We start from the raw sequence: 93,374 nt of genomic DNA, 5'->3' as shown, positions 1-93,374 counted from the left end.
TAGTGGGATGGTTTGGATCAAAGTAGTAAGCTACTTGTTTCATCCGCCTTCCCTCTCGACTGGGTGGCATTATACGCGCTTTCGATTCGGGGTCAAGCTTTGTTTTAGATATATTTTGATTTAGTTTGCTAAGGTATAAGCTTTTGTATAACTTTCAATGGGTTGGGGTGGAACTTCTTATTTTATATCTCTGATGCTCCTTATTAGCACCGCAATTTGCATCATTAGCTTTCGTTGTTGCTACCTGCTTATTGATGGAGGTTATGGTTATGAAGTCGTTGTTATGTCGCTTTTATTATGTCGTTTTTATATAGTTAGCTGATATTGATATATAGTCTATAAAGCATAACTTAGCACGCTATCCCTTACTATCTAGTGTTTATAGCTAGTTTTTGCTATAGTAAGCGCTTTTATAGCATGGCATGCTTGCTTTAGTCTTTAACCGTATTTAAAGGCTAGTTTGCGACGTTTACTGAGAAATGACCCCTTGTCATTGACCTTATAATAGCTATACCTATATAAGAAGCTAAATCAATAAGCGTATTAAGTGATGCCTAACCAATAAACAACAACGATAGCTCACAACATGTGAGTACAATTGATGCGGTCTGACGGTCATATGATTGATGGTTGCAATCATCACTGCTAAAGGACTTAAAAAGGTGAATAGATTATGGTAGCGATTACTTTACCCGATGGTAGCGTAAAAGAGTTTGAAGGCAACACCACGGTTATGGAAGTGGCGCAAAGTATTGGCGCCGGTCTTGCCAAAGCCACCGTTGCTGGACGAGTAGATGGTCATTTGGTAGACGCATCCGATCCTATCACCCATGACGCCAAAGTCGAGATTGTGACGCCAAGAGACGCTGATGGTGTCGATATTATTCGTCACTCGGCCGCGCATCTATTAGGTCATGCAGTCAAGCAGCTTTATCCTGATGTGAAGATGGTCATTGGCCCTGTGATCGAAGATGGCTTTTATTATGACATTTATAGTGAGACGCCTTTCACGCCTGAGCACATGGAGGCGATAGAAAAGCGCATGATGCAGTTGATAAAACAAGACTATGACGTCATAAAGAAGATAACCCCGCGCGATGAAGTGATCAAAATATTTGAAGAGCGTGGTGAGGACTATAAGCTTAAACTAATTAATGATATGCCAGGCGAAGAAGCTTTTGGTCTGTATCATCATCAAGAATACGTCGATATGTGCCGTGGTCCGCACGTGCCGAACACGCGTTTCTTAAAGGTATTTAAATTAACCAAAATGTCTGGCGCCTATTGGCGCGGTGATGCTAAGAATGAACAACTGCAGCGTATTTATGGCACGGCGTGGGCAGATAAAAAAGATTTAAAGGCTTATATTCAGCGTATTGAAGAAGCAGAAAAACGTGACCATCGTAAGATAGGTAAAGCACTTGATTTGTTCCATATGCAAGAGCAAGCGCCGGGCATGGTCTTTTGGCATGCCAATGGCTGGACGATTTACCAAGTACTTGAGCAGTACATGCGTAAAGTACAATACGATAATGGTTATGAAGAGATCAAAACGCCGCAAATCGTTGATCGTAGCTTGTGGGAGCGCTCTGGACACTGGGGTAATTACGCGACCAATATGTTTACCACTGCGAGTGAGAACCGTGATTATGCGGTGAAACCGATGAACTGCCCGTGCCACGTACAAGTATTCAATCAAGGGTTAAAGTCTTATCGTGACTTACCACTACGTATGGCGGAGTTTGGCTCCTGTCACCGTAATGAGCCGTCGGGGTCACTACATGGCTTGATGCGCGTACGCGGCTTTACCCAAGATGACGCGCATATTTTCTGTACGCAGGCGCAGATTCAACAGGAAGTTGCTGATTTTATCAAGCTCACTCTTGCCGTCTATGAAGACTTTGGTTTCGATAATATTATTATGAAGCTCTCGACTCGTCCTGAGAAACGTGTTGGTAATGATGAATCTTGGGACTTTGCTGAAAAAGCGCTGTCCGATGCGCTTGATAGTTCAGGTCTCGACTGGGAATATCTGCCGGGCGAAGGTGCTTTTTATGGTCCGAAAATTGAGTTCAGTCTAAAAGACTCACTTGGCCGAGTTTGGCAATGCGGTACCATTCAGGTCGATCCGAATATGCCTGAGCGCTTAGATGCCGAATTTGTCAATGAGCAAAACGAGCGCGAAACCCCTATTATGCTGCACCGTGCCATTCTTGGCTCGTTTGAGCGCTTTATCGGTATTTTGATCGAAAACTACGCGGGTTGGATGCCGGTATGGCTCGCCCCTCAGCAAGTAGCAGTGATGAACATCACCGATAAACAAGCCAATGCTTGCGAAAATGTGGTAAAAGCACTTAAAAACGCAGGTATTCGTGCTGTTAGTGACTTGCGTAACGAAAAGATTGGTTTTAAGATACGAGAGAAAACATTAGAACGTATTCCCTATATGCTAGTATTAGGGGACAAAGAAGTTGAATCGGGCAGTGTCAATGTCCGAACACGTGAAGGTGAGAATCTTGGCGTGATGAGTGTTGATGATTTTATAGCATTAGTACAGACCGCTGTCAGCAAAAAAGGCAGACAGACCCCAAAAACAGATGAGGAGTAATACCTATTAAACAGTCCAACCGTTTAAATATTAACGAAGATATTAACGTCAAAGAAGTCCGTCTCGTGAAAGAAGATGGCGAGCAGATGGGCGTTGTTGATATCGAAACTGCGCTAAATGCGGCGCGTGAAGATAATTTAGACTTAGTCGAATTGGTCCCAGATGCCAAGCCGCCCGTATGTAAGATTATGGATTATAAGCACTACCTCTATGATCAAAAACAAAAGGCAAAAGAGGCAAAGAAGAACCAAAAGCAGACTCAATTGAAAGAGATGAAACTGCGTCCGAGTACTGATGAAGCCGATTATCAGGTCAAACTGCGTAAAATCGTTAGCTTCTTAGAAGATCAGGATAAAGTTAAAGTCAGTATCCGCTTCCGTGGTCGTGAAATGGCACACCAAGAGCTTGGACGTGCACAGCTTGAGCGTATCATTGAAGACACTGCTGAGATCTCTAATGTCGAGCAGCATCCAAAAATGGAAGGTCGTCAGATGGGTATGCTACTAGGGCCTACTAGAAAAAAATAAGCCGATAGCGCCCCTCATTTTATAACGTTTTTGTATTTTTTGACCATCAATATGCGTACGTGTATTGGTGGTTTTTTGCTTTAAGGGCTTATCTTAGTAATAGTTTTTATTAAACTATAACCGAAATAATAAGCAAACCTGAGACCTTAAGTGTAAGATAAATAATCACTAAAACAAATTTAGAATAAAATTAAAATCGATATTCGCTTTAGACATTATAGGATATTTTATGCAACCACTTACCCCACCTGAAAACACCAATACGCCAAGTATCTCTTTGACGCCGCCTGAGCCCGTCAGAGAAGTGCAAAAAAGTGAAGCGGACCAAATGGTCACCCTTGACGAGAGTCAAATCCCAGAGCTTGACGCTAAAGTCGATGCTTTTGTCGATCATGTGCTCACTAACTCTACTAATAGTCCTGAGTTTCAGCAAAACGTACAATCTATTCATAATCTAGGCTCCAAAGAGATTCGTGAGTCCGCGCAAGTCTCCAATCGTATGCTTGACTTGCCGGCTAAGAGTCTCAATGATGGCTTATTTGATAACTCCCCTATTGCCAAATCACTCACTGAACTACGCGGAATTGTGGAGGATTTAGACCCGAGCAAAAAACAATTGACCAGCTCGCGTAAGCTATTTGGTATCATTCCATTCGGTAATAAAGTACAAGACTATTTTCGCCAATATGAGTCCGCGCAGTCGCATATTAACGCCGTCGTTACAAGCCTTTATAATGGTAAAGATGAGCTGCTCAAAGACAACGCCACGATTGAGCAAGAAAAAGTCAATATGTGGGAGCTGATGCAGTCGATACGTCAGTATATCTATGTCGGCAAAAAAATCGATGAGCAGCTAGAACAAAAAATTCATGCGATAGAAGCGACTGACCCTGAAAAGGCACGTATCATTAAAGAAGAGATGCTGTTCTATGTGCGTCAAAAAAATACTGATTTTTTGACCCAGTTAGCGGTCAACGTACAAGGGTATCTAGCGCTCGATACCATTCGTAAGAATAACTTGGAGCTAATCAAAGGCGTCGATCGTGCAACGACGACGACAGTGTCAGCACTACGTACCGCAGTCGTCGTAGCGCAAGCGATGACTAATCAAAAACTGGTACTCGATCAAATCACCGCGCTCAATAAAACCACTAGTAGTCTTATCGAGTCGACCTCAGAGATGCTCAAGCGTCAATCTGGTGAGATTCATGAGCAGGCAACTAGTAGCACTATTGAGCTTGATAAATTACAAAACGCCTTCAATAATGTCTATGATACGATGGATATGATTAGTAATTATAAGGTTGAGGCGCTTGAGAATATGAAGCAAACGGTCAATACTTTAACCAGTGAAGTCGATAAAGCGCAAAAATATCTCGACAAATCGAATCAAACGACAGTATTAGAAGTATCAAAAGAGCTGGATAGTAAAAAGATAACCGATGAATCTGGTATCGATATCTAAAAATGCATAATCTCAGTCACTGCTCAAATCTTTACTGTCGAAAACTCTTGATACGCTTATTAATTGAGCATATCCCTATAGCTATCACACTTAACACAAACAATTGACGTAAGATATTGTCTGCTGGTTCGTGTTAAGATAGCCCCTATTAATAATTTTAAAAATAGATACGGTAATTTATGAGTTGGAATGATCCAAACGCCTCAAGTGAGGCACAACGCTATGACAACCCTATTCCCAGTCGCGAGCTGATTCTCAGCACGATTAGTGATAATAGCGATATTACGCACAAAGCATTAGCTAAAATCTTCGGTATCGAAGATCCTGACCAGTTCGATGCCCTAGGTAATCGTCTCAAAGCGATGGCACGTGATGGACAAGTGAATCGCGAAGGTCGTCCTTATCGTTATCGTCCCGTGACTCAGCATGATATTGTCACCGGTACGGTCTCAGCACACGCTAAAGGATTTGGTTTTGTGGTGCTCGACGACATGCCAGATCTTTTCTTGCATGAAAAGCAGATGCGCTGGGTCTTTAATGGCGATACTGTCGAGGCGGTAGGTACTTCTACTGATAATCGCGGTCGTACCGAAGGGCGTATTGTTGATGTCGTAGAGCGTCAACAAAATCAATTCATCGGAACGCTTGCAAAAGATGAAGACGGCTACTGCGTAGAATTAGGTAGTCCGAACAATCATCAACCTATTACTTTAGCAGATGACCACGTTGATGCTTTGGATGTTAAGCAAGGCGATCCGGTCAAAGTCGATATCATTGATTGGCCAAACCAGCATGAATTTGCTACGGGCAAAATCACTGAAGTGCTCAATGATGACAACGATCGTGAGCTTATTATTGAAACCACTTTACTCAATTATGATATTCCTCATGAGTTTAGCGAAGCCACTCTTCAGCAAGCAAACGACTATAAAGAGCCGACTGAAAAAGATACTAAAGGTCGGACTGACTTACGTGATTTGCCCTTAGTGACTATTGATGGTGAAGATGCTCGCGACTTTGATGATGCAGTATTCGCTGAAAAGCGCCCTGGCGGCAACTATCGGGTGCTGGTCGCTATTGCTGATGTCAGCCATTATGTGACACCAAACTCACCATTAGACCTCGAGGCTTATGAGCGCGGAACCTCCGTGTACTTCCCGCATCGCGTGATTCCGATGCTACCTGAGGTACTCTCAAACGGTCTATGTTCATTGAACCCTAATGTTGACCGCTTATGCATGGTCGCAGATATCAAGGTCTCGCGTGCCGGTAACGTGACGGGTTATGAGTTTTATCCAGCGGTGATGAATTCGCAAGCACGTCTGACTTATAACCAAGTCAACGATTATTTCGCTAACCCTAAAGATGATAGTGTTCCTAAGACACTAACGGGTAATAAAGCGGTTAAAAAATCCGTCGATACTTTGCATCAGCTCTATGACTTACTGCTTAAAAAGCGTGAAGAGCGTCATGCCATGGAGTTTGAGACCGTTGAGACTTATATTAAGTTCAATGAGAAAGGCGGTATTAAAGCTATCGTACCGCGTACGCGCGGCGATGCACACAAATTGATCGAAGAGTGTATGCTACTGGCAAATACCTGCGCGGCAAACTTCGCCTTAAAGCATGAGCTACCGGTACTGTACCGTAATCATGATAAGCCGGATCAAGAAAAATCCATGCGTATCCACGAATACGCCAAAAATTTTGGCCTCTCCTTTCCAGAAGAGAGCCCAACGCAAGCTGATTATCAGCGCCTGATTGAAGCGACCAAAGATCGTCCTGACGCGGTTAGCATTCATAGCATGTTACTGCGCTCAATGATGCAGGCCAATTACGCGCCTGATAACATTGGTCACTTTGGACTGGCGTATGATGAATACAGCCACTTTACTTCGCCGATTCGTCGCTATCCTGATCTAATGCTACATCGCGCAATCAAAGCCAAAGTAACTAAGACTCAGCAGCCGGTCATGGACTTTTCTTTAGATGGAGCAGGCACGCAAACCTCAGATACCGAACGCCGTGCTGAAAAGGCTTCGCGTTATGTCGAGTCGTGGCTCAAGTGTCATTATATGAAAGATCATGTCGGTGAAGATTTCGATGGTGTGGTGACTAGTGTCACAAACTTTGGTCTGTTTGTGACTTTGTCTGATTTGTATATTGATGGTTTAGTGCATATCTCTAATGTTGGCGATGACTTCTTTGTCTACGACGAGCAGCAACAACAGCTTATCGGTAAGGACAAAGGTACGGTATTTGGTCTGGGCGACTCTGTGAAAATAAAAGTCGCTGGTGTCAACATGGACTTATTACAGATTGATTTTGACCTGATAGAAAAATTAAAATCGAGTCAGATGAACCAAACTAAGAAAGACGCTACTAAAAAGAGCTCTGCTAAAAAGACTAATGGCCGTAGCAACAGTAAGAGCAAAGGTAATAGCAAAAAAAGCTAATCTGCTTTTAGAATTGATAAACTTAGATACAAGTAAAAAGGCTAACTCGGAGTTAGCCTTTTTTTATGTCGTACCATGTCGCAAAATAAGTCTAGGGCGCGCTACTTTTATTAACGCTAATGGTATTATTGTGCGCGTTCTAAGTTTGACTCAAGCCGTTCTTTGTCTATCTGCTGCGCTTGTTCGATATCAGTTGTCACTTTATCGATGATGGCTTTTGGCTGTTGACCTAAAGGTTGGTTAGCAATATCTACTGGCTTATCAGTCTCGGCAGTACTCGTGTTCACAGTATTCTCGCCATAGCTTGCGGCTATTACAGGCTCATTTGTTGTGTTGGCAACGTCGGTCTCCGCTAAGCCTGGCTGATGATTGCTGCTATTAACAATATTAAAACCGATTAATGCGGCGATGCCTACTAATGCAAAGATAATCAAATGTTTGGCTTGCATAACTAATGTCTCGTGTATTTTAGGTCATAATAAAAAATATAAGAAACTCTGTCATAAAACTGTACTTACGCCCTACTCTTGCGGACTGTTACTATTTAATAGATCAGTTTCATCAGCATTTTCAGCGATTTCTTGCTCGACCTTTTCCATTAGTTTGGCATCGGGTCTTGCGTCGAGCACCTCATCCGCATTACGGCCTTGTAGGATATATTTAGCCCGCGCTTTTGCACGTTTTTTCTCTTCGTCGTCGAGGGATCTTGCTTCCTTGCTGTCGGCATCGATCTGTTTTGTAGGCTCTTCAGCAGTAGTTGGAGTTATCGTCAGATCAGTAGCGCCCTCTTGCTCTTTTGTGCTTTTGGTTTTTGGTATATATTCAAACGCCTGCTCTAGCTTGTCATTGAAGCGTAGACGATAGATAGGCTCAGGTAAACTAAAGCCTTCGTTTTCAAGCGCATGCTTCGTTTCGCGAATGGCAATACTGCGAGCTTTGGCGAAATCTGTCTCGGATTGATTGACCCAAACCTGAAATTCAAGAATGATATTAGAATCGCCAACATTATTGATAACCGCAATAGCTTTTGGTTCATCTAGTACAAACGTCAGCTTACTGATAGCATCTAAACCGACCTTTATTGCTGCTAGTGGATCATCATTGGCATCCACGCCCAGCTCAAAGGTAAAACGCCGCTCGGGGTTTTTGGTGTAATTGAGAATCACTCCCTTAAACACTTCCGCGTTTGGGATACGTAGCTGATTGCCATCCAGAGTCATCAAAATCGTCGCCCGTGAGGTCAAGCGCACGACGATACCTTCTAAGTCATTAATCACCACCTGATCGCGCGCGCGAAAAGGTTGGCGAACACTAAGCATCAAGGAGGCAATATAATTCTCGATGGTATCTTTGACCGCAAAACCTACCGCAATACCAATGACCCCTGCCCCACCAAGTAGCGTGCCTAGGATAGTCTCAGCGCCGATTAAACTCAGTGCCAATATCAGACCAAAAATAATAAATATCACTTTTATGGTCTGCGATAGTAACTCTGCTACGAAGGGATTAGGGGTGACTCGCTGCCACATATTTGTGCGGTTAGATAGCCAACTGCCGAACCAAGCGACGATGGCAAAAATAACAACACCCACTAAAAGTAGCGGTAAGGCTTTGACTAGATTTCTGAGCTGATTTTTAAGACCTTGATAGACCGTACTGACATTATCCTGCACATCAAGCGTACGCTCTATCTTATCTTCAACAGTGACGACATCAGTAATACGATTGGTCAGATTAATCGCTTGTTGGGCTTTTTTTTCGTTGGCCGTTTCACCTGTGAGCGTTACCACTCCTTGAGTAACGCTGATACTGACCGCTTGCAGACCATCAATCTCAGAAAAAATACCTTGAATGCGTTGACGAATGTCGTTGTCTTTTTTGGGAGTAGGCTTAGTCTCAATCTCAGCGTTATTGGTACTCTCGCCCATGATAACAGGCGGCTTACTCTGGGTATCCGTAGTGCTACCATCGCTAGATTCACTCGCTTCGGCCTCGCTACTACCCCCTAAGGCTGTCGCCACCTCAGCAAGCTCAGCTTCAGCTGCATAGGCTGAGACACCAAATGCCATAACGCATACTAATAGTAATAGTTGTAAGCCACCTTTGAGCTTATCTGCTAATAAATGCTTATCATCTATGATCATAACTATCCTTAAGAAATTTTAAGTTTTATTAGCTTTAAGCTCTAATGCATCCTTACTGGTCCAAATAACGCTGAGCTTCGCCAAAATCTAGCGAGCCTTCATAAATCGCGCGTCCGGTAATGATACCTTCTAAGCAATCGCCATAGGGCTTGAGTAGCTCGATATCTTTCATATCGGTGACGCCGCCAGAAGCAATAACAGGAATACCACCTTCACGAGCTAGATTGACCGTCTGCTCGACATTGACGCCTTGCATCATGCCATCACGGGCGATATCGGTATAGACAATCGAGGAGACACCGACGTCAGCGAAGCGCTTGGCAAGCTCAGTAGCCTTGGTATCAGTGACATTCGCCCAGCCATGAGTAGCAACCATGCCGTCTTTGGCATCGATGCCGACGATGATATGACCAGGAAACTCGCGGCAAGCCTCAGTGACAAAGCTTGGATCTTCGACTGCCTTAGTACCGATAATAATATAAGTCAGACCGGCGCTGATATATTGCTCAATCGTATTTAGGGTACGTACGCCGCCGCCTAACTGTATCGGCAGCTTTGGATAGGCTTTAGCGATATCTTCAACCACGCGCTTGTGCACAGGAACGCCATCGAAAGCACCATTTAAATCGACTAAGTGTAAGCGGCGAGCGCCTTCTTCTACCCAGCGTGTGGCCATAGCAACAGGATCGTCAGAAAAAACCGTATCGTCTTCCATACGGCCCTGTTTTAGGCGTACACATTTGCCATCTTTGAGATCAATAGCGGGAATAATTACTGGCGCAGCACACATAAAACACTCCTAATATAAAAATTAAACAAGGCTACAAAGTCTAGCTTATAAAGGTCGCTTTTATCTAACCAAAAGTATAAAGGCTTAAAGAAGGGCTCAACTACTCTTAGGGTAGTAAAACTGACTATGAAGTAAGTAACTGATAACTAGAAGTTTCCTAGTCTCAAAGCACTCACAATATTAAGTAAATTCAATTACTAACTGGCAATTTTAGGTCAATTTAGCGTATAATCCTAGGTATATTTGTATTTGTTTCTATTCAAAATCATCCTACGTATATCCCCTACCTATAATTTTGCAAACTTAGTCAACAAAGCGTTTACTAAGTCGATTATTTGATTGGTAAGTTATATTAGGCAGTTATTGAATAACATAATACGGGCATTACTCGTTTTAAGATTTTAATAAAAGGTATGAGAAGACTATTTTTTCAATCCCTGTTTTATACAGGCTGATTGAACCGAATACTCTTAGCATGCATCTTGGTAGCCAGTCGCCATTTTGGTAAGTCGAATAAGATATTGACGTGTTGTTAAGGAGTCTAAGGTCAGCGTTAATACTCTTGATAGTAGGGATAACCGAGCATAACTCACAAAGCATTTATCCGTTTTTGCCATAACGTTGGTGAAGGGACGCTTTGCTGAGTGACGCTTGTTTATACTACCGTTATACCATACAGGACGTCTGGTATCGTTTTAGACTATGGACTAAGTTTTCGCTTATGATTACCATCAAAAAAGGTTTGGATTTGCCCATCACCGGCGAACCCTCTCGCGAGATAACTGAGCACAGACCTGCACATGTGGCACTGATTGGCTACGATTATGTGGGCATGAAGCCTACTATGAACGTCAAAGAAGGTGACATTGTCGCTAAAGGTCAGCCCGTTTTTGAAGACAAAAAACGCGTTGGCGTCATTTATACTGCTCCTGCTGCTGGTAAAGTTATCGCCGTTAACCGCGGTGAACGCCGGGTGTTTGAAAGTCTGGTGATTGCCGTTGACCCTAATGGTGAGGAAGTAGAGTTTGACCGTTACGACTCTCAACAACTGGCCGATCTTGACTCCGAAATCGTTGAAAAGCAGCTATTTGCTTCTGGTGAATGGACTGCTTTTCGTACTCGCCCTTACAGCCGTGCGCCTGAGCTTGGCGCGCGTCCGCATGCCATTTTTGTCACTGCAATGGACACCAATCCTTTAGCTTTTGATCCTATGCTGCTGATCAACGAGGAGCTGCAAGCCTTTAACGATGGCTTAGCGGTACTGTCAACTTTGAGTCCTAAGACCTTTGTTTGTCATCATGCCGAGGCAAACTTACCCAAAGTTGCTAAAACCGCTAATGATAACGTCACTGAGTATCATAGCTTTGCAGGTAAGCATCCGGCAGGTTTGGCTGGCACGCACATTCACTTTTTGCATCCTATCATGCGCGGTGTTAGCGTCTGGACCATCGGTTATCAAGACGTCATAGCGCTTGGTAAGTTATTTACCACAGGTCGCTTATATACGCGCCGTATAGTGAGTTTGGCAGGTCCAGCAGTAACCAATCCACATCTTGTCGCAACCGAACGCGGCGCAGATCTGATGGCGTTGACTAAAGGGCAACTGACTGCAGGGGATAACCGTATTATCTCAGGTTCAGTGCTCTCTGGCCGCAAGTTATTTGCGAATGTTGCTTATCTTGGCCGCTTCCACGATCAAGTCAGCTCTTTGCCTGAAGGCTATGAGCGCCCTGCTTTTCACTTCTTTAGCCCAGGTGCAAACCGCTTCTCAAAGCTGCCGATTTATATCTCGCAGTTCTTTAAGAAGAAGTTTAACTTTACCACTTCTACGAATGGCTCACCGCGAGCGATGGTGCCGATCGGTATCTATGAAGAGGTCATGCCCCAAGACTATCTACCTACGCAATTACTGCGCGCTTTGATTATCGAAGACATTATCACTGCAGTTGATTTGGGTGTACTCGAACTGGACGAAGAGGATGTGGCACTATGCACCTTCGTCTCTCCTGGTAAATATGAATACAGCGATATCTTGCGTGATAATTTGACTCGCATTGAGCTGGAGGGCTAACCACGATGAAATTTTTACACAATATGTTCGATCGTATGGAGCCGTCCTTCACTAAGGGTGGTAAACACGAGAAATATTACGCCATCTTTGAGATGTTCGATACGTTTTTGCGTCAGCCTGGCACAACGACCTTTACCTCCTCGCACGTGCGTGATGGTATCGATCTAAAGCGTATTATGATTACTGTTTGGCTATGCACCTTCCCAGCGATGTTCTTTGGAATGTATAACGTTGGCCACCAAGCGCTCACTGCTATCGCACAGCTCGGACTTGAGCCTGATGGCTGGCGTACTATTATTACCAATATGGCAGGCTATGATCCCAATAGTATTTGGGCCAGCTTCGTGTACGGGGCTATGCAGTTCTTGCCCATCTATATCGTCACCTTCGCGGTTGGTATTGCTTGCGAGATACTGTTTGCGGTAATCCGTGGACACGAGGTCAACGAAGGCTTCTTTGTCACCTCAGTACTGTACGCGCTCATCATGCCGCCCGATATTCCTTTATGGCAAGTGGCCTTAGGTATTATCTTCGGTGTCGTCGTGGCGAAAGAAGTCTTCGGTGGTACTGGTAAGAACTTCTTAAACCCAGCGTTATCAGGCCGTGCTTTCTTATACTTTGCTTATCCCGCTTATATGTCAGGCGATTCGGTATGGACAGCAGTTGACGGTTTCTCTGGCGCAACGCCACTAGGCTTAGCTGCTCTTGGTGTCACGCCCGATCAGTTCGTTGATGTCTATGGCCGCGCCATTACTTGGAGCGATGCATTCTTTGGTAATATCCAAGGTAGTGTCGGTGAAGTCTCAACCTTAGCTATTTTGCTAGGTGCCGTGGTGCTACTGTGGGCGCGTATCGCCTCATGGCGTATTATGGCGGGCTGTGTGGTTGGTCTTATCGCCACCTCCTTAGTCTTTAATCTGATTGGCTCTGAAGACAACCTAATGATGAACATGCCTTTTTATTGGCATCTGGTCATTGGTGGCTTCGCTTTCGGTGCGGTGTTTATGGCAACCGATCCGGTCTCAGCAGCACATACCAACAAAGGCCGCTGGGCTTATGGTATTTTGATTGGCTTTATGACCATCTTGATTCGTGTCATCAACCCAGCCTTCCCAGAAGGCATCATGCTTGCCATCTTATTTGCTAACTTATTTGCGCCTCTGTTTGACTACTTTGTCACGCAAGCCAACATCAAGCGCCAAACAGCACGGAGGGTTCGTTATGTCCAAGCCCAAAAGTAATAATGCAAAAACCGTTAGCGTTGCGTTAACGCTATGCTTAGTCTGCTCAGTCTTAGTGTCAGCAGTAGCGGTCGGGCTCAAACCTGCTCAAATCGAAAATGCGCGCCTAGATCGTAATAAAAACATCTTAGTCGCGGCGGGCATGTATGACGCTGAGCAAGATACCGCTGATGATGTCGCTAATCGCTTTAAAGACTTCGATGTCGAAATCGTTGATCTGCAAGCTGGTAACTATCTAGATGACGATCAGCTCGTCGATGTCGGTATCCCTGACCGTAACGACTATGACGCTAGCCAAGCGACCAAAAATCAAGCATTAAGTAATGATTTAGGCGCTAATGATCCTGCCGGTATCGGCCGGGTACCTAAGTACGCCAAAGTCTACGTCAAAAATGACGACGCCGGTAATCCTGAAATGGTGGTACTGCCGATCCAAGGCTACGGTCTATGGGGCACAATTTATGGCTTCTTAACGCTTGAGAGCGATATGAATACCATCAAAGGTATCAGCTTTTATGAGCATAAAGAAACTCCGGGACTCGGCGCTCGTATTGAAGAGCCTGAGTGGCGCGCGAAATGGAGTGGTATTCACTCTTATGATGAAAACGGCGAAGTCGCGACTGGTGTCACCAAAGCAGGTAACCCAAAAGAAAACTGGGTAGATGGTATTAGTGGTGCGACATTAACGGGTCGCGGCGTTAGTAACATGATTCAGTTTTGGCTTGGCGAGCAAGGCTATAAGCCTTATCTAGACGCACTGCGTAAAGAGAGCGGTGCTACAATCGATAATGCTGAAGCACAAGCTAGCCAAGCAGACCTTGAGCAAGCCAAACAGACCACTGAACTGGCAGCAGCTCTACCACTAGCAAACGGCAAGGAGGCATAACATGGCTGATACCAAAAGCATCTTAACTACGCCTATTTTTGACAATAACCCTATCGGTTTGCAAATATTAGGTATCTGTTCGGCACTAGCTGTGACGACTAGCATGTCCAATGCGATGGTCATGTGTGTAGCGCTGACTTTAGTGACTGCATTTTCGAGCTTTTTCATCTCGATTATTCGCAAAAAAATTCCGTCTAGTATTCGTATCATCGTGCAGATGACTATTATCGCCTCCTTGGTTATTTTAGTCGATCAGGTACTAAAAGCAGTCGCTTATGACGTCAGTAAAGGCTTATCGGTATTCGTTGGTTTGATTATCACCAACTGTATCGTCATGGGCCGCGCCGAAGCGTTTGCCATGAGCAACCCGCCGATTCCTAGCTTTTTGGATGGTATCGGTAATGGTCTTGGCTACTCAGCAGTACTCCTGTTCGTCGCTACAATCCGTGAGCTATTAGGCTCAGGTACTTGGTTCGGTATCACTATATTACAGCCAGTGACTGACGGCGGTTGGTACTTACCTAACGGTCTATTATTACTACCCCCATCAGCCTTCTTTATTATCGGCTTATTTATCGCCATTGTGCGTCTTTGGAAGCCAGAACAAATCGAAGAAGCTGACTTTGTAATGAAGCCGCAGTCTAAAGGCATGGCACATGGAGGCGGTCACTAATGGGACATTATGTTAGCTTATTTATAACCTCAGTCTTTATTGAGAATATGGCGCTAGCCTACTTCTTAGGCATGTGTACTTTCTTAGCAGTATCAAAGAAGGTCTCAACCGCTATCGGCCTTGGGGTTGCCGTTATCGTCGTTATGGCGATTACCGTACCGCTTAATAATTTGCTCTTTCAGTTCATCCTAAAAAGTGGCGCTTTGGCTTGGGCGGGCTTTCCTGATATCAATTTAAGCTTCTTAGGTCTGCTCAGTTATATCGGCTTAATCGCAGCAACGGTTCAGATTCTAGAGATGTTCTTGGATAAGTTCGTGCCTGCGCTTTATAACGCTCTAGGGGTATTCTTACCGCTGATTACCGTTAACTGCGCTATCCTCGGCGGCGTACTATTCATGGTTGAGCGTGATTATAATTTTAGCGAATCTGTCGTGTACGGCGTTGGTGCTGGTTTTGGTTGGGCAGTCGCTATTGTTGCTTTGGCGGGTATCCGTGAAAAGCTCAAATATTCAGACATTCCAGGACCGCTACAAGGCTTGGGCATCACCTTTATTACCGTAGGTTTGATGTCACTTGGCTTTATGTCGTTCGGCGGTATGTCAATTTAGGCACTGAGTATTATTAGCTTAATGAATAATTAGCTTATTGAACTATTAGCTTATTGAACCATTTAACTCATTTATTTGGAAGGGGTTCGAGAGTCACTACAGTCAGCTCTTGACCCCTACCCCATAAATTAAGGATACCTACCATGGATTATGCTACGGCGATTGGTGGCGTTGCTATGTTCACTGTGATCATCATGAGCCTTGTCGCTATTATTTTAGCGGCGCGTTCACGACTGGTCAGCTCAGGGGACGTTACCATTCGCATTAATGAAAATCCTGATAATGATGTTGTCACCCCTGCCGGTGGCAAACTGCTACAAACGCTTGCCAGCGAAGGTATATTTTTATCATCAGCTTGCGGCGGTGGTGGTACTTGCGCTCAGTGTCGCTGCCGTGTGATTGAAGGCGGCGGCTCTATTCTGCCGACCGAAGAGGGGTACTTCACTCAAGGTGAGATTCGCAACCATATGCGCTTAGCCTGTCAGGTCGCCGTCAAGCAAGATATGGAAATCGAGATTGATCCCGAATTCTTTGATGTGCAAAAGTGGGAATGTGAAGTTGTCTCTAATGACAACGTTGCTACCTTTATTAAAGAGCTGGTACTTAAGATTCCAGAAGGCGAAGCGGTGAACTTCCGCGCCGGTGGCTATGTGCAGTTAGAAGCGCCGCCGCACGAAGTACACTATAAAGACTTCGATATCGCTGAAGAGTATAGAGAAGATTGGGAAAAGTTCGGCATCTTTGATTATGTCTCAAAAGTCGATGAGCCAGTAATTCGTGCTTATTCGATGGCCAATTACCCTGAAGAAAAAGGCATCATCAAATTTAACATCCGTATCGCCAGTCCGCCGCCGCGTGGTCCTGCCGGTATTCCACCCGGTCAGATGTCCTCTTGGACATTCAACCTAAAACCTGGCGACAAGGTCACCGTATCAGGCCCTTATGGTGAATTCTTTGCCAAAGATACTGAAGCTGAGATGATCTTCGTCGGTGGTGGTGCGGGTATGGCGCCGATGCGCTCGCACATCTTTGATCAGCTCAAGCGTCTCAATTCTGATCGCAAGATTAGCTTTTGGTACGGCGCGCGCTCGATCCGTGAGATGTTCTATGTTGAGGATTATGATCAGCTCGAAGAAGAGTTCGCTAACTTTGAGTGGCATGTGGCGCTGTCTGATCCATTACCAGAAGATAACTGGGATGGCTATACTGGCTTCATTCACAATGTATTGCTAGAAGAATACCTCAAAGACCATCCAAACCCTGAAGACTGCGAATACTATATGTGCGGGCCACCGATGATGAACGCTGCTGTCATCGATATGCTGCATAGCCTCGGCGTAGAAGATGAAAATATCATGCTTGATGACTTTGGTGGTTAAGTAAACAAAGTAAGCTTAGAAATATGAATAAAAAAGAGTCTCAATCGAGGCTCTTTTTTTTGGCTAAAACTTGAAGACACTCTCTTTTTCATTTTACAAATTCGAGTAGCAATCTAAGGGTTAATTTTTTATAGTATTGGTAACCACTATTGATGTTTTTTACATTGATAGATTTTTACTGAGTAAGGATGCTTATGAAAACGAAATTTAAAGACCTAACGATTTGGATAACTGGTGCTTCGAGCGGCTTAGGTGAAGCGTTGTCGATTGCCTTTGCCAAAAAAGGCGCGACTATTATATTAAGCGGCCGTAATGAGGACAAACTAGAACAAGTCAAAAAACAGTGCAAAAAGTCCAAAAACCATCATATCGTCTCTTTTGATATCAGCGATAGCGAGCAGACCAAAGCCGCTTATGAGACCGCTATAAATAAAGCCGGCAAAATTGACTGGCTCATTAATAATGCGGGCGTCTCTCAGCGCTCATTGATCATGGAAACCTCTGAGGACGTTGAGCGCCAAATTATGGAGCTCGATTACTTTGCGCAAACGCGTCTGACGCGTCTGGTACTGCCAGCCATGCTCGCGCAAGGCGGCGGTAAGATCGTGATGATATCTAGTATCGCAGGACTTATAGGTACGCAGTATCGCGGCGCTTATAGTGCAGCCAAAGCCGCTATTCATCTATGGGCCAATAGCCTGCGCGCTGAGCTCTACGATCAAGGTATTGAGGTGGCTACGATATTCCCAGGCTTTATCCAAACCAATGTCTCGATTAATGCTTTGACAGGAGATGGTAGCGCACAAGGTACGATGGATGATGCGACGAGCAAAGGACTCACTGCGTCCGAATTTGCTAAGCAAGTGGTCAAGGCACTCAGCAAAGGTGAAGAATATATCATCGTTGGCGGCCGCCAAGAGAGAATGGCCACTAGAGTCAATCGCTTATCGCCGCCTAAGCTCTATAAGCTGATCCGTAAGTCACAAGTCAGATAGCTTTATCTAGAACGCTTTTATAAGATTAGCCAGATTTCGGCTTATTGCTGTGATTAAAAAAAGTTAGAGGTGTACAATAGGCAAAACCTATTTATACCCCTAATTTTTATACTTATTAAAACCATCCCTATGATAAATTTATTGCCACAAAACACTTCTAAAACCATGAATAAAAGCTGTCTTGCTACTATGCGTCTTACTACTATCGGTACGGCTACCCTATTAAGTCTGAGTGCTTGCCAGCAACCTACCGCAGACTTTAATACCTTGAGCGGTGAGACTATGGGCACTAGCTACCATATCAGCTATCAGCTCCCAGACGGTACTGATGAAACAGCTATTCAAGCTTCCATCGACGAAAGGCTGCAGCACATTAATGACAGCATGTCGACCTATATAGACGACTCGACTATTTCTAAATTCAACCGCTTAGCCGCTAATACGCCTATCACTATCGATGCGGACTTTAGCCATGTGTTAGACGTTTCAAGACAAGTTTATGAGCAATCAGGTGGCGCTTTTGATCCGACGGTGATGCCATTGATCGAGACTTGGGGCTTTGGCAGTACTATGACGGTCGAGCGCTTACAAAGCCCGCCAAGTCAGGTTGAAATTGCTGAGGCCAAAGCCTTAGTCGACTTTGACAGTATAGTACAAGAGGGCGATAGTCTTTATAAAACTAAAGATGGCGTAGGTTTAGACTTCTCAGCTGTAGCAAAAGGCTACGGCGTCGATGCCATCGCTGAGGTGCTAAGACAAGACTATCAGATTCGCAATTATATGGTCGAGATTGGCGGAGAGGTGGCTTCCTCTGGAGTGAACTCACAAACCCAGCCTTGGCAAATCGCTATTGACGCGCCCATTGAAGGCAGTACGGTCACCGAGCGTCAAACTATTGCCGCTATTCGCCAACCCAAATCTTTGGGCAATAAGATGTATCTGGCAACTTCTGGTAACTATCGAAATTCGATAATTTTTGACGATAAACGCTATAGCCATACTATCGATCCGACTACTGGTGAGCCTATCATAGGCGGCGCCCCTTCTGTGACGGTGGCAGCTGACTCGGTGGGACTTGCCGATGCTTGGGCAACCGCGCTCACCGCTATGCCGTATGAGCAAGCACTGGCGAGTGCCGAACAGCATAATATAGCAGCGCTGTTCGTGATATTAGTCGATAATACTGATATTGACGCCGATCGTTTAGAGGACTGGCAGATCGTAGAAACCTCTGCTATGCAAGCGTTAAGAGCGGATAAACCCTCTTAATCGGCCTTATCTGCTATGGTAGTAAAGTATTGATAATAAAACACTTGTGCCAGCGAGCAAGACCAAAACCTGCTATAATATTAACTAATAAAATATAAATGTGAGGTCACGCTATGCTTAGCCAACTCCTGCCAATGCTTGCCATTACTTTTACCGTCTTTGTACTGTTCTTTTTACTCATGGGTATTGGTTATATGTTCAAAAAGCAGCCACTCAAAGGCTCGTGTGGCGGTGTTGCGAACTTGATGGGTGATGAGAGATGCTCGTTTTGTGGTGATGATCCCAATAAGTGTGATTCAGTCGTAGCAGAGCAGCAAGACACTGCTTTAAAAGCCGCTCAATTGGGTAAATCGGTTTAAGCTCTTTTAGTTTTAGTTATGTCTGGTTTTAAGCTATTTGTGAGATTGCAGTTTTGTCTTAGCTAGGCTTTGGTTACCATACGCTGGTAGTACTTCGTCCTCTCCACTCTTATACTAGTGTTAAGTATTTTTAAGATGCTTAACACTTTTTTATTGTGTACGGTTTGCCTATTCCGATTAGTCTAAGTTTTATATCGAACTTTACTGTTTACTGTATTGGTTTTTGACGCTTTATATTAACCACCGTCTTGGTGGAATTTTTTTTGGGTTATTCTAAAAGTGCTCTTTTGTCAGCCTTTAGGCCATAACCTTTCCTTTTTTCCAATTTTATAGTCGTGCCGCTATGTCTACTCCTGCTAACACTAATTCTCGCTCAGATACTCTAAAACCCAATCACCTACCCTCAGCCAAGTTTACTTTTTGGTTGGTACTGATTGCTATGATACTACTGGCGACCAATATGCGCGCGCCTATTGTGGCGCTTGGTTCTATCGCGCCGGTGGTGCAAGAAGCGCTGGGTATCTCTGAGACCGAGATCGGTTGGCTTGGCGCGGTGCCGATGCTGACTTTTGCGATTGGGGCTTTGATTGCGCCTGCTATCGGCAAACGTTTTGGCCTTGAAAATACGCTGATTGCTATGGTAGCACTGCTCACCTTTGGGATGGTGCTTCGTTCTGTGGTGCCCACTTGGCTCGGCTTTTTGAGCGGGACTTTACTGCTGACTCTAGCGATCGGTTTTGCCAATACCTTAGCAGCTCCAGTCATCAAACAGCGCACACCTAAGCATATTCCGCTGATTACCGGTCTGTTCAGCCTGACAATGACCGTCTCTGCTGGTATTGTCGCAGGTGTGGTTTTACCTTTATCTGAGAGTATCGGTTGGCAATGGTCGCTTGGTGGTTGGTCATTATTGGGCTTGTTTGCCTTAGTGGCTTGGGTGTTTTTGCGTCTACGTTTGGGCTCTTCTAACCATCAAGCTGCTATTTTACCCTCTTCGGGATCCTCAGAGGTCTCCATGTGGCGCGCGCCGTTCGCTTGGCAAATTGCGGTATTTATGGGGCTGCAATCGCTACTATTTTATACCGTGGCCAGTTTTTTGCCTTCTATTTGGGTCAGTAAAGGATTGAGTCCGGTCGCGGCTGGGCAGATGGGCTCGGTGTTTCAATTTATGGCACCTTTCGCTATTTTAAGCTTAACGTGGCTAGTCAATCGTGGACGTCCGATTCAAGCGCTAGCGATATCTGCATCGGTTCTCAATGTCATCGGCGTCTTAGGGGTCAGTTATTTGACGCCAGATTTGGCATGGCTGTGGTCAGGTCTCATGGGTGCCGGCTGTTCTGCTATTTTCACTTTGAGTATGATGCTTTTTTCCATGCGCACTTATACTACTAACCAATCGAGCGAGCTGTCGGGTATGGCGCAGTTTGTCGGTTATCTACTGGCGTTTTTTGGGCCTTTAGGTACCGGTTGGCTCCATGAAGCAACAGACAGTTGGGATTTGCCATTATTATTGATACTGATATTAATGGTTATCAACGTCGGGCTTGCATGGTTGGTCAGTCGTCCGGTTATGGTCGATGGCAAGAAGGCTTAAGATAGAATTAGCTTGCTTGCCGTAACTTTACCCTTATATTGATTACTCGTTGGTACTGCTAAACTGGTTTGATTGATTCAAGGATAATACTGTTATGAAAAGCAAAACGCTCAGCTTAGTTAACATATCTACTTATAGCTTGATTATCACTATGGTCAGCGCAGGCCTGCTGATAAGTGGCTGCCAAGACAAACCAGAAACTAACGAACCCCAAGCGACTAAAACAACAACGAATGCACCTGTACAAGCTGAAGGTACGAGCAGTATCAGTACTGCTGAGCAACAAGTGATATCACAACCCATCACTATCCTAGCGCTAGGTGATTCACTAACCGAAGGCTTAGGCGTCGAGCGTGATGGTAATTACCCCGCGCAGTTAGAAGCCAAATTAAAAGAAATGGGCTACGTTAACGTCGATGTGGTCAACTCAGGCTTAAGCGGCGAAACCAGCACCGGATTGGTGAATCGCTTGGACTGGGTGACCCAAACCGAGCCTGACATCACCATACTCACTATTGGTGCTAATGATGCGATACGCGGACTCGATGTAGCAACGATTGAAGATAACATTCGCACGGCAGTTAAACATCTACAAGATAATGGTAGCGAAGTGATCTTAGGCGGTATGCAAATTTATGATAACTTGGGCAACGCATACGTGCAGTCGTTTTCAGATATTTATCCGCGTATCGCTGAAGATATGAATGTGCCGATGATTCCGTTTTTCTTAGAGGGCGTGGGCGGTGTTAGCGAGTTAAATCAAGCGGATGCTATTCATCCTACAAAGGAAGGCTATACGATAATCGTTAATAATAACATCTTGCCTGTGCTTAAGCCTGAGCTTGAGAATATGGTAGTAAGCGCGCGTAATTAAATTAGTCAACTTCAAGAAACACAGCGCTTCTGGTATAAATTTTCCTTGCTTGCTGTGCCTACGCCGTTTCGATGCTGCGCAAAATTTACCCCAGAAGCACTTAAACGTAGTTATTTTCTTGCCAAACACTTATAGCGATACATATATTAATCGAGACTGTCCAATGACCGCTACACTTACCAACAATGCCCTACTCACCGCCGCAAACCTCAATAAAACCGTCCACGTCGGTGAGCAATCGCTAGCGATTATCAAAGACGTCAGTATCCATGTCGATGCCGGCGAGTTTGTGGTGATTATGGGCAAGTCCGGCTCAGGTAAATCTACCTTGCTAGGATTATTAGCAGCGTTAGATTATCCAGATAGCGGCTCGGTTAAATTAGGCGAGCAAACCTTAAGTAGTCTTGATGAAGATGCACTGGCGGCTATTCGTCAGCGTGATATGGGCTTTGTGTTTCAGTCCTTTCATCTATTGCCGACATTGACGGTGGCAGAAAATATTGCTTTTCCGCTCGATATTGCGCGGCGTCCCGATAATGCGCGGGTCGATGAACTCATCGATGCGGTCGGACTTGGGCATCGGCGTGATAGTTTACCCAATCAATTATCTGGCGGTGAACAGCAGCGTACCGCTGTCGCCCGCGCTTTGGTATCACGTCCCAAAATCGTCTTTGCTGATGAGCCAACGGGTAATTTAGACGAACAAAACGCTGACCAAGTCATGCAATTATTGTTAGATTTACGGCAACAGACCGGTTCAGCGCTGGTGGTCGTGACTCATGACCCAGCGCTTGCTGAGATGGCGGATAGAGTGATTATTATGCATGATGGGGTGATAGACGGAACTTACGCCAATGGATAAGCTCGCAAAAAACAATCAAACTCGTCATCGTGTCAGCGATGACACAAACGGCGCTAATAGCATAATAAGCCAGCTTTTCGCTTCCACACTAGGCACTAAAGCCCTCACTCGTAGCTGGTGGCGGCGCTGGGTGTATCCCGTTTTATTCTTAATCACTTTAACCCTATCGCTTGCCACTTACCTGACTTTGGATTCGATTCAGCAAGCAGTGAATACCTATATCACGGACAATCAGCGCGCGCTGGTTGGTGGTGATTTGGTGCTCGAGAGCAATCAAGAGTGGCCGGCGCAAGTATTAGAGCAAGTACGCAGTTTGCCTAAGAGCCAAGTCGTCTATGACCACCAGTTTAGCTCCATGGCGGTGACCGAAAAGCAAACTTTGCTAGTGCGCATCAAAGGCGTCACTCCTGCCTATCCTTTATATGGCGAGGCACAAACCGCCTCCGGTAAACCCTTATGGCAACAGCTAAGGCCAGACACTATCGTCATCGCGCCAGAGGTGTTACAAGGGTTAAATGCCGATGTTGGCGATACGGTTACCATTGGCGATGGGCAATTTACTATCAGCGATGTGCTGACCAAAGAGCCAGACCGCCCCTTGAGCGCTTTTGATTTTGGCGGGCATGTATTGATGCAAGAGGACGCGCTGGCGGCGACCAATCTACTCGGTCAGCGTAGCCGTGTACGTTATCGTATTGAGATAGCAGGCGACGAGGAAACCATAGCCGCGTTAAATGAGCAATTAGAGCAAACCTTAACCAGCTATCCTAACATCAGGCTCTCCGATATCGATAGCGAGGACACGCAAGTCTCGCGCATCTCTGATAATGTGCTCATGTTTTTAAAATTACTGGTCATCGCGGTATTGCTACTATCCGCCGTCGCTATGTATGGGGTTATTACCGCCTTTGTCACCAAACAGCAAGCCAACAACGCCATCCGTATGGCGATGGGCGAACCGGCCCGTCAAATCAAAGCCAGCTACTATCGGCTGTTATTGGACACCTCCATCATTGCCAGTGTTGCCGCTGTCGTGCTTAGCCTCGGATTATTAAAAATAGGCCAGCCTTATCTCACCGCTATTTTGCCTGAAGACCTTGGTTTAGCGATTAGTCCGCTTAGTATCATTAAAACGCTGATTATCGCTATTATATTGACCTTGGTCATTACCCAACGTGGTCTCAATCCGCTTGGCACCACTACCCCTGCCACCCTGCTCAACCAAGGCGCGAGCCAGCAATCAGGTAAACGACTGCCATGGTATAAAGGGTACAAACGCTTACCCCTACTCTGGTACGGGCTGATGTTTATCGGTCTGTATTTATTCTTCACTTATGAAGTCGGCTCTTGGCGCCTATCAGCGCAATTGCTTATCGGTTTGATTGGCTTTGTCGCTATATTTTGGGCGCTGGCGCGTAGTTGGCTATGGCTATTATCACGCCTAGCGAAAAATAAAAACGTCAGCTGGATGCAGCGCATTGCTATTCATAATCTGGCGCGTAAAGGCAATCAATCGGCGCTATTCTTCGTCACGCTAGCGCTATCAGTCGCGGTATTGACCTTGATTACCACTTTAAATCACAGTATCAATGCCCAGTTCGTCAACGCCTACCCTGAAGATGCGCCCAATATATTTTTGCTTGATGTGCAAAGCGAACAACACGAAGAGATTAATAACATCATTGGCGCACCGGTCAGCTATTACCCCGTTATTCGCGCGCGTATCGTCACCGCTGGCGGCGTGGCGGCAGAAGATATCGACGCCGATGACGACTTCGATGAGCCGACGCGGGTGTTTAACTTAAGCTACGCCGACACGATTATGGACACCGAATACATCGTCGATGCGGTCACCAATGACGAGCTGTATAGCCCTATCGATGGTCAAGACCTTGACAAATCGCCATTACAACAAGTACAGCCGTTATCTATTTTAGATGGTGCGGCTGAGATGTTAAATGTCGGTATGGGTGATGAAGTGGTGTTTAATATCCAAGGTATTGAGATAACTGGAGAGATTACCAGTATCCGCTCGCGCTTTGAACGTGGCCCCAGCCCCTTCTTTTACTTCTTATTTGAACCTGAGCTGTTGGCCGCCGCCCCGCAAATCCAATTTGCCACCGCGCACATCCCTGAGGACAGTATCGCTGAGGTACAAGGTCAGCTGGTACGCGAATTTCCTGCCGTCACTACGGTTGACGGAACGGCTATCGCTGAGCAAATCCAAGGACTGGTACAGCAGATGAGCCGCTTGGTCTATGTCTTCACCTTACTGGCTCTGCTTACAGGGATTATGGTGCTGATTAGCTCGCTACTGTCCACCTCGCAAGACCGCATGCAAGAGAGCGCCTCGTTTCGCCTGCTCGGCATGCAAAAGCGGGATTTATACCTGCTTAATATCTTGGAGATTGGTGTACTTGGGGTTAGCGCGGCGGTGTTTGCGATGACGATTGCCAGCGCTGGCTCGTGGTTTGCGATTACCCAGTGGTTTGATTTACGCTTTAGCGTCCCGTGGGCGAACTTAGCTATTGGTGGCGGATTGCTCCTTGCCTTACTGCTGGGTATTGCGATTATTTATGTGAGATTGGTGATTGGGCGTGGGATTATGGCAAGAGTTCGGGCGATGGTTTGAGGGTGAGCTAGGTTAAACATACGCTAATATTATCTTAACTCCACTACGACACTATTTGACGCTTAAAACTCTCAGTATATTGTGAATCTTCTAATTGAAAGGCATACTTGGGTTTGAACAATTGTGAACTTACAATAACATAGTATAGGCGTTATATCTTATCTCCTAAAACTTACAAAGGATTTCAACAATGACATCTATACCAACAATGCCCAAAGTTAGTATCTCTAAATTAACTTTTTCAGGTGGTAATAGTTTTGAACTCCAAGAAGATGAAATAATAATATTAGTAGGGCCTAATAATAGTGGTAAATCTAAAACCTTAAGAGAGATTGTTGAAAGGTCGGGTTCAGAGTCATCTAGTAATTGTATAGTAGTTACAGGTTTAGAGTTAAATAAGCAAGGTACAGTAGAACAGCTCAGAGGTTTTTTGAATAGTAATGCGCAGATTATAGGAGACTCATATAACTATGGAACATGGCGTATTGATAATATGCATTTGAGTTTTTGGGATAATAATTACTTATTTGGCGGTATACTTGATGCATATGTAAAAAACATTACAGCTAATGATCGTTTATCTATATGTGAACAACAGAATAGTGTTAGTCCTGAGCAACAGAAAACTAAACCACAACATATACTGTATGACAACTCACAGTTGATGGAAAAAATTAGTAATATTTTTGAAGTGGCATTTGGTAAAAGGCTATATTTCAACTTGCGTGGAGGTAGCAAGCTGCCTATCCATGTAGGAAATTTACCAGAAACAATGGATAGTCAAGAAAATACTAATAATGCTCTACAAATACTAAATAAATATGTTGATGCTGTTAAAGAACTGCCACTCCTTGATAAGCAGGGAGATGGTATGAAAAGCTATGCTGGTATTTTATTCGAAAGTATTGTTACTGACTATAGTATTACTCTTATAGATGAGCCTGAAGCTTTTCTACATCCTCCTCAAATGAAAAAATTAGGAGAGACACTTGCTAAAGAAGTTAACGGACAATTATTTGTAGCGACTCATAGTAGCGATATATTAAGGGGTTTTTTAGAAGGCACTCAAGGGAATGTAAGAATCCTTAGAATTAATAGAGTCAAAGATAAAAATATAGTTATGGAAGCCGATGAAAGTGCTATTAAAGAACTGTGGGAGAAACCGGTTCTAAGATATTCAAATGCTCTTGAAGGCATATTCCATGAACAAACTATTATTTGCGAAGACGATAGCGATTGTAGGCTTATTAATTCAGTAGCAGACTATCTTTCTCTAAGTTCGTCAGACCATTGGGAGGATACAGCTTACGTCCCCGCAGGTGGAAAACATGCCATTCCTAAAATCGCTAAAATTTTAAAAGAAATAGGAGTTCCAACTAAGGCTGTCTTTGATATTGACTTCTTATCAGAAGAAAGGCTAGTTAAAGAGACTGTATTAGCTTTTGGTGGCAACTGGGAAGACATTAAAGTTTTGTGGAATAGAGTAAATCAAGCTATATTAAGCAAAAATCCTGCTAAGCCTCATAAAATTATAAAAGAAGAAATTATAGATATTATTTCTAAATCTTTAGAAGAAGATCTACCTAGTACAGAAATTAGTAAAGCTTTAAAACAAATAAAACCTTGGCATGAAGTCAAAAGCTATGGTGAAAGAAGCATACCTGGAGGTGAAGTTTTAACTAATTATAAAAATATGATAGATAAACTCGAAGAAACCGGAATATATATAATCGGGGTTGGAGAAATTGAAAACTTTTGTAGAGAGCTAGGTGGTCATGGTCCAAAGTTCGTGACTAAATTATTGACCGAAAAAAATATGGAAGATGGAGACTTAGGAGATTTGAGAGATTTTGTTCAAAAAGTTCATTTAGGAAATCATTGTAAATTTAATAAAGATTAACTATTAGGTTTATAATCCACCTGATAAAGCTTAGTTTTCATTATATAATTCCTATTCATCATACTATTAAATAGTCGCCTTGTGGCGCGGTTTAGCCCTGATTGCAGCGGTAGCTTGGTAGGCTGTGGCGCTTACAGCACCTTGCTAACCAGAAAATCACAGATTTTCTCTTGCGTTGGGGCAAAGCAGTGCTTTGCTTTATCCCGCCTCAGGTCGCTCGGACGTTGGAACGCTACTGTGCCTAGGTGCTGTGCGCCACAGACTGCCAACTACAAACGTAAAGCAGGATTAGCTCCAAACTCCGTAAACCAAAACGCTCACTATTGATATAGAGGGCGTTTTTGGTTTATTCGTGGGTTAAATATACGAAAGATAAACGGCGATCAGCGCTTGACACCGCGCACATCAAAGCTGGCATTTGTTATACTAGCGCCACGCGAACCCGCACACTCACCTAATCATACAGTCAGATACTGACAAGCGCACGGTAATCCTATGAAATTCTCTAAGTTTGGTCAAAAGTTTATTCAGCCTACGGGCATCTCGCAATTGATGGATGATTTGGGCGATGCGCTAAAAAGCGATGAGCCAGTCAATATGCTGGGCGGCGGTAATCCGGCGCGGATTGACGCGGTGAATGAGCTGTTTTTAGAGACCTATCAAGCGCTGGGTAACGATGGTAGCTTTCATAATGAGATCAATAGTACGGCAACGAGTAGCATGGCGAATTACTCCAATCCGCAAGGCGATGCCGCTTTTATTGATGCTTTGGTAGGGTTTTTTAATCGTCATTATGACTGGAATTTGACGAGTGAGAATATCGCGCTGACCAATGGCTCGCAAAATGCGTTTTTCTATTTGTTTAACTTATTTGGTGGCGCGTTCGTTGATGATGCGCTTGATGAGTCCAGTCAAGATAAAGACAGTCAATCGGTAGATAAGTCGATTTTGTTACCGCTTGCGCCTGAGTATATCGGCTATAGTGATGTGCATGTTGAGGGTCAGCATTTTATGGCGGTGTTGCCGCATATCGATGAAGTCGCCCATGATGGCGAAGAAGGTTTTTTTAAATATCGAGTAGACTTTGAAGCATTAGAAAACTTGCCAGAGCTTAAAGAGGGACGTATTGGAGCGATTTGCTGTTCGCGTCCGACCAATCCAACGGGCAATGTGTTGACCGATGAAGAGATGGCGCATTTGGCGGAGATTGCTAAGCGTTATGAGGTACCGCTGATTATCGATAACGCTTATGGTATGCCCTTCCCTAATATTATTTATTCTGACGTCACCCTTAATTGGGATTACAATACCATTCTTTGTTTTAGCCTGTCTAAAATTGGCTTGCCGGGGGTACGTACCGGGATTATCGTTGCCGCGCCTGAGGTCATTGAAGCAGTCAGTGCAATGAATGCGGTGGTTAATCTCTCGCCAACGCGTTTTGGCGCTTCTATTGCCACGCCACTGGTTAACAACGATGCGATTAAAGACTTGTCTGATAATGATATTAGGCCCTTTTATCAGCAGCAAGCCAAAACCGCAGTTGCGCTACTTAAAAACGAGCTGGGCGATTATCCATTGTCTATTCATAAGCCTGAGGGCGCGATATTCTTGTGGTTGTGGTTTAAAGATTTACCGATTAGCACATCTGAGCTGTATGAGATCTTAAAAGAAAAAGGTACCCTTATCGTACCGAGTGAATACTTTTTCCCGGGTGTTGATGTTAGCGATTACAGACACGCGCATGAGTGCATTCGTATGAGTATTGCCGCCGATGAAGACACTTTAGAGAAAGGGATTGCGGTGATTGGTGAGGTGGTAAGGGGGCTTTATGATGGTGAGTAGGTTGGCTTGATAATATGACTTTGCGTGAGGCTTCTATGCGTTACGAATTTGAAAATTTGAAAATCAGTAAAGAGAAAAGGTACTCACTAGGTAAAGAAACCACTACCCATAAATATTACTTATCTTTTCCAGTTAGTCCGCCAAATCATAGGTATATTGAGTATGAAGAATACTATGAAATCTCTTCTGAACAGCTTAGCGAGTTTTTAAAAAATGAATATTTATTAATAGAATTTTTGGATAAATGTAGAAGAAGAAAAATGGATCATTTATTTCTTTTTTATCCTATAGCTCCTATTCGAGGTTATCCAACTTAGATTGATTTTATAAAAAAACGGACTGCTAAAAGTCCGTTTTTTTATACGCTAATCTTATGCAAATGGTTTAACTAAACTCTTTTAGCAAAGCTTTAGCACTCATTTTACCAAAGTCATTCGCCGCTAGAGGCCCGTCACCTGAGATCAGTTTTCTATCTTGATGGGTCTGTCCTGAGGCGAGCTTATTGCTAATCGTGACGCCTAAATCTTCTAACTTTTCTGCAAAGTACCAAGGCATAGGTCCCGGTAGATAACCAATTTTTGGCATTTGCTTATCCATAACCGTCGGGAAGGCGACCATCTTATAGCCTTTGAAAATAAAGTCTTTGTTAGCGTTATCGTCTTGCTTGAAGCTATCAGGACTTTCTAAATTAGCTGCCAATAAAGCCGCAGGCCCATGACAAATCGCTAAGGTGAATAGATCATTTTTATGACCCCAGCGCAGTAACTCACCAAGATCATAATCTTCGGGTAAGCCTAGCATCGCCCCATGACCACCGGGGATAAAGATTGCCACATATTCATCGCTATCTGCCATATCATTTTTGACGAAGTCAGCGATGCTTTTTGGATTATTCAACTTGGACTCATACTCGCTATAGATAGCTTTGACGTCTTCATCTTTGTCTGGCATCGCCCATTGCTCAACTTTTACGGAATCCCCTGTTGGGGTAAATACATCGACATCAAAGCCTGCTTGTTTAAAGTGTAATAACGGCACCATCATCTCAACGGGGTGATTACCTGTGTCAAACTTATTGCCATTCTCCATGGTCATATACTGCTGCTCGGTACAGACCATCATAATTTTCTTATTGCCCGTATAGCGATTATCATACTCAGTATTATCGTAGTTGGTTTTGTTCGGTGCGGCTATCTTTAGCGAGGACTTAGAAGGGATATAAGCGCCTGACTCAGTTTCTTGCGGCTCTAAACCCAATGTGTCTTTGGCTTTGTCTAGTAGGTCTTGGATATTCATAATGTTTCCTTTTTTATGATTTATATTGATTCGATAGCTAATAATATTAAATCTAAAATAACAAAAGGAAAATGTATTAAGTAGACGAGAGTTTTTATGTTTAGTAAGCTTTGTAAGGGGTCGGTTGTTAAGTTGCAAGAATTATCTATGTAACAACTAACCACTCTATAAATCAACTTTTATCCTAATATACTGCGTCTGTGCATTGACGCGACCGCCGATCTGCATGGCACTAGCGCTATGAGTCACCGCTAAATACAGATAGCCATCTCTCGCCCAAAATATATCAGCAGGATCAGTGATAGGCATCCAATTTTTAAAGCCTGCACTCATAACAGGGATGATCGCTCTGCCTTTAACTTTATAGAGTCCGAGATCGGTATGACCCTCATATGGGTTAGCATAAGCTGAGATGATATAGCGTTTATTTGGTGAGAGATAAGGATAAGCTGAAAACTCTTGAGTTAAGAACCCTTCAACTTGATCAAACATTTGATAGTTCTGACTCTCCCAACGCAGTACTTCAACCAGATGCTGATCTAAGGCATCTATTTGGCCGATATATCTATACGTTTCGCCATCATCGTCACTATCGATATCTACTAGTTTCAAAGAGTCCTTAACCAGTTGAATGGATATGACGCTATCTTGTTTTTTAATAGCGTTTTTATGTGATAAATAATCGACAGCGAGCGGACGTTTTTTCTCAAAAAAGGCTTTATCTATTAATTCAATTTTAAGATAGTCATTGAGTACTTTGCCAGCTAGAAAAAATTGATCTTTTTTGCCTACTGACAAATGCGTTATTCGATTTAACTCATTAGTATCAAGTAATTTGACAGCTACAGGTGTTGCGCGGGCTGATGGTTTTTTAATGGAGGGGTTTGTCGATTTAATGACATTCTGAACAGCCATTGCTGGCTGATAGCTACCGAGGCTAAGTAGTGAAGCGCTTGATATCAAAAGCACTCTAGTAGCAAAGCGATTGTGCTTTTTGCAGACAAACATGGTGATAGCTCCTCTTTTAGGTTTGAGAAACAACCCCATTACTTTACCTTATTTCTATGGTGATAAGTTAAGATCGTTTTTTTAATAATCTAACGGTTGGCGCAGGTGCGGTGGGATGAAAAATCGTTGTCCACTTATTTAACGCAAATAGCACGAAAGGTAGCAAACAAGTATTTATCAAATCATGAATACTGGCTTTGATATCTATACCTTTCAAAGCCCAAATACCTTTTGGCAAAATAATATGACGATTGTCAAAATACTCGCCTAGCAATGCCACGCTAATCACTACCAGTAACGCTAAAAAGGCTCTGATATTCTGACTTTTAATGATAGGACGTAATATAAACAAGCTAAGCAGATAGACGCCAACGCCAACGTAGATGTGCAAAGCATCTTTAGCGAGACCGGTTGTCTCAATGATGTTTAGTTTAAAGGTCGTAAAGTCCACTGAGGTTTCCGCGTATGATAGCTAGCAATAGCTGAGGCCAATAATAAACAATAATTAAAAGGTGAGCTACGCTGACTTCAACTCACCTTGCAAACTTATACACTGTTTTGTCTAGCTATACATCCCACTCGACAAAATTCTTGAGCAGTTGCAAACCTGCGGTATGGCTTTTTTCTGGATGAAACTGAGTGGCGAACAGATTGTCTTTGATAATACTGGCACAAAACGGCTGTCCGTAATCGCAAATGGCGGCGATTTGCGATTCATCAGCAGGATCACAATAATAGCTGTGCACAAAGTAAAAGTGCTGATTGTTCTCTATGCCCTTCCATAAGGGATGCGCTAAATCCATATCGGTAATGGTGTTCCAGCCCATATGCGGCACTTTAATGGTTGCGCCCTGCTCGTCCGTCCACGTAGGATCAAAGGCTTCTACCGTGCCGTCTAAAATCCCCAAACAATCGGTGCCACTATTCTCAGCGGAGCGCTCAAATAGCGCTTGCATACCCACACAAATCGCCATGACGGGCTTATTAAAGATAGCATCTCGCACCACATCATCAATGCCAGCCTCATGCATACCGATCATACAATCACGCATGGCACCGACACCAGGGAAGACGATTTTATCAGCGCTAGCGACGACTTTAGGGTCGCTTGTGATAGATACATCGCTGCCGACATTGGCAAGCGCCTTACTCACTGAATGCAAGTTACCCATGCCATAATCTAATAGTGCAATTTTGGTCATTAGAACGCCTCTTTGGTCGATGGCAGCGTATTCAGCGCCCGCTCATCATACTCGCACGCCATACGTAAGGCACGAGCAAAGGCTTTAAAGGTCGACTCGATTTGGTGATGACTGTTTTTGCCTTTGAGATTATCTAGATGCACAGTCATCCACGAGTGGTTAACGAAACCGTAGAAGAATTCGCTAAATAGATCGACATCGAATTTACCCACATGCGAGCGGGTAAAAGGGATATCCATATGTAGCCCCGGACGCCCTGATAAGTCAACTACCGCGCGGGTTAGAGACTCATCGAGTGGCGCATAAAAATGCCCATAACGACGGATGCCTTTTTTATCACCGAGCGCTTTATTAAACGCTTGCCCAAGCGTAATACCAGTATCCTCGACGCTGTGGTGATCGTCGATAAAGGTATCGCCCACACATTTGATATCCAAGTCAAACAAACCGTGACGCTTAATCTGATCGATCATATGATCTAAAAACGGCACGCCAGTATCGACGGTTCCTTGACCAGTGCCATCAAGGTTGACCGTACAAGTGATTTGCGTCTCAGCGGTGTTACGCTCAACAGTGGCGGTGCGCGCTGGGCGGCCGTGTAGATTGGAATTTTGCGCTTGATTATTATCGGCAGACATAGCTACTCTCTATAAATAAGGGATGGGGAGTAAATAGATACTGAGGAAATATAGATATAGGCTTATCATAGCAAAATGCTCTCATGACGGCTATGGTAGCAGGGTAAAGCGAGGCGCTATTTGCCCTAATCTGTTAAAATACTGCCTTAAGTTTTATTAATGACGCTTTTTTAATTGGTTTTATTTAAACTTAATACTGTTAGCACTCATAAGAAAATAGGACATATCATGCCTTTAGAAGCCATCGCGATTAATGATTTAAATGCACCTTTGATAAAAAAGCCTGCTCGCGACAATGAATTAGCAGAGCGTTTGCAAGCCATGTATGACGCTGATGATAACCAGCCTAGCGGTGGGGAGGTATTAAATATCATCGAGAATGGTTTTAAACGTGGGCAATATCTATATGTCGGCATGTTTAATGACAAACCTATCGCGGCGGTTGGCTGTTTCGATGATGGGCAGACAGATAGCCGGCGCTTGCAATACTTGACGGTGCACGAACAAAATAAAGGACGCGCAATCGATGCTAAGTTTATTAAGATGGTCTATGATGCGGAGGTCAAAAAAGGCGTGCGCCAGTTTGTACCCGTCGATAGCGATATCCATCAGATTATGAGCGAGTACGAATTAATCAGGGTCAAAGACTAACTTTTGAATTGAATTTGATTATTTAGCGCACAAAAGATAAAAATGTCTTGACAGCAAGGCGTATATTTAGTTTAATAGCGTCCTCAGCGAAGACGGCTCGATAGCTCAGTCGGTAGAGCAACGGATTGAAAATCCGTGTGTCGGCAGTTCGATCCTGCCTCGAGCCACCATTTCGTTGACCAAATCTAGCTTTTAAGTAAGCAACTAAAACCTCAGACGTTCGCGTTTGAGGTTTTTTTATGGCTGTTTATATGATGCTATCTTATATTAAAATATTTTGGCTATTTTGAGCGATCTAAAGCCTGCCTCGCAGCAACACTTCACAGCGCTCGTTAGAGTCTAGGTTATAAACGGTAGCGCGATAGTCGATACCGTGACGCCCGTCAAAAAACACCACATTATCCCCTACAGCCATATAACAAAACTTACGCGCATCATAGATGAATCCATCGATCACAAAGGCTAAATCGCGATCTACCTCGGTAACGGTATAAGCTTCGCCTTCAGGTATCAACCGCTCAAACCAAGCGCCATGAGCACTCGTGAAGCTCAGCGTGCTAAGTAATATCACTAAAAATGATGTCAAAAACAGCGGCGAAGCTTGATGGCTAATGGTTGGTTTTTGCATAACAGCTCATCCTGTTAGGTTAAATAATACGGTTTTTGAGTACTGTTAAATTAAATATCTTTGCTTTGGGGCTAATGTTAACGCTTTATTATCACGCTTGCATAACATTTCTGTGCTGTTTATTGGCTCGGCGTGGTTAGTATACTAGCTTTGACTAGTTGCTAAGAGGAAGGCTGATGAGAGAGTTTGATTACGATTTGGATTATGCAAATTTAGATTTACGAAAAAACCCCGAGCTCTACCGCGTGGGTCGCGGCGAGCAAGGCGTACTATTGGTTGAACCGTACAAATCAGAGATTTTACCGCACTGGCGCTTTGCTACCCCTGATATCGCTCATGAGAGTAGCGAGACTATTTTTCAGATGTTTTTAGACTACTTAGCGGACGATGATTTTGTTGGCGCTGATATGGCGCGTAAATTTATTCAAATGGGCTACACTCGTGCCAGACGCTACGCCAATCATAAAGGCGGTAAAAAATACAAAGGCCCCGTGCCCGATGACAAAAAAGGCCAAAGCGGCGCTCATGGTCGCGAAGAGCTCCCACGTCAAGAGGAAGACCCCGTTAAGGCAAAATCGGCGCGGATATTTAAAGCTAAATGGGACGAGTGCCGCGAGAATAAAGAGTATCTCAGAATGAAAAAGGAACACCGCGTGCGTTATAAAGACGTTGAGTAACTTAAGTATATCTAACTGAGTATTTTTAAACTTTTGTTATGCTAAAGTGGCACCACTAAAAGCCGTTTTTAGCTTCTTTGAATGAACAATACGCCCTAATAATGAGTAAAAATTTATGCAGAATAAGCAGCTTTTGATTTTTGATTTTGATGGCACTTTGATCGATAGCGTTCCTGATTTGGCGACAGCGATTAACATTATGCTTGAGCAGCTAGGCTTGCCCACCTACTCACTTGAAACTATAAAAGGTTGGGTCGGTAATGGCTCACGGCTACTAGTAGAGCGAGCATTGGTTGGCAAGACGGACATTGCGGAGGGTGAGCTTACTGCAGCAGAGGCCGATCATGCTGAGCAGCTGTTTTTAGAAGCTTATAGTAGTCTTAAGGTTAGCAAAACAGTTGCTTACCCGAATGTCGATCGTGGACTAAGAGCGCTACATGATGCAGGGTTTACCTTAGCATTAGTGACTAATAAGCCCATTCGTTTTGTACCCAAAATTTTGCAGTCATTTGGTTGGCAGGAATGGTTTGTAGAGGTATTAGGCGGTGATAGTTTGTCTACCAAAAAACCTGATCCGGCGCCACTATTTCATGTTTGTGACAAGTTAGGAGTTATGCTTGATAAAGCGGTTATGATAGGCGACTCAAAAAACGATATCTTAGCCGGACAAAATGCTGGCATAGATACCCTTGGTCTCTCTTATGGTTATAACTACGGTCAAGATATTCGCGACTTCCAGCCGACGCAAGCCTTTGATGACTTTGCGACTTTGACTCGCTACCTTTTAGACAAAAAAGAGCTTTGATATGACTGTACCTAGTGATATTACTATCGCCCAAAATGCAACCTTATATCCTATAAAAGATATCGCCAAAAAGCTAAACCTATCGATAGATAACATCGAGCCTTATGGTCATTATAAAGCGAAAATAAATGCAGGTGAGGTACTGAGCACCCCAGCTAAAGCTAAAAACAGCAAACTAATACTAGTCACAGCGATCAATCCGACGCCCGCAGGCGAGGGCAAAACTACTGTGACTATTGGCTTAGCCGACGCGCTTAATCGTTTACACAGACAAAAAGACGATGGCAAATTAACGACCGTAGCCTTACGCGAACCCTCGCTAGGGCCAGTATTTGGGATGAAAGGAGGTGCGGCTGGCGGCGGTTACGCGCAAGTGCTACCGATGGAAGATATCAATCTGCACTTTACTGGCGACTTTCATGCTATCGGCGCGGCCAATAACTTATTAGCGGCACTGATTGACAATCATATCTATCAAGGCAATGCGCTCAACATTGATCCTAAGCAGGTGTTCTGGCGCCGTGCCATAGATATGAACGACAGGCAACTACGTAATATTATCGGTGGCTTAGGCAAACGCACTGACGGCGTTGCCCGGGAAGATGGCTTTGATATTACTGTAGCCTCTGAGGTGATGGCTATTTTTTGTTTGGCGACGAATTTGAATGATTTAAAACAGCGTTTAGGCAATATTTTAATCGCTTTTGATACAGATAAGCAGCCTATCTATGCTCGAGACTTGGGCGCGCAAGGTGCCATGGCAGCGTTGTTAAAAGAAGCGATCAAGCCTAATTTAGTACAGACTATAGAAGGCACGCCAGCCCTTGTACATGGCGGCCCGTTTGCCAATATCGCTCATGGCTGCAACTCAGTTATCGCTACCCGCGTGGCGCAGCATCTAGCGGATTATACGCTTACCGAAGCTGGCTTTGGTGCCGATTTAGGCGCGCAGAAATTCTGCGATATAAAGTGTCGCCTATCAGGCCTAACGCCCGATGCGGCGATTATCGTCGCCACTATCCGCGCGCTAAAATACAACGGCGGCATCAAAAAAGATGCGCTCACCCAAGAGAATTTATCAGCACTTGAGCAAGGCTTGCCTAATTTATTTAAGCATATCGATAATATGCAAAATGTCTATGGTCTACCAGTCATTGTCGCCATCAATCACTTTGTCAGCGACACTGATGCTGAGGTGGAATTAGTCAAACGAGCTTGCCAAGCAAAAGGCGTCAAAGTTGCCTCAACTCAAGTCTGGGAAAAAGGCGGCGCTGGCGGTGAAGTGCTAGCGAAGGCTTTACTAGAAGTGCTCGAGACTCCAAAACAGCAACCCAGCCAGTTTCGGTTTTTGCACGATAGCGATAATAGTATTGTGGATAAAATTCGCACGGTGGCTCAGCGTATTTATGGCGCTACCGATATCGATATCAGCTCCCTTGCGCAGTCCAAGATACGCCAGTTAGAACAATTGAATTTAGATAAAATGCCGATTTGTATCGCTAAAACTCAGTACTCGCTTAGTGACGATGCCAAGCTACTTGGCAGGCCAACTGGGTTTAGGATTCAGGTGCGTGATATTAGTATCTCTAACGGCGCCGGCTTTATCGTAGTGATTTGTGGCCCTATTATGAAGATGCCTGGCTTGCCTAAACACCCTTCGGCTGAACGTATCGATGTTGATGATACAGGTAATATTACCGGATTGTTTTAAATACTAGAGGCTGTATAGCTATTGATAAATACTGATTAGCAAAATGTTAAATTTATTTGGACTCTGTAGGCTGGCGCTTTTAGCCCAGCCCCATAATTTTGCAGGATTTTAAGCTAGGCTAAAGCCGCAACCTACGTCAACTAGGTTTTTTTAATAATTTATTTGCTTCGATAACTGAGCGCTTCAGATACGTGGGCGCTAGTAATATCGTGACTGTCTGTCAGATCAGCTATAGTACGCGCCACTCGTAATACCCGATGATAACCACGCGCCGATAGGTTCAAGCGCTGCTGCGCCATTTGTAATAGCTGCTGTTCACTCTCGCCTAGCTCCACGTATTCATCGAGCTCACTAGGACTTAACTCATTGTTCGCTTTATTCTGTCTGGTGATTTGCCGTTTATTGGCAGCCGTGACCCGCTCCCTAACTGCTTCTGAGCTCTCCCCTCGACTCCTATTCTGCAAGTCAGCTATAGGGAGCGCCGGCACAGTGATATGCAGATCTATACGATCTAGCAGCGGCCCTGAGAGCTTATCTTGATAGCGCTTAATCTGCTCAGGACGACAGCGGCAGCGATTAGAGGCGTCACCATCGTAGCCGCACGGACATGGATTCATCGCCGCCACTAGCTGAAAATTGGCCGGAAAGGTCATCTGCGAATTAGCACGGCTGATAGTAATTTGCTTAGCTTCTAATGGCTGACGCAATACCTCGAGCACGCTGCGCTCAAACTCAGGCAACTCATCCAAAAAAAGTACACCTTTGTTGGCTAATGTTATCTCGCCAGGTTTTGGACGAGAACCGCCGCCAACGAGTGCTACTGCTGATATGGTGTGATGCACTTGCCTAAAGGGGCGTGTGCCATAATCATAATCGCTATCGGCGACTGAATAAGTACTAGCCACTTCTAGCGCATCTTCAGCGCTTAAGTCTGGCAGGATAGTCGGTAGACGCGACGCCATCAAAGTCTTGCCAGAGCCTGGCGGCCCAGTGAATAGTAGCGAATGCCCGCCAGCCGCCGCTATCTCAAGCGCTCGCCTAGCATGATGTTGGCCTTTGACATCGGCCAGATCGACTTTATAACCTGCTCGCTTTTGCGTAATGCTAGGAATGACGACCTCTAAACGCTCAGCGCTTGCGTTTGGATCTGCTAACGACTGTAAGTGTTTACATACCGCCTGTAGGCTTGTAGCGCCTAGCACCTCGACCCCTTCAACGCGGCTAGCTTCCATGCCATTCTCAATAGGCACGACTAATTGCGTGGACGGATTTGCGGCTATCTTGTCTGCTGACATTTGCGTTTGCGCGACTTTTGCAGTCTTTGCTGCTAAAGCTTCTGCTCTTATCGCTCGAGCCACTGCTAAACTGCCCGTTACTTGCCGTAATTCACCATTGAGCGCCAGCTCGCCGATAAACTCAAACCCTGATAACACTTCCGGCTCAAGCTGACCACTAGCTGCCAAGATACCGATAGCAATCGGCAGATCAAGACGCGCGCCATCTTTTGGCAAGTCAGCAGGTGCAAGATTGATCGTTAAGCGCCGATTAGGAAACTGAAAGCCGGAATTCAGAATAGCGGAGCGTACCCGATCCTTACTCTCACGTACCGCCGCTTCTGGTAAGCCAACGATAGTAAGCGCAGGCAAGCCTTGTGATAAATGTACTTCTATGATCACTTTTGGCGCATGTAGACCGACGACCGAACGGGTATAGACTTGCGCAAACGACATGAGCGTTTCCTAACAGAAGGGAGGTTTTATAATAGAGTATTATCAATTAGTGCGCAAATGTCGTCTTCTGTAAGCTGAGTCAGCTAATTATTAGCTACCCAAAAGCTTTGTTTATTTAAACGAATCTATCATTTAACTAGGAAAGCTCTTAAGTATTGTTATATCATAAGTGTGCAGTTGTACACTACTAGCAATAAAAGGAATTTATTGAAGGCTGAAGATGGTAGTTGTAGTAGTTATTTTATATGCCTTTAAGCCATTATTAACTAAGGACAGTAAAGCTTATGAAAATCATAACACGCGATCGGCGCGCGCCGAAATTAGCGCTATTAACAGTGGCCGTCTCGTTTGGATTGGTCAGTTGTTCGGATAGCGATAGTAGCTTCAACGATCAAGTCGTCACACCTCCTACCTCCTCTGCATATGCTGCTGATATTCAACGCACTGAGTTTGGAATTCCGCATATCACTGCTAACGACTATAGCGGTTTAGGCTATGGCGTCGGCTACGCTTTTGCCGAAGATAATATTTGTTCGCTTGCCCGCGAGATTGTGGTTTCTAGTGGTAAGAGTATGCTATATCTAGGTGACGAAGGTAGTGTGGCTAGCGATGTATTCTATACTTGGTATAACTCACCAGCCAAACGTGCTCAGTTTTTGAATGCACAAGAGCCTGAAGTGCTCGATGCGGTAGCTGGTTATGCCGCTGGGGTTAGTCGCTATCTGCGTGATACAGGCGTAGAAAACATCGATCCTGATTGTGCCGGCGCTGAGTGGGTACGAGAGATCAGTACTGATGATCTGCTAGCCCTTTACGGCAAAGCCAATTTGCGCGGCGGGCTCTCTAACTTTGTCAGTCCCATTGTAGCTGCCGCTCCGCCAGCAGAAAACGTCGTTATGGGTAGCAGTAGAATGCGCTCTATTGAATCAGACTCCGCTACAGAGATGAGCTTAAACTCAGTTTCGTCGACATCTGCTGCAGATTTAGCGGCAGGGTTCGATTTCGATATGTCGACCATTAACGCGATGGATGGCGGTAGTAATGCTTACGCATTTGGTAGTGAGGTCACCGGTAAAGACGAAGGGGTTATGTATGGCAACCCCCATGAGCCGTGGAATGGTGTACAGCGTTTTTATGAGTTTCATCTGACTATACCCGGTGAGATTGATGTCATGGGTTCAGCCCAGCAAGGTCAGCCGTTTATCAATATTGGCTTCAATAAAGATGTCGCTTGGAGTCATACCGTCTCTACTGCCAAGCGCTTCACCCTATATCAGCTTGATCTGGTCAATGGCGATCCTATGAAGTATAACTATACCAATGAGGATGGCGTCGTCGAGCAGCGCGATATCCGCATGGATGAAGTGACCATTCAATTACCCAACAACGAAACGTTGACTCAGCCTGTTTATTCCTCACACTTTGGTCCGATGTTAGCTGTTAATCTCGTCAACGGCGCACTGCCAGCGTGGGGCCAGAATAACAGCGCCTTTACCATTCGTGATGCCGCTGCAGAAAATGCGCGCTCATTGAATCAATGGCGTAGCATGAACAAAGCTACTGGCGTCGAGGATCTCGTCGACAGAATGCAAGATATGGTCGGTCTAGGCTTCGTCAACACTATCGCCACTGACCGCTATGGTAAAGCGCTCTACGCTGATATCTCCACCGTACCGCATGTAACCAAAGAGAAGCTTGAGAGCTGTACTGATGGCAATCTCTTCCTAAAAGCCATTGTTAACTTTGGCTTGCCAGCACTGCGAGGGGATACAGCAGCCTGTGAATGGGGCAATGATGATGACTCACCGCAAGCAGGTATCTTTGGACGCTCAAACTTGCCGTTCTTGATTCGTGATGATTATGTCGCCAATTCTAACGACAGCTATTGGTTAAGTAACCCTCAAGAACCTTTAACTGATTTCTCGCCCTTGCTCCGTCGTCAACTCACTCCCTTCTTAGGTGCTACCCCTGTCGATGGTGTGCCGTTACTTATGCGCTCACGTATGGGACTGGTACAGATACAGGATCGTCTGAATAATAATGATGGTCTTGGCGGTACTACCTTTAACTTAGACAACATGCAAGAAGTGGTCTACAGTAATCGCAGTTATGCCGCTGAACTGGTGCTAGATGACGTGTTGGCCGACTGCAGCGCCAATCCTATTATGCCATTGACTAATGGCGAGACCATTGACGCTACGCAAGCTTGTAATGTCCTAAGTAATTGGGACCGCCGTAACGACATCGATAGCGAAGGCGCGCACGTCTTTAGAGAGTTCTGGAGAAACGTTGGCTTTGAAGAAACCACTGAAAATGAAGATCTATTTAGTGTACGCTTCGATGTCAACGATCCGGTCAATACGCCGCGCGATATTATTATTAGCTCTAAAACTCGTACCGCGCTAGCAGATTCTATTCAGTATTTCCAAGATAAAGGCATTGCCCTTGATGCTACTCTAGGTAGCGTGCAGTATGTCTTTGACGCTGGTAATAATAACGAAAAAATCCCTATGCATGGCGGTCTAGGTACCGGTGAAGGCCTGTTCAACGTCGCAAGAGGACCTGGACCTAATGATGCCGGTAACTACATCATCAATAATGGCCCCACTTATATGCAGTCGGTCACTTTTGATAATAACGGCCCTGTCGTAGAAGCGCTACTAGCTTACTCGCAATCAGCGGATAGCACGCGCCCTTATCATCGTGATCAGACGCGTCGCTACTCAGCCAAAGACTGGATTAAAGTACCTTTTAGTCGCAGTGAAATCGCTGAAAAAGCAGTCGGTGGAGTGCTAAAAATCAGAGAAGACAAATAATTAACGTAAGTAGAACTTAAGCACTTTTTATAAAGCACTTTGTATAAGAGGCCTCAGATAATTCTGAGGCCTTTTTGATTAAGTCTACCTTTATCCATCTGCAAACCATTAACGGCAATCAAATAAATAGCAGACATATAAAACCACTGAATTACCCTAATAGAGCTAAGGATTTGCTACAATACAAACTATTGATTCAGCCATTTTTTTGATAAAACAGTCCTAAACAGCCTATCTGTTTTTAGCTGAATCTTCAGCTGACTATCATTGCCGCTAACGTGAAAGGAGCGCCGCATGACAGAGTATTCAACCCCTTCTAATCCAAATCACTCTCAACAGCCTTATAATCATGCAGGTGAGCAGCCTACTACTGCTCGTCCTGTCGTTGAAGTTGCAAACCCTTACGCTAGCCTACGCGGCGATAGTGGCAATAAACAGTTGCCTAGCTTTGATCAGGCACTTATTAATAAATACAATCGCTCAGGACCACGCTACACCTCTTACCCGACCGCTTTAGAGTTCTCAGAGATAGCTGATGGTTTAGAGACCAAAATCCTCCAGAGCCGTGAAACACGCGCGCCATTATCGTTATATTTTCATATCCCCTTTTGTCGTCATCTGTGCTACTACTGCGCTTGTAATAAAATCATTACTAAAAAGAACAGCGACTCAGGCGATTATCTAGAATACTTATTTAGCGAGATTAAACACAAACGCCGTTTATTGGCAGTTGAAGAAGGCAAAAAACCACTGGTTAAGCAGCTGCACTTAGGCGGGGGTACGCCAACATTCTTGCGTGATGAAGAGTTAGTACGGTTGTGGGAGTTTTTGCAAACTCAGTTTGAATTTTTGCCTGAAGATGAAGGCGATTATTCTATTGAGATTGATCCACGTGAACTGGGTGATAACACTTTACAGACACTACGCAATCTTGGCTTTAACCGAATTAGCTTAGGGGTACAGGATCTAGAAGAAGCGGTGCAAATTGCGGTAAATCGCGTGCACTCAGCAGAGCTTATTGCTAATATTTTGACTGAGGCAAGAGCGCTTGGCTTTCATTCGATCAATCTCGATCTAATTTATGGTCTGCCGCATCAAACGCCTGAGACTTTGCACAAAACGGTACAACGCATTATTGAGATGGCACCGGATCGGTTATCGGTATTTAATTACGCGCATCTGCCAGAACGCTTTAAAGCACAGCGGCAGATCAAAGATGAGGACTTGCCAAGTCCAAGCGACAAGCTAACGATGCTTGCTGATACGGTAAATACACTGACCGAGGCCGGCTATCAGTACATAGGTATTGACCATTTTGCTAAACCCGATGATGAGTTAGCGATAGCACAGCGTGCGGGCAAACTGCACCGTAATTTTCAGGGCTATACCATCATGGGTGATTGCGATTTGTTAGGCTTTGGGGTCTCCGCTATTAGCCAGATTGCCAATAGCAGCAACCGTTATATTATGCAAAACCATACTGACCTGCAGGTTTATCAAGAGACTATTAACGCAGCACGCAGCAACCCTAACGTTATGCCCGCGGCGAAAGTCATTAAAACCTCTATCAAAGATCGTCTGCGAGAGTATGTGATTATGAATCTACTCTGTCATGACTATATCGACTTCAAAGATGTGAATCAAAAGTTCGGTATCGATGCAATTACTTACTTCATTGATGAGATTGAGCAGCTTGGCGCTATGCAAGAAGATAAGCTTATCGATATGGACGCGGCGGGTATCCGTATTATGCCCAAAGGCCGTTTTTTAGGACGTAACGTAGCGATGGTATTCGATGAGTATCTAAACAAAAAGCACAAGAATCGCTTTTCTAAAGTGATTTAATAAGCTTTAAAAACAGATAGTAGAGAACGAAAAGACCTCAATTGAGGTCTTTTTAGAGCTAAAAATAAAATTTGAGCAAGTCGTTGTTTAAACCTTGAGCTTGTCGCCAACCATACCTTTGACCGTACTTAAGATATCAGCCGGCAATACCACCATTTTTGAATTATCAGATTCAGCCAATTGTCGAATCGACTTAATGTACTGCTCACCTAACAGGTACACAATAGGCATCTCTTCATCGCCCATCGCCGCAGTAATCAAGCGAATGGATTCCTCAGAACCTTTGGCTAGGACCACTTGCGCTTCTGCATCACGGCGTGAAGCTTCTAAGCGGCCGTCCGCCTCTAAGATAGCCGCTTGCTTTTGCCCATCGGCGCGAGTAACGGTAGCACGGCGTAGACGCTCAGCAGCGGCCTGTTCTTCCATCGACGCTTGCATGGTTTGTGAGGGATTAATATCTTGAATCTCAACCGTCTTAAGCGTAATTCCCCAATCAGCAATATCTTCTGAGATAGCATTTTTGAGTAGCGCTTTGATCTCATCACGACTAGACAAAGCGTTATCTAAATCCATCTCACCGATGATTGAGCGCAAGGAAGTCTGTACCAAATTACGAATACCGTATTCATAATCTTCAATACCATAAACGGCTTTGTCTGGGCGTACGATATTGATATAAGCCACAGCGTTGGCGATGATTACCACGTTATCGCGAGTGATAACCTCTTGTGAGGGAATATCTAAAACGATATCTTTGGTAGTGACTTTATAGGCTACTCTATCGATAAAAGGAATGATCAGCGTCAGACCAGGCTCAAGCGTCTGATTAAATTTACCTAAGCGCTGAACCACCCACTTGTAACCTTGAGGAACAATCCTTACCCCTTTAAAAACGGTAAAGATAATCAAGGCAATTAGTACCACCATGACGATACCGCCACCACCTAAGATACCTAAAATACTGTTCATAACGCTCTCCTTGAACCTTTGCCATAAATGACGCAGCAATAGGTCATATTTATTTCAGCTTCCTAATTTCTTTTATCTCTTCTATCTTGCTACTTCATGCTCTAATTTGAAAATATTATTGGCATATACGGACTACTTATCCGTAAATTTATTTTTTAGACGTACCCTATCTAGGTTAGGTTTATTTAGGTTTAAGCGGCTACTTTTGGTTTTTCCTTTAAGAGCTTGAGTCTCTACTTTAGGCGCAATATTAGGCTGTACTTCAGTTGTGGCCGCCGTGATGCGCTGAGTCGGAGCGACCATGAGCTCATTACCTATGATACCTGTCACTACTACCCTATCGCCAACCTCTACTACCTTGCCTTCGGTACGGCAAGGCCATTCATCCGCGCCAACTATTGGAACATTGAAACGTACCATGCCAGATTTATCAGCTTGCGGCTTGAGCACTATCATACCAGTCTCACCAACGATCACGCTGCCACCTAGTCCTGCTTTGGTACGGTTTACCGATAGGGGCTTAATATACTTGATCCAAGCGAACATAAATAGCACAGATAGTGCAAGCCATATGAGCACCTGTGCTACAACAGGAATAGGCAATAACCAAGACAACGCTGCAACAATCACAGCAGCAGCACCGAACCAAAGGCTAGCAAAGGTGGGAATAAAAATCTCAGCAATCATCAATAAGAAACCTAGTACCAACCAATGCCAAGGTTCCAGCATCCAAATAGTCTCAATCATTGCGGCGACTCCCTTTATTGTTCTAGCTTTTAATGTAGCACATCTCGGTTATTAATATTATCTTAAAAATCAATATCATACTGTTATTTATAACTTAAGAGCATTCACCATATAAAAGTTATGATTCTGCATAAGATTAAAAGGACTTTGACCTAAAATTATACAAAAAAAAACGACCACCGAAGTGATCGTTTTATCGTGCTAGCTGAGCTAAAAAGTAAATCTTAGCTTATAAATTCAGACTAGAATTTTAGATGAGCACCAACAGTGATAAGCTTGGCATCGACATCGCTATCCATCATAGAATATTCAGCTTCTACACCAAAGTCAGGATTAACTGAATAACCTAGACCAACACCACCGGCGATACCAGTATCACTGCTAGAGTTTGAGACCTTAACTGGACCAACGGTATAGTCACCTTCTACTTTAGTTTTTGCTACCCCAAGCTTACCTTTAGCATATAAGCCTGTATTTGGGAAAGAATAACGGTAAGTACCATAAGCACCGTAAGTCTTAGCATCTAAATCACCGTTTCTATAGTCAGCATCATCTGATCCTACGTATTCAGCTTCTAGACCGAAATTAGGGTCAAAGTTATAACCACCGTAGATACCATATGCAGTTGGATCATCAGCGTTATCAACGTCTAAGTCGAATTGACCAACTTTAACACCAACATATGGCTGACCGGCATAGCCACTACCATAAGTTACGGCAGCTTGTGCGCCTACACTTACTAAAGAACCAGCGGCTAGTGCTAATAGAGTTTTCTGTAAAGTTTTCATCTTTATCTCCTGAGTTTCATATTTTGACAAACAAGTTAGTACTTAAATTAGTTATTAAGGCTTTTTTCAGCCTTATCGCCCTGTTTGCTAACGATGAATATATAGTAACAAAACATGTCATACGCTGTGTCTACGTTTGAGGGCATACGGGTTAAGATTTGCAAGCAAATATCAGTAACTAAGTTACAAAGACTGAGATATGAAATCTTTTGTTACATAACTAGATTTTTTATAAAATTTATGTCCATCCGCACTCATAATGACTCAATTAGTGATAACGACTAACCAATAAAAAAACGCACCTCGACAGGTGCGTTTTTCTAATACTTATATAAAACTAGCTTTAAGGTATTGCCAGTAGTATCAATTATGACTTTTTGTCTTCGTCCACTTCGGTGAACTCTGCATCTACTACATCATCATCCTGCGCTGCATCTGCTGACTCTGTGCTTTGCTGGAACTGACCTGGATCCATACCTTCGCCGCCTGCGCTATTATCAGCATAGATCTTTTGGCTAACCGGTAAGAAAGCATTATCTAGCGCTTCAAGTTTAGCTTTGATGTCGTCATGATCGTCTTCTTTAGTAGCCGTTTCAAGCTCAGAGATAGCCGTCTCTACTGATGATTTTTCTTCTTCAGTGACTTTATCTTCTGCTTCTTTTAAGGCTTTTTGTACTGCATGGATACGGCCGTCTGCTTCGTTACGCACTTGCGCTAAGTTTGCAAACTTCTCATCTTCAGCAGCGTTAGCTTCTGCGTCTTGTACCATTTGCTCGACTTCTTCATCCGACAAACCAGAGTCTGCTTTGATCTGGATACTTTGTGCTTTACCCGTGCCTTTATCAGTGGCTGAGATGTTCATGATACCATCAGCGTTGATGTCGAAAGTCACTTCAATTTGCGGCAGACCGCGCGGCGCTGGTGGTATATCGGTCAAGTCAAAACGGCCCAAGAGTTTATTTTGGTTAGCTATTTTACGCTCACCTTGATACACCTGAATGGTAACTGCAGGCTGGTTGTCTTCTGCCGTTGAGAACACTTGTGATTTCTTAGTAGGAATCATGGTGTTTTTCTCGATAACTGGCGTCATCACACCGCCCATGGTTTCGATACCTAGCGTCAATGGCGTCACGTCAAGCAATAGTACGTCAGTTTTGTCGCCAGAGAGTACCGCGCCTTGGATCGCTGCACCGGCCGCTACTGCTTCATCAGGGTTCACGTCTTTACGTGGCTCTTGACCGAAGAAGTCTTCTACTTGCTTTTGTACTAGTGGCATACGAGTCTGACCACCGACTAAGATAACGTCATCGATATCACCAACTTTTAGGCCAGCATCTTCAAGAGCAATCTTACAAGGACCCATCGTACGTTTGACTAGATCTTCAGTTAGGCTCTCAAGTTTTGAGCGGCTAATAGTAATGACTAAATGTTTAGGACCACTGCTATCGGCAGTGATATAAGGCAAGTTCACTTCAGTGCTTTGAGCACTTGATAGCTCAATCTTCGCTTTTTCTGCCGCCTCTTTTAGACGCTGCATTGCAAGAGAGTCACCTTTTAGGTTGAAGTCTTGCTCTTTTTTGAACTCATCAACGAGGTAGTCGATAAGCGCTGAGTCAAAGTCTTCTCCGCCTAAGAAAGTATCGCCGTTAGTCGCTAATACTTCAAACTGCTGCTCGCCATCGACATCAGCGATCTCAATGATTGAGACGTCAAACGTACCACCACCTAAGTCATAGACTGCTACTGTGCTATCACCTTGTTTTTTGTCCATACCATAAGCGAGTGCTGCTGCAGTTGGTTCGTTGATGATACGCTTTACATCAAGACCGGCGATTTTACCCGCGTCTTTGGTTGCTTGACGCTGTGAATCATTAAAGTAAGCAGGAACGGTAATAACGGCTTCAGAAACGCTCTCACCAAGATAGTCTTCGGCTGTCTTTTTCATTTTTTTCAATATTTCAGCAGAGACCTGTGGTGGCGCAAGTTTTTTACCGTTGATCTCAACCCAAGCATCACCGTTATCGGCTTTAGCGATTTTGTACGGTACCATGCCGATATCTTTTTGCACGACTTTGTCATCGAAACGACGACCGATCAGACGCTTGATAGCGAACAGGGTCTTATTCGGGTTGGTGACTGCTTGACGCTTGGCAGATTGACCAACCAAAATTTCATCATCTTTATAAGCGACGATTGAAGGGGTAGTACGCGTACCTTCAGCGTTTTCGATAATTTTGACGCTATCGCCTTCCATTACCGCTACACATGAGTTGGTGGTTCCTAAGTCAATACCTATTACTTTACCCATAATTAATTGCTCCAAATGTTGTTAAATTTCTATTGGGTTGCTTGCAGTTTTTGTGCATCCAAACTATCAAAAAAGAGCTGCCAAAAACTCAAGCTAAAATCAAACTATCAGACCATATGTGGTCACTTGTTGCTTTATATCGGTTTGCGCTGGTATTTTTTCAAGTCAATAACAGCGCAATAATTCGCTTTTGTGTGAATTTTTGTGAATATCCTTACCTTTAATAAGGATTATTAGCTTGTTTTTTTTGCTAATCTCACTTATTAGCCAAGCTTACTGGTTTAACTTATTGACCGACGCGAACCATAGCAGGACGCAGCAGACGACCGTTTAGGCTATAGCCTTTTTGCAGTACCGTACCGACCGTATCAGGCTCAGCATCAGCATCGATACCGACCGCTTCGTGCAAGTCTGCGTTAAACGTCTCGCCTTGTGGTTCGACAACCTCTACGCCGTTTTTATTCAAGACATCTAGCAAAGCTTTGTGCGTCAAGCGCACCCCTTCGGTGACAGGGTCGTCTGAGGTGGTACTTTCGATAGCGCGCTCTAAGTTATCAACCACTTCTAATAGCTCTTTGGCAAACTTCTGCAGGGCGAATCTCTTACTTTTATCGGCTTCTTGTTCCATACGCTTTTGCGCGTTATAAGTTTCAGCATTAGCACGGGCAGTCGTCTCTTTTGCTTGTTTGACTTCGCCTTCAAGCTCTTTGATGCGCGCTTCATAAACATTGATATCGATTTCGTTATCGATAGTGGCTTCATCGGCTGAATCGTTTTGCGGGTCAAACTCATCCATCGTTTCTTGCAGGACGCTTTCACTGCGCTCAAGATTACTGTGAGCTGCTTTTGCGCTATTTTCATCAGCTTGTTGATTTGGATTTTGTTCGCTCATGATAACTCCTTATTATTTATGATAATTTTGTAATATACCTAGAATTTAGCACTTCATTAATACTTTTGCTGCAAACCATATTCAATAGCTGATTGATAAAGGTAGTGAGGGCATATTTCAAGCCTAAAGCCGAGGATTTTTTTAATTTTGAGATTTAATTTCTATAAACCAGACAATGGCAGCCAAAACAGCACTTAAAGCTGAATCATTCTTTATAGTTTACTTTTAGCTCGTAAATGATTACTAAACGATACTTAACTTCACTTTTGATTGTTTTATGATGACCTCACTTACTACTTACCAACTATTATTTATAAAAAATATTGAACTATAAACTGAATTATAAAAAAGTATCAAGGTCATAAAAAGCTATAAAAAGTCATAAAGACCGATACCTAATTTATGAGGAATGCCATGTCAAGCTCTTCTATAACCTCGCTTAATGCTTTGATAAATAAAGCGGCGGCGAGCTTAAACACTAAGTCGAAACTAGCTCCCTTAGAGGGCGTAAAATACTATCAAGCGCATGAAAATCAAGCTGAGACTGCGCAGCTTAGCGAAAGCGATAATAGATATAGATTACTCGGTGAAAAGCTTGCAAGCTTCCTGCCCGCGACAGACTATCAGCAGCATGCTCTACATTACGTACTAAAGGGGCTGGGATATTTACCTGATGCTATGTTAGAAGCATTAGTAAGCTATCTAGATGGTCCAACAGCCAAACAATACCCAAACGCTAATGCGCATTTGCGATTGATCATTGCGGTTAATGGCCGACTAAAAACCCCTTTACACCTCTCTAAAATGCAAGAGCTACGTGAGAGATTTGCAGCCGACGCGGTCGCTATGCAAGACCCTAAAGTCTGGCAGCAAGCGACGAGTAATAAGCTTGCCACCCTAAAGCTTATTAATAAAAGTAGTGATGCGGCTGTTAATTGGCAAGATAAAGCTATAGCCAACGCTGATGATGACGATATGATTATTCGCTGCTATCAAGCGGGTGTCCATTCAAAAATCAACCACAACCCTGATGAGACAGTGATGTTGTTCTTTCATGGTGGCGGCTTTTGTATTGGTGATGTCGATACTCATCACGAATTTTGTCATTGCGTCTGCGCGCAGACAGGTTGGTCGGTGGTCAGTGTGGACTATCGCTTAGCGCCTGAGCATGCAGCGCCAGCAGCCTTAGAAGATGCGATCAAAGCTTATGCTTGGTTAGCCAATAACAGTCATAGCCTTGGTGCTTCACCGTCGCGTATTGTCCTAGCTGGAGATAGCGCTGGTGGCGGTCTATCGACGTTGCTCGCGCAGCAGCTGACTCACCCAACCGAAGAGGCTTGGTCAGATCTAGGGATTGCCGGTCAGCATATGTATAAACTACTTAAAACACTACCTCGTCCGCTTGCGCAGATGCCGCTGTATCCGGTCACTGATATCGAAACTGACTATCCAAGCTGGGAGCTATATGGCGAAGGTTTGCTATTAGATCATGCTGATGTGGCCATTTTTGACGCCGCGTTTATGCAAAACAGCCCGCTGCCACGTGAGCATGTGCTTATCTCACCTATGATTGGTGATAATAGTAAAGTGTGTCCGACTTATATCGTTGTCTCTGAGCTTGACGTGCTACGTGATGAGGCGTTTGCTTATGCCGGTCAATTAAAGGCTGCTGAGATAGCAGTTGAGACTTATACGGTACTCGGTGCCCCTCATGGCTTTATGCATCTGATGAGCGTCCATAGCGGCTTAGAGCAAGAAACCCAGTATATTATCAATGACTTTGCGCGTTTCGTCGGTGAGATCATCAACGCTGAATCGTTATTGGTCGCTTAGTGAGAGCTTGAACTACTGGTTGGCCCGTCATCTCAATAAGCCAAATCTCAGAGCGCGAACCTAAACGAAAAGGAATACCCCAAAATCCATAGCCGGAGGAGACGACAAAGTGTCCTCTGCCTATGGCTTTATAGCCGTAACCCAAACGATTAATCGCTCTGACGATAAAATTAGCGGGGAATATTTGTCCGTCATGGGTATGGCCAGAAACTTGCAAGTCTATCGGTAATTCGCTGTGCTGCTCAATATCGCTAGGTCTGTGATCGAGTAATATGACTGACTTACTGGCGTCAACTTGCTGCAACAAATCGGTAGTTGCTACGCGCTCGCGTTTATGATTATCAAAACGACCTATCAGCCAAATTGTCTCGCCTGCATACTCTAGCTTAAATACCTCATCATTTAATAGTTGCACGCCAGCCTCTTGCAAAGCCTTGCTGATCGGCTGCTCATGGCCATATAAGTCATGATTGCCTAAAGTGGCATAGACACCGTAAGGTAAGCTGCTACAAAGTTCAGTCAATTTGGCGGCCATATTATGAGCGGTATAAGCTTTTATATTGTCATCCATAATATCGCCTGGCATCAGCAGTATATCCGCTTTATTCTCAACAATAAGCTGATGTAGCTTATCTATTGCTTTATTGCCAAACAGCTGACCTAAATGCAAGTCACTTGCCATAGCAATACGCAATGAGCTTGCTAAAGGTTTATTGATCGTAATAGATAACCGGCGCACGACCGGAACATAAGCGCAATACAAACTATAAATAAAAAGTCCGACAAAAATAACTAATGCCAGTATTCGCAGCGCCGCACTTACTGAAACGGTATTCAAGATAGCGACATCCGCAAACGAGTGAATAAATCCATAACTTCCGTATAAAAGACTCACTATTAATGCGGTCAGCAGCATAAAATGCATAACCAGCAGCCAGCCACTCATCCAGCGATAGCTATTGTCAAAGCGCTTGCTAAAAGTCACAGCTAACAGACTATTAGTAATAACAAATATTAAGACCCAAACAGCTGTAGTCATGCTTGATGTCAGCCAAGGCTGTAGCAACCACTGTAGAGATAGCGCCGCTCCAAGGCTAAAAAGCTCTAACAAAGCAATAATGATAATAAAAAAGACATAACGCATCTAGGATCCTAAAGCGGGTTTTAGTATTAAAATAAGTGGATGACTTGAGAAGGTTAAGCGGCATAGTAGATAACACAGCTACAACAACGAGAAGGGTTGTCACTTTTTATAAAATAGTATGCCTTTAGATTTAATTAACGCTTATTTGGCGGCATTTTACAGACGCCGCTTGCGCAGGCCTGCGTCACTGCCTTGCCATAAACCAGTCTAGTCAGCCAATTTGGAATCCGGTAGCGGTTACGTGCCACATAAGGATAAGCAAAATCGCCAAGCTGCCTGACAATCGGTAGATACAGCAGCATGGAGCCTTTCATACCACTGGTTCTATACAGTAATCGTACCGCGTCCATATGCGTATGCCAGCCACCATACCAGTCTTGTACACATAGATAAGTCATGGCATCGCTACGGCTAAACCCTGCTGCTTGCAAGGCCTCTAAGCCTTCATCTACTGGAATCAAAGTGATAGCTTTAGGGTTACGCGCGCGTAAGTTATAGGCTTCTGTACTACACAATATGCAGCTATCGTCATAATACATAGTGATAGCAGCATGGTTTTGACTTTGGTCCTTTTGATTTTTATCTTGATTAGTCTGACGCGATATTGTCATTTTATAACTCCTAGGGCGATTTATTGTTAGCAAATTAGTATTAACAAATAACCTATTTTGAGCTGATGCCGATATGACTCTTTTATAGAACGACTAATAAGGCAGGTATACTGCTAATTATCGCTATTTTTGGAAAACTCATATTATTTATATATTTTCTGTCAAAACTGAAATTCACACTCAAAATAATGGGTTATTATTTTGAATAATAAATCATCTTTATGATCATTTAAATTTTTCTTAGTTAATATAGTCGAATTACTTTAAAAGTGTCATAGCGCTGCTGGGATAAATTTTACGCAGCCTCTGTGGTAACAGCACGCAAGTAAAGTTAATACCAGTAGCGCGTTCAAATTTATAACAACTTTATTTTGAACTGACTATATTTAGTCTGGAATTAAAAGCCACTTATCGCTTCTATAATACGTTTTGTTTCACATGAAACATTAGTTGTAGAATCACTTACTCTGCTCTTCTAGTGCTTGTTGAATATCAGTATGCTTAAAGTCATAGCCTGCTTCTAACAAAGCTTGTGGTAGCACCTTTTGCCCATCGATAAGCAAAGTCGACATCTCACCGAACATCAATTTGAGTAAGAACTCTGGCAAAGTAAAGATAGTGGGACGATGTAGCCAAGCGCCCATAGCTTTAGTAAAAGTATGGTTGGTTACTGGGTTTGGCGCTGTCAAGTTATACACTAGCGCTGGCGTATCATTATGAGTCTTCAGCTCGTTATTAGGCGTGACTTGTTTACCGCTTGTCTCAGTCAGATGCTTTTCAATAATAAAAATCGCCGCCCCTACCCAATCCTCACGGCTAATCCAACTCATAATTTGCTCACCATCGCCTAACTGACCACCTACGCCCATCTTAAACGGTAATAATAACTTGGCGATCATTCCACCCTCAGGATGAATCACCACCCCAGTACGAACGATAGCGACTGGTACACCATAATCAGTTGCTTTGAGCGCTAGCTGTTCCCAATCGTCACATAATTTGTGCGAAAAATCTGTCTGATAAGCACTACTTTCGGTTAAAGGCTTATCGCCTTGAGTGCCATACCAACCGATAGCTGAACCACTTAGCATCAGCTTAGGTTTCACATGACTGCGAGCAATGAATTCGAGTAGCGACTCTGTGGGTTTTACTCGGCTCGCCATCAGTTGCTCTTTACGCTCATCACTCCAGCGCGAATCGGCAATCCCCGCCCCTGCTAAATTTATAATCACATCGAAGCTTTTATCAATAGTTGCAAGCTCCTCATAGGTCATCATATTTATGTCGTTAGGATGCGCTTGGTTGGTATCACGCGTAAGCCAAGTGATATGTAATTCTTTATCTGCCTGCTGATAGCGCTTAGACAACTCTTCACTAAACGTGCTTCCCAAAAATCCTGAACCACCGCTGATTAAAATATTCATCTGCTTATCCTTGTTGTGTGCTTATTGCTCATACCGTTCTGAGTCATCATTAACTCAAAAACTTCTTAATACTTGCCCCTAGTTTTAGCACCTTTTTTAGCATACTAGTAGGGAGCTTAAGCATCTCGGAAGACCAAGTGGTTAAAGTATTTACGAAGTCTTGAGTGTCACTTATCCGGGCTCTAACTTCGCTGTTTTCATATTCAAACTCCGGGCTATCCATCAGATCTTGTAAAAACTGTACGGTAGGTTCAAGCTCACGCTTTTGACGCTCAACGACGATGATACGCGCCAGCTCCCAGACATCAGTATTGGTAGTGAAGTGATCCCGGCGATCGCCTAAAATAGAAACTTTTTGGATCAGACCCCAGTTTTGTAACTCTTTAAGACTATTTGAGACATTAGAGCGCGCCACGCCTAGCGTCTCAGTAATCTCTTCAGCATTTAATGGCTTACCGATGATATATAGCAGCGCATGTATCTGCGACATCGTCCGATTGACGCCCCACTTAGGGCCCATTTCCCCCCAGTGTAAGACGAATTTTTCGGTGACGGGATTGAGTCTCATATTGCCTCACACTTATTTATATTGCTTTTTCTTGATGCTTATAATGATTTAAAACTAACAACTAATAACGTTCATCATTTAGAAAGTAAATAACTTATAAACCATACTGCGCTATTCTCTTATTTCTGTCAAGACTGAAATAAGCAGATAAAACGTTCTTTTTGTAGGACATAATTATCAACTAAGACTCATTGCATACTCATGAAGGGAAAACTTTAACGGATAATGCGCCCGCTAAGCGCATCACCGATTTGACTTGGTAATTGATAGCCCAAAGTCTCCCCGCGCAGATAGCCAACCTTCTGTGTTGGCTGACTATTATTATTTATACTGACGCTACCCTCTAAAAAATAACTTTTCGCTTCTGCCAATGTTAGCGCAGGCGACTGGCCTGAAGGGTTACAGCTTGTGGAGACAAGAAAGCCATAAGGGTTCTTTATTGATACCAGCTGCGCACATAGCTGTTGTACTAATGGATGCGCGATGACGCGTACAGCGACGCTATCATGTGCGCCCGTTATCCAAGTCGGTATGGGAGGGGTGAGTGACTTTGGCAGTGGCAGTAACCAAGTATGTGCTTGTTGTACAAGGAAATCAGTACTAGGCTGCCAACTGGCCAGCACTGTGTGTCGCTGCTCACAGCTCAGAGGTGCAAGTAGCGGCGCAATGCGCTCGATGCTATCGGTAACGACGATCATGCCTTTGTCTTGTGGCCGCTGCTTAATGGTCAGCAGCTGCTGCACAGCGCTTTCGTCAAAAGGATCGCAGCCAATCCCCCATACGCTTTCGGTTGGGTAGGATAATAGCTGTCCTTGGTTTAGCCAGTGAGCAGCTTGTACGACTGAATCGGTAATGAAGGGCGCAGAAAAAGACATAAGCTGAAAGCTCTAGAATGGAGTAAACGTATTAGGGTGTGTCGGACAATCAAAAAAAGGCATTGCTGATAGCTAAAAACAACTATAGCCAGTTCGAAATAAAATCAATACGCTAATCTTAACGTGCAGCTCTAAAGTAAGTTTACTATATCATAAACGTAAATAGCGGCCACCTTGTACATCGATAGCGCCGAGTAGCTCTAGCTCCATTAGCTGACCGATCAGCTGCGGTGCTGTCAGCTTCGAAGATATCAACAAGGCATCTAAATCTTGCCCATGCCAGTCGAGCAGCTCATAAATAAAAGACAGATGCTCAGGTATCTTTATTGGTGAGGATGTACGAGTTGGCATGCTATGGGCTAATAATGCTCTATCAGTTGTTGATCGTTGTGGTGAATTACGCGGTGTCGATGGCTTAAGTGGCTGATTTATCGATGGCAGGCTCGGAGAAAAGCTCAGTTGAACGTTTACGTCGCTCAGCACCTGATCGGGATGATAAATCAGCGTCGCGCCTTCACGAATTAGATGATGACAGCCCTCAGCGTTCTTATTGTCGATGTGGCTTGGCAGCGCAAAGACTTGCTTGCCTTGCTCAGAGGTGAGTCTGGCAGTAATGAGCGAACCACTTTTGATAGTGGCTTCTGTCACTATTGTCGCTAAACTTAGGCCAGCAACTAGCCGATTGCGACGTGGAAAAGTGTGCTTATGCGGCTGCGTGTGCGGTAATAGTTCGCTAACAATACAGCCGCCTTGCTCGATAATTTGGCTAAACAGCTTGTCATGATGATTTGGATAAAAGACCTCAATTCCTGTACCCATAACCCCTACCGTGCGGCCTTGATACTCGCTATCCACTTGAGCCAATGCTCCTAAGTGCGCGCATTTATCTACTCCCATAGCCAAACCGCTCGTAATGACATAGCCTGTTTGCGCTAAGTACTGAGCAATATCGAAAGTAGACTTTTGGGCGTGAGCGCTAGGCTTTCGGCTCCCTACCATAGCGATTTGTGCTTGCTGCAAGCGCGCGATATTACCCTGGCAAAACAATAAAGGCGGCGGATCATAAATCTGCAATAACTGGGCTGGAAACTCAGGCTCATCGGCAAAAAGCAGCTGATATCTTTCAGCTACGAGTGCTTGTTCAATCTTATCAATGCTAGCTAGTGTCTGCTGTTGCTGCTCATGACGCTGTAAATGAGCAGTATGTATCCCTAATGCTTGCCAAGTACTTATGCTAGCTGCCCAAGCTTTCTGTGCACTATCAAAGGCACTCATTAACTTATAATAAGCGGATAAGGAGCCATTCACTTCATACCACAGCGCCAATATTGCACGCTGATTAGGATCTAAATGAGGTGAGGATTGTGGCGTCATAGTCGTCTAGCTCATATAAGAGGTATGCTTATCCAAATAAGTAACTTAGTTTATCAATAAAACTTCTGGCTTATAAGCTAGCTAGATTGCCTGTTATAAATAAGGCGGCGGTAGTAATTGATCACCGACGCTGAGTGGCAGCTCTGAGCTCAGTACATAAGCATAGCTGATATCATCAAAGCTATTGAAGACCATCACCATGCCACTCTCTTCGCTAGGCAGGCGTACCGAATTGTCATTATCTATGGTATCTCGCACCAGTGGACCTTTTTGATAGACTGTCAATACATCGCCAGGCTTTGCGCCTTGAGTCGTGCCTAAGTTAATAGCGACGACACTACCGCGCGCCGCTGAGCTAATAGAATCCATCACTCTTACGATCATGCCACCGCGACTCACCTGAGCTGGCGCCGGATAAAACACTGGCGGAATAGAGTTACTTAGCTCAACGAACACTCTATCGCCTTCGCGCACTTCCTTACCATAAGATTCGGACAGCTGTAGACTGCTAACCCCATTTTCAGCGACACTAGTGACTATGCCGCTTGCGACTTGCATGGCCTCTAAACCGATGACCTTTTGAGTTTTAGGTTCGACATAGCGCTCGCCTTCACGGTAGATACCATAGCGCTGACCGACGATAAGCGGTACACCTTTGGCATAGACTTTGTCGCCGCTCGCTGTAATTAAGTTACGATTTTTGGAAGCTAAAATATAAGGGGTACTGTTGAAGTCCTCTGGCCGCACGATGGTATAGCGATCTAACCAGTGCTGAATAGAGCTTAAAGGAATCGCGGGAATGCTATTAGCGACTGAGGTAACAGTAACTTCACGCTCTACCGTTCCCATTAACTGTTTTTCGATACCAGCGCAGCCCTCGCCAGTGTCGATACCGACTAGAGTCTTACCTTGAATGATACATAAGATAAGGATGTCATCGGGGTAGATAAGATCAGGATTCTTAATTTGCTTATTGGTTGCCCAAATCTCTTTCCAACGCCATGGACTCTCCAAGTAGCGTCCGGAGATGTCCCATAATGTATCGCCTTTTTTGACAATATAACGGTTGGGAGCATCTGCCTTAATGGCAGGCGCAGGGTTGTTGGCAAAAGCCGTAGACATTAATAAGGCGCTACCAAACATAGTAGCAACGAGCGTCTTTGTTATCGTTTTTAGACTGGTATTCATGGCGATATCCACAAGGTATAATTAGATCACAGGCATAATTTTGGTTAATTGTAGACAAGCCTTCTTAAAGATATCTTAGAGGCTAATTGCCGATTTTTAGCGTTATTCAGTTTACAATGATATGCACCATAGCACAATACGCGACACAAACTTACAAATATATAACTTTTATAGCTAATGATTTTCTTACATAGTTTCACGTGAAACTAACGAATTAACTATTTGCATTGACTTGCTGACGAATTTGCTCTGCCACTAGCTCAGCTTGATTATCCAAAACCACAACATGCTGCTCTAAGTCCTCTAGACCTTCGGTATGAGCTGGACGCTCAATCTCTATTGGTCCAATAGCTTCAATAATCGTTTCCGCGAACTTAACAGGCAAGGCTGTTTCAGCGCAGACAATGATTTCACCGTCTCGCTGCAACTCTTTAGCGACTTTGATACCATCAGCGGTGTGCGGATCTACCAGCTCGTTATATTGCTCGTATAAAGTCTTGATTGTTTGCAAACGGTCAGCATGGGTAGACTTACCCGCCGCAAAGCCATAACGATTATTCACCGTCTCCATCACATCTGACAAATCAAAGCCCTGCCCTGATTTCACCCCTTCAAACAGCTCATGTACGCGCGCACTGTCTTTATCTAATAACAAATAAACAAAGCGCTCGAAGTTCGATGCTTTAGAGATATCCATTGAAGGGCTGGATGTTACATAAGTCTTGTCAGTGGCACGCGGCTGATAAGTGCCTTGATTGAAGAAATCATTGAGCACGTCATTTTCATTGGTTGCGACCATAAGACGTTCAATGGGCAAACCCATCTCTCTGGCAATGTGACCGGCGCAGATATTACCAAAATTACCAGATGGTACACTGAAGCTAACTTGCTCATCATTGTTTGAGGTTACTGCAAAGTAAGCTTTAAAGTAATAAACAATTTGCGCTAAGATGCGACCCCAATTAATAGAATTGACCGTTCCTAGGTTATATTTCGCCTTAAACTCGGCATCTTGCTGCAGCGCTTTAACAATATCTTGACAGTCATCAAACATACCTTTGATGGCGATATTATGGATATTATCATCCGTTAAACTATACATCTGCGCGCGCTGAAACTCACTCATTTTGCCATGCGGTGATAGCATAAATACTTCGATATTCTCTTTACCGCGTAGTGCATATTCAGCCGCACTACCGGTATCACCACTAGTTGCGCCGATAATAGTGATACGCGCGCCTTTTTGTTTTAGTACATACTCAAAAGCATTACCCAAAAACTGCATGGCAACATCTTTGAAGGCGAGCGTCGGCCCGTTTGAGAGACCTAAAATATACAAATCTTCCTCGAGCTTACGTACTGGCACGATCTCGCTACTACCGAACACCTCGCTAGTATAAGTGCGATCAATAATGTCTTTGAGATCGGCGTGTGGGATATCAGTGGCAAAACGCTGCATAATCGCTAGCGCTAGCTGCGGGTAGCTGAGCGTACGCCATTCTTCTAACACCTCATTATCAACTGTTGGATAGTGCTCAGGTAACATAAGACCGCCATCAGGAGCAAGCCCCATGAGTAGCACATCACTAAAATCCATCGGCTCAGTCTGACCACGGGTACTGATATATTTCATTGTTTTTCCTGTAAATAATTATTTTGTTCAAATATAAATTTCAACTAGGTATATGCGGTTGTAGGCTAGCGCTTTAGCCTAGCATGGTATTTTTACAAAATATAAAAGCTAGGCTAAAGCACCAACCTACCTTAATCATTAGGAGTAAGGTTTAAAATACACTTATTGAGCCGTCTTCTGCAATAAAGCATAATAAAAACCATCGCCACTACTGCTGTCTATCGGTAAACACTGACGACCTACCTCTTGGGCAATACCCCAATTACTGTCATCGGTAAACTCAATCGCAGTGGCGTCGTTATTTTTTCTTAAAAAAGCTTGCATCTGTTCAACGTTTTCTTGCTTAAGGATAGAGCAAGTCACATACAGCAGATAGCCACCAACTTTGAGTTGTGGCCAAAGATTATGCAAGATATCTGCTTGTAAGTTAGCGGTTTGCTCGATATCTTCTTCAGTACGCAAAATGCTGATATCAGGATGACGACGAATAACCCCGGTCGCGGTACAAGGTGCGTCCAAAAGAATAGCATCGAATACGGCTAATGCCTCAGAGTCTTGCTTAGTTGGCTTAACCAATTGCCAACGAGTGGCATCGGCACAGACGATATCTAATCCAATATTTTTGTCAGATTTTTCTAAATTTAAGCGCTGTAAATTATCATGAATACGCTCAATACGTGGCGCTTCATTATCGATGGCGACCAGCTTAATATTTGTAATGTCTGCTTTGTCTGGTTTCACATGAAACAATACCGACTGATCTTCATTATTTAATAGCTCTAACCAATGTGCCAGCTTACCGCCAGGGGCAGCGCAAGCATCTAATAATTTAATTTCAGAGATATCATTACCTTTGTCTGCACTAATATTAGCTTTATCAGTAGCTACTTTATGCACAAGCGCTTGCTGAATAATAGGCGCAGCGAGCTGAGCGTATATATCCTGAATACTTAGGCCGCCTTCTGCAAAACTAGGTAAGCCGCTTACTGCCATGCTCTGCTCAAGGCGCAGCGCTTGATGGTTAATAACCATAGTTGCTGTACCGTTATCATCAGTAGACTGTAATAGTGACAGACCTGTTTTAACTTCAACTAATTCAGCGCTGATATCGGCTTGCTGTAGAGTTTTTTGGTAGTCGCTTACTAATGCATCAACCGTATTTACCCGCAAAAACATCGGTGCAGGCAGACGTAAACCTTGCGTCAAATCATCATAATACTCGCTCCAGTCTTGTTTAAGCTGATAGGCGAGCCAGTTCGGTAGACTGTGCTTTTTATCGCATTTCTTACGGAACTTACTCGGGTTTTTGGCTACCTTACGCAAGATAGCATTGGTAAGGCCGCTGGCATGCGCAAACTCGATTTCTTTTACCGATTCGACCGTTTCATGGATAGCGGCATGATCGGCGACTTCTAAGTACAGCAGCTGCGTCAACCCCACCAGAATAGTGGTACGGACTTCAATCTCGTCGATAGGATTATTCGCTAAACTATCGAGTAGACGCTCGAGGGCAAACCATTGACGCAGAGTAGTCAGCAATAGCGCATGAGCAAAGCCTTTATCGCCTTCGTGCAAGCTGTTCAGTAAAGGGTCGAGTACGCTAGATAACGACTGACCATTTTGGATAGCAAGCAGACAGCGTATGACGCGTACACGCACACTACCTGTCATTTTTAGATTACTGGAGGGTTTGGGAGTTTTGCTATTAGGGTTAGACGCTGTTGACGGTTGTCTCATTAAGTTTTATTTCCTTGACGTATGATTAGTAGCGTCTTATTTGATAGAGTTTAGCTGGTGTTACTGCTGATCGGGATTGGAGGTGAATCGGTCCCCATCATCTAATTGATTACCATGACAGACTTGCTCAGCGCTAACAGGCTTACTACCGGCAAACTGTAGCTGAGTAATCGCTAAAGTTCCTGCCTGTACTTGATCACTCTCTTTACCACAAGCGACTAAGATAGCTTTGCGGCCAACACTAATGATAGTGCCTGAGGCTTCAGTCGTGGGCTGCGTCTCATTAACAGGCAAACTGGCTAAAACCTTTACCCGCTGGCCTTGTAGAAAGGTATAAGTACCCGGCCAAGGGTTCAACCCGCGTATTTGTCGCTCGATAGTAGCCGCCGATTGTGTCCAATCGATCTCGCCTTCCGACTTGACTAGTTTTTCGGCATAATTGGCCTCAGTATCGTTTTGTTCGATAGCTTTGGCTTGATAGCTCTCTAGATCTTGCATGACAGTGATAATAGCCTGAGCCCCTAACTCTGCAAGCTTATCATGCAAACTTGCGGCGCTATCATCATTAGTAATGTCAGTGCTAGTTTTATAGAGCATATTACCGGTATCAAGCCCGCGATCCATTTGCATGATAGTAATGCCAGTCTCTTTTTCACCCGCTAACAGTGCACGATGAATAGGAGCTGCTCCGCGAAAGCGCGGTAGTAGTGAAGCATGGATATTAAGACAGCCCAAAGTTGGGGTCTTCAACACGCCAATCGGCAAAATAAGTCCATAAGCCGCCACAACCATGACATCAGGTTGGTAGGTGCGCAGCGTTTGCCGGGCTGCCATACCCTCAGTACTAGATTTTTTGAAAGTAGCAGGCTGCTCAACGACGATGTCATTATCTATAGCGACTTGCTTGACTGCCGAGGCACTGAGCTTTTGACCGCGTCCAGCCTTGCGATCCGGCTGAGTATAAACGGCTACAATCTCTATATTGAGCGCTTCTTGCTGCGCGATTAACGCTTGTAGGCTAGTCGCCGCAAATTCAGGCGTACCAGCGAATACCACACGTCTTTTAGCAGTAGAGATTAATAAATCAGTGTTAGCATTATTTGTTAACATATCGTCAGCAGCAGTCATTTTTTTCCTTATAACGCTTATAACCTTTACCAGCATTAAGCCCTAACTAGCAGGTACTGGTAAACATGATATTATAGTTTGTCACATTATAAGTGAGTTTAAGGGCTTGTGCCATGACTGTTAGCAAGCGACTGAATACCTTAAGCGTCATGTTGATTATTAAGATAACGATATTTATAAAATTCTTGTTATTATAATAGTTGTTTCGCTGTAGCAAATAATAACCCTAAAGTTTTAGTATTAGGAATCTGCTTCAAAATTTGGAGCCCGCTCTAACTATCCTCTCTTAGTGATCATCGTATCCGCTTGCCTTTTTTTGCAAGCATAGGATTATAATCTCATGCAACGTTTTCAGTCTCTAAAACGCCTATTGCTCTTTTATACTTTGACACTAGTAATTCTATTGTCTTTGTATTATGCAGCGCTCTATATGGAGCTTAGGCATCATAGTGAGAAACGTAGTCTGGATATTTTAAATAATTTGCAGTATGACGTTACTGAATATGGGGCGGTAACCAATGACGATATCGAAAACATACTAAAAAAACCTTATATCCAAAACATCAGTTATCAGCTGATTTTTATGCTGCCTTCAGGTCAGACGTATATTTATAACCACACTCGTCCAAATGAGACTGCGCTTACCGCAGTTAGTTTTCCAACGACTACCTTAAATGCCAAAAGCTCGTATCAACTAGATCACCAAACTCTCAGAGCGGATATCAGTCTTGAAGGAGGGTATCAGCTCTATCTGGTTCTGCGTCATCAAATAGCGGATATAACTTGGACATCATATCGCTACTGGCTACCGTTGATGGCAGCTATTATACTTTTTATGATAGCGCTACTTTATACACTTCGCCGCCAAGCTAACTGGCAGCAGCTGCTACTTTATGCGGACACTTTAAGTGAGGATGCCAAAGAGGCGTATACCTCAATACCCTTTCCTTTAGAAAAGACCACCTCTGAATTTTTGCGATTAGGGCATGCTCTTAGTCGTATCAAGTATCAGCTGCATCATGACCATCGGCATATCAAAACCCTAAAACATCGCTTGGAGCGTTTGGTCGATGGCGCGCCTCTACCTATGCTGACGATCACACGGCAAGGTCAAATCAGTTTTTTTAACCCTCGTTTCGAGCAAGTTTTTGCTACGGCCTTTCAAAGTGAGGTGACTTATAGCTTAAGCGATTTTTTGACAGGTAGTGATAAAACTACTCAGCAGCTATTATTAGATCTAAGCGCTCAGCGCGTAACACGCACGTTACTGGTTTGTGGCCTAGAGAATAATCAGCCTTATCAGTTGCATATCTCACCTTGGTTTGGCGCGCATGGTCAAGTTCGCGGGTTTACGGCTTTATTGAATAACGTTAATTCTTTCGTCAAACAATGCGAAGATTTGCGCCTAAAAAACCACACTCTTGAGAGCCAAGCCAAATCAATCACGGAGCTAAGATCGGTCATTGGTCATGAGCTACGCACACCGCTAAATGCCATTATCAGTACGCTAGATATGGTAGATAAAGACAACTTGACCACAGCGCAACACGAGACTCTAGCGATTCTCACTCAGTCTAGTCATTCTATGCTGGCTATATTGAACGATATGCTCGATATGGCCAAGATAGAGGCCGGAAGAGTGGATATCATTAATGAGTCCACTGATATATTCAAGCTTGGACAGCATGTTAGCGATCTGATGATAGGCAGTACTCGTCGTCGAGATATCGATCTATTGTACTATTTTTCGCCCTGTTGTCCTCGCTACATCACTACCGATGGTCAGCGCCTATGTCAGATACTGACAAACCTTATGGACAATGCCGTTAAGTTTACTGAAAACGGCTATGTGGCTCTCATTGTAGAAGAGGTGACGCCGCGAGATATTTCTGCGCTTGATCAAGACTCGTTCAATAAGATTAGCACCACTAAAGCTGTTATCGGCGCGCCAGACTCCACTCCCAAGGCGTCTGCGTCTAGCTCCCTTAACCATACTCCTGCTAGCACTCAAGATAGCCCTGAGGGTGGTTGGGTTCGTTTTAGGGTTAAAGATACTGGCATCGGCATGACGACGGCTGAGCAGCAGCAGTTATTCTCGTATTTTAATCAAGCCAACCCCCAAATCACTCAAAAGTTTGGCGGTACCGGGTTGGGTTTGGCTATCTCAAAAAGCTTTGCGCAGCTGCTTGGTGGTTTTATTCGTGTCGAGAGTGCAGCGGCTCACGGTAGCTCTTTTGATCTCTATCTCCCCTGCTACGCGCCTATTTATCAGCCAGTCTATCATTTTCATCATAGTCTGTTACGCATCCACCTAATCGCGGTTGTCGATCAAGCGCTACGCGAGAGTTACTTGCAGCGTATAGGGGATTATTTGTCTATGACTGTCAGCGTTTATAGCGAATTAAACTCGGCAACGATAGCGCAGCTAGAGCACCAGCTTGCATCCAGTGAGCCAAGTTTGACACCTATACTGTTGTTAGATTATGAGTTCTATGAAGATTATAATGCTACGCTACTCTCTTCTGCTAAGACAGTAGAAGGAAAGAGTAAAACCAGTGAAAATCGCGCAAACAATCAACCTGCTGATTCGTTGTCTGATCCTAGTAGCGCTCTAAAAACGATGATTAATAAAAGCACTTCGTCAAAGATACTGCTAAGTAGGAAGCCCGAGCGTGGTATTCCTGCAGCTTTTCTTGAAAAGTTTGATGGCTTCTTAAACAAACCTATTAATATTACGTTAATGCTCTCTGAGCTGATACGTTTGGCTCAGTCGCAATCAGCAGCAACGACACAGAGATCAGAGCTCGCACTTGCAAGCTTAAAAACAGATAAAACAAATCTAGCCACCGAAAAGCTAGTGAATAAAGACAATCGAGATAACTCAAAAACAGTTAAGCAAACACTCGCTAAAATAAATACTACAGCCCCGCTGATACTGGTTGTAGAAGACAACCCCATCAATCAAAAAATCACTTGTAAGCTTTTGGCTAAGCTAAATTATCGCAGTATCGTTGCAGAAAACGGGAAGCAAGCGCTCGCTGTATTAAAAAAGCAGCGTCAAGAGATTGCGCTTATTTTGATGGATTGCCGTATGCCGGTGATGGATGGCTTAGAGGCCACTCAAACTATCAGAAGCGCAGGCGATGATATTACTATTATCGCCCTAACCGCTAATGATAGTACTGAGGATCGGATTAGTTGCCAACAAGTAGGTATGAATGAGTTTTTGACCAAACCGGTGCAAAAAGATAAATTACAAAACGTACTACAACGATTTATTTCATAAAACCATTATCTGCTAAAAAAGCCTCAGTGATATCCTTTTGTGGATTAGACTCCGTATCCGCTGAGCTCTTATCTTTACTTATTAGACGCTCTAGATAGCGCGACACGATATCTACCTCAATGTTTACTTTATCCCCTAGCAACCAATGTTTGGCAATATTAGTCACTTGTGCAGTATGCGGAATGATGTTTAAGCTGACAATATTGTCTCGGACTAAATTAGTCGTCAGACTGATACCATCCACTGTAATAGAGCCTTTGGTTGCCGTATAATGCGCCAGCTCCTTTGGAATCTCAATCTCAATATAAATAGAGCGCGCGTCCTTTTTTAGCTTACTAATGATGCCAACGCCATCCACGTGTCCTGCGACAATATGACCACCGAACCGCGTCGTCGGTAGCATAGCCTTTTCTAGATTGACGATATGACCGGGTTTTAGTGATTCTAATGCCGTACGAGCGATAGTTTCACGTGAAACATCTACGGCGTAATAATTACTACCTATCACGACTACTGTCAAACAAATACCGTTTGAAGCTATAGAATCTCCTAATTTTACGTCACTAAAGTCCAATTCATCAGACTCAATAGTCAAGCGAATGTCACCACCTGTAGGCTGTATAGATTTGACATGACCAACACTTTCAATAATCCCTGTAAACATATAACCCTCTTTTTCTATAAATTTATGACACTAATTAAAATTGATTTAGCTATTGTTAATTGAGCAAACAGTATTATTTTCAATAGTGTGGATAAAAAGGACAAGCTGTGGATAACTCAATGCTATTAGGGTTTTTTCACGTGAAACTGATAACTTTTAAAAAGTTATCCACAATAAAGTATTTATTTTTTAAAAAACACCTCTTTACTTTATATTTAACATAAGGTATTGATTTAAATAATATTATTTACAATAAAACCCCTAAAAACAGGGAGGTCGGGTTTCATGTGAAACCAATCAATCGAGAGTTATCCACAACTTTAATCAGTTTCATGTGAAACACTGCGCTCTATAGTATTTATCCCTATTTTATAAAGGTTTCAAAGTAATCTTTAAATCACTACCGACTAATTCATACTCAGTATATTGAAACCGTAGCTGCTGCGCTAAAGATAATGGATTAACCTCAACCATAGCTTGTGCTTGCGAGCCTAAAATACAAGGAGCCTGATAAACAATCAGCTCATCGACAAGCTGCTGACTCAAAAAACTCCCTGCCACACTAGCCCCCGCCTCTACTAGCACCTCATAGCATTGCTGCTCGCTGACTAAACGCCTGAGTAGACTAAGTAAGTCATCTTCACGCCAATATAGCGTTTGTTGCTGCTGACATAACTGATAAGCGGACTGAGCATCGTATGATAAGCGCTGACGCCTATCGAGCACGACGACCAATGGCTGATGCACTTGCTCAATATCCACCCCTAAATGCGATGAGCGCACATTTAGCTTTGGATTATCCGCAATGAGGGTTTCACTACCCGTGATAATAGCGCCACTTCGCGCTCGTAGCTCTTGCACATCGGCGCGGGCAGCAGCGCCAGTTATCCATTTAGATTCGCCACTTGCCATCGCAGTACGGCCATCTAAGCTAGTCGCTATTTTTAGCCGTACATAAGGCAATTGCGTCCGCATCGCTTTTAAGAAACCTTTGTTTAAACTGGCGGCTTGCTCTTCTAATACGCCTATGGTTACCTCTATGCCAGCTTGCTCTAACAGTGCGACCCCGCGGCCCGCCACTTGTGGATTGGGGTCGAGGCCGGCAACGACTACACGCTGGACTCCAGCATCTATCAAAGCAAGCGCGCAAGGCGGAGTTCGACCCGTATGACTACAAGGCTCCAAGGTAACGTAAGCCGTTGCCTCTTTTGCGCGTGTGCCTGCTTGTTTAAGAGCAAAAACTTCAGCGTGCGGCTGACCAGCTTTTGGATGAAAGCCCTGCCCGACAATCTCCCCTGACTGCACTATGACGCAGCCTACCGCTGGATTAGGTCTAGTGGTATACAAGCCCTGTTTAGCCTGCTCGATAGCCAACATCATAAAGTAATTATCTTGGGCGTGTTGCGCGTGATTTGATACGGACATAATAAAAGCTTAGTAAGGTTGGATAAGAGTGTTGATAAGTTTGTAGATATATTTGTTGATAAATAATAGTGCTATCGGCTTTATTAAAACGTTTCACGTGGATAAGGTATATAAATATAGCCATAAAACTACTGGTAAAACTAGTCACAAAATACCGGCTAACTAATTGTTTTTATCAGAAGGGCGTATATTAGCCAGCTCTTGCTGAAAGGCATCAATATCTTGAAAGTCACGATAGACACTGGCAAAACGCACATAAGCGACGTCATCCAGAACTTTTAGTTCACTCATGATAATCTCACCTAAGACTTTGCTACTGATTTCACGCTCGCCCATCTGTCTGACCCGCTTTTCAATACGGCTAATCATCGCTTCTTGTTCATCAATAGTAATAGGACGCTTTTGTAGCGGTAATAGAATGGAGCGTCGTAGTTTTTCGTTGTCGTAAGGCTCGATTTTGCCACTGGATTTGATAATGCGCGGCATCACCACCTCTACCATCTCAAAGGTGGTAAAACGTTCTTGACAGCTACTACAGAGCCTACGACGACGTACTTGCGCCCCTTCTGCTGCTAAGCGCGAGTCGATAACCTTAGTCTCTGAAGCATTACAGTAGGGACAATGCATAATTTTTCCTTTCTTATCCTAGCGACTATACTTGCTTGAAAGCTATTTTATTAAACTACTATTTTAAAGCGCTACTGGTGTAGTTTTTTCACATTGGCTTATCTCTCAATGCTGACTTATTTACCAATACAGAAACTACCGAATATCTTACCCAAGAGATCGTCCGCGCTAAACTCACCGGTGATTTCACCTAAGCTACTTTGCGCTTGTCGTAGGCTCTCAGCCACTAACTCTCCCGCCTTAAATACCACTAGCTGCTCATGAGCTTCTGATAAATAACCAGCAGTACGTCTCAAAGCATCTAAATGCCGAGTACGTGCGATGAGGCTATTCTCAGGGGGATGAAAGCCCACTTTAGCACATAAAGCTTCTACTAAGTCTTCGATGCCAGCACCTGTTTCACATGAAACATCGACTTGTTGATAGCCTTTTTCTGTCATTTCAATCTGTGTCATAGAATGGAAGTTGTCTTTGCGGCTATCGTCATTTAACAAGTCGCTCTTATTAGCGATAATCAATAAACGCTTGGCTTCTGGTAGCTCGCCGAACAGTTGCTCCGCTAGCTGTAGCGGTGTACTCTCACCTTCAATATCACGAGTAACGTCATAGACTAACAGCAAGATATCGGCTTGGGCGATAGCAGTACGAGCCCGCTCAATACCGATACGTTCGACCGTATCTTCGGTGTCACGCAGACCAGCGGTATCAGTCAGATGCAGGGTTAAACCCTTGAGTACCACCGTCTCACTTAGCGTATCACGCGTGGTGCCTGCGACTTCTGTGACGATAGCGCGCTCTTGTCCAGCAAGGCGATTGAGCAAGCTTGATTTGCCTGCATTGGGCCTACCCGCTAATACTACATGGATGCCATCACGCAGCATTTGGCCTTGCTTGGCGGTTGCTAATACTTGCTGTATTTGAGCTTGCGTTTGTTCTAGATTATCTTGAATAATGCCATCCGATAAGAAGTCAACGTCCTCTTCATCGGGAAAATCTATCGCCGCCTCAACATGCAGGCGCAAGTGAATAAGCTGCTCTAGCAGCTGATTAATCTTTTCTGAAAACTCACCACTTAATGAGCGAATAGCACTACTGGCGGCCGCTGCGCTAGTCGCATCGATGGCGTCAGCGATGGCTTCGGCTTGCACTAGATCTAGCTTATCATTATCAAAAGCGCGGTAAGAGAACTCTCCTGCCGTTGCTTGCTTAGCGCCTAGCTCAAACACTCGCGCTAATAGCAAGTTCTGTAATATCACCCCGCCATGGCCTTGTAGCTCAATAACGTCCTCACCAGTAAAAGAATATGGCGCTTTGAAATAGAGCACTAAGCCTTCATCGATAATGGTACCGTCAGCCTGATAAAAACGGCAAAAACTGGCTAAGCGCGGTGTAAAAGCCGTCTTACCGGTTAATTGACAAGCGATATCATAAGCTTTTGCTCCAGAGAGACGAATAATACCGACACCGCCGCGCCCCAATGGCGTGGCAATAGCCGCAATCGTAGTCAACCCTGATTGAGCTTTTACTGGCATTTGCATAGCATTCACAAGCACTCTCAACAACCAAAACCTCTATTATAGACGGCTAGGCTGATACTGACAAAGTAAAGTTGAAATAGGGTGCTTCAGCACTTTCATCTTGACTAAAAAATAAGTTTGGCAAGTATAACTATAAAAAAACCACCGCCTAAGCGATGGTTTTAAATGACTAAACTAATCAAAACTTAATTAGCTTAACACCTTAACGGTACGACGTTTCTGCTCTTCTTCGACCTTCTTATTGACGATGTATTGCTGCGTCATACTAAATAAGTTGTTCACTGTCCAGTATAGTACTAGACCGGCTGGGAAGAACAACATAAAAGCGGTAAAGATAATGGGCAAAAACTTCATAACCTTAGCTTGCATAGGATCGGCAGGCTGCGGATTTAACTGCTGCTGGATGAACATAGAGACGCCCATCAGTAGCGGTAGAATGAACCAAGGATCCATTGCGGATAGGTCTTGAATCCATAAAATCCAAGGCGCGTGACGAAGCTCAACACTCTCAACTAATACCCAATATAAAGCTAAGAAAATAGGCATCTGCATCAAAATCGGCAAACAACCCGCCATCGGATTGACCTTCTCTTCTTTATAGATAGCCATCATCTCTTGCGACATCTTCATGCGATCATCGCCATGCTCTTCTTTTAGTGCTGCTAATCGCGGAGCTAAAGAGCGCATCTTCGCCATTGAATAGTAGCTCTTGTTAGAGAACCACATCAGAGCAATCTTCACTAAGATAGTCAGGACAATAATAGACCAACCCCAGTTACCTAATACCTTATGGATACCATCAAGAATAGCAAAAAGTATCTTCGATATTGGCCATAATAAACCGTAATCAACGGTTTGATTCAGACCGACAGCTACCTCTTTGAGCTCAGACTGTACTTTAGGACCAGCGTACAAAGTAGCATCTAAAGTCAGCTGCTTATTTGCGGCAATATTAACAGGCTGACTGTTAAAGCCAATAAAATAATCGTTGCCTGTCTCACGACTGAAGAATTGGCCAGTGAAGTTCTCTGGTGTCCAAGCAGATACAAAGTAATGCTGTACGATACCAACCCAGCCTTCATCGCTAGTGACACTGAGCTCATCATTACTAAACTTTCCGAACTTGAGCTTATTGTACGGATCATCAGGTGTTCCCCAAGCGCCGCCTAGATAAGTCGCCATACTCAGCGCGCCTTTATCAGACATCCCAGGGTCTTTACTATCATCACGCTTGAGCTGGGCAAACATCTGTCCTTGCCACGGCTGCGCTGACCTATTTTGTATCTGATAACTGACATCGATAGGGTATTTACCATGGGTGAAGGTATAAGTCTTAGTTACCGTGACGCCATCTTGTTGATAGGTTAGCGGTACTGATAAGGTTTGTTGCCCCTCTTCCATCATATAGCTATCAGTTGCAGAGCGATAACTGGCACGGCCATCTGCAGTGTCGATACCGTTCTGACCGATCAAGCCTGACTGAGCGACATAGACACGATTACTATTGTTCTCAAGCAATACAAAAGGTTCATCGCTATCGAGCGTTGCGTCGTATTGCTTTAGCGCAGCATAAACAATGTCGCCACCTTCAGGGTTGATTTTGACGTCATAACGATCGGTAGTGACAGAGATAAGATTGGTATCTTTAACCGGAGCGGTGGACGCAAGGCCCTCATTGACCGGTATCGTCTGTGCCGGAATGTCACCCGCTGCACCAGTGGTAGAGGGAATATCACCTCCTACTGTAGTTGCCGCATTCGGCGTAGTTTCTACAGCTGGCGCATCAGCATAATCATCTCGCCATGCCAAAATCAGCAGATAAGCGGTAATTAGCATCGCAATGATGATCATTACCCGTAATATCTTTTGCATAAACCTGTCCTAGATTAAATATTAGGGAACTAAAATTAGAGCATGCATCACGATTGCTTAATAAATCGTTTTGCTGCTAATAGCAGTATTAGCAATCATTAACATAAAATGTGCATTATTTTACTAAAAAACAAGCCTAAATGATACCAAGAGTGTGGATAGGCTGTGGATAACTTAGCTTGAGTAGGAATTAATTGTGGATAACTGCCTTTGATTATCCACATCAACTTTATCTTAACGCATAAGATAGTTTAGCCGTGCGACATAGCTACTTGTGTCACGATAGACGCTGCTAATCAAATGACTACTGGTAGCGTCATTTAACTCCTCTTTCACGAACGATTCTGCTAGAGATGGATAAAAGGGTTTGTAATGATAGCTAGCTAGTGGAACAGGAACAAAATCAACGCCATGTCCACCCCAAGGCTGACAGCGACCAAGACGCTTTATCAACAGCCAACCCCCACTCCAAACACCATGCCAAGCTAACGCCTGCTTGCCATAATTTGAACAAGTGGGGTAATAGCGGCAGCGTGCCGGTAATATTGGGCTTATTATTTTTTGATATAGATTAATAATATTAAATAAAAACAAATACATAGTTTTATTAATTATTTTTTTATATAGATTCATTTTTATTTTTTTCTATTTTTTTTAAAATACTGTTTATTTCTTTTTTTATCTCTTTGCTTTCCATTTCTTTTATAGATTTTTTAACTATAAAAACAATATCTTTATTTTCTAGATTAGCTGCTTGATTACGAAAACTTTCTCGGATTAAACGTTTGACTAGATTACGGCTCACTGCAGTGGGTACCTTGCGCTTGGTGATCGCCATCCCAACCCGTGGCTGCTGTAAAGTATTGCTACGTACAAAAGCCATGAGATGACTTTGATGCAATTTACGCTCAGGAGCATCAAATACCTCACGAAAAGCCGCTGGAGTGAGTAGACGCTGCTCTTTGGTAAAATGATAGCTGTTGGTAGCTAAAAGTGTATTGGACATAGTAGAGCCTGTAATAAGAGCTAGTAGTCACATAAAAGGAGCTACAAAAAGAAGTTAAGAATCATAAAGTACAAAATATAGAGACAAAAAAAGCGCCTATATGGGCGCTTTTAATAGATGGCTATCTCTCAGTTATAATCAATAGCTGAGGTTAGTTGCCAATTACACAGTAAGACGATGACGTCCTTTAGCGCGGCGACGTGCCAATACTTGACGGCCTTTTTTCGTTGCCATACGTGCACGGAAACCGTGAGTACGTTTACGCTTGATCACGCTGGGTTGGAATGTACGTTTCATAACTCACCTATCAAAATAATGGACTAAAATCAAAATAATGCAGGATTATACCATTCTCGCATATTTAGGTCAACGAACTAATGAACTGTTTTACTAGCAGGGTCAATTATAGCCAATCGCTAATGACAAAGAATGCTAAATTTACTTTTTTAGTTTAATTAGAACAGGTTGTAAATTAACCCCTTAACAAGCAACTCATTTGTTTTTTAGTTGCTTTTGTTGTTATCACTTCTTGTTAAGTTTTAGAAAAGTTATCCACAGATTTTATCGTTCTCTATAATAATTAACTATTAATATATATAAGTATTGTTGTTATTGGGACCCCAAATTTCTGCGGATAAGTCGATATAATACTTAATTATCAAGTCACTAGACTATGGGTAACCCTGTGGACAACTTGGGGATGGAATGTGGGTAACTTAGCTTATAAAGTTATCCCCAAAACTATCCACAGACTTATCCCCAAAAAACAGGATGTTATCCACAGGCTATTTATGATAGATTAGCGGTCTTGCTTTACTAAGATTTATAGCAAAATATCACTTTAAATTCTTACTATGCAGGCTGTAGATATCGGTCCTTATTGGGCAGTAGTCGCTAAATTTTTGGGCTATAAAGACTGCTATTATTATAAATACAAGCGCTATGATACTTACCTAGTACTAGCTAATGAGGTTAGTTTTTTATGATAGACACGGCGACACTTTGGGATAAATGCTTGGATGACCTGCGTTATCATGTTAAAGATAATGTCTTTACGATGTGGTTAAGACCTTTATCCGCTCATGAAGAAGCACAAACACTAGTCATCAGAGCGCCCAACGATTATTTTGTTTCTTATATCAAAAAGAACCATTTAGAAGACATTCGTCAATTGGTAGCTAAGCACAGTCAAGGCAATATTCTGGACGTGGTGGTCCGTGTCGACAATGCTAATCATAGCAATCAAAATGAGGATCAAAGCTACATACAAGGTGCTGCGGATAGCAATAACGGCGAGCATACTAAAACAGTAGATTCTTTGTTTACTAATGAGCATAATCTCTCCTCCCCTACCCCAGCGTCACCAAAAAACAATACCAGTAACTTTAGTTCTGACCCTAAAGTAGATGCTGGAAATAACCAGCGATATGCAGCGTCAAATGACTCTGCTGATGCAAAGTCTCTTAGCTATTTAAACCCTGATTTCACTTTCGAAACCTTTGTCACTGGCAAGTCAAACAACCTCGCCTATAAGGCTTGTTATGAGCTGAGTAAGCGCCAATCAAAAAATAGACATAATCCCTTATTTATATATGGGCCTTCAGGTTTAGGAAAAACGCATTTAATGCACTCTGTTGCTCAGCGCTATGTAAAAAATAATAGAAGTTTTTATTATTTCACTTCTGAGAAATTTATTAATCAATTAGTTTATTCTTTAAGAAATAATAAAATAGAAGATTTTAAAAAGAAGATTAAAAAAGTTGATTTATTAATTGTTGATGATATTCATGTGTTGGCTGGAAAGACGAAAAGCAGTAATGAGTTTTTGACATTATTTGCTGATTTTACGAGTGGCGATAAACAGCTCATTCTGGCCTCAGATCGACATCCCTCACAAATGACTGAATTTGATGAACGCTTTCGCTCAAGGTTCTCTTGGGGTCTGACAGTCGCTGTGGAGCCACCTGAGATTGATACTCGCGTACAGATCTTACAAAGAAAGGCGGCTTCTTTTGGTATGACATTACCGAAAGAATGCGCCTTATTTATCGCACAAAATGTGGTCTCTAACGTGAGAAGGTTGGAAGGTGCGCTTAATCAGGTATTTGCCAACTCCAACTTGACTGGTGCCCCAGTGACGCTTGAGATGGTACAGTATGCACTCAAAGATATCGTCGCTATGCGGGTACAAGCGGTCAATATGGATAATATTCGCAAAGTTGTGGCCGAGTACTACGATATCAGTGTGAAGGATCTGATGGGCCGCAAACGCACTCGTAGTATCGCCAGGCCGCGGCAAATAGCGATGGCGTTATCTCGTGAGCTAACAGGCGATAGTTACCCAGATATAGGTCAGTCTTTTGGTGGTCGCGATCACACAACGGTCATGCATGGCTGTGAAAAAGTGGCGCAATTACGTGCTGAAGATCCTACGGTAGATAAAGACTACAAAGCGCTAGCAATGATGCTGCAAGCTGGATAAGACCAACAAGCCGAATAAGACCAAATAGTAGCGCGGTATTTTAGTAGCTAAATATAGTTTATAATAAGTACTATTTAATCGCTCAAACTTAAGGCTATTCTAAGGATAGATGTCTTAATGACGTCACTTTAAGCCTAAACTCCTAAAAAACAGATTTCCTAAAAAATAAGAGTACCTAGCATGCAATTATCGATTAATCGTGAGTCGTTATTAAAAGCTATTAACTTAATCGCTAAGGCCGCCGATAAGCGTCATAATATGGTGATTTTGGGTAATATAAAACTACAACTCTCTGACTCTGAGCTGGTACTCACCGCTTCGGACTTAGAGGTTGAGCTGACATCTACGCTTAAGTTGCCTGCTGGCGCTTGTATCGAAGCGGGCACAACGACTTTGCCAGCGATGAAGCTAAAAGATATTTGCAAATCGTTACCGGCTCAAGCGCAGATCAATCTGACTACGCAAGAGAACGAGCGCTGCTTACTGACAAGTGGTAAAAGCCGCTTTACTTTAGGGACTCTACCAAGCGAAGACTATCCAAGCTTGGGTAACCCTGAAAATATCACCGCCTTGACGATTAGCCGTAGCCGTCTGATAGATCTTATTCATAAAACCCAGTTTGCGATGGCAATCCAAGATGTACGCTATTATTTGACCGGTATGCTTTTTGATGTGTCACAGCAGCAGCTAACCACAGTAGCGACTGACGGTCACCGATTAGCGCTAGCGCGTAGTGTGATCGATATTGATAGCGACTTAAGTATGCAAGCGATACTGCCACGCAAGGCGGTGATTGAGCTAGAGCGTTTGGCCACTGAGCTTGGTAAGATGCTAGGGGATAGAGATAACACCGTCACTTTGAGTTTCGGTCGTGAGTTTTTGCAAGTTAGTTTACCGTTTGGTGAGGTTGATAGCGCCGGGCAAGTGAGCACGGACTTGATGGTAACTTTTACTGCGCGTCTAATTGATGGTAAGTTTCCCGACTATCGCCGAGTTATGCCTAGTAATACCGATAAGTTAGCCTTGTTTAGTCAAGAAAAAATGACTGATGTACTGCGCCGGGTGGCAATTTTGAGTAATGAGAAATCACGCGGAGTAGTATTTAATTTCGCTAGCGACGGTATGGTTGAGATAAGGGCTAATAATGCCGAGCAAGATGAAGCGGTGGAGATGATACAGGCGAAGTATCAAGGTGAGCCTATGGAGCTGTCTTTTAACGCCGCTTATTTACAAGATGTCTTGGGCGTAGTTCAAGGCGATGTACAAATGCATATGAGTCAGTCTAACGCCTCGGTGCTAGTCAACCAGCTGGGTGACGAGTTTCATCAATATGTCATTATGCCGATGCGTATCTAAGCTCGATAAGGCTTTCGTAATCATTATGATTGAACGTTTACAAGCGACAGACTTACGCAATCTTCAGCAAGTCAAACTGCAAGCAGCAGCATGTAATGTCATCATTGGAGAAAATGGTAGTGGCAAAACCTCACTGTTAGAGGCGATATTCTTATTATCACGTGGTAAAAGCTTTCGTCACAGTCAGCCTAAGCGCTATGTTCAGCACCATAGACCATCAGCCACGGTACATGCCACTTTGAGCGATGATACTAGCCTGGCGATCCAAAAGCAGACTGATGCTACTACCATTTTACGTCTCAATCAGAGTACCGTTTATAACCAAAGTATTCTCACCGAACAGCTACCAACGTTATTGATAGATCCCTCATCAATGGATATGCTAGAGCAGGGGAGTGCTAGTCGTCGTCAGCTACTCGATTGGTTAGTGTTTCACATGAAACAAGGTTTTCATCCGCAGTGGGTAGCCTATCAGCGCCTCCTAAAACAGCGCAACAGTCTGCTTAAACAAAGCAAGAGCCTAACACAAGTGCAATTAGCAGAGCTGAAGTCTTGGAATAAAGGACTGGCTAATCATGCTGCGCTTATTCATCATTATCGTGAGCAGGTATTTCTAGCTTGGCAGCCTTACTTTGAAAAAAGTATAGCGCAGCTGTTACCGTCCTACGCTCAGCAAATCAGTCTAAGCTACCATGCCGGCTACGATGTTACGACACCACTAGATGTACAGTTAGAAGAGCGTCTAGCCCAAGATCTGCAGCTTGGCTATACTCGTATCGGTAGCCACCGTGCTGATATTCATGTGCATTGGCGCTCCCAGAGTGACATGGGTGTAAGAGATGAACAGTCAAAAGCTGCAGCGGAGTACCAGACAGATACAACTAAGCCGTCCGCGTCAAAAGAGCAAAAGCTACCTACGTTAAAGGAGCAAGCCGCGAACGTCTTATCTCGCGGCGAAAAGAAGCTACTTATCACCGCATTACGTCTATCGCAATTACCACTATTGCTCAACGATGTCCCTACTGAAGAATCGGTCAGCCAAAACTTGCAAACCGATAGCTATACTACAACGACACCAGTCGTACTATTAGATGATATCACCGCTGAGTTAGACGATAGAGCAATAGATATTCTGCTTTCTACTTTAGCCAAGCTGCCTTGTCAGGTGTTTATGACCAGCTTGACGGCGGATGTGTTACCTATAGTCAATCGGTATTGGTTATCTCCTAATAAGTTTCACATGAAACAAGGATATCTAAGCCATTTTAATTAAGTTACTTTTATTAAGTCAATTAAACTCGTATGAGCTAATCGTTTTTTAGGTGATACAGAGCGAAATTCTTGTTATTAATAACATAATTTGGCGTATTTTGTTCTATGATTTGTAGCTTTAAATTGTTTTTACTCCAATCGAGCAATTATCTTCAATTTCACTCATGATTTAGCCATAAATAGCCAGTAAACAGTGACTTACAGCCAAAAAAATGTTAAAATAAGGCTTTATATTTGCCCTATTTTCAGCGACTATTCTGTAACTTTTATTTCATACTTTTTATTATTAATCAGGCACTAAATTATTGATAATATTGCTGCGGGAGTAACGTTCCACAGTAAAAATTGAAATCTAAGATGTTTTAGTAGATATGCTAGTTTTGTATCGAGTTATATAAAGCTAGCTCACGATTATTAGCTGATCACGGCTTGATTAAGGAATGCACATGAGTGACTCATTACCTATCGATAACGAGCAGTTGGACACAGCCAGTTTAGACAGTACGCTTGAGAGCAATATACTCGATACTATAACGCCTGAAGGCTTGCCTTCTGATTATAGCTCTAAGGACATTCGTGTTTTGCGCGGACTTGAGGCGGTGCGCGTGCGTCCAGGGATGTATATCGGCGATACCGATGATGGTACTGGGCTGCATCATATGGTGTTTGAGGTTGTCGATAACTCTATCGATGAGGCACTCGCCGGTCATTGTGACCAGATCGATATCGTCATTCATGAAGATGAGTCGGTCAGTGTCAGCGATAATGGCCGCGGCGTTCCTGTCGATATTCACCCTGAGGAAGGCGTATCAGCGGCGCAGGTCATTATGACGGTGCTACATGCGGGCGGTAAGTTCGATGATAATAGCTATAAAGTCTCAGGCGGTCTACATGGGGTAGGGGTGTCCGTAGTCAACGCACTATCCAAAAAGCTGGAGATGAATATCTGGCGTGAAGGCTATCATTATCAGCAAACCTATACTGACGGTGTACCTGATAGTGAAATCCAGCAAATGGAAGCCACGGATAAGACAGGGACCCAAATCCGCTTTTATCCAAGTAGTGATGTGTTTACGGGTACTATCTTTGAATATGATATCTTAGCTAAGCGTCTGCGTGAGCTTTCTTTTCTAAATTCGGGTGTGCGCATTGTCCTAACTGATGAACGCATCGATAAGCGTCATGAGTTTGAGCACAAAGGCGGTTTGTCTGAGTTTGTCAGCTACATCAATGCTGGCAAAGACGGCATCAATGACGTCTTTCATTTCACCAGCGAGCAAGACGACGGTATCGCGGTCGAAGTGGCATTGCAATGGACCGATACTTATAACGAAAAGGTATTGTGCTTCACCAATAATATTCCGCAGCGCGATGGCGGTACCCATTTATCAGGTTTCCGCTCAGCCTTGACCCGTGTGCTCAACAGCTACATGGATCGCGAAAACTTATTCAAAAAAGAGAAAGTTACCGCTACAGGTGATGACGCGCGTGAAGGTCTAACGGCTATTGTCTCTGTTAAAGTTCCTGATCCAAAGTTTTCTAGTCAGACTAAAGATAAGCTAGTTTCAAGCGAAGTAAAATCTGCAGTTGAATCGGCGATGCACGACAAATTCAATGATTTCTTATTAGAGAACCCAAGTGCAGGTAAAGCTATCGCCGGTAAGATTATCGATGCTGCGCGTGCCCGTGATGCGGCGCGTAAAGCGCGTGAGATGACCCGTCGTAAGACGACACTCGATATCGCTGGTCTGCCCGGTAAACTTGCTGATTGCCAAGAAAAAGATCCGGCATTGTCAGAACTGTACATAGTGGAAGGTGACTCTGCTGGCGGTAGTGCTAAGCAAGGTCGTAGCCGTAAGACGCAAGCGATTTTGCCGCTTAAAGGTAAAATCCTCAACGTTGAGCGCGCACGTTTTGATAAAATGCTTTCCTCTGCGGAAGTAGGTAACTTAATTACCGCGCTTGGCTGTGGTATCGGCCCTGATGAGTACAATCCGGACAAAGTTCGCTATCACAAAATCATCATCATGACTGATGCGGACGTTGATGGTTCGCATATTCGGACGTTGTTATTAACCTTCTTCTTCCGTCAAACGCCTGAGCTCATTGAGCGCGGTTATATTTATATCGCGCAGCCGCCACTTTATAAAGTCAAAAAAGGTCGTCAAGAGCTATACCTTAAAGATGATGAAGCGCTAAAAGCTTATCTATTGTCCTCGACGATTGATAATACTAAGTTGCACGTCAGTGAAGATGCGCCAGCAATCACTGGACAAGCATTAGAAACGCTGCTCAATGATTATAACCAAACGCAGCTGATAAAAGCCCGCTTGCAAATTCGTTTCCCAGCGACGTTGTTAGATGCGCTAACGCATACACCGAAGCTGAGTACCGATATGACTTATGATAAGTCAGCGATGGAGGAGTGGCAGGCGCAGCTACAAACCCAGCTGAACCAATTTGGTGATGGGTTGAGCCCAGAGATTGAATTGGTCGATATTCATGCGCCAGTTTCAGCCGCTACGGATGCGGTCACTGCTGATCTATTAGGCATGAATGCGCAGTCAGAGCCGCAGCTAGAGATGGAAGGTGAGACTCAATCCGCTCCTAACAGTGAGATGATATCGAACAAAGCCCAGTGGCTACCGCGAGTCACTATTTATGTGCATCAGCTCGCTCATCATTATCTGCTTGATGCTAGCTTTATCAACTCAGGTGAGTATAGCAAGCTGCTGCGTTTATCAGCGGAGTGGAATACCTTATTAGAAGATAGCGCCTTTATTCGCCGGGAAGCGGGTAGTGGCACAACTAAGGATATTCCGATACGCGACTTTGATTATCTATGGCAGCAGATGATGCTAGATGCGCGCCGCGGTTTGGCTATTCAGCGTTATAAAGGTCTGGGCGAGATGAATGCCGATCAGCTTTGGGATACCACGATGGACCCAGAGAATCGCCGGATGCTACGCGTGACTATCGAGGATGCTATCGCTGCTGATCATATGTTTACTTGCCTAATGGGTGATCATGTCGAGCCACGTCGTGTCTTCATTGAAGAGAATGCGTTGACGGTTTCTAACTTAGATATCTAACTTTGTTTAATATTTATTTATAATAAAAGTCATCTTGCTCGCAAGATGACTTTTTCGTTTCATGTGAAACCTATATGAGATGTACCTATTAATGAACGAAGAGTGAAATGATTGAAATTATCTTACTAGCTACAGCTTTAGCAATGGATGCATTTGCTGTAGCCATTGGTTTAGGCGCAAAAAATCAACAGCAAAGTCGCTATTATCTATTACGCTTAGCTATTTACGCCGCGTTGTATTTTGGTATTGCACAGGGCGTCATGCCCCTTATCGGTTACTGGTTAGGGGCGGCACTGTTAGGATGGCTCGCTGCTACTGCGCCTTGGATTGGTGGAACTATTCTTATCCTACTCGGCGGAAAAATGCTTTACGACGTATTCGTAGGCGGCGAGGAGGGTACCGTAGAGAGGGCGCTCCATATAGAAGTCGATGCTAATGATGCAGTTACTGTCATAAATAATGGAAAAAACACTATTAGTCAACGCACTATGTTTACTTTAGCAATTGCGACTAGTATTGATGCGATGGCGGCAGGATTTACGCTTAACTTGTTGCTTTTAAACGCTGGGTTGGCTTGTTTAATTATTGGCATAGTAACTGCTGTCTTTAGTTTTTTTGGGATATATTTAGGTCAAAAATCAGGAGTTTGGCTAGAGGATAAAGCGGAAGCATTAGGCGGGGTGGTGCTTATTGCTATTGGTTTAAAAATGATGTTTTTTAGCTAATCAATCCATTTTGATGGTAGGATAAAAAATCCCATTCTACTATTAGAATGGGATTTTTTGTTTCACGTGAAACAATTTTTAGGGAAGATACCAACATGGTTTCATGTGGAACTATAATTGGGCCATAAACTAAAAACTGTTTCATGCTGACATTATTCAGCTTCATCTATATTAAAACGCCAAGCCAATACTCGCGTACTCTTCTGACCTTGACTCATCTCGATAATGCGCATCTGTGCCACATCTATTTGCTTTAATAATTGCTGCAAAGGTTTCACGTTTTCAGACTTGGACACTAAGCTTGTGAACCAGCCGACATGCTCAGCAAAATCTTTACTCTCTTTAATCATCTTAGTCAAAAAAGCAATCTCGCCGCCCTCACTCCATAATTCTTTATGTTGACCGCCAAAGTTTAGGTTTTGTGCTGCATTGCCAGATTTGGTTGAGTGACGACTGATTTGCACGCTTTCATTCTTGCCGCGATGTCTTTGCAAATTATGCTGCTTACGGCTATTAGCCTCCATCGCCTCCTCTAATGAGGCATGAAACGGTGGGTTACAGACCACGACATCAAAATAATCTTGGCGACCGATTATATTTTTAAAGATATACTTCGGTTCAGGTTGTAGCTTGACCTTAATCGCACTTTTTAGCTTGGGATTAGCTTGGCTAATAACCGTAGCGGTGTTGACTGATACCGGATCAATGTCGCTAGCAGTAAAACGCCAACCGTAGCTTTGGCTACCGATAATAGGGTAGATGGCACTGGCACCGGTGCCGATATCGAGTGCATGAATATCTTTGCTCGTAGGCGGGCTATTGTCGCTACTCACATGGGTCGTTTGCGCGAGCAAGTCGGCGATGTAGTGAATATAATCGGCGCGCCCAGGGATAGGCGGGCACAAATAGCTCTCAGGGATGTCCCAAAACTTGACGCCATAATAATGCGCGAGTAGCGCCTGGTTAAGCACGCGTACTGCCTCAGCGTCAGAGAAATTAATTGTCGGCTCGCCCTTAGGGTTAGTAATCGTATACTTGGCAAGCTCAGGTAAGGCACGCGTCAATACTGCAAAGTCATAGCGACCTTGATGCGGATTGCGCGGATGTAATTGCCCCAGCTTTTTCGCGGTTGCTGGGGATCTGTTTCTATGTTTTGGACTGCTGTTTCTAGAAGAGAAATTGGTCATAATAGTAGGCTATAAGGTGTGAATATAACCGACTAGTTTAGCAGATTTCATCAATAGCAAAGCGCTTATCGGCTGCGGAAAATAAGGTTTAAGCCTAATACAATCATCGCGCTACCTAATATACGATCTATCCAGTGCTCGAAACGCTGAAAACGGCGCAAAATTGTTGGAATAGAGAGTAGCATCACCACAGTGCTAAACCATGCCATCTGTAACACCATCATCCACACGCCATAAATGGCCAGTTGCCAAAGCGGGATACCGGGTGATAATACGAGAGTAAATATCGCCACGAAATACACAGGCGCTTTTGGATTAAAGACGTTGCAGAAAAAACCACGGCGTAGGGTGGCAAAGGTAGATTCGGCTGCAGTTGTGTTCTGCGCTAGTGATACAGTAGATTGCTCTGCTGAATGAGTATCTACTGTCACTGTTGGATGTTTTGGCTTAGCGCTAATCCCCTGCCAACCGAGATAAATCAGATATGCCCCACCCAACCATTTAATAGCAGTGAGTAATGGCTGCGAATGTGCAATCACAGTCGCCAGTCCTAATACTGAGTAGATAATATGAATCGATAGGCCTAAGGTAATTCCTAAACTACAAATTATCCCGGTACGCCGACCTTTGGTTAACGTTTCACGTGAAACTAAAACAAAATCAGGGCCAGGCGAGGCGGCCGCTAGCAAATGTACGCTAGTGATAAGCAGAAAACCGTGCCAAAATTCCATAACGCGCTCTAATAAGGGTTACAAGTTGCATAATAGTGGCAGCTATCATAAATCAGGTCAACTTATATTGATAATGGCTTTGCTGCTTGTGTTATAGAGTGGGGGTGGCTATATTGAAAGCACGTTGATTAAAGCGATACCAACAAAAAAGGATAAAACTATGATTACGCAAAGTAACGATACGGACAACCGCATTACCTATGAGATCAACGGCACTATCTGTCTGATTGGGCTCAATCGCGCCGACAAGCGCAATGCCTTTGACAGCCATATGATTAAGCAGTTCTCTAGAGCACTTACTAAATATGACAACGACGATAATCTACGCTGTGCGTTAATCTTCGCACACGGCGAGCACTTTACCGCAGGCCTTGATCTCATGGAGCTACAAGATAAATGGGACAAAGGCGCGTTTGAATTTGATGAGACGCAAATTGACCCGTGGGGCATCGGTGGTAAATTACGCAGCAAACCCGTCGTCGTCGCCATCCAAGGCACTTGCTTTACCGCTGGCATTGAGCTGATGCTAAATAGTGATGTGGTTATTGCTAGTAGCAACTGCAACTTTGCACAAATGGAAGTCCAGCGCGGTATCATGCCATTTGGCGGCGCGACGGTCAGATTTGTCGCGGCGGCTGGCTGGCAAAAAGCCATGCCGTATTTGCTGACTGGCAAGAACTTCGATGCGCAAACCGCAGATAGACTCAATTTGGTCAGCGAAGTGGTGCCGAATGGTGAAGAGTATGAGCGCGCACTAACGATAGCGCAAGAGATCTGCACCGCCGCACCACTCGGCGTACAAGGGCTACTGTCCTCAGCACAAGATGCCAGTCGTAATGGTGCAAAAGTCGCACTGGCGAATATTCATGGCTATTTGCCGCATCTGTTTCATTCAGAAGATGCTAAAGAGGGCGCGATGGCGATGGTAGAGCGCCGCGCGGCTAAGTTTAAAGGGCGCTAGAGCTTCGACTTATATTTATTCTAAAATTGCTTTATGACATCAAGGGCAATGATTACCATGTTAGACATTATCAATATCACTGCCCCTATTTTTATTGTCATCGTCTCGACAATCGGCTCGTTCTTTAGCTTGAGCGCGGTACTGATCTACTGGAAAATGCGCGTTGGGTTTTAAAATATAGAGTTTGATGGTAATCACTTAATGCAGGAAAGCTGAATTCAATAAGTGACTGCTAAATAGAAATAAGCACTTATTAAACGCCTTTAATCAACGTAAAGCCCCGCAATTGCAGGGCTTTTTTTATCGGGTTAAATGATATTAACTTTGTCTACCAAGCAAAAGTCACGCCGCCACGTGCGCCAACTTTACCTGTATCAAGCCCGACGCCGGCACCAGCTGAGATGGTCATACTATCACTGACGCGCCCAGCAAAAGAGGTGCTTAGCGCTGAGCCATTATTATAATAACCGGTACCAAAGGTCATAGCATAGCGTTTACCTGAGGGGATGACTGGGGTCTCAAGCGCTAAGGCCATAGCGATGCCGTCTTCGGCTTCATCCAAGCGGTCTTCATGACGATTGTACTCGCTACGCAGATCACTAATCTGTCTGGAGTTATTAGCAGATGCTACTCCTAGATTAGCCACTTGCGTATTGGTATTGGCAAGCTGGGAGTTGGTATTAGCCAGCTGATTGGCGGTAGCCAGTGAATCTACAGTGACGCTTGCGCCCAAAGTACCGTTGGCGTCGGTAGTAACAATGTTAGTTGACCCTGACTGTGAAGCGGTACTGGCTTGAATTTGACCTGCGCCACCAAGAGCAATCTGGTTATCGTTTGCGGCAGATGCTTGATTACCGATAGCGATACTGTTTAAACCACCTGCTGCTGCCGCCTCACCGACTGCGGTAGAGCGTACGCCAGTTGCCGACGCCAAGTGACCAAAGGCTTGTGCGCGTTCAGCGCTAGCAGTCGACTGCCAACCGACTGCGGTTGCGCCTGCTTGCGTCGCTTGCGCTTGCGCGCCAATAGCGGTTGAGGACGTACCAGAAGCCGTCGTTTGACGAACCCCGCTTCTATCTCCACCGATTGCTACGCCATCGAGACCTGAGGCGACTGAGTTGTTACCGATAGCGACCGCATTGTCTGAGCTAGCAGCGGCGGCCTCACCAACAGCAGTAGAGCGTAGACCGCTCGCATTGGCGAGATGACCAAAGGCCTGCGCGCGCTCAGCAGTGGCTTTTGATTGCCAACCGATAGAGGTTGAACCTAGACCTGCTGCATTGGCCTGACCACCGACTGCTGTCGCTGAATTATTACCAGCGTTCGCGGTATTGCCGATAGCGACGGTGTCGTTATCGCCGCCAGCGGTAGCCGCTTCGCCTACTGCTAGCGACCTTACCCCATTTGCTTGAGCCAAATGACCAAAAGCTTGCGCTCTCTCAGCGTTTGCTCCTGACTGCCAACCGATGGCGGTTGCGCCAGCACCCGTAGCAACTGATTCGCCGCCTACAGCAGTCGTAGAGTTACCTTGAGCACTAGCACCAGCACCAATAGCCACAGCATCATTACCATTGGCATTTGATCCAACACCGTCTTCGTCCAAGTTTCCGTCATTATTTATGTCGTTGTTGCCACCAATAGCGATGGCACCATTGCCTGTAGCCGTTGCATCTTCACCAACGGCGACTGATTGCACACCAATTGCGGAAGTCTGATGCCCAAGCGCTGTTGAACGATTGCCTTGAGTAACCGCTTGCCAACCAATAGCAGTAGCGCCAGGACCACTAGCAGATGACTCACCGCCGACTGCAGTGGTTGAGTTGCCAGTTGCACGAGCAGTATCACCAATTGCCAAAGCGTCTGTACCATTGGCAATTGACTCATTACCGATAGCAGTAGACAGGTCAGTTTGTGCATCGGCATTTTCACCGATAGCAAGTGAGCGGACACCTTGAGCTGATGCTAAATGACCAAATGCCTGCGCACGCTCAGCTGTAGCTTCTGACTGCCAGCCGATAGAGGTTGCCCCTGCAGCGGTGGCCTGCGCTTGTCCGCCGATAGCAGTAGAAGATGTACCTGAAGCCGTCGTCGCACGCTCGCCTGAGCGATCACCGCCGATTGCCACGCCGTCGTCGCCTGAAGCGATGGCAGTGTTACCTATAGCCACCGCATTGGTACCAGACGCCACCGCATCTTCAGCGCCAGCAAAACTTTGAGCACCTGATGCGGTCGTTTGATGTCCGACTGCGGTAGCCATAGCGCCAGAGGCTTCTGCCTGCCAGCCCAAGGCGGTTGCACCAGGGGTGTTTGCCAAGCTCTCACCACCAATGGCGGTCGTTGAGTTGCCCAAGGCTTGTGCGCCGGCACGCGAACCATCTTCAGACACACCGCCGCCAAGCGCGACGGCATCAACACCGTCAGCTTGGGAGTTGGCACCAATTGAGATAGCGTTTTCAAACGAGGCAAAGGCAGTGTTACCGATTGCTATAGCGTTTTCATCTGACGCGAATGAGTTTTGACCGACAGCAGTGGAATTATCTGCGAAAGCGCTAGTGTTAGGGCCACAAGCTAGAGCGTCTGTGCCAAAGCTGGTCGCGCCTCCTGTATCTCCACTAGCTAATTGACATTCAGCTGCCATAACAGTGTTAGTACTTAAAGAAGCGGCGGCAATAGCTAGAGTGAGTGCACTGATTTTGAGTGCTGAGCATGGAAGAAAATCCGTTTTCATAATGCTAAATCCTTTTAGAGAAGCCTTATGGCTTTGTGGGTAGTTTGGTCAATGCTAATAGATCACAATCCTTGCAATATCAACATCCTCTGTCCTAAATAAAGCATAGAGTTTGCATCTCGAAGATAACACTAATTTTTGATTATGATTTAACTAATAATAAGATTAGGTTATAAAAGGTCATTTAAGCCGACGAATAAACAATGATGGTCAAAAGATGTCTCTAAACCGTCTATAAAACGAATTTGCTACTACTACTTTTGAGTAAGATACGCAGTAAAAGCTATTGATTTATCTATAAATATTAGGGCGTGTTGAACATTCACAAATACGCACTGACAGAGACTATTTTTTAGTCGATTCAAAGATAAAAATAGTAAGTTTAGTTATTCTAAGCGTCTATTTTTATCAAAGGAGCGGCAAAAAAGAGTCCTGTCCTTTCAGGCTGATGCTAAAATTGCCCCATACTGTGTTGCAAGTCTAGCTAAGGTCTAGACATTATCTTCGACTTGCGCCGTGTCTGGAACCATTTTAGCGATCAGCAGTGCCATGGTTGAATGTTCAACACGCCCTATTGATAGACCTTTATTTATATTCTTAAGGCGTGTACTTTGATCAATAGAAAATATAATCGTGCAAGCCAAAAAAACCCCGCCATAGCGAGGTCTCATTATTTTGTCTAAACTATCTTATAGCTCTGCCAATATTGGCAACGAACGTCTTAGCGCGCTGATTTATAGTAGTCAACCAGCATCGTGCCTAATGTGCCGTTGTCATCGATAGTCACTATTCTGACCGTACCCGACTGTGATGCGGTACTCGATTGTACTTGTCCGGCGCTACCTAAGACGACTTGGTTACTGCCTGCTGCCATCGCGCCGTTGCCGATAGCGATGCTGTTCATGCCGCCTGCCATAGATTTGTTACCGAGAGCTACCGAGTTTGCCCCTTGGGCCGCCGCCGCCTCACCGACAGCGGTTGAACGAACGCCACTAGCATTGGCGATATGACCAAAAGCTTGCGCGCGCTCGGCAGTGGCTTTGGACTGCCAACCGATAGACGTTGAGCCGAGACCTGCGGCATTGGCTTCACCACCGACAGCCGTTGCTGAGTTTAGACCTGCATTAGACTTGTTACCGACAGCGACGGTATCGTTGGTGCCTCCTGCCATAGCCGCTTCGCCGACAGCGGTAGAGCGTACGCCGCTTGCATTAGCGAGATGACCAAAGGCTTGCGCGCGTTCAGCAGTGGCTTTTGATTGCCAACCGATAGAGGTTGAGCCCAGACCTGCGGCGTTGGCTTGACCGCCGACAGCTGTCGCTGAATTAAGACCAGCGTTCGCCATATTACCGATAGCGACGGTGTCGTTCGTGCCAGTAGACATGGCGCTATTGCCCAAAATGAGGGCCGTACTGCTAGTAGCATTGGCAGTCATCGGTTGAGATTTGCCAGCGGTGGTCATATTGGAGCAAGCAGCGACGCTTGCAATTGCTAAAGTCAGCACGCTCATCTTTAGTGCAGAGCGTCGTGAAAAGTCCATTTTCATAATATTAAGTCCTTTTAAATAAGCCATCTTGGCTCAGGTAGTGGTTTTGGCAAGTGCCAAAATCTTATAAATAGTACACTATCAGCGTACTCTGGCATCGATAAACTGATGAGATGTGGAGTCCGCCACAGTAATGTAACACTAATTCTTGCGCATCATGCAAGTAATGATAGTGTTAAACTCTCAAAGGTTGTTTAAGCTGACGAATGAGCGGTTATCGCTCAAAAACACACTCGCTATTCACTGATATAAAGGAGAATGCCAATGCCATATAATTTTGATGAGATCATAGATAGACGCGGGACGGGATCACTCAAGTGGCACTATAGCGACGATACCATTGCGCTATGGGTGGCTGATATGGACTTTAAAGCAGCCTCGCCTATCTTGGATAGTGTGCAGCGTGTGGTGGATCACGGCATCTTGGGTTACACCAAACCTACCGAGGGGTTGTTTGATGCCATTATCAACTGGCACGGCAGTCGCTATGATTTGCAATTGAATAAGCAAAATATTCTATTCTCACCGGGCGTGGTGCCAAGTCTTGCGCTGATGATGCAGATATTCACCGAGACAGGGGGTGCGGTACTGGTCAATGATCCCATTTATACGCCGTTTATGACTAAAGTGAAGCAAAATAATCGCCGGCTTGTGACATCGGCGTTAAAGGAAGTAGAGGGAAAATATCAGCTGGATTTGGACGATATCGAAGCTAAAATTATCGAGCATCAAGTAAAGCTGTATCTGCTATGCAACCCGCATAATCCGGGCGGGCGCGTGTGGACAAGAGAGGAGCTTAAAGCACTGCTTGCGCTATGTAAAAAACACAATGTCGCGATTGTCAGTGATGAGATTCATCAAGATTTAACCTTGAGCGGTCATAAATTTACGCCTTTATTGAAATTAGCAGAAGCAGAAAGCTACGCGCATAACGTCGTCAGCCTGACCTCTATGACCAAAACCTTTAATGTAGCGGGTATCAAAGGCTCGATGATCTTTGCTAAAGATGAGGCGTTAATCAGAAAAATCAGCCAGCAGCAGCATTTAAATGATGAATACGAGCTAAATTTATTTGCCTATACGGTGATGCAAAGCGCTTATGAAGAGGGCGGCGAGTGGCTTGAACAGGTGCTGGCTTATATTGAAAAAAATATTGAGATTACGATAGATTTCTTAAAAGGGCATTTACCTGATATCAAGGTGATGCGTCCAGAAGCATCGTATTTGATTTGGCTCGATTGCTCGGCATACGGTGAGGACAATCAGGCGCTTTATGACAAACTGCGCGCGACAAAAGTTGAGCTAAATTCTGGTATTAAATACGGTCACGAGGGTCATCTAAAAATGCGTATTAATGTGGCGTGTCCGAAAACGCTATTGCGTGAGGGGTTAAATCGGGTTTATGCGGCTTTTAGGTGTTGAACAGAGCAAGACGGTTTTTGATAGATGTTAATAGCATATGTTATGGATATTAGTTACGGCTAATATCCATAACATATATTTCAATACTATTCCTATACTTATCTTCAATACGATCATCCAGAAACGATTTTAATTCTTTCGCACTATTTGGCTTTTCGCTGATTCCAGTTTTATTAAAAGCAGTAGTGTTTAAACTTCTATTCGCAACAACGTTCTGACCAAACCAAAATATGAGATAAATACCTTGTCCTTGAGATTGGTGCTCCTTTAAATACAAGTCGCCAAGCTGAACGTTCATTGCAGTCCATAGCTTTTCGTGCCATTGACCTTTTACTTCGATAGGAAGTTGAAAACTAGTATTCCTACAAACTATATCTGCCCTTTTATCGTCAGGCATGTCTCTTTCCGTTTCTAAGCTAAAACCGTAGACTTGTAATTTAGGCTTCAACAAATCAACTAATCTATCTCGACAGTCATTTTCACCATGCGGAACGTTTTTCGCATTTGTCGATATAGACTGATAAAAAACTTTATGTGGATCCGTTTCGCTTCCGTAAATTTCTGCTTGTATTTCATCTAACAATGTAATAACAAATGCCTTTAAATCTAAACAGTCTTTGGGTAGCTCATTCTCATAAATATTTAGTAAGATTTCTAAAGAGGGAGGTACATAATTTTGCTCGCGTATTTTATTTTGTTGCTGAAATAAGAGGTTAGTGATATGAGTCTGATAGCTGTTATGAATTGAAGACTGAAAGCCTTTGAGAGTCTGATAAGCTTTATCAGAAGGTATGTTACTCAAATCTACAAGTAATCCATAAATGAAATCGCTAGCTTGCCATGGGTTACGGTTACCTGAACTTGTTCCTAAAGGTCTAGATATGTTTGAAAAAGTAAAATGATAACGATAAATAATCCACTCTTTCATGAAGTCTGTACATGCGACTTTTTTACTATTTCCACTTTGCTGATATAGCTCACTTAGTTCCCAGTATAGTTCACGCATATACCTAAAACACTTTGCTTTGGTTATGAAGTTTTTTTCGTCAACATAACTGTATAAAGCAAGCCAAAGACTAGCATCTTCCAAATCATCAATTTCATTCAAATATTCTATATTACTAACCTTGCGACGAATTAAAGGCTCTAGTTTATCAAGTCTTTTATGGTTGATGATAGCTTCAATCAAACGCCTTTGGTTTTGCTTATTCAAAGTGTAGTTTTCAAGAATATTGACAATTTTGTCTATGTCAGTATTTGTTACTTCTGTTTTTATCAACCAGTGAATACCTTTGATATATTCCCATTTATACTCAAACTGAGGTAATAATAGATTATCTATTAATTTGTTTTTTAGATTTCTATCAATGATTTGTTTCTTAACTAACTCAAATACTCCAATCTGAGAGTCATAATTAGAGCTTAGATAACTATTGATAGCTATAATAATGGCACATACTAGAATGATGTTGTCATCTAAGTCGTCTAAGAGCTTATTATCTAAATAACGGCAGTAGATACCTGCATATAGTACAGTTTCTTTTGCTCTGTGTTTGTTGAGCACAAAGTCTAATGGCTTTGGAATGCTATTAAACAAACTATTCTCGAAACCTTTTCTTGCAGAATATGTTAAGTCTTCTTTAAGTAGATGTTCTAAAGTAGTGTAAGGGTGAAGATCTTTTTGCAAGTCAGGATAACGTTTCAACAAGATATTAGCAGGATAAAAACAAGTATGAAAATCACCTGCTTCAAGATCCTTTCTGTTTTCTCTCAATTGAGTTCTATTTCTCTGTTGATTTAGCTTTTTTTCTAAGCGTCTATTTCTGCTTTCTCTTTCATACTCTAGTTCTCTTTGACTTTTTTGCCTAGGTTGATCGTATTCTTCAATAAATCTACACAAGTCTGGCTTATGTAAAATAAAACCTTCTATGTACTTTAGAATTTTATTATCAAATCCAGTGCGACTTCGATTGAGTAATATAGTCTAATCCAAATAAAACCGATACAATCCTATTAACAATTGCATTTAATGAAATAAACGATGACTTATTCA

At 43.9% G+C, this 93,374-nt stretch carries 73 protein-coding genes, 1 tRNA gene and 1 pseudogene; 36 read left to right on the top strand and 39 right to left on the bottom strand.

The features are described from left to right. Positions 1-673: 673 nt before the first annotated feature. The 4 genes from thrS (at position 674) to rnr (ending at position 7,056) form a co-directional block, all read left to right on the top strand. Positions 674-2,608: a threonine--tRNA ligase gene (thrS, locus tag ACTXGJ_RS10405; RefSeq protein WP_439241942.1), complete on the top strand. Its 1,935-nt coding sequence runs from the start codon at positions 674-676 to the stop codon at positions 2,606-2,608. Between the two features lie 5 nt (positions 2,609-2,613). Further along, the gene (gene infC / locus ACTXGJ_RS10400; protein ID WP_439242392.1) at positions 2,614-3,135 is read left to right on the top strand and encodes a translation initiation factor IF-3; all 522 of its coding nucleotides are present in this window, start codon (positions 2,614-2,616) and stop codon (positions 3,133-3,135) included. Between the two features lie 229 nt (positions 3,136-3,364). After that, positions 3,365-4,600, top strand: coding sequence for a toxic anion resistance protein (locus tag ACTXGJ_RS10395; RefSeq protein ID WP_443565929.1), 1,236 nt, complete (start codon positions 3,365-3,367; stop codon positions 4,598-4,600). A 179-nt stretch (positions 4,601-4,779) separates the two neighbouring features. Then, positions 4,780-7,056, top strand: a complete 2,277-nt coding sequence (rnr, locus tag ACTXGJ_RS10390) for a ribonuclease R (protein ID WP_439241946.1) — start codon at positions 4,780-4,782, stop codon at positions 7,054-7,056. 125 nt (positions 7,057-7,181) lie between these two features. Here rnr and ACTXGJ_RS10385 read toward each other — a convergent pair whose 3' ends face one another. The 3 genes from ACTXGJ_RS10385 to hisA form a co-directional block, all read right to left on the bottom strand. Further along, positions 7,182-7,505, bottom strand: a complete 324-nt coding sequence (locus ACTXGJ_RS10385) for a hypothetical protein (RefSeq protein ID WP_439241948.1) — start codon at positions 7,503-7,505, stop codon at positions 7,182-7,184. 72 nt (positions 7,506-7,577) lie between these two features. Next, complete coding sequence (locus tag ACTXGJ_RS10380) at positions 7,578-9,200, bottom strand: mechanosensitive ion channel domain-containing protein (protein ID WP_443565927.1); 1,623 nt, start codon at positions 9,198-9,200, stop codon at positions 7,578-7,580. Between the two features lie 52 nt (positions 9,201-9,252). After that, positions 9,253-9,990: a 1-(5-phosphoribosyl)-5-[(5-phosphoribosylamino)methylideneamino]imidazole-4-carboxamide isomerase gene (hisA, locus tag ACTXGJ_RS10375; protein WP_443565925.1), complete on the bottom strand. Its 738-nt coding sequence runs from the start codon at positions 9,988-9,990 to the stop codon at positions 9,253-9,255. A 721-nt stretch (positions 9,991-10,711) separates the two neighbouring features. Between hisA and ACTXGJ_RS10370 the strand changes: the two genes are divergently transcribed. From ACTXGJ_RS10370 to ACTXGJ_RS10295, 16 genes are all read left to right on the top strand, one after another. Beyond that, the gene (locus tag ACTXGJ_RS10370) at positions 10,712-12,061 is read left to right on the top strand and encodes a Na(+)-translocating NADH-quinone reductase subunit A (protein WP_439241953.1); all 1,350 of its coding nucleotides are present in this window, start codon (positions 10,712-10,714) and stop codon (positions 12,059-12,061) included. A gap of 5 nt (positions 12,062-12,066) precedes the next feature. Continuing rightward, a complete protein-coding gene (locus ACTXGJ_RS10365) occupies positions 12,067-13,302 on the top strand; it encodes an NADH:ubiquinone reductase (Na(+)-transporting) subunit B (protein ID WP_439241955.1) in 1,236 nt (411 codons plus the stop codon). After that, positions 13,283-14,188, top strand: coding sequence for a Na(+)-translocating NADH-quinone reductase subunit C (locus tag ACTXGJ_RS10360; protein WP_443565923.1), 906 nt, complete (start codon positions 13,283-13,285; stop codon positions 14,186-14,188). Before ACTXGJ_RS10365 ends, ACTXGJ_RS10360 begins: the two co-directional genes overlap by 20 nt. Before the next feature lies 1 nt (position 14,189). Continuing rightward, entirely contained in the window at positions 14,190-14,861 is a 672-nt protein-coding gene (locus tag ACTXGJ_RS10355) for an NADH:ubiquinone reductase (Na(+)-transporting) subunit D (RefSeq protein ID WP_439241959.1), read from the top strand. Next, positions 14,861-15,469, top strand: coding sequence for an NADH:ubiquinone reductase (Na(+)-transporting) subunit E (gene nqrE / locus ACTXGJ_RS10350; RefSeq protein ID WP_025645220.1), 609 nt, complete (start codon positions 14,861-14,863; stop codon positions 15,467-15,469). The genes ACTXGJ_RS10355 and nqrE overlap by 1 nt, the downstream gene beginning before the upstream one ends. A 143-nt stretch (positions 15,470-15,612) precedes the next feature. Continuing rightward, the gene (gene nqrF / locus ACTXGJ_RS10345; protein ID WP_443565921.1) at positions 15,613-16,848 is read left to right on the top strand and encodes an NADH:ubiquinone reductase (Na(+)-transporting) subunit F; all 1,236 of its coding nucleotides are present in this window, start codon (positions 15,613-15,615) and stop codon (positions 16,846-16,848) included. Positions 16,849-17,042: 194 nt separating this feature from the next. Further along, entirely contained in the window at positions 17,043-17,843 is an 801-nt protein-coding gene (locus ACTXGJ_RS10340) for an SDR family NAD(P)-dependent oxidoreductase (protein WP_443565919.1), read from the top strand. A 189-nt stretch (positions 17,844-18,032) separates the two neighbouring features. Next, positions 18,033-19,112, top strand: coding sequence for an FAD:protein FMN transferase (locus ACTXGJ_RS10335; RefSeq protein WP_443565917.1), 1,080 nt, complete (start codon positions 18,033-18,035; stop codon positions 19,110-19,112). Between the two features lie 113 nt (positions 19,113-19,225). Further along, positions 19,226-19,471, top strand: a complete 246-nt coding sequence (gene nqrM, locus ACTXGJ_RS10330) for a (Na+)-NQR maturation NqrM (RefSeq protein WP_443565915.1) — start codon at positions 19,226-19,228, stop codon at positions 19,469-19,471. Positions 19,472-19,814: 343 nt separating this feature from the next. Beyond that, on the top strand, positions 19,815-21,065 hold the full coding sequence (locus ACTXGJ_RS10325; protein ID WP_443565913.1) for an MFS transporter: 1,251 nt from the start codon (positions 19,815-19,817) through the stop codon (positions 21,063-21,065). Positions 21,066-21,159: 94 nt separating this feature from the next. Beyond that, positions 21,160-21,939, top strand: a complete 780-nt coding sequence (locus ACTXGJ_RS10320) for an arylesterase (RefSeq protein ID WP_443565911.1) — start codon at positions 21,160-21,162, stop codon at positions 21,937-21,939. A gap of 163 nt (positions 21,940-22,102) precedes the next feature. Continuing rightward, the gene (locus tag ACTXGJ_RS10315) at positions 22,103-22,801 is read left to right on the top strand and encodes an ABC transporter ATP-binding protein (protein ID WP_443565909.1); all 699 of its coding nucleotides are present in this window, start codon (positions 22,103-22,105) and stop codon (positions 22,799-22,801) included. After that, positions 22,794-25,433 (top strand): ABC transporter permease, encoded by a 2,640-nt coding sequence (locus ACTXGJ_RS10310; protein ID WP_443565907.1) that lies wholly within the window; start codon positions 22,794-22,796, stop codon positions 25,431-25,433. The genes ACTXGJ_RS10315 and ACTXGJ_RS10310 overlap by 8 nt, the downstream gene beginning before the upstream one ends. 190 nt (positions 25,434-25,623) lie before the next feature. Then, positions 25,624-27,333: an ATP-dependent nuclease gene (locus tag ACTXGJ_RS10305; protein WP_443565905.1), complete on the top strand. Its 1,710-nt coding sequence runs from the start codon at positions 25,624-25,626 to the stop codon at positions 27,331-27,333. Between the two features lie 495 nt (positions 27,334-27,828). Next, a complete protein-coding gene (locus ACTXGJ_RS10300) occupies positions 27,829-29,175 on the top strand; it encodes a valine--pyruvate transaminase (protein WP_443565903.1) in 1,347 nt (448 codons plus the stop codon). Between the two features lie 14 nt (positions 29,176-29,189). Further along, entirely contained in the window at positions 29,190-29,492 is a 303-nt protein-coding gene (locus tag ACTXGJ_RS10295; protein ID WP_443565902.1) for a hypothetical protein, read from the top strand. A 67-nt stretch (positions 29,493-29,559) separates the two neighbouring features. Here ACTXGJ_RS10295 and ACTXGJ_RS10290 read toward each other — a convergent pair whose 3' ends face one another. The 5 genes from ACTXGJ_RS10290 to hisB all read right to left on the bottom strand — a co-directional run bounded on the left by ACTXGJ_RS10290 (position 29,560) and on the right by hisB (position 33,319). Beyond that, positions 29,560-30,471 (bottom strand): DJ-1/PfpI family protein, encoded by a 912-nt coding sequence (locus tag ACTXGJ_RS10290; protein ID WP_443565900.1) that lies wholly within the window; start codon positions 30,469-30,471, stop codon positions 29,560-29,562. 165 nt (positions 30,472-30,636) lie between these two features. Continuing rightward, on the bottom strand, positions 30,637-31,479 hold the full coding sequence (locus tag ACTXGJ_RS10285; protein WP_443565898.1) for a hypothetical protein: 843 nt from the start codon (positions 31,477-31,479) through the stop codon (positions 30,637-30,639). A 67-nt stretch (positions 31,480-31,546) separates the two neighbouring features. Next, positions 31,547-31,930, bottom strand: coding sequence for a hypothetical protein (locus tag ACTXGJ_RS10280; RefSeq protein WP_443565896.1), 384 nt, complete (start codon positions 31,928-31,930; stop codon positions 31,547-31,549). Positions 31,931-32,045: 115 nt separating this feature from the next. Beyond that, positions 32,046-32,681 (bottom strand): imidazole glycerol phosphate synthase subunit HisH, encoded by a 636-nt coding sequence (gene hisH / locus ACTXGJ_RS10275; protein WP_443565895.1) that lies wholly within the window; start codon positions 32,679-32,681, stop codon positions 32,046-32,048. After that, positions 32,681-33,319, bottom strand: a complete 639-nt coding sequence (hisB, locus tag ACTXGJ_RS10270) for an imidazoleglycerol-phosphate dehydratase HisB (RefSeq protein WP_439241989.1) — start codon at positions 33,317-33,319, stop codon at positions 32,681-32,683. The genes hisH and hisB overlap by 1 nt, the downstream gene beginning before the upstream one ends. A 228-nt stretch (positions 33,320-33,547) precedes the next feature. Here hisB and ACTXGJ_RS10265 point away from each other — a divergent pair, with 228 nt between their 5' ends. Both ACTXGJ_RS10265 and ACTXGJ_RS10260 read left to right on the top strand, forming a co-directional pair. Then, positions 33,548-33,970 (top strand): hypothetical protein, encoded by a 423-nt coding sequence (locus ACTXGJ_RS10265; RefSeq protein ID WP_443565893.1) that lies wholly within the window; start codon positions 33,548-33,550, stop codon positions 33,968-33,970. Between the two features lie 94 nt (positions 33,971-34,064). Further along, a tRNA-Phe gene (locus ACTXGJ_RS10260) sits at positions 34,065-34,140 on the top strand. A 125-nt stretch (positions 34,141-34,265) separates the two neighbouring features. Here ACTXGJ_RS10260 and ACTXGJ_RS10255 read toward each other — a convergent pair. Further along, positions 34,266-34,598, bottom strand: coding sequence for a hypothetical protein (locus ACTXGJ_RS10255; protein ID WP_439241993.1), 333 nt, complete (start codon positions 34,596-34,598; stop codon positions 34,266-34,268). A 176-nt stretch (positions 34,599-34,774) separates the two neighbouring features. Here ACTXGJ_RS10255 and ACTXGJ_RS10250 point away from each other — a divergent pair, with 176 nt between their 5' ends. The 3 genes from ACTXGJ_RS10250 to ACTXGJ_RS10240 all read left to right on the top strand — a co-directional run bounded on the left by ACTXGJ_RS10250 (position 34,775) and on the right by ACTXGJ_RS10240 (position 37,791). Continuing rightward, positions 34,775-35,275 (top strand): DUF4385 domain-containing protein, encoded by a 501-nt coding sequence (locus tag ACTXGJ_RS10250; protein ID WP_443565891.1) that lies wholly within the window; start codon positions 34,775-34,777, stop codon positions 35,273-35,275. A 115-nt stretch (positions 35,276-35,390) separates the two neighbouring features. Beyond that, positions 35,391-36,080, top strand: coding sequence for a phosphoglycolate phosphatase (locus ACTXGJ_RS10245; RefSeq protein ID WP_443565889.1), 690 nt, complete (start codon positions 35,391-35,393; stop codon positions 36,078-36,080). Between the two features lies 1 nt (position 36,081). Continuing rightward, the gene (locus ACTXGJ_RS10240; RefSeq protein WP_443565887.1) at positions 36,082-37,791 is read left to right on the top strand and encodes a formate--tetrahydrofolate ligase; all 1,710 of its coding nucleotides are present in this window, start codon (positions 36,082-36,084) and stop codon (positions 37,789-37,791) included. 158 nt (positions 37,792-37,949) lie between these two features. Here the strand turns inward: ACTXGJ_RS10240 and ACTXGJ_RS10235 are convergent, their stop codons facing one another. Then, on the bottom strand, positions 37,950-39,521 hold the full coding sequence (locus ACTXGJ_RS10235) for a YifB family Mg chelatase-like AAA ATPase (RefSeq protein ID WP_443565885.1): 1,572 nt from the start codon (positions 39,519-39,521) through the stop codon (positions 37,950-37,952). Between the two features lie 284 nt (positions 39,522-39,805). On the opposite strand from ACTXGJ_RS10235, the gene ACTXGJ_RS10230 reads away from it, so the two are divergent. Further along, positions 39,806-42,337, top strand: a complete 2,532-nt coding sequence (locus tag ACTXGJ_RS10230) for a penicillin acylase family protein (protein ID WP_443565884.1) — start codon at positions 39,806-39,808, stop codon at positions 42,335-42,337. 294 nt (positions 42,338-42,631) lie between these two features. Beyond that, entirely contained in the window at positions 42,632-44,182 is a 1,551-nt protein-coding gene (hemN, locus tag ACTXGJ_RS10225; RefSeq protein WP_439242005.1) for an oxygen-independent coproporphyrinogen III oxidase, read from the top strand. An 87-nt stretch (positions 44,183-44,269) separates the two neighbouring features. Here the strand turns inward: hemN and ACTXGJ_RS10220 are convergent, their stop codons facing one another. The 5 genes and pseudogenes from ACTXGJ_RS10220 to grpE all read right to left on the bottom strand — a co-directional run bounded on the left by ACTXGJ_RS10220 (position 44,270) and on the right by grpE (position 49,886). Continuing rightward, on the bottom strand, positions 44,270-45,151 hold the full coding sequence (locus ACTXGJ_RS10220; RefSeq protein WP_439242007.1) for an SPFH domain-containing protein: 882 nt from the start codon (positions 45,149-45,151) through the stop codon (positions 44,270-44,272). A 291-nt stretch (positions 45,152-45,442) separates the two neighbouring features. Continuing rightward, a pseudogene (locus ACTXGJ_RS10215) lies at positions 45,443-45,898 on the bottom strand (NfeD family protein); the annotation flags it as partial. Between the two features lie 242 nt (positions 45,899-46,140). After that, positions 46,141-46,686 (bottom strand): porin family protein, encoded by a 546-nt coding sequence (locus ACTXGJ_RS10210; RefSeq protein ID WP_439242009.1) that lies wholly within the window; start codon positions 46,684-46,686, stop codon positions 46,141-46,143. Positions 46,687-47,053: 367 nt separating this feature from the next. After that, positions 47,054-48,994 carry a molecular chaperone DnaK gene (gene dnaK, locus ACTXGJ_RS10205; RefSeq protein ID WP_443565881.1) on the bottom strand — a complete coding sequence of 647 codons (1,941 nt, stop codon included), beginning with the start codon at positions 48,992-48,994 and terminating at the stop codon, positions 47,054-47,056. 286 nt (positions 48,995-49,280) lie between these two features. After that, entirely contained in the window at positions 49,281-49,886 is a 606-nt protein-coding gene (gene grpE / locus ACTXGJ_RS10200; RefSeq protein ID WP_439242013.1) for a nucleotide exchange factor GrpE, read from the bottom strand. Between the two features lie 414 nt (positions 49,887-50,300). Here grpE and ACTXGJ_RS10195 point away from each other — a divergent pair, with 414 nt between their 5' ends. Beyond that, the gene (locus ACTXGJ_RS10195; protein ID WP_443565879.1) at positions 50,301-51,719 is read left to right on the top strand and encodes an alpha/beta hydrolase; all 1,419 of its coding nucleotides are present in this window, start codon (positions 50,301-50,303) and stop codon (positions 51,717-51,719) included. Here the strand turns inward: ACTXGJ_RS10195 and ACTXGJ_RS10190 are convergent. From ACTXGJ_RS10190 to fmt, 10 genes are all read right to left on the bottom strand, one after another. Further along, positions 51,691-52,863 carry a metallophosphoesterase gene (locus ACTXGJ_RS10190; RefSeq protein ID WP_439242017.1) on the bottom strand — a complete coding sequence of 391 codons (1,173 nt, stop codon included), beginning with the start codon at positions 52,861-52,863 and terminating at the stop codon, positions 51,691-51,693. The two genes, ACTXGJ_RS10195 and ACTXGJ_RS10190, sit on opposite strands and share 29 nt — an antisense overlap. 134 nt (positions 52,864-52,997) lie before the next feature. Next, positions 52,998-53,474 (bottom strand): thiol-disulfide oxidoreductase DCC family protein, encoded by a 477-nt coding sequence (locus ACTXGJ_RS10185; protein ID WP_439242019.1) that lies wholly within the window; start codon positions 53,472-53,474, stop codon positions 52,998-53,000. Between the two features lie 458 nt (positions 53,475-53,932). Beyond that, on the bottom strand, positions 53,933-54,898 hold the full coding sequence (locus ACTXGJ_RS10180; protein ID WP_439242021.1) for a TIGR01777 family oxidoreductase: 966 nt from the start codon (positions 54,896-54,898) through the stop codon (positions 53,933-53,935). 49 nt (positions 54,899-54,947) lie between these two features. Then, positions 54,948-55,466, bottom strand: coding sequence for a GbsR/MarR family transcriptional regulator (locus ACTXGJ_RS10175; protein WP_439242023.1), 519 nt, complete (start codon positions 55,464-55,466; stop codon positions 54,948-54,950). A gap of 215 nt (positions 55,467-55,681) precedes the next feature. Continuing rightward, positions 55,682-56,341: an L-threonylcarbamoyladenylate synthase gene (locus ACTXGJ_RS10170; RefSeq protein WP_443565877.1), complete on the bottom strand. Its 660-nt coding sequence runs from the start codon at positions 56,339-56,341 to the stop codon at positions 55,682-55,684. A gap of 150 nt (positions 56,342-56,491) precedes the next feature. Then, positions 56,492-57,715, bottom strand: a complete 1,224-nt coding sequence (dprA, locus tag ACTXGJ_RS10165) for a DNA-processing protein DprA (RefSeq protein ID WP_443565875.1) — start codon at positions 57,713-57,715, stop codon at positions 56,492-56,494. Between the two features lie 93 nt (positions 57,716-57,808). Then, entirely contained in the window at positions 57,809-58,903 is a 1,095-nt protein-coding gene (locus ACTXGJ_RS10160) for a LysM peptidoglycan-binding domain-containing protein (RefSeq protein ID WP_443565873.1), read from the bottom strand. 214 nt (positions 58,904-59,117) lie between these two features. Next, on the bottom strand, positions 59,118-60,536 hold the full coding sequence (gene thrC, locus ACTXGJ_RS10155) for a threonine synthase (RefSeq protein WP_443565872.1): 1,419 nt from the start codon (positions 60,534-60,536) through the stop codon (positions 59,118-59,120). 162 nt (positions 60,537-60,698) lie between these two features. Beyond that, positions 60,699-62,273: a transcription antitermination factor NusB gene (locus tag ACTXGJ_RS10150; RefSeq protein WP_439242033.1), complete on the bottom strand. Its 1,575-nt coding sequence runs from the start codon at positions 62,271-62,273 to the stop codon at positions 60,699-60,701. 60 nt (positions 62,274-62,333) lie between these two features. After that, positions 62,334-63,401 carry a methionyl-tRNA formyltransferase gene (gene fmt / locus ACTXGJ_RS10145; RefSeq protein WP_443565870.1) on the bottom strand — a complete coding sequence of 356 codons (1,068 nt, stop codon included), beginning with the start codon at positions 63,399-63,401 and terminating at the stop codon, positions 62,334-62,336. Between the two features lie 340 nt (positions 63,402-63,741). Here fmt and ACTXGJ_RS10140 point away from each other — a divergent pair, with 340 nt between their 5' ends. Next, positions 63,742-66,687: a response regulator gene (locus ACTXGJ_RS10140; protein ID WP_443565868.1), complete on the top strand. Its 2,946-nt coding sequence runs from the start codon at positions 63,742-63,744 to the stop codon at positions 66,685-66,687. Here ACTXGJ_RS10140 and ACTXGJ_RS10135 read toward each other — a convergent pair. The 8 genes from ACTXGJ_RS10135 to rpmH form a co-directional block, all read right to left on the bottom strand. Next, complete coding sequence (locus ACTXGJ_RS10135) at positions 66,677-67,351, bottom strand: riboflavin synthase (RefSeq protein WP_439242039.1); 675 nt, start codon at positions 67,349-67,351, stop codon at positions 66,677-66,679. The two genes, ACTXGJ_RS10140 and ACTXGJ_RS10135, sit on opposite strands and share 11 nt — an antisense overlap. A 369-nt stretch (positions 67,352-67,720) precedes the next feature. Next, positions 67,721-68,776: a bifunctional diaminohydroxyphosphoribosylaminopyrimidine deaminase/5-amino-6-(5-phosphoribosylamino)uracil reductase RibD gene (gene ribD, locus ACTXGJ_RS10130; protein ID WP_443565866.1), complete on the bottom strand. Its 1,056-nt coding sequence runs from the start codon at positions 68,774-68,776 to the stop codon at positions 67,721-67,723. A gap of 162 nt (positions 68,777-68,938) precedes the next feature. Next, positions 68,939-69,403 carry a transcriptional regulator NrdR gene (gene nrdR, locus ACTXGJ_RS10125; RefSeq protein WP_439242043.1) on the bottom strand — a complete coding sequence of 155 codons (465 nt, stop codon included), beginning with the start codon at positions 69,401-69,403 and terminating at the stop codon, positions 68,939-68,941. A 116-nt stretch (positions 69,404-69,519) separates the two neighbouring features. Beyond that, positions 69,520-70,941, bottom strand: coding sequence for a tRNA uridine-5-carboxymethylaminomethyl(34) synthesis GTPase MnmE (gene mnmE, locus ACTXGJ_RS10120; RefSeq protein WP_443565930.1), 1,422 nt, complete (start codon positions 70,939-70,941; stop codon positions 69,520-69,522). A 189-nt stretch (positions 70,942-71,130) separates the two neighbouring features. Then, positions 71,131-72,813, bottom strand: coding sequence for a membrane protein insertase YidC (yidC, locus tag ACTXGJ_RS10115; protein ID WP_439242045.1), 1,683 nt, complete (start codon positions 72,811-72,813; stop codon positions 71,131-71,133). Between the two features lie 234 nt (positions 72,814-73,047). Then, positions 73,048-73,446, bottom strand: a complete 399-nt coding sequence (yidD, locus tag ACTXGJ_RS10110) for a membrane protein insertion efficiency factor YidD (RefSeq protein WP_443565863.1) — start codon at positions 73,444-73,446, stop codon at positions 73,048-73,050. Then, positions 73,433-73,819, bottom strand: a complete 387-nt coding sequence (rnpA, locus tag ACTXGJ_RS10105; protein ID WP_443565862.1) for a ribonuclease P protein component — start codon at positions 73,817-73,819, stop codon at positions 73,433-73,435. The genes yidD and rnpA overlap by 14 nt, the downstream gene beginning before the upstream one ends. A gap of 162 nt (positions 73,820-73,981) precedes the next feature. Further along, complete coding sequence (gene rpmH, locus ACTXGJ_RS10100; protein WP_007394757.1) at positions 73,982-74,116, bottom strand: 50S ribosomal protein L34; 135 nt, start codon at positions 74,114-74,116, stop codon at positions 73,982-73,984. Between the two features lie 685 nt (positions 74,117-74,801). Here rpmH and dnaA point away from each other — a divergent pair. From dnaA to ACTXGJ_RS10075, 5 genes are all read left to right on the top strand, one after another. Beyond that, positions 74,802-76,301, top strand: a complete 1,500-nt coding sequence (gene dnaA / locus ACTXGJ_RS10095) for a chromosomal replication initiator protein DnaA (RefSeq protein ID WP_443565860.1) — start codon at positions 74,802-74,804, stop codon at positions 76,299-76,301. A 180-nt stretch (positions 76,302-76,481) separates the two neighbouring features. After that, positions 76,482-77,657, top strand: coding sequence for a DNA polymerase III subunit beta (dnaN, locus tag ACTXGJ_RS10090; RefSeq protein ID WP_443565858.1), 1,176 nt, complete (start codon positions 76,482-76,484; stop codon positions 77,655-77,657). Next, positions 77,632-78,930 (top strand): DNA replication/repair protein RecF, encoded by a 1,299-nt coding sequence (gene recF / locus ACTXGJ_RS10085; RefSeq protein WP_443565857.1) that lies wholly within the window; start codon positions 77,632-77,634, stop codon positions 78,928-78,930. The genes dnaN and recF overlap by 26 nt, the downstream gene beginning before the upstream one ends. 445 nt (positions 78,931-79,375) lie before the next feature. Then, positions 79,376-82,021 (top strand): DNA topoisomerase (ATP-hydrolyzing) subunit B, encoded by a 2,646-nt coding sequence (gene gyrB / locus ACTXGJ_RS10080; RefSeq protein WP_439242058.1) that lies wholly within the window; start codon positions 79,376-79,378, stop codon positions 82,019-82,021. Positions 82,022-82,128: 107 nt separating this feature from the next. Further along, entirely contained in the window at positions 82,129-82,746 is a 618-nt protein-coding gene (locus tag ACTXGJ_RS10075) for a manganese efflux pump MntP (RefSeq protein ID WP_439242060.1), read from the top strand. Between the two features lie 152 nt (positions 82,747-82,898). Here the strand turns inward: ACTXGJ_RS10075 and rlmF are convergent, their stop codons facing one another. After that, on the bottom strand, positions 82,899-83,933 hold the full coding sequence (gene rlmF / locus ACTXGJ_RS10070; protein WP_443565855.1) for a 23S rRNA (adenine(1618)-N(6))-methyltransferase RlmF: 1,035 nt from the start codon (positions 83,931-83,933) through the stop codon (positions 82,899-82,901). A 65-nt stretch (positions 83,934-83,998) separates the two neighbouring features. Continuing rightward, positions 83,999-84,664 carry a LysE family translocator gene (locus ACTXGJ_RS10065; protein ID WP_439242064.1) on the bottom strand — a complete coding sequence of 222 codons (666 nt, stop codon included), beginning with the start codon at positions 84,662-84,664 and terminating at the stop codon, positions 83,999-84,001. Between the two features lie 160 nt (positions 84,665-84,824). Here ACTXGJ_RS10065 and ACTXGJ_RS10060 point away from each other — a divergent pair, with 160 nt between their 5' ends. Beyond that, positions 84,825-85,625, top strand: coding sequence for a crotonase/enoyl-CoA hydratase family protein (locus ACTXGJ_RS10060; protein WP_443565852.1), 801 nt, complete (start codon positions 84,825-84,827; stop codon positions 85,623-85,625). A 328-nt stretch (positions 85,626-85,953) separates the two neighbouring features. On the opposite strand, the gene ACTXGJ_RS10055 is transcribed toward ACTXGJ_RS10060, so the two are convergent. From ACTXGJ_RS10055 to ACTXGJ_RS10045, 3 genes are all read right to left on the bottom strand, one after another. Further along, complete coding sequence (locus tag ACTXGJ_RS10055; RefSeq protein WP_443565851.1) at positions 85,954-88,353, bottom strand: hypothetical protein; 2,400 nt, start codon at positions 88,351-88,353, stop codon at positions 85,954-85,956. 491 nt (positions 88,354-88,844) lie between these two features. Continuing rightward, positions 88,845-89,024: a hypothetical protein gene (locus ACTXGJ_RS10050; protein WP_443565849.1), complete on the bottom strand. Its 180-nt coding sequence runs from the start codon at positions 89,022-89,024 to the stop codon at positions 88,845-88,847. Between the two features lie 50 nt (positions 89,025-89,074). Next, entirely contained in the window at positions 89,075-89,899 is an 825-nt protein-coding gene (locus ACTXGJ_RS10045) for a hypothetical protein (RefSeq protein WP_443565847.1), read from the bottom strand. Positions 89,900-90,163: 264 nt separating this feature from the next. On the opposite strand from ACTXGJ_RS10045, the gene ACTXGJ_RS10040 reads away from it, so the two are divergent. Continuing rightward, positions 90,164-91,321: a MalY/PatB family protein gene (locus ACTXGJ_RS10040; protein ID WP_443565845.1), complete on the top strand. Its 1,158-nt coding sequence runs from the start codon at positions 90,164-90,166 to the stop codon at positions 91,319-91,321. Positions 91,322-91,370: 49 nt separating this feature from the next. On the opposite strand, the gene ACTXGJ_RS10035 is transcribed toward ACTXGJ_RS10040, so the two are convergent. After that, positions 91,371-93,221 (bottom strand): hypothetical protein, encoded by a 1,851-nt coding sequence (locus ACTXGJ_RS10035; protein ID WP_443565843.1) that lies wholly within the window; start codon positions 93,219-93,221, stop codon positions 91,371-91,373. Positions 93,222-93,374 lie beyond the last annotated feature (153 nt).

Origin of the sequence: Psychrobacter sp. 1Y11 (genome assembly GCF_052259045.1) — a bacterium.
In the GTDB taxonomy this organism is placed as follows: Bacteria; Pseudomonadota; Gammaproteobacteria; order Pseudomonadales; family Moraxellaceae; genus Psychrobacter.
The sequence above is the reverse complement of the archived record's forward strand: the minus strand, read 5'-3'. Positions and strand labels throughout refer to the sequence as shown.

Excerpts from the sequence above, each read along its gene's own strand:
- thrS (WP_439241942.1), top strand. The coding sequence starts at position 674 with ATGGTAGCGATTACTTTACCCGATGGTAGCGTAAAAGAGTTTGAAGGC.
- ACTXGJ_RS10395 (WP_443565929.1), top strand. The coding sequence starts at position 3,365 with ATGCAACCACTTACCCCACCTGAAAACACCAATACGCCAAGTATCTCT.
- rnr (WP_439241946.1), top strand. The coding sequence starts at position 4,780 with ATGAGTTGGAATGATCCAAACGCCTCAAGTGAGGCACAACGCTATGAC.
- ACTXGJ_RS10385 (WP_439241948.1), bottom strand. The coding sequence starts at position 7,505 with ATGCAAGCCAAACATTTGATTATCTTTGCATTAGTAGGCATCGCCGCA.
- ACTXGJ_RS10380 (WP_443565927.1), bottom strand. The coding sequence starts at position 9,200 with ATGATCATAGATGATAAGCATTTATTAGCAGATAAGCTCAAAGGTGGC.
- hisA (WP_443565925.1), bottom strand. The coding sequence starts at position 9,990 with ATGTGTGCTGCGCCAGTAATTATTCCCGCTATTGATCTCAAAGATGGC.
- ACTXGJ_RS10370 (WP_439241953.1), top strand. The coding sequence starts at position 10,712 with ATGATTACCATCAAAAAAGGTTTGGATTTGCCCATCACCGGCGAACCC.
- ACTXGJ_RS10365 (WP_439241955.1), top strand. The coding sequence starts at position 12,067 with ATGAAATTTTTACACAATATGTTCGATCGTATGGAGCCGTCCTTCACT.
- ACTXGJ_RS10360 (WP_443565923.1), top strand. The coding sequence starts at position 13,283 with ATGTCCAAGCCCAAAAGTAATAATGCAAAAACCGTTAGCGTTGCGTTA.
- ACTXGJ_RS10355 (WP_439241959.1), top strand. The coding sequence starts at position 14,190 with ATGGCTGATACCAAAAGCATCTTAACTACGCCTATTTTTGACAATAAC.
- nqrE (WP_025645220.1), top strand. The coding sequence starts at position 14,861 with ATGGGACATTATGTTAGCTTATTTATAACCTCAGTCTTTATTGAGAAT.
- nqrF (WP_443565921.1), top strand. The coding sequence starts at position 15,613 with ATGGATTATGCTACGGCGATTGGTGGCGTTGCTATGTTCACTGTGATC.
- ACTXGJ_RS10340 (WP_443565919.1), top strand. The coding sequence starts at position 17,043 with ATGAAAACGAAATTTAAAGACCTAACGATTTGGATAACTGGTGCTTCG.
- ACTXGJ_RS10335 (WP_443565917.1), top strand. The coding sequence starts at position 18,033 with ATGCGTCTTACTACTATCGGTACGGCTACCCTATTAAGTCTGAGTGCT.
- nqrM (WP_443565915.1), top strand. The coding sequence starts at position 19,226 with ATGCTTAGCCAACTCCTGCCAATGCTTGCCATTACTTTTACCGTCTTT.
- ACTXGJ_RS10325 (WP_443565913.1), top strand. The coding sequence starts at position 19,815 with ATGTCTACTCCTGCTAACACTAATTCTCGCTCAGATACTCTAAAACCC.
- ACTXGJ_RS10320 (WP_443565911.1), top strand. The coding sequence starts at position 21,160 with ATGAAAAGCAAAACGCTCAGCTTAGTTAACATATCTACTTATAGCTTG.
- ACTXGJ_RS10315 (WP_443565909.1), top strand. The coding sequence starts at position 22,103 with ATGACCGCTACACTTACCAACAATGCCCTACTCACCGCCGCAAACCTC.
- ACTXGJ_RS10310 (WP_443565907.1), top strand. The coding sequence starts at position 22,794 with ATGGATAAGCTCGCAAAAAACAATCAAACTCGTCATCGTGTCAGCGAT.
- ACTXGJ_RS10305 (WP_443565905.1), top strand. The coding sequence starts at position 25,624 with ATGACATCTATACCAACAATGCCCAAAGTTAGTATCTCTAAATTAACT.
- ACTXGJ_RS10300 (WP_443565903.1), top strand. The coding sequence starts at position 27,829 with ATGAAATTCTCTAAGTTTGGTCAAAAGTTTATTCAGCCTACGGGCATC.
- ACTXGJ_RS10295 (WP_443565902.1), top strand. The coding sequence starts at position 29,190 with ATGACTTTGCGTGAGGCTTCTATGCGTTACGAATTTGAAAATTTGAAA.
- ACTXGJ_RS10290 (WP_443565900.1), bottom strand. The coding sequence starts at position 30,471 with ATGAATATCCAAGACCTACTAGACAAAGCCAAAGACACATTGGGTTTA.
- ACTXGJ_RS10285 (WP_443565898.1), bottom strand. The coding sequence starts at position 31,479 with ATGTTTGTCTGCAAAAAGCACAATCGCTTTGCTACTAGAGTGCTTTTG.
- hisH (WP_443565895.1), bottom strand. The coding sequence starts at position 32,681 with ATGACCAAAATTGCACTATTAGATTATGGCATGGGTAACTTGCATTCA.
- hisB (WP_439241989.1), bottom strand. The coding sequence starts at position 33,319 with ATGTCTGCCGATAATAATCAAGCGCAAAATTCCAATCTACACGGCCGC.
- ACTXGJ_RS10265 (WP_443565893.1), top strand. The coding sequence starts at position 33,548 with ATGCCTTTAGAAGCCATCGCGATTAATGATTTAAATGCACCTTTGATA.
- ACTXGJ_RS10255 (WP_439241993.1), bottom strand. The coding sequence starts at position 34,598 with ATGCAAAAACCAACCATTAGCCATCAAGCTTCGCCGCTGTTTTTGACA.
- ACTXGJ_RS10250 (WP_443565891.1), top strand. The coding sequence starts at position 34,775 with ATGAGAGAGTTTGATTACGATTTGGATTATGCAAATTTAGATTTACGA.
- ACTXGJ_RS10245 (WP_443565889.1), top strand. The coding sequence starts at position 35,391 with ATGCAGAATAAGCAGCTTTTGATTTTTGATTTTGATGGCACTTTGATC.
- ACTXGJ_RS10240 (WP_443565887.1), top strand. The coding sequence starts at position 36,082 with ATGACTGTACCTAGTGATATTACTATCGCCCAAAATGCAACCTTATAT.
- ACTXGJ_RS10235 (WP_443565885.1), bottom strand. The coding sequence starts at position 39,521 with ATGTCGTTTGCGCAAGTCTATACCCGTTCGGTCGTCGGTCTACATGCG.
- ACTXGJ_RS10230 (WP_443565884.1), top strand. The coding sequence starts at position 39,806 with ATGAAAATCATAACACGCGATCGGCGCGCGCCGAAATTAGCGCTATTA.
- hemN (WP_439242005.1), top strand. The coding sequence starts at position 42,632 with ATGACAGAGTATTCAACCCCTTCTAATCCAAATCACTCTCAACAGCCT.
- ACTXGJ_RS10220 (WP_439242007.1), bottom strand. The coding sequence starts at position 45,151 with ATGAACAGTATTTTAGGTATCTTAGGTGGTGGCGGTATCGTCATGGTG.
- ACTXGJ_RS10210 (WP_439242009.1), bottom strand. The coding sequence starts at position 46,686 with ATGAAAACTTTACAGAAAACTCTATTAGCACTAGCCGCTGGTTCTTTA.
- dnaK (WP_443565881.1), bottom strand. The coding sequence starts at position 48,994 with ATGGGTAAAGTAATAGGTATTGACTTAGGAACCACCAACTCATGTGTA.
- grpE (WP_439242013.1), bottom strand. The coding sequence starts at position 49,886 with ATGAGCGAACAAAATCCAAATCAACAAGCTGATGAAAATAGCGCAAAA.
- ACTXGJ_RS10195 (WP_443565879.1), top strand. The coding sequence starts at position 50,301 with ATGTCAAGCTCTTCTATAACCTCGCTTAATGCTTTGATAAATAAAGCG.
- ACTXGJ_RS10190 (WP_439242017.1), bottom strand. The coding sequence starts at position 52,863 with ATGCGTTATGTCTTTTTTATTATCATTATTGCTTTGTTAGAGCTTTTT.
- ACTXGJ_RS10185 (WP_439242019.1), bottom strand. The coding sequence starts at position 53,474 with ATGACAATATCGCGTCAGACTAATCAAGATAAAAATCAAAAGGACCAA.
- ACTXGJ_RS10180 (WP_439242021.1), bottom strand. The coding sequence starts at position 54,898 with ATGAATATTTTAATCAGCGGTGGTTCAGGATTTTTGGGAAGCACGTTT.
- ACTXGJ_RS10175 (WP_439242023.1), bottom strand. The coding sequence starts at position 55,466 with ATGAGACTCAATCCCGTCACCGAAAAATTCGTCTTACACTGGGGGGAA.
- ACTXGJ_RS10170 (WP_443565877.1), bottom strand. The coding sequence starts at position 56,341 with ATGTCTTTTTCTGCGCCCTTCATTACCGATTCAGTCGTACAAGCTGCT.
- dprA (WP_443565875.1), bottom strand. The coding sequence starts at position 57,715 with ATGACGCCACAATCCTCACCTCATTTAGATCCTAATCAGCGTGCAATA.
- ACTXGJ_RS10160 (WP_443565873.1), bottom strand. The coding sequence starts at position 58,903 with ATGAATACCAGTCTAAAAACGATAACAAAGACGCTCGTTGCTACTATG.
- thrC (WP_443565872.1), bottom strand. The coding sequence starts at position 60,536 with ATGAAATATATCAGTACCCGTGGTCAGACTGAGCCGATGGATTTTAGT.
- ACTXGJ_RS10150 (WP_439242033.1), bottom strand. The coding sequence starts at position 62,273 with ATGAGACAACCGTCAACAGCGTCTAACCCTAATAGCAAAACTCCCAAA.
- fmt (WP_443565870.1), bottom strand. The coding sequence starts at position 63,401 with ATGACTGCTGCTGACGATATGTTAACAAATAATGCTAACACTGATTTA.
- ACTXGJ_RS10140 (WP_443565868.1), top strand. The coding sequence starts at position 63,742 with ATGCAACGTTTTCAGTCTCTAAAACGCCTATTGCTCTTTTATACTTTG.
- ACTXGJ_RS10135 (WP_439242039.1), bottom strand. The coding sequence starts at position 67,351 with ATGTTTACAGGGATTATTGAAAGTGTTGGTCATGTCAAATCTATACAG.
- ribD (WP_443565866.1), bottom strand. The coding sequence starts at position 68,776 with ATGTCCGTATCAAATCACGCGCAACACGCCCAAGATAATTACTTTATG.
- nrdR (WP_439242043.1), bottom strand. The coding sequence starts at position 69,403 with ATGCATTGTCCCTACTGTAATGCTTCAGAGACTAAGGTTATCGACTCG.
- mnmE (WP_443565930.1), bottom strand. The coding sequence starts at position 70,941 with ATGCAAATGCCAGTAAAAGCTCAATCAGGGTTGACTACGATTGCGGCT.
- yidC (WP_439242045.1), bottom strand. The coding sequence starts at position 72,813 with ATGCAAAAGATATTACGGGTAATGATCATCATTGCGATGCTAATTACC.
- yidD (WP_443565863.1), bottom strand. The coding sequence starts at position 73,446 with ATGAATCTATATAAAAAAATAATTAATAAAACTATGTATTTGTTTTTA.
- rnpA (WP_443565862.1), bottom strand. The coding sequence starts at position 73,819 with ATGTCCAATACACTTTTAGCTACCAACAGCTATCATTTTACCAAAGAG.
- rpmH (WP_007394757.1), bottom strand. The coding sequence starts at position 74,116 with ATGAAACGTACATTCCAACCCAGCGTGATCAAGCGTAAACGTACTCAC.
- dnaA (WP_443565860.1), top strand. The coding sequence starts at position 74,802 with ATGATAGACACGGCGACACTTTGGGATAAATGCTTGGATGACCTGCGT.
- dnaN (WP_443565858.1), top strand. The coding sequence starts at position 76,482 with ATGCAATTATCGATTAATCGTGAGTCGTTATTAAAAGCTATTAACTTA.
- recF (WP_443565857.1), top strand. The coding sequence starts at position 77,632 with ATGTCATTATGCCGATGCGTATCTAAGCTCGATAAGGCTTTCGTAATC.
- gyrB (WP_439242058.1), top strand. The coding sequence starts at position 79,376 with ATGAGTGACTCATTACCTATCGATAACGAGCAGTTGGACACAGCCAGT.
- ACTXGJ_RS10075 (WP_439242060.1), top strand. The coding sequence starts at position 82,129 with ATGATTGAAATTATCTTACTAGCTACAGCTTTAGCAATGGATGCATTT.
- rlmF (WP_443565855.1), bottom strand. The coding sequence starts at position 83,933 with ATGACCAATTTCTCTTCTAGAAACAGCAGTCCAAAACATAGAAACAGA.
- ACTXGJ_RS10065 (WP_439242064.1), bottom strand. The coding sequence starts at position 84,664 with ATGGAATTTTGGCACGGTTTTCTGCTTATCACTAGCGTACATTTGCTA.
- ACTXGJ_RS10060 (WP_443565852.1), top strand. The coding sequence starts at position 84,825 with ATGATTACGCAAAGTAACGATACGGACAACCGCATTACCTATGAGATC.
- ACTXGJ_RS10055 (WP_443565851.1), bottom strand. The coding sequence starts at position 88,353 with ATGAAAACGGATTTTCTTCCATGCTCAGCACTCAAAATCAGTGCACTC.
- ACTXGJ_RS10050 (WP_443565849.1), bottom strand. The coding sequence starts at position 89,024 with ATGAGACCTCGCTATGGCGGGGTTTTTTTGGCTTGCACGATTATATTT.
- ACTXGJ_RS10045 (WP_443565847.1), bottom strand. The coding sequence starts at position 89,899 with ATGAAAATGGACTTTTCACGACGCTCTGCACTAAAGATGAGCGTGCTG.
- ACTXGJ_RS10040 (WP_443565845.1), top strand. The coding sequence starts at position 90,164 with ATGCCATATAATTTTGATGAGATCATAGATAGACGCGGGACGGGATCA.